The sequence below is a fragment of the Streptomyces sp. NPDC051684 genome (assembly GCF_044453445.1).
Classification (GTDB): Bacteria; Actinomycetota; Actinomycetes; order Streptomycetales; family Streptomycetaceae; genus Streptomyces.
The window spans coordinates 57,672-168,947 of record NZ_JBITCS010000003.1 but is presented as its reverse complement, the minus strand read 5'-3'; the positions used below and the strand labels follow the sequence as shown (position 1 = coordinate 168,947).

103 protein-coding genes, 13 tRNA genes, 1 other RNA gene and 3 pseudogenes (1 of these 120 cut by a window edge) are annotated in these 111,276 nt (G+C 70.7%); 55 read left to right on the top strand and 65 right to left on the bottom strand.

Annotated features, from left to right (window positions below; all coding sequences use genetic code 11):
- Position 1 precedes the first annotated feature (1 nt).
- The 4 genes from ACIA8D_RS05045 to ACIA8D_RS05030 form a co-directional block, all read right to left on the bottom strand.
- Entirely contained in the window at positions 2–472 is a 471-nt protein-coding gene (locus tag ACIA8D_RS05045) for a copper chaperone PCu(A)C (RefSeq protein ID WP_399228774.1), read from the bottom strand.
- Entirely contained in the window at positions 469–1,158 is a 690-nt protein-coding gene (locus ACIA8D_RS05040; protein WP_399228772.1) for an SCO family protein, read from the bottom strand. Before ACIA8D_RS05040 ends, ACIA8D_RS05045 begins: the two co-directional genes overlap by 4 nt.
- 78 nt (positions 1,159–1,236) lie before the next feature.
- Positions 1,237–1,977, bottom strand: a complete 741-nt coding sequence (locus ACIA8D_RS05035) for a YcnI family protein (protein WP_399228770.1) — start codon at positions 1,975–1,977, stop codon at positions 1,237–1,239.
- Positions 1,978–2,130: 153 nt separating this feature from the next.
- Positions 2,131–2,916, bottom strand: a complete 786-nt coding sequence (locus ACIA8D_RS05030; RefSeq protein WP_399228769.1) for a hypothetical protein — start codon at positions 2,914–2,916, stop codon at positions 2,131–2,133.
- 191 nt (positions 2,917–3,107) lie between these two features.
- Between ACIA8D_RS05030 and ACIA8D_RS05025 the strand changes: the two genes are divergently transcribed.
- Positions 3,108–3,566 carry an ATP-binding protein gene (locus ACIA8D_RS05025; RefSeq protein WP_399228768.1) on the top strand — a complete coding sequence of 153 codons (459 nt, stop codon included), beginning with the start codon at positions 3,108–3,110 and terminating at the stop codon, positions 3,564–3,566.
- A 69-nt stretch (positions 3,567–3,635) separates the two neighbouring features.
- Here the strand turns inward: ACIA8D_RS05025 and ACIA8D_RS05020 are convergent, their stop codons facing one another.
- On the bottom strand, positions 3,636–5,090 hold the full coding sequence (locus tag ACIA8D_RS05020; protein ID WP_399228767.1) for an aminopeptidase P family protein: 1,455 nt from the start codon (positions 5,088–5,090) through the stop codon (positions 3,636–3,638).
- Between the two features lie 125 nt (positions 5,091–5,215).
- On the bottom strand, positions 5,216–6,724 hold the full coding sequence (locus ACIA8D_RS05015; protein WP_399228765.1) for a PP2C family protein-serine/threonine phosphatase: 1,509 nt from the start codon (positions 6,722–6,724) through the stop codon (positions 5,216–5,218).
- 533 nt (positions 6,725–7,257) lie between these two features.
- Between ACIA8D_RS05015 and ACIA8D_RS05010 the strand changes: the two genes are divergently transcribed.
- Entirely contained in the window at positions 7,258–7,953 is a 696-nt protein-coding gene (locus ACIA8D_RS05010; RefSeq protein WP_399228763.1) for a bifunctional DNA primase/polymerase, read from the top strand.
- 56 nt (positions 7,954–8,009) lie between these two features.
- Positions 8,010–8,702 carry a hypothetical protein gene (locus ACIA8D_RS05005; protein ID WP_399228761.1) on the top strand — a complete coding sequence of 231 codons (693 nt, stop codon included), beginning with the start codon at positions 8,010–8,012 and terminating at the stop codon, positions 8,700–8,702.
- Positions 8,703–8,941: 239 nt separating this feature from the next.
- Here ACIA8D_RS05005 and ACIA8D_RS05000 read toward each other — a convergent pair whose 3' ends face one another.
- The 3 genes from ACIA8D_RS05000 to ACIA8D_RS04990 form a co-directional block, all read right to left on the bottom strand.
- Complete coding sequence (locus tag ACIA8D_RS05000; protein WP_399228759.1) at positions 8,942–9,904, bottom strand: DUF5926 family protein; 963 nt, start codon at positions 9,902–9,904, stop codon at positions 8,942–8,944.
- 104 nt (positions 9,905–10,008) lie between these two features.
- Complete coding sequence (locus ACIA8D_RS04995) at positions 10,009–10,560, bottom strand: ATP-binding protein (RefSeq protein WP_399228758.1); 552 nt, start codon at positions 10,558–10,560, stop codon at positions 10,009–10,011.
- 193 nt (positions 10,561–10,753) lie between these two features.
- Complete coding sequence (locus ACIA8D_RS04990; RefSeq protein ID WP_399228757.1) at positions 10,754–11,566, bottom strand: glycerophosphodiester phosphodiesterase; 813 nt, start codon at positions 11,564–11,566, stop codon at positions 10,754–10,756.
- Between the two features lie 269 nt (positions 11,567–11,835).
- Between ACIA8D_RS04990 and ACIA8D_RS04985 the strand changes: the two genes are divergently transcribed.
- A complete protein-coding gene (locus tag ACIA8D_RS04985; protein ID WP_399228755.1) occupies positions 11,836–13,239 on the top strand; it encodes a S1C family serine protease in 1,404 nt (467 codons plus the stop codon).
- Positions 13,240–13,299: 60 nt separating this feature from the next.
- Positions 13,300–13,384: transfer RNA gene (locus ACIA8D_RS04980), tRNA-Ser, on the top strand.
- Positions 13,385–13,449: 65 nt separating this feature from the next.
- On the opposite strand, the gene ACIA8D_RS04975 is transcribed toward ACIA8D_RS04980, so the two are convergent.
- Positions 13,450–14,343: a bifunctional DNA primase/polymerase gene (locus ACIA8D_RS04975; protein ID WP_399228754.1), complete on the bottom strand. Its 894-nt coding sequence runs from the start codon at positions 14,341–14,343 to the stop codon at positions 13,450–13,452.
- Between the two features lie 371 nt (positions 14,344–14,714).
- Here ACIA8D_RS04975 and ACIA8D_RS04970 point away from each other — a divergent pair, with 371 nt between their 5' ends.
- From ACIA8D_RS04970 to ACIA8D_RS04935, 8 genes are all read left to right on the top strand, one after another.
- Positions 14,715–15,020 (top strand): hypothetical protein, encoded by a 306-nt coding sequence (locus tag ACIA8D_RS04970; protein ID WP_399228752.1) that lies wholly within the window; start codon positions 14,715–14,717, stop codon positions 15,018–15,020.
- Between the two features lie 189 nt (positions 15,021–15,209).
- Complete coding sequence (locus ACIA8D_RS04965; RefSeq protein WP_399228750.1) at positions 15,210–16,409, top strand: acyl-CoA dehydrogenase family protein; 1,200 nt, start codon at positions 15,210–15,212, stop codon at positions 16,407–16,409.
- 26 nt (positions 16,410–16,435) lie between these two features.
- Positions 16,436–17,374 carry a bifunctional MaoC family dehydratase N-terminal/OB-fold nucleic acid binding domain-containing protein gene (locus tag ACIA8D_RS04960; protein WP_399229093.1) on the top strand — a complete coding sequence of 313 codons (939 nt, stop codon included), beginning with the start codon at positions 16,436–16,438 and terminating at the stop codon, positions 17,372–17,374.
- A 1-nt stretch (position 17,375) separates the two neighbouring features.
- Positions 17,376–18,485 (top strand): acyl-CoA dehydrogenase family protein, encoded by a 1,110-nt coding sequence (locus ACIA8D_RS04955; RefSeq protein WP_399228748.1) that lies wholly within the window; start codon positions 17,376–17,378, stop codon positions 18,483–18,485.
- Positions 18,482–18,925, top strand: coding sequence for a MaoC family dehydratase (locus tag ACIA8D_RS04950; protein ID WP_399228747.1), 444 nt, complete (start codon positions 18,482–18,484; stop codon positions 18,923–18,925). Before ACIA8D_RS04955 ends, ACIA8D_RS04950 begins: the two co-directional genes overlap by 4 nt.
- Entirely contained in the window at positions 18,922–20,088 is a 1,167-nt protein-coding gene (locus ACIA8D_RS04945; protein ID WP_399228745.1) for a lipid-transfer protein, read from the top strand. The genes ACIA8D_RS04950 and ACIA8D_RS04945 overlap by 4 nt, the downstream gene beginning before the upstream one ends.
- A 178-nt stretch (positions 20,089–20,266) precedes the next feature.
- Positions 20,267–20,845 carry a SigE family RNA polymerase sigma factor gene (locus ACIA8D_RS04940; protein WP_399228743.1) on the top strand — a complete coding sequence of 193 codons (579 nt, stop codon included), beginning with the start codon at positions 20,267–20,269 and terminating at the stop codon, positions 20,843–20,845.
- A gap of 132 nt (positions 20,846–20,977) precedes the next feature.
- The gene (locus ACIA8D_RS04935; protein WP_399228742.1) at positions 20,978–22,630 is read left to right on the top strand and encodes a long-chain fatty acid--CoA ligase; all 1,653 of its coding nucleotides are present in this window, start codon (positions 20,978–20,980) and stop codon (positions 22,628–22,630) included.
- Between the two features lie 90 nt (positions 22,631–22,720).
- Here ACIA8D_RS04935 and ACIA8D_RS04930 read toward each other — a convergent pair whose 3' ends face one another.
- Entirely contained in the window at positions 22,721–27,187 is a 4,467-nt protein-coding gene (locus ACIA8D_RS04930) for a PAS domain-containing protein (protein WP_399228740.1), read from the bottom strand.
- A gap of 194 nt (positions 27,188–27,381) precedes the next feature.
- Positions 27,382–27,873 carry an SSI family serine proteinase inhibitor gene (locus ACIA8D_RS04925; RefSeq protein WP_399228739.1) on the bottom strand — a complete coding sequence of 164 codons (492 nt, stop codon included), beginning with the start codon at positions 27,871–27,873 and terminating at the stop codon, positions 27,382–27,384.
- Between the two features lie 170 nt (positions 27,874–28,043).
- Here ACIA8D_RS04925 and ACIA8D_RS04920 point away from each other — a divergent pair.
- A tRNA-Ser gene (locus tag ACIA8D_RS04920) sits at positions 28,044–28,134 on the top strand.
- Positions 28,135–28,222: 88 nt separating this feature from the next.
- Here the strand turns inward: ACIA8D_RS04920 and ACIA8D_RS04915 are convergent.
- Positions 28,223–28,570 carry a hypothetical protein gene (locus tag ACIA8D_RS04915; protein WP_399228737.1) on the bottom strand — a complete coding sequence of 116 codons (348 nt, stop codon included), beginning with the start codon at positions 28,568–28,570 and terminating at the stop codon, positions 28,223–28,225.
- Between the two features lie 509 nt (positions 28,571–29,079).
- Here ACIA8D_RS04915 and ACIA8D_RS04910 point away from each other — a divergent pair.
- A tRNA-Arg gene (locus tag ACIA8D_RS04910) sits at positions 29,080–29,152 on the top strand.
- Positions 29,153–29,233: 81 nt separating this feature from the next.
- Here the strand turns inward: ACIA8D_RS04910 and ACIA8D_RS04905 are convergent.
- From ACIA8D_RS04905 to ACIA8D_RS04845, 13 genes are all read right to left on the bottom strand, one after another.
- Positions 29,234–30,508, bottom strand: a complete 1,275-nt coding sequence (locus ACIA8D_RS04905) for a tyrosine-type recombinase/integrase (RefSeq protein WP_399228736.1) — start codon at positions 30,506–30,508, stop codon at positions 29,234–29,236.
- Positions 30,508–30,705, bottom strand: coding sequence for a helix-turn-helix domain-containing protein (locus tag ACIA8D_RS04900; RefSeq protein ID WP_399228735.1), 198 nt, complete (start codon positions 30,703–30,705; stop codon positions 30,508–30,510). Before ACIA8D_RS04900 ends, ACIA8D_RS04905 begins: the two co-directional genes overlap by 1 nt.
- A 178-nt stretch (positions 30,706–30,883) precedes the next feature.
- Positions 30,884–32,044 carry a DUF3631 domain-containing protein gene (locus ACIA8D_RS04895; protein WP_399228734.1) on the bottom strand — a complete coding sequence of 387 codons (1,161 nt, stop codon included), beginning with the start codon at positions 32,042–32,044 and terminating at the stop codon, positions 30,884–30,886.
- On the bottom strand, positions 32,041–32,397 hold the full coding sequence (locus tag ACIA8D_RS04890; protein WP_399228733.1) for a hypothetical protein: 357 nt from the start codon (positions 32,395–32,397) through the stop codon (positions 32,041–32,043). The genes ACIA8D_RS04895 and ACIA8D_RS04890 overlap by 4 nt, the downstream gene beginning before the upstream one ends.
- Complete coding sequence (locus ACIA8D_RS04885; RefSeq protein ID WP_399228732.1) at positions 32,394–33,314, bottom strand: bifunctional DNA primase/polymerase; 921 nt, start codon at positions 33,312–33,314, stop codon at positions 32,394–32,396. Before ACIA8D_RS04885 ends, ACIA8D_RS04890 begins: the two co-directional genes overlap by 4 nt.
- A gap of 89 nt (positions 33,315–33,403) precedes the next feature.
- Positions 33,404–33,853, bottom strand: coding sequence for a hypothetical protein (locus tag ACIA8D_RS04880; protein ID WP_399228730.1), 450 nt, complete (start codon positions 33,851–33,853; stop codon positions 33,404–33,406).
- A gap of 204 nt (positions 33,854–34,057) precedes the next feature.
- Entirely contained in the window at positions 34,058–36,169 is a 2,112-nt protein-coding gene (locus ACIA8D_RS04875; RefSeq protein ID WP_399228728.1) for an ATP-binding protein, read from the bottom strand.
- 83 nt (positions 36,170–36,252) lie between these two features.
- Entirely contained in the window at positions 36,253–36,792 is a 540-nt protein-coding gene (locus ACIA8D_RS04870) for a hypothetical protein (RefSeq protein ID WP_399228726.1), read from the bottom strand.
- 28 nt (positions 36,793–36,820) lie between these two features.
- Positions 36,821–37,159 (bottom strand): RRQRL motif-containing zinc-binding protein, encoded by a 339-nt coding sequence (locus tag ACIA8D_RS04865; protein ID WP_399228724.1) that lies wholly within the window; start codon positions 37,157–37,159, stop codon positions 36,821–36,823.
- Complete coding sequence (locus ACIA8D_RS04860) at positions 37,159–38,049, bottom strand: DUF2637 domain-containing protein (protein WP_399228722.1); 891 nt, start codon at positions 38,047–38,049, stop codon at positions 37,159–37,161. The genes ACIA8D_RS04865 and ACIA8D_RS04860 overlap by 1 nt, the downstream gene beginning before the upstream one ends.
- On the bottom strand, positions 38,046–38,489 hold the full coding sequence (locus tag ACIA8D_RS04855; protein ID WP_399228720.1) for a Pycsar system effector family protein: 444 nt from the start codon (positions 38,487–38,489) through the stop codon (positions 38,046–38,048). Before ACIA8D_RS04855 ends, ACIA8D_RS04860 begins: the two co-directional genes overlap by 4 nt.
- A complete protein-coding gene (locus tag ACIA8D_RS04850; RefSeq protein WP_399228719.1) occupies positions 38,486–38,755 on the bottom strand; it encodes a DUF6284 family protein in 270 nt (89 codons plus the stop codon). The genes ACIA8D_RS04855 and ACIA8D_RS04850 overlap by 4 nt, the downstream gene beginning before the upstream one ends.
- A gap of 514 nt (positions 38,756–39,269) precedes the next feature.
- Entirely contained in the window at positions 39,270–39,986 is a 717-nt protein-coding gene (locus ACIA8D_RS04845) for a GntR family transcriptional regulator (RefSeq protein ID WP_399228717.1), read from the bottom strand.
- Between the two features lie 57 nt (positions 39,987–40,043).
- On the opposite strand from ACIA8D_RS04845, the gene ACIA8D_RS04840 reads away from it, so the two are divergent.
- The 10 genes and pseudogenes from ACIA8D_RS04840 to ACIA8D_RS04795 all read left to right on the top strand — a co-directional run bounded on the left by ACIA8D_RS04840 (position 40,044) and on the right by ACIA8D_RS04795 (position 51,855).
- The gene (locus ACIA8D_RS04840; protein ID WP_399228716.1) at positions 40,044–40,865 is read left to right on the top strand and encodes a class I SAM-dependent methyltransferase; all 822 of its coding nucleotides are present in this window, start codon (positions 40,044–40,046) and stop codon (positions 40,863–40,865) included.
- Between the two features lie 249 nt (positions 40,866–41,114).
- Entirely contained in the window at positions 41,115–41,987 is an 873-nt protein-coding gene (locus ACIA8D_RS04835; RefSeq protein ID WP_399229092.1) for a DUF2797 domain-containing protein, read from the top strand.
- Positions 41,988–42,127: 140 nt separating this feature from the next.
- Complete coding sequence (locus ACIA8D_RS04830; protein WP_399228714.1) at positions 42,128–42,418, top strand: antibiotic biosynthesis monooxygenase family protein; 291 nt, start codon at positions 42,128–42,130, stop codon at positions 42,416–42,418.
- On the top strand, positions 42,375–43,340 hold the full coding sequence (locus tag ACIA8D_RS04825; protein ID WP_399228713.1) for an amidohydrolase family protein: 966 nt from the start codon (positions 42,375–42,377) through the stop codon (positions 43,338–43,340). Before ACIA8D_RS04830 ends, ACIA8D_RS04825 begins: the two co-directional genes overlap by 44 nt.
- 80 nt (positions 43,341–43,420) lie before the next feature.
- Positions 43,421–44,176 (top strand): response regulator transcription factor, encoded by a 756-nt coding sequence (locus ACIA8D_RS04820; protein WP_399228710.1) that lies wholly within the window; start codon positions 43,421–43,423, stop codon positions 44,174–44,176.
- A gap of 59 nt (positions 44,177–44,235) precedes the next feature.
- Positions 44,236–45,729 carry an ATP-binding protein gene (locus ACIA8D_RS04815; RefSeq protein ID WP_399229090.1) on the top strand — a complete coding sequence of 498 codons (1,494 nt, stop codon included), beginning with the start codon at positions 44,236–44,238 and terminating at the stop codon, positions 45,727–45,729.
- 198 nt (positions 45,730–45,927) lie between these two features.
- Positions 45,928–47,211: pseudogene (locus ACIA8D_RS04810) on the top strand (glycosyltransferase); the annotation flags it as partial.
- A gap of 26 nt (positions 47,212–47,237) precedes the next feature.
- On the top strand, positions 47,238–49,355 hold the full coding sequence (locus ACIA8D_RS04805; RefSeq protein WP_399228708.1) for an ArnT family glycosyltransferase: 2,118 nt from the start codon (positions 47,238–47,240) through the stop codon (positions 49,353–49,355).
- A 113-nt stretch (positions 49,356–49,468) separates the two neighbouring features.
- Positions 49,469–50,983 (top strand): MFS transporter, encoded by a 1,515-nt coding sequence (locus ACIA8D_RS04800; protein WP_399228706.1) that lies wholly within the window; start codon positions 49,469–49,471, stop codon positions 50,981–50,983.
- A gap of 77 nt (positions 50,984–51,060) precedes the next feature.
- Positions 51,061–51,855, top strand: a complete 795-nt coding sequence (locus ACIA8D_RS04795; RefSeq protein ID WP_399229089.1) for a TetR/AcrR family transcriptional regulator — start codon at positions 51,061–51,063, stop codon at positions 51,853–51,855.
- Between the two features lie 47 nt (positions 51,856–51,902).
- On the opposite strand, the gene ACIA8D_RS04790 is transcribed toward ACIA8D_RS04795, so the two are convergent.
- From ACIA8D_RS04790 to ACIA8D_RS04775, 4 genes are all read right to left on the bottom strand, one after another.
- Positions 51,903–52,364: a PPOX class F420-dependent oxidoreductase gene (locus tag ACIA8D_RS04790; protein ID WP_389283091.1), complete on the bottom strand. Its 462-nt coding sequence runs from the start codon at positions 52,362–52,364 to the stop codon at positions 51,903–51,905.
- A gap of 39 nt (positions 52,365–52,403) precedes the next feature.
- Positions 52,404–53,222 (bottom strand): YceI family protein, encoded by an 819-nt coding sequence (locus ACIA8D_RS04785; RefSeq protein WP_399228703.1) that lies wholly within the window; start codon positions 53,220–53,222, stop codon positions 52,404–52,406.
- A 209-nt stretch (positions 53,223–53,431) separates the two neighbouring features.
- Entirely contained in the window at positions 53,432–55,957 is a 2,526-nt protein-coding gene (locus ACIA8D_RS04780; protein WP_399228701.1) for an MFS transporter, read from the bottom strand.
- Between the two features lie 20 nt (positions 55,958–55,977).
- A complete protein-coding gene (locus ACIA8D_RS04775) occupies positions 55,978–56,496 on the bottom strand; it encodes a MarR family winged helix-turn-helix transcriptional regulator (protein WP_399228699.1) in 519 nt (172 codons plus the stop codon).
- Between the two features lie 197 nt (positions 56,497–56,693).
- Here ACIA8D_RS04775 and ACIA8D_RS04770 point away from each other — a divergent pair, with 197 nt between their 5' ends.
- Positions 56,694–56,900, top strand: a complete 207-nt coding sequence (locus tag ACIA8D_RS04770) for a hypothetical protein (RefSeq protein WP_399228697.1) — start codon at positions 56,694–56,696, stop codon at positions 56,898–56,900.
- 18 nt (positions 56,901–56,918) lie between these two features.
- Here the strand turns inward: ACIA8D_RS04770 and ACIA8D_RS04765 are convergent, their stop codons facing one another.
- The 5 genes from ACIA8D_RS04765 to ACIA8D_RS04745 all read right to left on the bottom strand — a co-directional run bounded on the left by ACIA8D_RS04765 (position 56,919) and on the right by ACIA8D_RS04745 (position 60,459).
- The gene (locus ACIA8D_RS04765; RefSeq protein ID WP_399228696.1) at positions 56,919–57,683 is read right to left on the bottom strand and encodes a hypothetical protein; all 765 of its coding nucleotides are present in this window, start codon (positions 57,681–57,683) and stop codon (positions 56,919–56,921) included.
- A gap of 71 nt (positions 57,684–57,754) precedes the next feature.
- Complete coding sequence (locus tag ACIA8D_RS04760; RefSeq protein WP_399228695.1) at positions 57,755–58,693, bottom strand: RNA polymerase sigma factor SigF; 939 nt, start codon at positions 58,691–58,693, stop codon at positions 57,755–57,757.
- Between the two features lie 247 nt (positions 58,694–58,940).
- Positions 58,941–59,765 carry an RNA polymerase sigma factor SigF gene (locus tag ACIA8D_RS04755; protein WP_399228692.1) on the bottom strand — a complete coding sequence of 275 codons (825 nt, stop codon included), beginning with the start codon at positions 59,763–59,765 and terminating at the stop codon, positions 58,941–58,943.
- A 190-nt stretch (positions 59,766–59,955) separates the two neighbouring features.
- Positions 59,956–60,249 carry a Dabb family protein gene (locus ACIA8D_RS04750; RefSeq protein ID WP_399228690.1) on the bottom strand — a complete coding sequence of 98 codons (294 nt, stop codon included), beginning with the start codon at positions 60,247–60,249 and terminating at the stop codon, positions 59,956–59,958.
- Between the two features lie 36 nt (positions 60,250–60,285).
- On the bottom strand, positions 60,286–60,459 hold the full coding sequence (locus ACIA8D_RS04745; RefSeq protein ID WP_385758742.1) for a hypothetical protein: 174 nt from the start codon (positions 60,457–60,459) through the stop codon (positions 60,286–60,288).
- 440 nt (positions 60,460–60,899) lie between these two features.
- Between ACIA8D_RS04745 and ACIA8D_RS04740 the strand changes: the two genes are divergently transcribed.
- Positions 60,900–61,181 (top strand): hypothetical protein, encoded by a 282-nt coding sequence (locus ACIA8D_RS04740; protein WP_399228688.1) that lies wholly within the window; start codon positions 60,900–60,902, stop codon positions 61,179–61,181.
- 70 nt (positions 61,182–61,251) lie between these two features.
- Here the strand turns inward: ACIA8D_RS04740 and ACIA8D_RS04735 are convergent.
- From ACIA8D_RS04735 to ACIA8D_RS04720, 4 genes are all read right to left on the bottom strand, one after another.
- Positions 61,252–61,336 (bottom strand) — tRNA-Ser (locus ACIA8D_RS04735).
- A gap of 10 nt (positions 61,337–61,346) precedes the next feature.
- Positions 61,347–61,805 (bottom strand): tRNA adenosine(34) deaminase TadA, encoded by a 459-nt coding sequence (tadA, locus tag ACIA8D_RS04730; protein WP_399229087.1) that lies wholly within the window; start codon positions 61,803–61,805, stop codon positions 61,347–61,349.
- A 97-nt stretch (positions 61,806–61,902) separates the two neighbouring features.
- Positions 61,903–62,454, bottom strand: a complete 552-nt coding sequence (locus ACIA8D_RS04725; protein WP_399228686.1) for a hypothetical protein — start codon at positions 62,452–62,454, stop codon at positions 61,903–61,905.
- Between the two features lie 206 nt (positions 62,455–62,660).
- Positions 62,661–62,876 (bottom strand): hypothetical protein, encoded by a 216-nt coding sequence (locus ACIA8D_RS04720; RefSeq protein ID WP_399228684.1) that lies wholly within the window; start codon positions 62,874–62,876, stop codon positions 62,661–62,663.
- Between the two features lie 127 nt (positions 62,877–63,003).
- Between ACIA8D_RS04720 and upp the strand changes: the two genes are divergently transcribed.
- A complete protein-coding gene (upp, locus tag ACIA8D_RS04715; RefSeq protein WP_399228682.1) occupies positions 63,004–63,639 on the top strand; it encodes a uracil phosphoribosyltransferase in 636 nt (211 codons plus the stop codon).
- Positions 63,640–63,717: 78 nt separating this feature from the next.
- Here upp and ACIA8D_RS04710 read toward each other — a convergent pair whose 3' ends face one another.
- From ACIA8D_RS04710 to ACIA8D_RS04690, 5 genes are all read right to left on the bottom strand, one after another.
- The gene (locus ACIA8D_RS04710; RefSeq protein WP_399228681.1) at positions 63,718–64,368 is read right to left on the bottom strand and encodes a LytR C-terminal domain-containing protein; all 651 of its coding nucleotides are present in this window, start codon (positions 64,366–64,368) and stop codon (positions 63,718–63,720) included.
- 137 nt (positions 64,369–64,505) lie between these two features.
- Positions 64,506–64,802, bottom strand: coding sequence for a type II toxin-antitoxin system VapB family antitoxin (locus tag ACIA8D_RS04705; protein ID WP_003955420.1), 297 nt, complete (start codon positions 64,800–64,802; stop codon positions 64,506–64,508).
- Positions 64,803–65,046: 244 nt separating this feature from the next.
- Entirely contained in the window at positions 65,047–65,184 is a 138-nt protein-coding gene (locus ACIA8D_RS04700) for a hypothetical protein (protein WP_399228679.1), read from the bottom strand.
- Positions 65,185–65,248: 64 nt separating this feature from the next.
- On the bottom strand, positions 65,249–65,593 hold the full coding sequence (locus ACIA8D_RS04695; protein ID WP_399228678.1) for a hypothetical protein: 345 nt from the start codon (positions 65,591–65,593) through the stop codon (positions 65,249–65,251).
- Positions 65,594–65,774: 181 nt separating this feature from the next.
- Positions 65,775–66,374, bottom strand: a complete 600-nt coding sequence (locus ACIA8D_RS04690) for an HhH-GPD-type base excision DNA repair protein (RefSeq protein ID WP_399229086.1) — start codon at positions 66,372–66,374, stop codon at positions 65,775–65,777.
- A 127-nt stretch (positions 66,375–66,501) separates the two neighbouring features.
- Between ACIA8D_RS04690 and ACIA8D_RS04685 the strand changes: the two genes are divergently transcribed.
- On the top strand, positions 66,502–66,843 hold the full coding sequence (locus ACIA8D_RS04685) for a cupin (protein ID WP_399228675.1): 342 nt from the start codon (positions 66,502–66,504) through the stop codon (positions 66,841–66,843).
- Between the two features lie 78 nt (positions 66,844–66,921).
- Positions 66,922–68,823, top strand: a complete 1,902-nt coding sequence (locus tag ACIA8D_RS04680) for a propionyl-CoA synthetase (protein ID WP_399228672.1) — start codon at positions 66,922–66,924, stop codon at positions 68,821–68,823.
- On the opposite strand, the gene ACIA8D_RS04675 is transcribed toward ACIA8D_RS04680, so the two are convergent.
- Both ACIA8D_RS04675 and ACIA8D_RS04670 read right to left on the bottom strand, forming a co-directional pair.
- Positions 68,800–69,489, bottom strand: a complete 690-nt coding sequence (locus ACIA8D_RS04675; RefSeq protein WP_399228671.1) for a sensor domain-containing protein — start codon at positions 69,487–69,489, stop codon at positions 68,800–68,802. The genes ACIA8D_RS04680 and ACIA8D_RS04675 overlap by 24 nt on opposite strands.
- Before the next feature lie 156 nt (positions 69,490–69,645).
- Positions 69,646–69,730: transfer RNA gene (locus tag ACIA8D_RS04670), tRNA-Ser, on the bottom strand.
- A gap of 133 nt (positions 69,731–69,863) precedes the next feature.
- Here ACIA8D_RS04670 and ffs point away from each other — a divergent pair.
- The 6 genes from ffs (at position 69,864) to ACIA8D_RS04640 (ending at position 78,434) form a co-directional block, all read left to right on the top strand.
- Positions 69,864–69,962: signal recognition particle sRNA small type (ffs, locus tag ACIA8D_RS04665), an RNA gene on the top strand.
- A gap of 66 nt (positions 69,963–70,028) precedes the next feature.
- Positions 70,029–72,311 carry a DNA polymerase III subunit gamma and tau gene (locus ACIA8D_RS04660; protein WP_399228669.1) on the top strand — a complete coding sequence of 761 codons (2,283 nt, stop codon included), beginning with the start codon at positions 70,029–70,031 and terminating at the stop codon, positions 72,309–72,311.
- Between the two features lie 128 nt (positions 72,312–72,439).
- Complete coding sequence (gene purD, locus ACIA8D_RS04655) at positions 72,440–73,699, top strand: phosphoribosylamine--glycine ligase (RefSeq protein ID WP_399228667.1); 1,260 nt, start codon at positions 72,440–72,442, stop codon at positions 73,697–73,699.
- A gap of 328 nt (positions 73,700–74,027) precedes the next feature.
- Positions 74,028–75,728, top strand: a complete 1,701-nt coding sequence (locus ACIA8D_RS04650; RefSeq protein WP_399229084.1) for a hypothetical protein — start codon at positions 74,028–74,030, stop codon at positions 75,726–75,728.
- A gap of 213 nt (positions 75,729–75,941) precedes the next feature.
- The gene (locus ACIA8D_RS04645) at positions 75,942–77,429 is read left to right on the top strand and encodes a N,N-dimethylformamidase beta subunit family domain-containing protein (protein ID WP_399229082.1); all 1,488 of its coding nucleotides are present in this window, start codon (positions 75,942–75,944) and stop codon (positions 77,427–77,429) included.
- 99 nt (positions 77,430–77,528) lie between these two features.
- Positions 77,529–78,434, top strand: a complete 906-nt coding sequence (locus ACIA8D_RS04640; protein ID WP_399228665.1) for a phosphoribosylaminoimidazolesuccinocarboxamide synthase — start codon at positions 77,529–77,531, stop codon at positions 78,432–78,434.
- A 55-nt stretch (positions 78,435–78,489) separates the two neighbouring features.
- Here ACIA8D_RS04640 and ACIA8D_RS04635 read toward each other — a convergent pair.
- The 8 genes from ACIA8D_RS04635 to ACIA8D_RS04600 all read right to left on the bottom strand — a co-directional run bounded on the left by ACIA8D_RS04635 (position 78,490) and on the right by ACIA8D_RS04600 (position 83,028).
- Positions 78,490–78,565, bottom strand: a tRNA-Gly gene (locus ACIA8D_RS04635).
- A 44-nt stretch (positions 78,566–78,609) separates the two neighbouring features.
- Positions 78,610–79,218 carry a response regulator gene (locus tag ACIA8D_RS04630; RefSeq protein WP_399228663.1) on the bottom strand — a complete coding sequence of 203 codons (609 nt, stop codon included), beginning with the start codon at positions 79,216–79,218 and terminating at the stop codon, positions 78,610–78,612.
- Positions 79,215–80,465 carry a sensor histidine kinase gene (locus tag ACIA8D_RS04625; protein WP_399228661.1) on the bottom strand — a complete coding sequence of 417 codons (1,251 nt, stop codon included), beginning with the start codon at positions 80,463–80,465 and terminating at the stop codon, positions 79,215–79,217. Before ACIA8D_RS04625 ends, ACIA8D_RS04630 begins: the two co-directional genes overlap by 4 nt.
- Before the next feature lie 11 nt (positions 80,466–80,476).
- Positions 80,477–81,286, bottom strand: coding sequence for an ABC transporter permease (locus tag ACIA8D_RS04620; protein ID WP_399228659.1), 810 nt, complete (start codon positions 81,284–81,286; stop codon positions 80,477–80,479).
- The gene (locus tag ACIA8D_RS04615) at positions 81,283–82,260 is read right to left on the bottom strand and encodes an ABC transporter ATP-binding protein (RefSeq protein ID WP_399228657.1); all 978 of its coding nucleotides are present in this window, start codon (positions 82,258–82,260) and stop codon (positions 81,283–81,285) included. Before ACIA8D_RS04615 ends, ACIA8D_RS04620 begins: the two co-directional genes overlap by 4 nt.
- Positions 82,261–82,387: 127 nt before the next feature.
- Positions 82,388–82,460, bottom strand: a tRNA-Gly gene (locus ACIA8D_RS04610).
- Positions 82,461–82,512: 52 nt separating this feature from the next.
- Positions 82,513–82,584, bottom strand: a tRNA-Gly gene (locus ACIA8D_RS04605).
- A gap of 123 nt (positions 82,585–82,707) precedes the next feature.
- A complete protein-coding gene (locus ACIA8D_RS04600) occupies positions 82,708–83,028 on the bottom strand; it encodes an Lsr2 family protein (RefSeq protein WP_399228656.1) in 321 nt (106 codons plus the stop codon).
- Positions 83,029–83,313: 285 nt separating this feature from the next.
- Between ACIA8D_RS04600 and purS the strand changes: the two genes are divergently transcribed.
- From purS to purM, 7 genes are all read left to right on the top strand, one after another.
- Positions 83,314–83,586, top strand: coding sequence for a phosphoribosylformylglycinamidine synthase subunit PurS (gene purS / locus ACIA8D_RS04595; RefSeq protein WP_266712288.1), 273 nt, complete (start codon positions 83,314–83,316; stop codon positions 83,584–83,586).
- Positions 83,583–84,266, top strand: a complete 684-nt coding sequence (gene purQ / locus ACIA8D_RS04590) for a phosphoribosylformylglycinamidine synthase subunit PurQ (RefSeq protein ID WP_399228654.1) — start codon at positions 83,583–83,585, stop codon at positions 84,264–84,266. The genes purS and purQ overlap by 4 nt, the downstream gene beginning before the upstream one ends.
- Positions 84,263–86,512: a phosphoribosylformylglycinamidine synthase subunit PurL gene (gene purL, locus ACIA8D_RS04585; protein ID WP_399228651.1), complete on the top strand. Its 2,250-nt coding sequence runs from the start codon at positions 84,263–84,265 to the stop codon at positions 86,510–86,512. Before purQ ends, purL begins: the two co-directional genes overlap by 4 nt.
- A gap of 167 nt (positions 86,513–86,679) precedes the next feature.
- Positions 86,680–87,474 carry a sterol carrier family protein gene (locus tag ACIA8D_RS04580; protein ID WP_399228649.1) on the top strand — a complete coding sequence of 265 codons (795 nt, stop codon included), beginning with the start codon at positions 86,680–86,682 and terminating at the stop codon, positions 87,472–87,474.
- A 58-nt stretch (positions 87,475–87,532) separates the two neighbouring features.
- Positions 87,533–88,378: an META domain-containing protein gene (locus tag ACIA8D_RS04575; protein WP_399228647.1), complete on the top strand. Its 846-nt coding sequence runs from the start codon at positions 87,533–87,535 to the stop codon at positions 88,376–88,378.
- Positions 88,379–88,462: 84 nt separating this feature from the next.
- The gene (purF, locus tag ACIA8D_RS04570; protein ID WP_399228644.1) at positions 88,463–89,989 is read left to right on the top strand and encodes an amidophosphoribosyltransferase; all 1,527 of its coding nucleotides are present in this window, start codon (positions 88,463–88,465) and stop codon (positions 89,987–89,989) included.
- A 32-nt stretch (positions 89,990–90,021) separates the two neighbouring features.
- Positions 90,022–91,089: a phosphoribosylformylglycinamidine cyclo-ligase gene (purM, locus tag ACIA8D_RS04565; protein ID WP_399228643.1), complete on the top strand. Its 1,068-nt coding sequence runs from the start codon at positions 90,022–90,024 to the stop codon at positions 91,087–91,089.
- Between the two features lie 138 nt (positions 91,090–91,227).
- Here the strand turns inward: purM and ACIA8D_RS04560 are convergent, their stop codons facing one another.
- Together ACIA8D_RS04560 and ACIA8D_RS04555 are read right to left on the bottom strand one after the other, a co-directional pair.
- Positions 91,228–91,491 carry a DUF3073 domain-containing protein gene (locus ACIA8D_RS04560; protein ID WP_399228641.1) on the bottom strand — a complete coding sequence of 88 codons (264 nt, stop codon included), beginning with the start codon at positions 91,489–91,491 and terminating at the stop codon, positions 91,228–91,230.
- Between the two features lie 263 nt (positions 91,492–91,754).
- Positions 91,755–92,877 (bottom strand): annotated as a pseudogene (locus tag ACIA8D_RS04555) (Leu/Phe/Val dehydrogenase).
- Positions 92,878–93,111: 234 nt separating this feature from the next.
- Between ACIA8D_RS04555 and ACIA8D_RS04550 the strand changes: the two are divergent.
- Both ACIA8D_RS04550 and bldC read left to right on the top strand, forming a co-directional pair.
- Positions 93,112–93,978: a hypothetical protein gene (locus ACIA8D_RS04550; RefSeq protein WP_399228638.1), complete on the top strand. Its 867-nt coding sequence runs from the start codon at positions 93,112–93,114 to the stop codon at positions 93,976–93,978.
- A 487-nt stretch (positions 93,979–94,465) separates the two neighbouring features.
- Positions 94,466–94,672, top strand: a complete 207-nt coding sequence (bldC, locus tag ACIA8D_RS04545; RefSeq protein ID WP_003949541.1) for a developmental transcriptional regulator BldC — start codon at positions 94,466–94,468, stop codon at positions 94,670–94,672.
- 661 nt (positions 94,673–95,333) lie between these two features.
- On the opposite strand, the gene ACIA8D_RS04540 is transcribed toward bldC, so the two are convergent.
- Both ACIA8D_RS04540 and hrpA read right to left on the bottom strand, forming a co-directional pair.
- Positions 95,334–95,408, bottom strand: a tRNA-Asp gene (locus tag ACIA8D_RS04540).
- Positions 95,409–95,502: 94 nt separating this feature from the next.
- Positions 95,503–99,513 carry an ATP-dependent RNA helicase HrpA gene (gene hrpA / locus ACIA8D_RS04535; RefSeq protein WP_399228636.1) on the bottom strand — a complete coding sequence of 1,337 codons (4,011 nt, stop codon included), beginning with the start codon at positions 99,511–99,513 and terminating at the stop codon, positions 95,503–95,505.
- A 142-nt stretch (positions 99,514–99,655) separates the two neighbouring features.
- Between hrpA and ACIA8D_RS04530 the strand changes: the two genes are divergently transcribed.
- Positions 99,656–100,753: an ABC transporter permease gene (locus tag ACIA8D_RS04530; RefSeq protein ID WP_399228634.1), complete on the top strand. Its 1,098-nt coding sequence runs from the start codon at positions 99,656–99,658 to the stop codon at positions 100,751–100,753.
- 16 nt (positions 100,754–100,769) lie between these two features.
- Here ACIA8D_RS04530 and ACIA8D_RS04525 read toward each other — a convergent pair whose 3' ends face one another.
- From ACIA8D_RS04525 to ACIA8D_RS04505, 5 genes are all read right to left on the bottom strand, one after another.
- Positions 100,770–100,940, bottom strand: coding sequence for a nickel-binding protein (locus ACIA8D_RS04525; RefSeq protein WP_399228633.1), 171 nt, complete (start codon positions 100,938–100,940; stop codon positions 100,770–100,772).
- A 106-nt stretch (positions 100,941–101,046) separates the two neighbouring features.
- A tRNA-Phe gene (locus ACIA8D_RS04520) sits at positions 101,047–101,120 on the bottom strand.
- A gap of 23 nt (positions 101,121–101,143) precedes the next feature.
- Positions 101,144–101,218, bottom strand: a tRNA-Asp gene (locus tag ACIA8D_RS04515).
- Between the two features lie 49 nt (positions 101,219–101,267).
- Positions 101,268–101,340, bottom strand: a tRNA-Glu gene (locus ACIA8D_RS04510).
- Positions 101,341–101,420: 80 nt separating this feature from the next.
- Positions 101,421–103,004, bottom strand: coding sequence for a metallophosphoesterase (locus ACIA8D_RS04505; protein WP_399228631.1), 1,584 nt, complete (start codon positions 103,002–103,004; stop codon positions 101,421–101,423).
- A gap of 58 nt (positions 103,005–103,062) precedes the next feature.
- On the opposite strand from ACIA8D_RS04505, the gene ACIA8D_RS04500 reads away from it, so the two are divergent.
- The 5 genes from ACIA8D_RS04500 (at position 103,063) to ACIA8D_RS04480 (ending at position 108,357) form a co-directional block, all read left to right on the top strand.
- On the top strand, positions 103,063–103,413 hold the full coding sequence (locus tag ACIA8D_RS04500) for a metallopeptidase family protein (RefSeq protein WP_399228629.1): 351 nt from the start codon (positions 103,063–103,065) through the stop codon (positions 103,411–103,413).
- A 155-nt stretch (positions 103,414–103,568) separates the two neighbouring features.
- Entirely contained in the window at positions 103,569–104,105 is a 537-nt protein-coding gene (locus tag ACIA8D_RS04495) for a hypothetical protein (RefSeq protein WP_399228627.1), read from the top strand.
- A 270-nt stretch (positions 104,106–104,375) separates the two neighbouring features.
- On the top strand, positions 104,376–106,553 hold the full coding sequence (locus ACIA8D_RS04490; protein ID WP_399228625.1) for a DEAD/DEAH box helicase: 2,178 nt from the start codon (positions 104,376–104,378) through the stop codon (positions 106,551–106,553).
- 134 nt (positions 106,554–106,687) lie between these two features.
- On the top strand, positions 106,688–108,184 hold the full coding sequence (locus ACIA8D_RS04485; protein WP_399228624.1) for an amino acid permease: 1,497 nt from the start codon (positions 106,688–106,690) through the stop codon (positions 108,182–108,184).
- Positions 108,185–108,284: 100 nt separating this feature from the next.
- A tRNA-Lys gene (locus tag ACIA8D_RS04480) sits at positions 108,285–108,357 on the top strand.
- 34 nt (positions 108,358–108,391) lie between these two features.
- Here ACIA8D_RS04480 and ACIA8D_RS04475 read toward each other — a convergent pair.
- Positions 108,392–108,967 (bottom strand): DUF6907 domain-containing protein, encoded by a 576-nt coding sequence (locus ACIA8D_RS04475; RefSeq protein WP_399228622.1) that lies wholly within the window; start codon positions 108,965–108,967, stop codon positions 108,392–108,394.
- A gap of 147 nt (positions 108,968–109,114) precedes the next feature.
- Between ACIA8D_RS04475 and ACIA8D_RS04470 the strand changes: the two genes are divergently transcribed.
- The 4 genes and pseudogenes from ACIA8D_RS04470 (at position 109,115) to ACIA8D_RS04455 (ending at position 110,856) form a co-directional block, all read left to right on the top strand.
- Positions 109,115–109,297 carry a hypothetical protein gene (locus tag ACIA8D_RS04470; RefSeq protein WP_399228620.1) on the top strand — a complete coding sequence of 61 codons (183 nt, stop codon included), beginning with the start codon at positions 109,115–109,117 and terminating at the stop codon, positions 109,295–109,297.
- A 199-nt stretch (positions 109,298–109,496) separates the two neighbouring features.
- A pseudogene (locus tag ACIA8D_RS04465) lies at positions 109,497–109,712 on the top strand (DUF1648 domain-containing protein); the annotation flags it as partial.
- A gap of 9 nt (positions 109,713–109,721) precedes the next feature.
- Entirely contained in the window at positions 109,722–110,498 is a 777-nt protein-coding gene (locus tag ACIA8D_RS04460) for a DUF1648 domain-containing protein (RefSeq protein ID WP_399229114.1), read from the top strand.
- 1 nt (position 110,499) lies between these two features.
- Positions 110,500–110,856: a GntR family transcriptional regulator gene (locus ACIA8D_RS04455; RefSeq protein ID WP_399228618.1), complete on the top strand. Its 357-nt coding sequence runs from the start codon at positions 110,500–110,502 to the stop codon at positions 110,854–110,856.
- Here the strand turns inward: ACIA8D_RS04455 and ACIA8D_RS04450 are convergent.
- Positions 110,769–111,276: the 3' portion of a sporulation-delaying protein SdpB family protein gene (locus ACIA8D_RS04450; RefSeq protein ID WP_399228616.1), read on the bottom strand. It continues 467 nt past the right edge of the window; only the last 508 of its 975 coding nucleotides appear in the window; its start codon lies beyond the right edge, outside the window — the gene reads right to left on this strand; its stop codon occupies positions 110,769–110,771. The two genes, ACIA8D_RS04455 and ACIA8D_RS04450, sit on opposite strands and share 88 nt — an antisense overlap.

The following is a 111,276-nucleotide window of genomic DNA, read 5'->3' as shown; positions in this document are numbered from 1 at the left end:
TTCAGTGCGAAGCGTGCGACGGGTTGTAGGTGGCGACCTTCACCGGGAAGGAGACCTTGACGGTCCCGGACTTGGCGAAGTGCAGCTGTACCGACACCTTGTCGCCCTCGGCGGGCTTGCGCTTCAGGTTCTCGAACATGAGGTGGTTGCCGCCGCGTTCGAAGTCGAGCTCGCCGTTCTTGGGCACGGCGAAGGACTTCTGTTCCTTCATCACGCCGCCCTTGGTGGTGTGCAGAGTGACCTTCTGGGAGAGGGAGCTGCTCACGGACGTGAGGGTGTCGGCGGCGCCCTTGTTGTGCACGGTGAAGAACCCGGCCGCCATGTCGCCGGAGGCGGGCGCGGGAATGAACGCGCCCTCGACCTTCACGTCGGGCTTGTCGGCGGCCTCGGAGCCGGAGCCGGAACCGCAGGCGGTCAGGGCGAACCCCGCCGCGAGCGTGAGGGCGCCGAGGGCGAGGGGTGTGCGCCTCACGGCTTCTCCCCCTTGACGATCTTGGGGAGGTCCTTGGTGTAGTCGTCGACCGTGGCGTCCTCGCCGTACAGCACGTAACCGGCGTCGTTCTTCGGCGAGAAGGCGATGACCTGCGTGCCGTGCATCGACACGAGCTTGCCCTTCTTGTCCTTCTGCGTCGGCTCGATGGAGATGCCGAGCGTGCGGGCGCCGCCCTGGATGGTGGCGAAGTCGCCGGTCAGACCGATGAAGTCGGGGTCCTGCGCCTTGAGCCACTTGCCGAGCACGGACGGGGTGTCGCGGTCCGGGTCGGTGGTGACGAAGACGACCTGGAGCTTGTCCTGCTCGGCCTTGGGCAGCGACTTCTTGGCGACGGCGATGTTGCTCATCGTCAGCGGGCAGACGTCGGGGCAGTGCGTGTAGCCGAAGTAGATCAGCGTCGGCTTGTTCTTGGTCTGCTCGCGCAGGTCGAACTTCTTGCCGTGGGTGTCGGTGAGGACCAGGTCCGGCTTCTTGAAGGGCTTGTCGAGGACCGTCGCGGCCTTCTGCGAGCCGCCCGAGTCGGAGGAGACCTCGGCGACAGGCTTGCCGCCGCCGTCGTCGCCGCTGCCGCAGGCGGACAGGGCGAACGTCGCGACGGTGACCAGACCGACCGCGGCCAGCAGGCTCTTCCTGTTGAGCTTCGTGTTCTTGCGGGGGGTGCGCATAGAAAAATGTCCCAGATGTGAGGTGGCCGGCGGGTGCCGGGGTCGCCCACCGCGACCCCGGCACCCACCGAAGGTGGCTCAGCTGTTGGTACGCCGACGGCCCGCCATCACGCCGAACGCCACACCGGCGGCGCCGACGACGATGCCGACGATGCCGAGGGCGCGGGCGGTGGTGTCGCTTCCGGAACCGTCGGAATCCGTGGTCGCGGCGGCGGCCTCCTTCTTGGTGCCGCCGTCGGAGGCGCCCGAGGCACCGTGCGCGTCGTCCGCGGCGGCGGAGAGCTCAAGGGTGGGCGCCGGGTTCTCCGGCTCCTCCTGGCCCTTCTGCTGCGGCTCGATCCAGCGCACGACCTCCTTGTTGTCGTAACTCTGGATCGCCTTGAAGACGAGCTGGTCGGTGTCGGTCGGCAGCTGGCCGATGGACACCGGGAACTTCTGGAAGTAGCCGGGCTGCACGCCCTTGTCCTTGCCGGAACCGGTCGCGGTCCAGGTGACCTTGGAGACGGCCTCGGTGATCTTCTCGCCGTGCATCTCCATCGGCTTGTCGAGCTTGGTCTTGGTGACGTCGGCCTTCCAGCCCGGCACGGGCTCGGGCATCACCGAGGCGAGCGGGTGCTCGGTCGGGAAGTTGATCTCGAGCTTGGTGGTGGCGGCGTCGTCGCGTTCGTTGGGCACCTTGAAGTCGACGACGGCGTAGTCGCCCTTGGCGGCCTCGCCCTCCGGCTGCACGCTCACGTGCGCGAAGGCGGGGGCGGACACGAGGACGACGGAGGACACGGCGGCGGCACCGACGAGAGCGGCGCGGGACATCTTCTTCATGACAGGGAGAACTCCACGTTCAGCGGGATCCAGCGAAGGGTGAAGGGCGCGACCGCGCAGCACCGCACTACGTAGGCGATGAACAAGCGGGTACGCGCGCGTGCCGCACGGCACGACTCACCCCCGCAGTACGCGGTGGAGTACGCGTGCCGTTCAGGCAGCGAGAAGGAACGTGTCGGCCGCGGGTGGCCCGCGCCGTCGCACGGAGTGCTGAAGTGCCGCCGCCCGCAGCGCCGGTGGTTCGGCGAACCCGGCACGAGCGGCGCCCGGCAGCACGGGCGCAGCCGAGAGCCCGGCCCTGAGCGCGCGTACGAGGCCGAGGGCGGCCCGCAGCGAACGGATGGGCGCCACGTCCATGACGGCGTAGGCGGAGAGCCGCACGATGCGGCTCAGCGCGAGGTCGCCGTGGCGCAGCAGCCAGCCGGCGCCGGCCGCGGCGAGCAGGTGCCCGAGCAGCATCGGCAGGGACGGCAGCAGCGACATCGACGATCCGGCGGCGTCCACCATGTGGTGCTGTGCCTCGCCGGACGGCACGCGCGCGTGGTCGAGGATCCGCTGGGCCTGCGCCGGGCTGAGCGTCGACGCGCCCGCTCCGCACATGAGCCGTGCGGCCTGCTCGACCGCCGAGGGCCGGCCCGAGGCGATGGCGGTGTCCATGGCGTGCTGCTGGCCGAGCCCGAAGAGGCTGTGCAGCGAGATCTGCCCGGCGCCCAGCGTGGCGGCGATGCCCGGCAGCGAGCGCTCGCGTCCCGCCAGCGGCAGGGCCACGCAGAAGACGGCGAGGAAGCCGAGCGACAGCGTCCACAGCGGGACGGTGGCCGTCGAACCCAGGACGTGCCCCGCCGCGGACAGCGTGACGCAGACCGCGGCGAACACCGCGGCCCTGAGCAGCCGGAGATCGGCCGCGCTGCGCGACTGGCGCTCGTGGGGGGCAGACATGGCGGGCTCATCATCGCACTGGCTTCACACGCTCCATACGGCAGGTCCGCAAGGTCGCAAATCTCCCGTACACCGACGACCCCCGTATGCGCGTCGGCCGTATGGGCGTCATCACGTCAACTGAGCGATTGCGCCGGGCCGGTGGTGGCAATACGTATCGGTATGTCGAGTCGTGACCAGGAGGCGGGAGCATGAGCATCTGGTGGTCCCTCCATCTGCGCCGCGACGCGGCGAGCGTGCCGCTCGCCCGGCGCCTCCTCATGGGCACCATGGAGACCGCGGGCGTCGACCCCGACGTCTCCTACGACCTGTCGGTCGCGCTCAGCGAGGCGTGCGCGAACGCCGTGGAGCACGGCGGCGCGGCGACGAGCGAGGCGTCGGACGCGTTCCGGGTCACCGCGTACCTGGACGGCGAGCTGTGCCGCATCGAAGTGGCCGACACCGGCCCCGGCTTCACCGCGACCGGCGGCCGCGCGGCGGTGTCCGTCCGCCCGGCGCCCGACTACGCGGAGCACGGCCGCGGCCTGTGCCTGATCCAGGAACTCGCCGACCATGTGCACTTCGTGAACAGACCCGGCAAGGGAGGCGCCGTGGTCAGCTTCGACAAGATCCTCAAGTGGCGGAAGGACGCGCCGCTGATGGCGGTGTGAGCGGGGTCTCGCGCAACAAGGAGGGGCCGCACTTTCCAGTGCGGCCCCTCCTTGTTGCGTTTTGGCTGATCAGCCCTTCAGGCGGGCCATCCACGCCTCGACCTCGTCGGCCTTGCGGGGCAGACCGGACGACAGGTTCTTGTTGCCGTCCTCGGTGACGAGGATGTCGTCCTCGATGCGGACGCCGATGCCCCGGTACTCCTCCGGCACCGTCAGGTCGTCGGCCTGGAAGTACAGACCGGGCTCGACCGTGAGCACCATGCCCGGCTCCAGCGTGCCGTTCACGTACGCCTCGGTCCGCGCGACGGCGCAGTCGTGGACGTCCATGCCGAGCATGTGCCCGGTGCCGTGCAGGGTCCAGCGGCGCTGCAGGCCCAGCTCCAGGACGCGCTCGACCGGGCCCTCGACGAGGCCCCACTCGACGAGCTTCGTGGCGAGCACCCGCTGCGCGGCGTCGTGGAAGTCGCGGAACTTGCCGCCCGGCTTCACGGCCGCGATACCGGCCTCCTGGGCCTCGTACACGGCGTCGTAGATCTTCCGCTGGAGCTCGCTGTACGTGCCGTTGATCGGCAGCGTGCGCGTGACGTCGGCGGTGTAGTACGTGTGCGTCTCCACACCGGCGTCGAGCAGCAGCAGGTCGCCGGAGCGGACCGCGCCGTCGTTGCGGACCCAGTGCAGCGTGCAGGCGTGCGGGCCCGCGGCGCAGATGGAGCCGTAGCCGATGTCGTTGCCCTCCACGCGTGCGCGCAGGAAGAACGTGCCCTCGATGTAGCGCTCCGAGGTGGCCTCGGCCTTGTCGAGCACCTTCACGACGTCCTCGAAGCCGCGCACGGTCGAGTCGACGGCCTTCTGCAGCTCGCCGATCTCGAACGCGTCCTTCACGACGCGCGCCTCGGAGAGGGCGACCTTCAGTTCCTCGTCGCGCTCGGCGGTGACCTTGTCGGTCAGCGCGGCCTCGACGCCGGCGTCGTAGCCGCGCACGACGCGCGTGGGGCCGGTGACCTCGCTCAGGCTGCCGGTGAGCTCGCGCACGTCGGAGGCGGGGATGCCGTAGTGCTTCTCGGCCTCGGTCAGGGAGTGGCGGCGGCCGACCCACAGCTCGCCCTGGCCGTCGAGCCAGAACTCGCCGTTCTCCCGGTTGGAGCGCGGCAGCAGGTAGAGCGTGGCGTCGTGGCCGCCGGCCTTCGGCTCCATGACGAGGACGCCGTCCTCCGTCTGGTTGCCGGTCAGGTAGGCGTACTCGACCGAGGCGCGGAAGGCGTACTCCGTGTCGTTCGAGCGCGTCTTGAGGTTGCCCGCGGGCACCACGAGGCGCTCGCCCGGGAAGCGGGCGGACAGGGCGGCACGGCGGGTGGCGGTCTCGGCGACCTGTGCGATCGGCTGCAGGTCGTGCAGCTCGGTGTCGGCCCAGCCGGACTTCATGTTCTCGGCGAGCTCGTCGGACACGCCCGGGTAGAGGCCGTTCTTGCGCTGCTTGATGGGCTCCTCGGCCTCGGCGGCCTCCGGGTTGAGCTCCTCCGACACGGTTCCTCCTCGACACGGCGGGTCCGGTGAAATGCCCTGGATACGGCAATGGACCCCCTCCATCGTACGAGCGTACGGAAGGGGGTCCAGGGGCAGAGGGCCCGTTACACGCAGCGTCAGGGAGGTCACTCGAAGCGGGCCGCGAGCAGCACCACGTCCTCCTCGCTCTCGACCGCGTCGAGGCCGTCGGGGAGCACCGCCCGCAGCACGTGGTCGGCGATCGCCCCGGGGTCGTCACGGTCCGCCTTGGGCACACTGGCGGCGGCCGCGTGCAGCCGGGCGAAGGCACGGTCCATGGGGTCGCCGGTGCGGCGCAGCAGGCCGTCCGTGTAGAGCAGCACGGTCTCGCCCGGCTCGGGAGTGATCTCCACGCTCGGCGCCTCCCAGCAGGCGAGCATCCCGAGCGGCGCGGACAGGGTCGTCTCGGCGTACTCGGTGCGCCGCGGGCCGATCACCAGGGGCGGGCTGTGCCCGGCTCCGGCGAGGACGATCTTGCGCTGCGCGGGCTCGCAGTACGCGAACAGGGCGGTCGCGCTGCGCGCCGGCTCGGTCAGGCGCAGCAGCAGCTCCAGATCGGACAGGACCGCCACCGGGTCCTCCCCCTCCATGACCGCGTACGCCCGCAGGGAGGCGCGCAGCCGGCCCATCGCGGCGACCGCGCTCGCGCCGGAGCCGCTGACCGAGCCGACCGCGAGCCCGAGCGCCCCCTCGGGCAGCGGCAGCGCGTCGTACCAGTCGCCGCCGCCGCGCGGTCCCGTGCGGTGCCGTGCGGCGAGCTGCACCCCGGCGACCCGGGGCAGCCGCGCCGGCAGCAGCTCGTCGGCGACGGTGCGTGACCACGCGCGCGTGCGCTCCAGTTCCAGGATGCGGGCGAGGTGTTCGGTGGCGTAGCGCGTGTAGAGGCCGATGAGGTGGCGCTGGCGCTCGACGGGCTCGGCCGGTTCGTCGTAGAGCCAGACCGCGGCGCCGAGCCGGCCGGCCGCGTCGGTGGCGAGCGGCATCGCGTAGCTCGCGGCGCAGCCCAGGCGCGCGGCGACCTCGCGGTGGCGCGGGTCGAGCCCGTCCTCGGCGAGCAGATCGGCGTGCGCCTCGGGCTCGGCCGACAGCCCGTCGAGGATCCGTCCGTACGAGGTGGAGCCGCGCGGCACCGTCTCGATGTGCCCGAGGTCGGGCCGGGACAGGCCGAGGCCGACGGTGGTGTCGGGGCCGCGCCCGTCGCCCGGTTCCAGGACGACGAGGCCGCGCCGGGCGCCCACCAGAGCGGCTCCGGCGCGCAGCAGTTCGTGCAGTGCGTCCTCGAGTGCGGCCGTGCGGGCCAGACGTTCCGTGAGTTCGTGCAGCGTCGTGAGATCGGACACCCAGCCGGCGAGCCGGTCCTGGATCACGGCTCCGGGTGCCACGGCGGAGGGAGTGACCTGCGACACGGGGGGAGCGGGCGCGCTACTGGGGGCTGGAGGGGGCACCTGTCCAGGAGGGGAATCGATTCCGGCCACTTTCGGCAGGCGCGGGGTTGTCATGGCTTCCGGCTTTCCGACCGGTGCGTATTGCTCATTAGCATCGCAAACCCCCATGTCATTCTGCGCCGCCAGCAATGCCTCCACATGTACACGGACTCGTTGGGGGATGTCCAGCATTGTCCATCCAGGAATCCCGGTGTCTGCCGTGGTCAAGCGACATTCGGGGAAAAATGATCTCTGTTCTCATATGTGATCCCGCTCCGATCCCGGGCCGATCCCGATCGTTCGAAGATGGCCAAAAACTGCCTTAGGGAAGCGCTCATTGCGGTCGACTGGCATTGTTCAGCTGTGGTCGACAGAGCGTCATGGCGGCCGTGATGGGTACGTAGTCGGTGAAGACCAGGGGCAGTTGGGATCAGCCCGGAACCTGGTGGCGGAACCGGGCGTCATAACCATCGGCGACCGTGTCCCATCCTCCCGCGGTGGAGGCGGCGAGAAATGCGCGGGACAGCAAACGCCAGGCGCCGCCACCCCACGCCAGGCTTTTAAAGCACACAGCAGGCGCTCGGACTATAGGGGTTCATCCTGCCTCGGGCCGGTGGTTCAGGCTGGGGTGTGGCGCTCCAACACGTACGCGCAGTGACTGATCGACACATGGTGTGATGTGGCCCATAGCGTTCTCTTCGGTCTACGGAAAGGAACGAGCGCTCATGCGCGAGATCCTCGGAAGGCGACGCAGGCTCCTGTCCAGGCGTGACAACGGGAAGTCTGACCTGATCAGCGCGGCCCACACGTTCGCGACAGCGTGGCAGTGGCCGGTCCTGCCGGGAATAGGGCTCGAAGCGGGAGGCCGTCGTGACGGCGTCCGCTGCGCCTGCCCCGATCCGGAGTGCACGGTGCCCGGCGCGCACCCCTTCGACCCGGGGCTGCTCGCCGCGACGACCGACGAGCGCATGGTCCGCTGGTGGTGGACCAACCGCCCCGAGGCGCCGATCGTGCTCGCCACCGGTGCCCCGGCCGGTGCCTCGGAGGGGCGCGCGCCCTGCGCGGTGAGCCTGCCGGCCGTCGCGGGCGCCCGCGCGCTCGCCGCGCTCGACCGCAGGGACGTCCGGCTCGGCCCGGTGATCGCGACGCCGGAGCGGCTCGCGATCCTCGTGGCGCCGTACTCGATGGAACAGCTCGGCGAACTCCTGTACGCGCAGGACTTTGTACCCGGATCGCTGCGCTTCCACGGGGAGGGCGGCTATCTCGCCCTGCCGCCGTCGATCTCGGGCGCGGGGCAGGTGCGTTGGGAGCGTGCGCCGCTGCCCGGCTCCGCGGCTCCGTGGACGCCGGATGTGGAGGCCGTGGTCGGCACGGTGGTCGACGCCCTCACCCGTACGGGTGTGAGCGCGCCCGAGTTGTAGCGGAATCCGGCGCGCGGCGGGCCGGTGGGCGGGGTGCGCGCCGATATCTTCGGCGCATGCCTGCCGCGCCACGCTCCCCCCAGCTCCCGGACGAGACCGAGCGGGAGCGGCCGCACGCGCGACTCCGGCTGTTCGGTCTGCTCGCCGTGGTGGTTCTCACGGCGGCGCTGCCGCTGGCGGGCGCGTCCGCGGGACCGGTGGACGACGGGCCCGCGCGGCAGACGGTCACCGCGGTCGAGGCCGCCGACCCGCCTGCCTCCGGAGCGGCCGTGTCCGACGACGCCGACAGGGCGAACCACGCCTCGAACGAAGGGCCGAGCGCAGGCGCGGACGGCGAGAGCCCCGACGGCAAACCGGCTGAGCGGGAGACCAGCAAGCCCTCCCTGCTGACCGGTCTCGGTGTGACCACCGAGGCCCACTGCGGTCCCCAACTCTCCGCCCCGGAGGGCATCGAGGCGCAGACCTGCGTGCTCGTCCAGGGACCCGACACCTGGGCGCGTACCTATTACCGCAACGCGACGGGTACGGGTCTGGCCGCCGTACTGACCCTGATGGCACCCGGTGGGCGCACGGTGCAGCTGCACTGTGCCGTGGGGGCCGAGGACGAACCGGGGATGTGCGAGACACCGCGGGGACGTACGCGGGGAGAGCCCGGCCAGTACACGGCGGTGGCGGAGTACGCGAAGGGCGGGGAAGGCCCGCTGCTGCTGCGCTCCGGAAGCAACTCGGCGCCGTCGCACGGGGGTTGAGACCCGGCGGGCGCGGAGCGCACATGGAAGCGCCCGGTTGCTGGCGACGGGGGATGCACCAGCAACCGGGCTGCTTGAACGGTAACAAGAGATCGCCGGTTAGCAAATTCGATCTCTTCTATTCGGACATGGATTTACCTGCAACCACCGGGAGTTGTGACCCGGCTCACCTGGCGGTTCGAGGCGGCTTCCCTGTCCTGGTGGGCTGACTGGTCGGTCAGCCCACCCGAAGCTGTGAATCAGCTGAGCGTCACCTGTCGATTGGTGAGCCCGCCGCGCGCGCGACGCTCGTCCGGGGTCAGCGGGGCGTCCGTGGCCAGCGCGCCCGCCAGCCGCTCGGCGAATTCGGCGGCCGGCTTCTCGATGTCCTCCGCCCGCATCGAGCTGGGCAGGTCCCAGACCGGAACGGTCAGGCCGTGCGCCCTGAAGGAGCCCACCAGGCGGGTGCCCTCGCCGAGCGACGACGTGCCCGCCGCGTGCAGCCGCGCCAGCGCGTCGAGCAGCTTCTCCTCGGCGTGCGGCATGACCCACCGCAGGTGGTTCTTCTCCGGCGTCTCGCACCAGTAGGCGCTGTCCACGCCGGAGAGCTTCACGGTGGGGATCGCCGCGGCGTTGGCCCGCTCAAGGGATGCGGCGACCTCGCCCGACGCGTTCTCGGAGTCCGGAACCCAGAATTCGAAGCCCGTGTGCACGATGGGCTCGAAAGTGCCCTCCGGTGCGAGCACGTCCTGAAGGCGCGGGCCGTCGGCCGGCGCGCGGCGGGTCTGCACCGGGTTGCCCGGCTCCGCGGCCAGCGCGCGCAGCAGTGTGTCGGCCAGATCGCGGCTGATGTCCCCGGACGGCGTCTCGTTCTGCAGGCCGAGCAGGACCGAGCCGTCGTCGCGGCGCAGCGCCGGCCAGGCCATGGGCAGCACGGTGGCGAGGGACACCGAGGGGACACCCTCGGGGAGCCCGTCCTTCAGGGTCAGCTCGACCGTCGCCGCGGGCACCAGCTCGCGCAGCGCGACCCAGTCGCCCTCGCCCGGCAGGCCCTCGAAGGGGCGCTGCACCAGCTCGGTCACGGCGTGCGCGGCGTCCCGGCCGTGGCAGGCCTTGTAGCGGCGACCGCTGCCGCAGGGGCAGGGTTCGCGGGCACCGACGACGGGGACCTCGCCTGCGGTGACGTGCGGCTTGCCCTTGGTCTGCGGGCGCTTCTTGGCCATCTTGGGTGTCTCCCGGATACGGCTCTCGTACGTACGGCGGCGAGCCTAGCCGCTCGTACTGACAAGAGGGGGATTCAGCCCAACTGGCCGCGCCCGGCCGGTTTTCAGCCCAGCTCGTCGAACGCGTCGGGGAAGCCAAGGTCCGCCAGGTCCCCGACGGGCGGCGCGGCCACCCGCGAGGCGAAGTCGTCCCGGCGCTGCGCCATGGCCTCCGCGTGGACGTCCTTGTGGACGATCACCCAGACGGTGACCTCGCCGCGCATGCCGTCGCGTACGCCCCAGTCGTCGGCGAGCGCCGAGATGATGTTGAGCCCGCGGCCGCCGTGCGCCGTGATCGAGGGAGTGGCCGGAATCGGGCGGGTGGGCCCGCCGCCGTCCGTCACCTCGACCGTGAGGCAGCCACGGTCGTCGACCCGCCAGGCGGCGCGTACGTCACCGTCGCCGACCAGGTCCTCGCCGAGCGGCCGGCCGTGCCGGCACGCATTGCTGAGCAGTTCGGAAAGAATGAGAACTGCGTCGTCGATCACCGTTTCCGGTACGTCGCTCATGCGCAGCTGATCACGCATCCGACGTCTTGCCGAACCCACGCCCGCAGGGCCATGGGGTACGGCCATGCTCGACGACGCGGGCACTTCCTGTGCCACCACCAACGCCACCCCCGAGACCTCCTTTGCCCCACGCCACGGTGTGAATGCCCCAATGGACTGGACCGGAAACCGGCCATCCCGCTTCCGCTGAGGCACTCGTGACGATCGAATACGGTCCGAACGCGCCGGGGCACACCCTGTGACCGCGTTGGGTAAAGGTGGCCGGATTCCGTCCCTGCGGAGGCTCGTCCGCGAGCCCGCCTCAGGACCTGCCGAGGTGGCGCAGCACTGCCGCGGGGCGATTGGTGATGATCGCGTCGACCCCCAGGCTCGCGCACAGGTCGACGTCCCCGGGCTCGTCCACCGTCCAGACGTGGATCTGGTGACCCGCGCGCGCGAGCTTCTCGACGTACGCGGGGTGGTTGCGCACGATCCGGATGCTGGGGGCCGCGATGTGCACGCCCCTGGGGAGGCGTCCTTCGCGGTGGCGGGGCGAGACGAACTGCATCAGGTAGACCGTCGGCAGCGTCGGAGAGGCCTCCTGGACGCGCGCCAAGGAGCGCGCGGAAAAGCTCATCACGCGCACGCGCGAGGGTTCGTCCTGCGCCGGGGCGTCCAGGCCGAACCGCTTGAGCAGGAGCAGCAGCCGCTCCTCCACCCGCCCCGCCCAGCGCGTGGGGTGCTTGGTCTCGACGGCCAGCTCCACCCGACGGCCCGCGTCGGTGACCAGCTCCAGGAGGCGCTCCAGCGTCAGCACCGAGGTGTCGGAGGTGTCGGCCGCGCTGCCCGTCCAGTCGGGGACCTCGTCGTGGCCCTTCCAGGAGCCGAAGTCGAGGGCGGCGAGCTCGGAGAGCTCCAGCGTCGAGACGGCTCCACGGCCGTTCGACGTACGGTTGACGCGACGGTCGTGCACGCATACGAGATGACCGTCCGCCGTCAGCCGCACATCGCATTCGAGGGCGTCCGCGCCGTCCTCGATCGCCTTCTTGTAGGCGGCCAATGTGTGCTCGGGGGCGTCCTGGGAGGCACCGCGGTGGGCCACGACCTGAATGCGCTGCTGTTGTGCGAGGGTCACCGCGTCATGGTGCCACCGCGCGGCGCGCGACCAGGAAAAGTTCGGCCCAGCGGATGCGTCCGTTTTGCCGGACGTAAAGGATGGCAGGGGACGCACAGGATCGTCTTACGGTGGCCTGACGTCCCATGGGAAAGGCTGACGGCGTACAACAGCACAAGTGGACCGTGACAGGACCATGCCGGGACGGCGGCGCGCGCGACAGTCGCCGGCCCCCAGCATCCAGACAGGACGGATCGGCGACGACAGCCGTGGATCGAGGAGAGAAAGCTGTGAGCACCGAGAACGAGGGCACCGAGGTACCGCCGGCCCCGTCCGCACCTCCCGTGCCGGTGGACGCTCCCGCTGCTCCCGCGTCGGCTCCCCAGGGGGCCGCGCCCGCCCCCGCGGGCGGGCAGCCGGGGCCCGCCGACCACGGGGCGCCCACCGCGGCAGGACCCGCCCACGGCGGCGACTGGCCGCCCCCGCCGCCCGCCATGCCGGCCTACGCGTCGGGCGGTGGCGGCGGAGGCTGGGGCGCCTCGTACCAGCAGCCGGAGCCCAAGCCGGGCGGTCGGCGCGGCGGCCTGGTCGCCGGGATCATCGCCGCGGCCCTGGTCGCGGGCGCGGTCGGCGGCGGCGTGGGCTACTGGGCGGCCGAGCGCGGCGACGGATCGGACACCGGTTCGTCGACCGTCTCCGCCTCCAACCCGGCCGACCTCAAGCGCGACAAGGGCACCGTCGCCGGCATCGCCGCCAAGGCGCTGCCCAGCACGGTCACCATCGAGGCCGAGGGCAACAACGGCGAGGGCGGCACCGGCACGGGCTTCGTGTACGACAAGCAGGGCCACATCCTCACCAACAACCACGTGGTGGCCGAGGCCGCGGACGGCGGCAAGCTGTCGGCGACGTTCTCGAACGGCAAGAAGTACGACGCCGAGGTGATCGGCAAGGCGCAGGGCTACGACGTCGCGGTCATCAAGCTCAAGAACGCGCCGGACGACCTGAAGCCGCTCACGCTCGGCAACTCCGACAAGGTCGCGGTCGGCGACTCGACCATCGCGATCGGCGCGCCCTTCGGCCTGTCGAACACGGTGACCACGGGCATCGTCTCCGCCAAGGACCGCCCGGTGGCCTCCAGCGACGGCACCGGCAGCAGCAAGGCCTCGTACATGAGCGCCCTGCAGACCGACGCGTCGATCAACCCGGGCAACTCCGGGGGCCCGCTGCTCGACGGCAACGGGAACGTGATCGGCATCAACTCCGCCATCCAGTCCGCCTCCAGCGGCGGCATGGGCGGCGGTTCGGGCCAGTCCGGTTCGATCGGTCTCGGCTTCGCCATTCCGATCAACCAGGCCAACATGGTCGCCCAGCAGCTCATCAAGACCGGGCAGCCGGTCTACCCGGTGATCGGGGCCTCCGTCTCCCTGGAGGAGGGCACCGGCGGCGCGAAGATCACCGAGCAGGGCGCGGGCGGCTCCGCGGCCGTCACGCCGAACGGTCCGGCGGACAAGGCGGGCCTCAAGCCCGGTGACGTCATCACGAAGCTCGACGACCAGCCCATCGACTCGGGGCCGACCCTGATCGGCCAGATCTGGCAGCACAAGCCGGGCGACTCCGTGAAGCTCACCTACACGCGCGACGGCAAGGAGCACACGGTCGACGTGACCCTGGGCGAGCGCAAGGGCGACAGCTGACCGACGCCGCGACCGGACCCGCTACCCTGGTCCCCGCGCCGCACCACGCGTGCGGTGCGGGGTGGGTTGCCCGAGCGGCCTAAGGGAACGGTCTTGAAAACCGTCGAGGCGAGAGCCTCCGTGGGTTCAAATCCCACACCCACCGCCCAGTTGAGCGAGCCCCCGACCCGGATCCCGGGCCGGGGGCTCGCTCGTGTTCGGGTGGAGCGCCTACGGCCCCGCCGTGAGCCGCGCCGCCGAGGCGATCGTGGAGCGGGCCTCCCGCTCCGTCAGACCGGTGCGCACCGCCGCGTCGGCCAGGGCGTCCGCGAGGGTGTCGCCGACGCCGTTCTCGTACGCCCTGCAGGCCGCCCAGAAGAGGCGGGTGTTGCGCTGGCCCTCGTGGGCGCTGAGGACGAACTGGACGAGGCCCAGGCCGTGTTGACCGGGGCGGCCCGTCATGGGGTGGTGCGTGCGCGGTGGGGGCGTGAGCAGGCGCAGGAGCGCCGGTGGGCAGGGTGCGGGCGGCAGGTGGCCGGTGCCCGGAACCGTGCTGTAGACGCCGTGTTCGGTGCGCGAGCCGGGCCCCACGAGGTAGCCGCCCGCACCCCGGATGTCGATGCCGGGGGCGAGGCGGCTCGCGGAGTTGGGCACCACGGCGTCCGGCGGACCGGAGAGCCACAGGTGCCGGCCGCCGCTCGGGGTGGCCACGACCACCGTGTCGGGGATCGTGAAGAGATGCCGTAAGGCCAGCTCACGCAGGGCGGCGGAGGCGTCGGTGCCGGACTTGGTGTCCAGGTCGACGCCGATGAGGTGGTGCGGGGCCAGGCCGCAGGCGATGCCGTAGCCGGTCGCCCTGGGGGCTGCCGCGAACAGTGCGCGGATGCGGCGCGGGTCGGTCGACGCGTCGTACACGCCGTGCCCCGGAAGGCCGCATTCGCCGTGGCAGCGCGGGGCCGTGGGCGGATCGCCGCGGTGCGGCGAGGGCAGCGCCGGGAGTTTGGTCCTGGCCAGCGGGATGACGGCGAGCCCGCGTTCGGCGGCGGACAGGGCGTGCGCGAGGGCCAGGGTCGCGAGGGACGGGTGGGGTGGGCTGTGGGGCGGGTGCCGGTCCGTGGTGGCCATGCCCTCATTTTCGTACGCATGTTCGAAGAAGGGAAGTGGGGCTGGTCATCCGAGGGAAGCATTTACCAAAAATGTGCTGAAACGCTTCGTCGTTTGGGCCGCTTGGGCAGGGCTGGTCCTGAAGTGGCGCACTCCGGCCTGAGCTGGGGTTTTCCGGACGTGAAGAGGGTTTATCGACATGTCCTCACGCTTGCGAGCGAATCGCGGCTTCCGGGGTGGTTCGCCGGGGATTCGGTGGGCAATTCTGATCTCGCGACGTCGTGAACTTCGCCGGGGCAGTCGGCCAACTGCCCTGGTACATCCCGTACTTGACGGGTGGCCGGACCTCGTCCGAGCGCCCGGAGCGTACTTCCTGTCCTGGAGGAATAGACATGGCTTCCATCCGTACTGCCCGCGCCATCGCCGCCGTCGCCGCTCTGCCCCTTGCGGCAGCCCTCTTCTCCGGAGTGGCCATGGCCGACAACGGCTCCTTCGCGGACAACGGATCGAACGCGGGGGTGGCGACGGTCAGCGGCAGCGGCGTCGGAGACGACAACTACGGCAACTCGTCCACCACGCAGCAGCAGGCCGTCGGCAACGGCGCCTCGAACCAGAACAACGAGGCTCAGGTGAACGGCTCCGGCTTCACGGCGATCGACCAGTCGAACGTCAACGTGCACTTCACCGAGCTCTGGTAACCCGCCGGCTCCCGCGCTGCGGGGGCTTTCCGTGGGGTGCGTGACAGTCTGCGCGGCGGTGCTTCGGCGCCGCCGCGCAGGCGTTTTCACGGCGCTACGCGCGCGTGCTGATCCCTTGACACCCATCGGCATCTGACGGACAGTCAGAAACCCTTGTCGGTACGAGGCCAGTCCTGGAGGGCAGCCGCCGTGCACCTCGCCCCCACCGAGCGCCAGCGAGAGCTGCGCGCTCAACTGCGAGAGAGATTCAGTACGTTGATGCCGGGCGGCCCACCGGCGGCCGACGACCCGAGCGGCCAGCGCCGACTGCTGCGCGCCATCGGGGCCGAGGGACTCCTCGGGCTCGGCTGGCCCACCGAGTACGGCGGGCAGGGCCGCGGCGCCGACGAGCAGTTCGTGTTCTTCGACGAGGCGTACCGGGCCGGCGCGCCGGTCTCCATGGTCACGCTGAACACGGTCGGCCCGACGCTCATGAAGTACGGGACCGAGGAGCAGAAGGCCTACTTCCTGCCCCGGATCCTCAAGGGCGACCTGGTCTTCGCGATCGGCTACAGCGAGCCGTCGGCGGGCACGGACCTCGCGTCCCTGCGCACGCGCGCGGTGCGCGACGAAGCGAGCGGCGACTGGGTGATCGACGGGCAGAAGGTGTTCACGTCGAACGCGCAGAACGCCGACTGGATCTGGCTCGCCTGCCGGACCGACCCCGAGGCGCCCAAGCACAAGGGCATCTCGATCATCCTCGTGCCGACCGACGCTCCCGGTTTCTCGTGGACCCCGATCGACACCGTCGGTGGCCTGACCACGACGGCCACGTACTACGACGGGATCCGGGTCCCCGGCTCGAATCTGGTCGGCGAGGAGAACGCGGGCTGGGGGCTGATCACCAACCAGCTCAATCACGAGCGGGTCGCCCTCGCCGCGATCGGGATGCAGGCCGAGGACTTCTACGAACGGGTGGCCGAGGCCGCCCGCACCCCCGATCCGGTGACCGGCGAGCGCCGTGTTGACGCGCCCTGGGTCCGATCTCAACTCGCCGAAGCGCATGCCCGGCTCGCGGCAACGCGCCTGCTCAACTGGCGTTTGGTGGGGGATGTCGGGGCGGGCCGACTGGCCCCCGGAGACGCCAGTGGCGTGAAGTTCGCGGGAACGGAATCCGCGGTCGAGACGTATCGAATATGTCAGCAGATCGCGGGCGACGCCGGGTGGGTGCGGGCCGGTTCGCCGGGCGCGTTCGGCGATACGGGGGGCGGTGAAGCGGGGGTGGGCGAAGGCGAGTTGGAGCGGATGAACCGCGCGGCGCAGATCAACACCTTCGGTGGCGGGGTGAGTGAGGTGCAGCGCGAGATCGTGGCGACGATGCGGCTCGGGATGCGGAGGGGGAAGCGGTGAGCGCGGGTGTTGCGGGGCAGGAGTTCATGGGGCACGAGCCCTTGGCGTACGAGAAGCTGAAGACCTTCGAGGGGCGGGTGGCGGCCACCGAGGCCGAGGGCCTGGACCCGGTGAACGCGCCGATGATCCGGCACTGGTGCGAGGCCATGGGCGATGCCAATCCCGCCTACCAGGGACCGGACGCGATCGCGCCGCCGACCATGCTGCAGGCCTGGACGATGGCAGGGCTGACCAGCTACGAGGGGCGTTCTCCCGCCCACGACGAGCTGTTCGCGCTGCTCGACGGCGCGGGGTACACCTCGGTCGTCGCCACCGACTGCGAGCAGGAGTATCTGCGGCCGCTGCGGCCCGGTGACGCGATCACGTACGACTCGGTGATCGAGTCGATCTCGCCGCTGAAGACGACGAAGCTGGGCACGGGGCACTTCATCACGACCCGGATGAACGTCCGGGTGGGCGAGGAGATCGCGGGAACGCACCGGTTCCGCATCCTGAAGTACACGCCGGCCAAGCGGAGTTCGAACAGCGGGGCGGCGAAGAAGGACAGGAGCCGGCGGCCGCGGCCCGTCGTCAACCGGGACAACGCGGGCTTCTGGGAGGGCGTTGCCGACCACCGGCTGCTCATCCAGCGCTGCCGCGCGTGCGAGACGCTGCGCTTCCCCTGGCTGCCTGGGTGCAACACGTGCGGCGGACAGGAGTGGGACACCGTCGAGGCGAGCGGTGAGGGCACGGTCTACAGCTATGTGGTCATGCACCACCCGCCCTTCCCCGCCTTCGACCCGCCGTACGCGGTGGGGCTCATCGAACTGGCGGAGGGCGTGCGCATGGTGAGCAACGTCGTGGGGGTGCCGAGCGACAAGGTGCGCATCGGGATGCCCGTGCGCCTCGAATTCCTGGCGGTGGACGAGGAGTTGGAACTGCCCGTCTTCAGGGTGACCGACGACGCCGAGGGCGGTGAGGTCTGACATGGACTTCACACCCACCCCGGAGCAGGAGGCGGCGCGGGACCTCGCCGCGCGGATCTTCGGGGACCTGTCCACGCCGGAGCGGCTCGCGGGCCTCGGCGGCGGTACGGACAGCGAGCTCTGGAAGGAGCTGGGCGCGGCGGGCCTCGCGGGCGCGGTGGAGGAGACCGGGCTGCTCGGGCTCGTCCTGATGCTGGAGGAGCAGGGCAGGACGACGGCGCAGGTGCCGTTCGCCGCGAGCTGTGTGTACGGCCTCCTGGCGGTGGCGGCGCACGGTACGGACGAGCAGCGGGAGCGGCTGCTGCCGGGACTCCGGGACGGTTCGGCCGTGGCGGCGGGGGCGTTTCCCGCGCGCGGTGGGATCGTGGTGGACGCCCTGCCGGGCGGGCGGGCGCGGCTGAGCGGGGCCGTGCCGTGGGTGCCGTGGCTGCGGGACGCGACGCACGTACTGGTGGCGGTGCGCGGCGGGCCCGGACCCGGGTCCGGGCCTGGCGGCGGCATCGGGAAAGTTACCCACAGCCTGTGGATGATGCGGACCGAGGGCGCCGCGTGCGAGCCGGTCGAGCTGACCGCACCCTGGTCCGCGGGGCGGCTCGTGCTCGACGGCGTGGAGGCCGAGCGGATCGGCGGGCCCGAGGCGCACGCGGACGTGCTCGCGGCCGCGCGGACCGCCTTCGCCGGGTTGCAGGCCGGGGTCTGCGCGGGATCGCTGGCGAGGGCCGTGGAGTACACGAACGAGCGGGAGCAGTTCGGCAGACCGCTCGCCGCCAAGCAGGGCGTCCAACTCCGCGCCGCCGAGGCGCACATGGACATCGAGGCGATCCGGGTCACCGCATACGAGGCGGCCTGGCGGCGCGACGCCGGTCTCGACCACGAGAGCCATGCGCTGACCGCGGCCTGGTGGGCCTCCGAGGCGGGCAAGCGGGTCGTGCACACGGGCCAGCATCTGCACGGCGGCATGGGCGCCGACCTGGAACACCCGGTGCACCGGCACTTCCTGTGGGGTCGGCAGCTGGACGGATATCTGGGGTGCGGCGCCGAACTCCTTGAGGAGCTGGGCGAACTGATCGCGTCGGGAGCGGGCGCGGGCGACGAAGGGGAGGCCGCATGAAGGTCGGAGAAGAGGCCGGAGTGAACGCCGGGGACGAGCTCAGGGCGCGGGCCGGGGACGAGCTCGAACCCTTGACGATCCCGATCACCCGGACGCTGATCGTCTCCGGGGCCATCGCGTCGCGCGACTACCAGGACGTGCACCACGACGCGGAGTTGGCGCACCAGAAGGGCTCCCCCGACATCTTCATGAACATCCTGACGACGAACGGGCTGGTGGGGCGCTACATCACCGACCACTTCGGGCCGAGCGCCGTACTGCGCAAGGTCGCGATACGGCTCGGGGCGCCCAACTATCCGGGCGACACCATGGTGTTGAGCGGCACGATCGCCGAGGTGGACGGTGACACGGCGCAGGTGAAGGTCGTCGGCAGGAACGGCATCGGCAGCCACGTCACCGGCACGGTCACGGTCGTCGTCCCCGAGGGGAGCGCGGCATGAGCGTGCGCGGCAAGGACCGGTTGGGCGGCAGGGCCGCGATCGTCGGCATCGGTGCCACGGAGTTCTCCAAGGACTCCGGACGCAGCGAGCTGAAGCTCGCGGTGGAGGCGGTGCACGCGGCGCTCGACGACGCGGGCCTGTCCCCCTCCGATGTCGACGGGCTGGTCACGTTCACCATGGACACCAACCCGGAGATCACCGTGGCGCAGGCCGCGGGCATGGGGGAGCTCTCCTTCTTCTCCCGGGTGCACTACGGAGGCGGCGCGGCCTGCGGCACCGTGCAGCAGGCGGCCCTGGCGGTGGCGAGCGGCGTGGCCGACGTCGTGGTCTGCTACCGCGCCTTCAACGAACGCTCGGGCCGGCGCTTCGGCTCGGGCGTGCAGCACCGGGAGCCGTCCGCGGAGGGCGCGGCGCTCGGCTGGAACCTGCCGTTCGGGCTGCTCACCCCGGCGTCCTGGGTGGCGATGGCGGCGCAGCGCTATCTGCACACGTACGGGCTGACCCCCGAGGCGTTCGGCCATGTCGCGGTCACCGACCGCAAGTACGCGGCGACGAACCCGGCGGCGTACTTCTACGAGAAGCCGATCACGCTCGCCGACCACGCGGAGTCGCGCTGGATCGTCGACCCGCTGCGGCTGCTCGACTGCTGCCAGGAGACGGACGGCGGGCAGGCGATCGTCGTCACCAGCGTGGAGCGGGCCCGCGACCTGCCGAACCCGCCCGCGGTGATCCGTGCCGCGGCCCAGGGCGCGGGCCGCGCGCAGGAGCAGATGACGAGCTTCTACCGGGACGAGCTGACGGGCCTGCCCGAGATGAGCGTCGTCGCGCGGCAGCTGTGGCGGACGGCGGGCCTCGGGCCCGACGACATCGACGTGGGTATCCTCTACGACCACTTCACTCCGTTCGTGCTCATGCAGCTGGAGGAGTTCGGGTTCTGCGCGCCGGGCGAGGCCGCCGGATTCGTGGCGGAGGAGAGGCTGCCGCTCAACACCCACGGGGGGCAGCTGGGCGAGGCGTATCTGCACGGGATGAACGGCATAGCGGAAGGCGTGCGGCAGCTGCGGGGCACGGCGGTGAACCAGATACCCGACGCGGCGACCACGCTCGTCACGGCGGGCACCGGGGTCCCCACGTCGGGCCTGATCCTGGGGTCGGACGGCTGAAGGGGGCGGCTGCCCCCGCTTCCAGGCGAGGGGGAGTCAGGGCCTTCCCCCAGGGGACCTCACCGCCGGCTCCACCTTCAGGAGGTGGGGCCAGCACCCCTCGTACAACCTGAGGCGGACGCCGCTTCGGGACCTCCGGCCGATCCCCGGAAGTAGGGGGCGCTCATAGCGTGGAGCCATGACCGCAACCCTGGCGCCTGTCCGCACCAGCGCACCCGAGGCCACACCGCGCAGCGCCGCGGTGGCGCGCCCGGCAGCCCCGGCGTACCCGTCGTTCGCGTCGTACGTCCGGGCCCGCCAGCCCGTGCTGCTGCGCACCGCCCGGTCGTTGACGTCGAATCCGTGCGACGCCGAGGACCTGTTGCAGACCGCGCTCGCGAAGACGTACGTCGCGTGGGACCGGATCGAGGACCACCGGGCGCTCGACGGCTATGTGCGCAGGGCCCTGCTGAACACCCGGACCTCGCAGTGGCGCAAGCGCAAGGTCGACGAGTTCGTCTGTGACGAGTTGCCCGAGCACCGGGAGACGCCGGCCGGCGACCCCGCCGAGCAACAGGCGCTGCACGACGCGATGTGGCGCGCCATCACGAAGCTGCCCGCCCGGCAGCGGGCGATGGTCGTCCTGCGCTACTACGAGGATCTGAGCGAGGCCCAGACGGCCCAGGTGCTCGGCGTCTCCATCGGCACGGTGAAGAGCGCGGTGTCCCGGGCGCTCGGCAAGCTCCGCGAGGACCCGGAACTGCGGCACACGGCGTGACCAGCGGGTGATCGGCTGGTGATCTCGGGTGACGCGTTGATCGATCATCCCCGGAAGTAGTGACATACCGCGTGGTATGCAGTGAGAATCAGCGAAACCTTACTGCTCCGTAGCGCCCACCGGGAGGACGCCGTGCTGAGCACGATGCAGGACGTACCGCTGACCGTGACCCGCATTCTGCAACACGGCGCGCAGGTGCACGGATCGTCCCAGATCACCACGTGGACCGGCGAGGCGGAGCCGCACCGCCGCAGCTTCCGCGAGTCCGCCGAACGCGCGCACCAGCTGGCGAACGCGCTGCGCGACGAGCTCGGCGTGCGCGAGGACGACCGGGTCGCCACGCTCATGTGGAACAACGCGGAGCACGTCGAGGCGTACTTCGCCGTGCCGTGCATGGGCGCGATCCTGCACACGCTCAACCTGCGGCTGCCCGCCGAGCAGTTGGCGTGGATCGTGAACCACGCCGCCGACAAGGTCGTCATCGTCAACGGCTCGCTGCTCCCGATGATCGCCCCGCTGCTCTCGAAGCTGCCGACGATCGAGCACCTCGTGGTGTCCGGACCCGGCGACCGCTCCGTACTTGACGGCGCTTCCGCGCGGGTGCACGAGTACGAGGAGCTGATCGCGGGCCGGCCGACCACGTACGACTGGCCCGAGCTGGACGAACGCCAGGCCGCCGCCATGTGCTACACCTCGGGCACCACCGGCGACCCGAAGGGCGTCGTCTACTCGCACCGCTCCATCTACCTGCACTCCATGCAGGTCAACATGACGCAGTCGATGGGTCTCACGGACGCCGACACCTCCCTCGTCGTCGTCCCCCAGTTCCACGTGAACGCCTGGGGGCTGCCGCACGCCACGTTTATGACCGGCGTCAACATGCTGATGCCGGACCGCTTCCTGCAGCCCGCGCCGCTCGCCGAGATGATCGAGTCCGAGCGCCCGACGCACGCCGCCGCCGTCCCCACCATCTGGCAGGGCCTGCTCGCCGAGCTGACCGCCAAGCCCCGCGACGTCTCCACGCTCACGCAGGTCACCATCGGCGGCGCGGCCTGTCCGCCCTCGCTGATGAAGGCCTTCGACGAGCTGGGCATGCGGGTCTGCCACGCCTGGGGCATGACGGAGACCTCCCCGCTCGGCACCGTCGCCCGTCCCCCGGCCAGCGCCGCGCCGGGCAGCGAGGAGGAGTTCGCGTACCGGCTCACGCAGGGCCGCTTCCCGGCCGGCGTCGAGGGTCGGCTCACCGGCCCCGGTGGCGAGCACCTGCCCTGGGACGGCGAGTCCGCGGGCGAGCTGGAGGTACGCGGTCCCTGGATCGCGGGCGCGTACTACGCGGGTGCGGGCAACGAACCGCTGCGCCCCGAGGACAAGTTCAGCGAGGACGGCTGGCTGAAGACCGGCGACGTCGGCACCATCAGCCCCGACGGTTTCCTCACGCTCACCGACCGCGCCAAGGACGTCATCAAGTCCGGCGGCGAGTGGATCTCCAGCGTCGACCTGGAGAACGCGCTGATGTCCCACCCGGACGTCGCCGAAGCCGCGGTCGTCGCCGTGCCCGACGACAAGTGGGGCGAACGGCCGCTCGCCACCGTCGTGTTGAAGGAGGGGGCGAGTGCCGACTTCGAGACGCTGCGCTCGTTCCTCGCCGAGAAGATCGCCAAGTGGCAGCTTCCGGAGCGCTGGACGATCATCCCGGCGGTCCCGAAGACCAGCGTCGGCAAGTTCGACAAGAAGGTGCTGCGCAAGCAGTACGCCGAGGGAGACCTGGACATCACCAAGCTGTGACGGCCTGTTTCACGTGAAACGGGGGCGGCCCGAAAGGGCCGCCCCCGTACGTGTGTTGAGGCTCGGAGTCAGAGGCTCAGGAGCCGAGACTCAGTTCGTGCCGATCTTCGCCAGTACGTCCACGATCCGGCCCTGCACCTCGGCGCTCGTGGAACGCTCCGCCAGGAACAGCACCGACTCCCCCGCCGCGAGCCGCGGCAGCTCGGCCTGGTCGACGGCGGCGGTGTAGACGACGAGCGGCGTGCGGTTCAACTGCCCGTTCGCGCGCAGCCAGTCGATGATGCCGGCCTGGCGGCGACGTACCCGCAGCAGATCCATCACGACGAGGTTCGGGTGCAGCTCGGAGGCGATGGCCACCGCGTCCGTGTCGTTCGCGGCCCGCTCGACCTGCATTCCGCGCCGCTCAAGCGTCGCGGTCAGGGCGAGCGCGATCTCCTCGTGCTCCTCGATCAGCAGCACCCGCGGCGGGTGCTGCTCGCTGTCCCGAGGGGCGAGCGCCTTCAGCAGGACGGCAGGGTCGGCGCCGTACGCGGCGTCGCGCGAGGCCTGACCGAGGCCCGCGGTCACCAGGACCGGCACCTCGGCCGCGACGGCCGCCTGGCGCAGCGACTGGAGCGCGGTCCGCGTGATCGGCCCGGTCAGTGGGTCCACGAACAGCGCGGCGGGGAACGCCGCGATCTGCGCGTCGACCTCCTCGCGGGAGTGCACGGTCACCGGGCGGTAGCCGCGGTCGCTCAGCGCCTGCTGCGTCGCCACGTCCGGCGCGGGCCAGACGAGGAGCCGGCGCGGGTTGTCGAGCGGCTCGGGCGGCAACTCGTCGTCCATCGGCATCGGCTGCGGCCGGTTGGCCACCTCGACGGCGCCACCGGGGCCGTCCAGCGGCTCCGGGCCCTCGACGCCGTCCTGCTCGGGAGCGCCGATCGCGTAGGCGCGGCCGCCGCCCTCGGAGGCGTTCGGCGAGAGGAGCGGCTGCGGGTGCGGCCGGGCCTGCGTGCCCTGCGGGGGCGTGCCGTGAGCGGTGCCCTGGGGCGGGGTGCCGGGGGCCGGGGTGTTCTGCGCCGGGGGCTGTGGGGTCCTGCCGGTGGTGTCCGGCTGCTCCTTGCGGGCGTCCTGGCGGTTTTCCTGACGGTTCTCCTGGCGATTGGACAGCTTGCGTCGCCGCCCGGAACCGCCGAGTGTGCCGGACCCGCCCTGCGTCTGGCCCTGTGTCTGACCCTGCGCCGCGGCCGGTTGCGGCGCGGTGCTCGGACGCGGCGGAGCCTGCGGCGGAAGCGGCTGGGGGGCCGGGGGCTGCGGACGGCGCTGCTGCGCGGCGACCTGGCGCCCGAACGGCACGCCCTGGCCCAGCGTCCGCACGCTGAAGGCGCGTCCCTGCGTCGAGTTCGTGTCACCGGTGGGGGCCTGGTCCTGCGCCTGCGGCTTCGGGGCCTCGGCGGGCAGCGGCTGGGCGGCGGGGGCCGGGGCGCTTTCGGCCGGGGGCGTCGGGGCGCTCTCCGGTTCGTCGGCGGGGGTGCTCTGGAACTGGGGCTCCGGCTGTGCGGCCGGCTGGGGCTGTGGCTGGGGCTGCGGTTCCGGCTTGGGCTTCGCCTGAGCCTCTGCCTGGTTCGCGGCCTGTTCCTGGCCCTGGCCCTGGCTCTGGCCCTGATCCTGGCTCTGGTCCGCCGCCGCTTCCTCGGGTTCGCCGGCCGGCTTGTTCTCCGGCGGCAGCGCGGAGCCGGCGCCACCGGCCGTGGGCGTGCCCAGGGCGGGCGTGGTCTGCGCCGGGTGCGGCTGCGGCGGCGTGTGGTCCGCGGCCGGGTGTGCCTCGGCGGTGTCGTGCTGGTGCGCCTCGTCCGGCAACGGCAGGGGCTGCGGCTGCGCGCCGTTTTCCTGCGGTACGTCACCGGGTGCGGGCTGTGCGGCGGGCTGCGCCTCGGCCTGCGCATCGGACGGTGCCTCGGGCGGCATCGTCGACTGCGCCTCGGGCTGCGTCGCGGGCTGCGTCTCGGCTTGAACGTCGGTCTCGGGCAGGGCTTGCGGCGTGCGGTCGGCCGCGGCGGGCGGCAGCGCGAACACCTCGCGCGGACCCGCCTGCCGACCACCCGCCGGAGCACCCTGTGCGTTCTGCGCGGCCTGTGCAGCCTGTGCGTCCTCTGCCGGCTGCGCGCTGCCGAGCGCGCGCCGCCCCCGCCGCCCGGAAGGCTGCGCGGTCCCGGCACCGGCCAACTCCAGCTCGCCCTGAGCCGGTTCGGCACCCTGCTCACGGTCGGGCGCGGACCCGGAGGGCAGCGCGGGCAGGGCGGCCTGCTCCTCACGCCCGGCGCGCCGGGCCCTGCGGCCGGTCGGCGCGGGCACGCCCTGCGGCGGCACCGTGTCGCCCAAGGCCGGGGAGCTCGTCCCGTGTTCGGCCGAGGTCACCACGGACCCCTGGGCGGCGGACTCCTCCGGTGCGGGGCGGCCGCGCCTGCGGCCCGTACCGGAGGAGGAGGCCGACGCGGGCTGCTCGGCGCCCGACACGCTGCTCTCCAGGAACGCGTCCGTCGAGGGCCCGGCGGCCCGCCGCGCCCTGCGGCGCCTGCTGCCGCCACCGGTGGCCTGCGCGGGAAGGTTCGGATTCGCCTCGGTGGAGGCGTCCTGGGACTCCATGGCCTCGGAGGCCTCGACGGAGACATTGGCCGGTACGCCGTCGGCGGCCGCGTCGGGCCCCGCCGCCTGCCCGGGAAGACCACCGGCACCGGGAGCGCCCCCGGCCTCGGGGACGACTCCGGCAGCGGGAACCACCCCGGCCCCGGCCCCGGTCCCGATCGGCACTTCGAGGACGTACGCGCTGCCGCTCATCCCCGGCACCTCGTGCGTCTGCAACACACCGCCGTGCGCCCGGACGATGCCGTGCACGATCGGCTCGTGCACCGGGTCGCCGCCCGAGTAGGGGCCGCGCACCTCGATGCGTACGTTCGCGCCCCGCTGCGCCGCGGCCACGACGACGGTCGAGTCGACGTACCCGGAGGTGGCGGGCGTGCGGGCATTGCCGGTCGCGTCGATCCCGGCGACGTCGGCGATCAGATGCGCGAGTGCGGTCGCGAGCCGGCCCGCGTCCACCTCGGCCTCGATCGGCGGCGCGTGCACGGCGAACTGCACCCGGCCGGGCCCGATCAGCTCGACGGCCCCGTCGACACCTGCGGCCACGACGGCGTCGAACATGACGTTCGTACGGGAGAGCAGCGAACCGCCCTCGTCCAAGGTCTGGTAGGCGAGCACGTTGTCGACGAGGGTCGTCATCCGCGAGTACCCGGCGGCCAGGTGGTGCAGCACCTGGTTGGCCTCGGGCCACAGCTGGCCCGCGTCGTCGGCGGCGAGCTGGCTCAGCTCGCGGCGCAGCTCGTCCAACGGCCCGCGCAGTGACTGCCCGAGCACGGCGAGCAGCTGCGTGTGCCGCGCGGCCAAGGCCTCGTAACGGTCCTTCTCGCGCTCCGCGAGCGCGGCGCCCCGCTCCTTCTCGGCGGACAGCTCCTCGGCGTGCTGCTCGCGGACGGCGGCGAGTTCACCGGTCAGCTCCTCGCGCACGGACGTGAGCTCGGAGCCCAGCTCCTCGCGCACCCGCTCCAGCTCGGCGGCGCTCTCGTCGGTGACGCGCTGAAGCTCGGAGGCGCTCTCCTCGGTGACGCGCTGCAGCTCCGCGGCGCGCTCCTCGCGCTCCTTCTCGGCGGCCTCGCCGAGCCGGGCGAGCTCCTCGGCGTGCTCGACGTTCAGCTTCTCGACGGAACTGCGGTCGGCGAACGTCATGACGGCGCCGACCAGTTGGTCCCCGTCGCGCACCGGGGCCGTCGTCATGTCGACGGGCACCTTGGCGCCGTCCTTGGCCCACAGCACCTGGCCGCGCACCCGGTGCTTGCGCCCGGAGCGCAGCGTGTCGGCGAGCGGGGACTCCTCGTACGGGAACGGTTCGCCGTCCGGACGCGAGTGCAGGATGAGCGGGTGCAGTTCCTGCCCGCCCAGATCACTGGCCCGGAAGCCGAGGATCTGCGCGGCGGCAGGATTGACGAGCACGATCCGCCCGTCGGTGTCCGTACCCACGACGCCCTCGGACGCGGCGCGCAGGATCATCTCGGTCTGCCGCTGCGAACGGGCCAGTTCGGCCTCGGTGTCGACGGCTCCCGACAGGTCCCGCACGACGAGCATGAGCAGTTCGGAACCGCTGTAGCTCTGGCCGCCACTGGAGCCGTACGGATCCACCGCGTCCCGAGCGCCGTCGGAGAGGTTCGCGGAGGTCACCTCGACGGGGAACTCGCTCGCGTCGGTGCGCCGCGCGGTCATCCGCGTCGGCTTGGTCCGCCCGCGTTCGTCGGTCACGGTGTCGGGCCGGCGCATCGAGCCGGGGATCAGCCGTGAGTCGAACTCGGGCAGGAGGTCGAGCAGGCCGCGCCCCACAAGTGCCGTGCCCGGGGCCTCGAAGGACTCCAGGGCGATGGAGTTGGCGTTGACCACGGTTCCGTTGGTGTTGACGAGCAACAACCCGTCCGGAAGCGCGTCAAGTATGGCTGCGAGGCGAGCAGCGCCTCGGGATGGCCTGCTGCTCACGACGACGGTTCCTCCCTGATTACTGCGACTTGCCGACCGCGCGGACCATCCTGCCTCGTGGTCCGCGGCGTATCACGGGAGGGAGTCTACGGGCAGTGGTTGGACGAGCGGCGCCGGATGCGACGGAGCCCACGTAGAGGATGTGGGGATCCCGAGCGCGCCGAGTCACGACCCTGTGACCATTGGACCGAGGGTCACGGCCCGGTCGCAGGCAGCACGGGCTCCAGCTGCTGCCACCGCGAGATCTCGCAGCCGTTGCTCAACGCGTAGGAGGAGTCGACGGCGCGGCCGTGCCAGTTGCCCGTGACGCGGGCAGTGGCCGGGCCCCCGTACTGCATGGTGCAGCGCGCGTCGCCTGCGACGGGAGCGAACGGGTCGACGCCCTCGGCCTCCAGCTCCTCGAGCCGTCCGCAGGCCGCGGCGGGGTCCGTGTGCGTCCCGCCGACGGGCGAACAGTCCAGCTCGTACGTCCCGTCGCTGCCGTTGTCCGATTCGGTGACGGTGACGGTCAGGTGGTCGAGCCCGGGCCCGAGGCCGGCGCCGGTGTCCGCGTGTGCGGCGACGGGGGTGGCCGCGAGGAGGGCGAGCGGGCCGACGACGGTAGCGACGGAGCCGAGGAACCGGGAGGAGAGCCGGGACGAGGGCTGCGAAGGGAGCCTGGACGAAAGCTGGGAAGAGATGCGCATGAACATGCCGTGTTCAACGCCCGTACCCACCCCGACGTTGCGCCCGACACCCCAGGCTTTGCCCTGTGGCCTGCCCTCCTAGTACCGTGGGGGGCGATTGGTGACGCGGCGCTCCGCTGTGTCATCATCTGCACGCACCCACTCGCACATCCGCGAGAGGGGGCTGCGCTGGAGGCGTCGCCTAGTCCGGTCTATGGCGCCGCACTGCTAATGCGGTTTGGGGTTTACCCCCCATCGAGGGTTCAAATCCCTCCGCCTCCGCCCACAGACCAGGGAGTCCATGTCGTAAGGCATGGGCTCCCTGAGTCGTTTCCGGCCAATTCGAGCGGAAGCGGCATGCCTGCCCTGGTCACCAGTTCATGTGGCTGGGCATGCGGCACTTCCCGGCGGCGTCCGTCGAGGGGCAGTCGCCCCCGCCGAGCCAGACGAGCCCCAGGGCCAGCACCAGCGCGACGGCCATGACCGCGAGGCCGGTACGAGTGGCCATGAACCGGCTGATGCGCCTGCCGGAGCTACCGAGTTGGCGGTCGCGGGGCACTGTGGCCCGGCGCAGGTTCCAGACGCCGAAGGCGGCGACGGTGACAGCTCCGAAGGCGGCCGACACCCAGCCGTCGTGGAACAGGCCCTGGGCGACGTAGGCGACCATGCCGCCGAAGATCAGCGCGTACGTGATCCGGACCAGGATGTTAATGATCATGAATCCTTGTCGCCGTCCTGGTCCGTATGCCAGTCGCCGATGACGAGCCCCATGGCGCAGCCGGTGTTTCACCCGCAGCTTCATCGCCGCCTCACCTCGTCCCGTATGAGGCGGTCGAGGCGCGTCAGGAGGTCCCGGCGCTCGGCGCGGCGCTTGACCCCGTCCGTCCACCGGTCCACGCGGGTGTGTGGCCTCACTTGTGCACCGTGAGCGGCGGCTCCGCCCGGTCGGGCAGCGGGGCGGAGTCGACGGAAGTTGATCTCGGGGGTTCGTTGCGGGGCTCACATGTCGGGCCGATGAGGCGCGAAGAGTCGAAGCCCGGGTCCTTCGGGGCCGGGGTCGGCGTGGTTCCAGGGTGTGGTCGTCGGTCGCCCCGAAGTGCGTTTTCGCAGGTCAGGGTAGGTGGGGCAATCGGATTTCACATGGCGGCGGCAGTCATGTAATGTTCTTCTTGTCGCCGGGACGGGCCGAAAGGCCGGGAACGGGAGACAACAAAAAAGAAAAGACAAGCACTCGTAGCTTAACGGATAGAGCATCTGACTACGGATCAGAAGGTTGCAGGTTCGAATCCTGCCGAGTGCACACAGGTCAAAGGCCCCGCCGGTTCGCCCGGCGGGGCCTTTGACATCAACGGGTGACATCAACGCGGTCGGAAACCTGTCGTCAGTCGCCCTCTCCCTCCCCTTCCGGCTCGTCGTCGGAGTCGTCGAGGTTCAGCGCGTCGTCCATGCGCTCCGCAGCCGCCCGCAGCGTCGTGGCCATCACGTGCGCGTAGGTGTCGAGCGTCATCGTGATCGTGCTGTGGCCCAACGTCTCCATGATCGTGCGGGCATCCACCCCCTGTGCGAGCAAGAGTGACGCGCAGGTGTGCCGCAGGTCGTGAACACGGACCCGGCGCACGTTCGCGTCCCGGCACAGGATGGTGAGCATCCGGTTCAGGCTCCGGGGATCGGTGACGCGCCCCGTGATCGTGGTGAAGATCAGGCCGTCCGGCTGGCCCGGCGCCGGCTGCCACTTCTTCCCCGCCACCTTGCGCTCCCGCTCTTGCTGGAACTGGTGCTGAGTGAGCGCGCGCACGAGGTGCCGGGGCATTGGCACGGTACGGATCGAACGCGTCGTCTTGGGCGTCCCGAACAGCAACTCCCGCCGGATGCGCTGCACGTTCCGACGCACGCGGAGCTGGCCGTTCGCGAGGTCCACGTCAGACCACGTAAGTCCGAGCGCTTCCCCACGACGCAGGCCGGTCGAGACGAGCAGCAGCCAGAGGGCGTACAGCCGATGGGGGCGAGCCGTCTTCAGTAGGAGACGTACCTCCGCAGCGTCCAAGGGACGCACCTCCTTGGGCGTGACGGTGGGGGTTTCGACGATGCGGGCGACGTTCCGAGCGATCAGTTCCTCGCGCATCGCCTGTTGCAGGGCGGACCGCATCACGGCGTGGATGTACTGGACGGTCCGGGCGGACGGGAGCCGCTTGCAGCACTTCCCCACGGCGCAGCACGCGCGCTTTCCCTCGGGCCGGTCGCGGTCTGCGCCGCGCAGGCAGCACAGGCACGCGCTCTTGAACTCCGTAAGGAAGCGGCGGACGTCCGCAGGGGAAAGCCTGTTCAGTCGCTTCTTGCCGAGCGCCGGCCGGATGTAGAGACGGGTCAAGCCCTCGTAGCTGTTGAGCGTTGCGGGCTTGAGCCGGGCCGGAGCGATGGTGGCGAGCCAGTACGTCAGGTAGTCGCCGAAGGCCATCGTCGACGACGCGGCGGGGATGCCCTGCCGGGTCTTCTCTTGCAGCTCGGTCAGCTTGTCGGCCACCTCGTCGCGGGTCTGGCCGTAGACGAACTTCCGCGTCCGCGTCCCGTCCGGGCGGTAGACGTAGGCGGCTGCCTGGTAGCGACCGTCCTTCCGCTTGGTGATGGTTCCTTCGCCGTTGGCGCGTCGCTTGGCCATCAGGCAGCTTCCTCCAATCGGTCGCGCATGAGCGCGCGGACGCTGTCGACCGGGATGCGGCGGGCCCGCCCGATCTTGAAACTGGGGAGTTCGTTCGAGCGGATGAGGTCGTAGACCTTGAAGCGGCTGATGCGGAGAGCGCTCATGACCTCCGGGACGGTCATGGCTTCGGGGGTCTCGGGTACGGCGGTGAGCACGTCGAACCTCCGGGAGTGCATGGCGGGGGGCCCTGGCCCCCTTCTGGAAAGTCCGCTACATCCGCTACAGCGCTACATCGCAGGTCAGCGGGGGTGTTTTTGTAGCGGAGGGGTGGCGTGTAGCGGCTACGCATGCGCTACGCCGTAGCGGGTGTAGCCGCTACACGCTGCGGTGCCGCTACAGAGTCAGGGGCTCTGAGCTGGGCTGTAGCGGCGTAGCGGATGTAGCGGACTCCTGGGAGGGAGGCGGGCAGTAGCGCGCCCACGCGTCCGTCAGGTCCTCGGCATGGAAGCCCTTCAGCACCCCTCCGGCGGTGCGGATGTTGCGGGATCGGATGGGGGTGTTGTCGGCGGTCATGTACTCGGCGAGCATCCGGGCCAGGCGCCGGTTGTCGAGGGGCTTGCCGTCGAGGTCGGCCCATGGGGCGTCGTCGAGGGCGTTGAGCCGGTCGAGGATGGCGATGGTGGGCAGCTTGTCCATGCCGATCAGGACGTGGTCGCGCAGGTCGGTGAGCAGCCGGATGCCGACGCTGTGCTTGTCGGTGGTCTGCGCCGCCTTGACCAGCGTCACGCACGCTTCCCGGGCCCGCTCGGGCCAGGTGCCGCCGATGGCGTCGGCGATGGCGAGCAGCGGTTCCCACACGTCGGCGGGCCGGTCGGTGACGCCGTCGGGCATGTCCGGCCAGGCTCCGAGGACGAACCCTCGTGCCTGCTCTGCCCATTCGGCGAGCCGGTCGCGGAGCTTGTGCCCTTCGGCCTCGTGGATGCGGGCACGGAACGGCTCGACCCGTTCGTTGCGTGCCCGCCGGCGCATCCGGATGACCACGGAGCGCGTGAGGATGGTGTCCGGCAGGGAGCCGAGTCCTGCCATCGCGACCGCGCAGTACGACGGGAACGCCTGAACTGTCTGGTTGCCGCCGTCGCCGATGCACCGGTAGGTGACGCCGGTCCGGCGGTGTCCGGCGTTCAGGAAGCCGCGCAGGTCCTCGTTGTCTCCGGCCTTGGGGCCGAAGATGGTGTCGATCTCGTCGAAGAGGATCGTGGGCCGCCCGTCGGCGCCGGAGACCGCCCGGAACAGGGCGGCGGCGGACGCGTTCACGGCGACCATGGGGTGTGGCACGAGGGTTTCCACGATCTCCAGCGCCCGGGACTTCCCGGACCCCGGCTCGGGGGAGAGGAACGCCAGTCGCGGGGTGGAGTCGAAGCAGTCCAGCAGGTGCGCGTGTGCGTCCCACAACGCCACGGCGACGTAGGCGGCGTCGGTGGGGAAGACGTTGAAGCGGCGGTGGAAGGCTTCCACCTCGTCGAGCAGTGCGGCGCCGTCGATGGGGCTGTTCATGCGGCGGCCCTTCCTTCCTCGGAGTTGCGCAGGGGGCACACGGTGCGGTGGTAGTCGTGGCTCGCCACGAGGGCGAACACGTCGGCTTGCCCTCGGGCGCGCAGGTCGCGGCCGCACACGCACCACGAGGTCGCGGTGGGGGTGCGGCCGTTGCCGGGCGCGTTGATGGTCAGCCAGGCGATGGGGCGGCGTCCGTCGTCGCCGTGCGGGTCCACACCATGGGCAGTGCGGACGCCTTCGGCGACCTCCTTTCGGGCGCCCACGCCTCCCGCGTCCACAGGCTGTGGGGCGGCGTGCAGCCCTGTCGGGGTGGCGGGTTGGCCTTCCAAGGGGATGCGGGGGTCGGTGGTCATGCCACCTCCCGTGGCCGGACGGTGCGGGCGGAGCTGTCCAGGGCGCTGCGGATCGTCGTGCGGCACTCGGCCGGCGTGAGTCCGCTCGACTCCCCCGCCCCTTGGAAGGCCTCCTCCACCACGTGCCGGGCGATGTCGCCCCACGCGACGAACCGCCCCACCTTGAACGCGCTGCGGTTCAGCGTGGTGTTGCGCTGAGACTCGGGCGCCCCGGCGACGATGCGGCATTCGGCGTCGAGTGCGGCGAGTGCCGCGCGGCTCCCGTCGGCCGCAGGAAGCCTCAGGGGGCCCGCAGGCGGCTTGGGAGCCGGTTTCAGGATGGTTTGCATCCATTCGGGCAGTGGGAGCGCCACAGAGCCGCTGAGAGATTCGTAGGCTCCGGTCGGGGTGGTGCTGCCCGCCGCGACGACGTACCCGCCCCACGCCCGCGTGTCAATCAACTCACCGATGGTGCCTGCGGTGTTGGTCATCCGGGTATTCGGCGGGGCGGTGAAGTACAGGTGCCTTCCGCCGCTTGCGGTCCGCACCCGGTAGGTGTCGGGGACGGCGTGCCCGGAGCGCTCGCAGAGCGCACCAAAGGTTGCCGCGCCGTCAGGCGCGTCCGAACTGCCCTTGTCCTTCGGCTTGTCGAGGTCGACGACCAGCAGCCCGGAGGGGCCGGTGGCGATGCCTACGTTGAACGGGCCGGTGGACCAGGCGGCGTGGATGCGATCGGGGTCGGTGGTGGCGCGCTGCTCCCACTTCACGTGCCCGCCGGCGCACTGTCCGGTGCGGGGGCAGGCGGTCTCGCCGTGGAGGGCGGGCCTCTTGGCGCCGGGACGCAAGGGGAAGACGTGCCAGCCGTGTTCGGCCGCCGTGAGGGCGGCGGCGAGCATCGGTAAGCACTCAAGGGAGACGGAGGGGATGGGTTGCGTCATGCTGGGTGTCTCCAGTCCTGTTGCAGGGTGCTGGTGGACAAGGGCGGCCCCGCGTCATTGGCGTGAGGTGGGGGTCGCCCTTGGCGTAGCTAGCCGTGGAAGTGGTTGCGCTTGATCACGGCTTTGCGGATGTTGACCGTGGTCCCGCCGCGCGAGGCGCCGAGCACCTGCACCGCGATGAACCCGCCGAAGATGACGGCGGCCAGGATGATGAGTTGCTGGATGAGGGCGGCGAGTGCGGCGATGAACGTGGTGAGCAGCAGCAGGCCGCCGCAGACGGCGAGGAAGCCGACGCCGCCGAGTGCGGCGTTCACCGCAGCCCGCGAGACGGCTGGCTTGGGCGCGACCGGTTCGGGGTGGACGGGGTTGATGGCGTAGCCGGTGACCGCGCGACCGTCGGGCAGGACGATGGTCTGCACCGTGGGGATGTGGCCCGGCTGCACCACGACGGGCGCGGCCTGTACGGGCTGTATCGGGGCGGCCTGGTGGACGATAACGGGCGCCTGGACGGCGGTGTGGTGGGCGGGTTCGGGCAGCATGCGGAATCCCTTCCGGCCGATGGCCAGGGAGGCGGAGACACACCCTCGGGGGTGCGCTGTGGAGGGGGTTTCAGGGGTGCTGACCTGTACGCCTCCCTGACTCCCTGATTGATCCTTTTCGCAGGTCAGGGCCAGGGAGGCAGGGCAGGGAGGCGGCCAGGGAGTTCTCCCTGCCTCCCTGCCCCGGGCGGGGTCGGCTCCCTGTCATCCTTCGGCGGAAACGGAACCGTCGGTGTTGCGGTTGGCGAGTGCACGGGAGACGCGCTCTTTGCCGACGACCATGCGCCCGTCGGACTTGTACGGCTCGGCACCGGTGCCGTCGAGGACCCGTGTCAGGTCAGCGAACGACCACGTGCCGTAGGCGTCCTCATTCAGCGCGGCGAGCCGCTTGAGCACGTCCTGGGTGAGGACGCGGGCGGTGTCGCCGAGCACAGTGAGGATGTCCGCGAGCGGGTCGCGCTCCTCACCCCGCTCGACCACGTGCAGGGTGGTGACGCCATCCCGCAGCGCCTTCGCGCGGTCAGCGATGACCTTGGCGTCATCGGTGCTGATGTAGTGCGTGCGCACCGTGATGGAGGACTGGCCCTTGGGGATCTCGATCCCGTCGGACGCGACCACGAGCGTGCCCTTGTCCAGACCCGGACGCAGCAGGTTCGGGGCGGCCCCGCCGTCAACGGCCTTGTCGCCGAGCGCCATGCGGGCCTGCGACTCCGTACCGAGGGCGAGGGAGGCGCGGGTGTGGGCGCCCTCGCGGACCAGCTTGGGAAGGTTCTGGTCGGTGGGGTCCTGGGTGCCCTGCCACAGCAGCACGTTCACCGCGCGGCCCTGGTTGTGAATCTTGCGGGCCGCCATGAAGTACCGCGACGTGGACGACGAGCCGCCGTAGGGCCGCTTGTCCTCGTCCTTGAGCGGACACATGAACGCGACCTGCGCCTCGTCCACGATCACGATCAGCGGCGGGAACACCGTTCCGGGCGGGGCCTGGAGGCGGCGGTTCATCTCGCTCACCGCGTCCTCGGCCATCTCGGTCACCTGGATGACGTGCTCGTCGGTCGGGCCCTGGATGAGCCGGGTCGCGAGCCCGTCGAACATGTCCCAGTCGCCCACGCCCTTGAGGTCACCCATCCAGAACTCCACCGACCGATCGAGCGCCAGCCACAGGGCCAGCGCGCGCAGGGCGGCGGTCTTGCCCTGGTTGGACAGGCCCGTGATCAGCAAGTGGCGCTGATAGACGCTCAGGGCGGCGGCATCGCCGCGCAGGTCCTGACCCCACGGAGCCTTGCCCTTGCTGTAGTCGGCCTTGAGCGAGTCATCCGTGACCAGCGGCGACGGGCCGATCGGCTCATCGAGCGCACCACTGTCGGCGATCCACAGGCGGACCGTGCGGGCCGCCTCGGGGATCGTGATGAACACCTCGTGCTCGTGCCGGGTCAGGTTCTCCGCGAGCTTCCGCCGGCGCTTCTGCACCTCGATCGTGGACACCCCGGACGGAAGCGTCACGTCGACCTCGACTCCGCATCCGGCGATCCGGATCGGACCGAGCATCGAGGCGCCGGCGTCACCCATGTCCTTGATGGCGCTCTTCAGCGGGGCAACACCCAGGTCGCGCAGAGCCTTGACCACGATCGACGGCGTGATCGGGTCACCCTCGGAGCTGCGGACGTTGTCCGGCAGTGCCCAGTACGGGGCCGCCTGCGCACGTCGGCCGACCTCCCACAGGCCGAGCAGCGCGAGCAGCGGGCCGACGGTGATGAGCGGCCCCCAGGTGACCTGAACGATCCAGATCATCAGGCGGATGAAGTCGATGACCGCCATCAACGGCGTGACCACGTCGCCGACTTCCTTGGTGGCCACGGCCATGGCGATGCCGAGCAGCAGCAGACCGCCCACACCGAGCCCGACCCCAGCGGCGGCGCCCTTGGCGGCGTCGACCGGTGAGGTCAGCAAGTCCATGCGGCGGCGGTGGCGAGCCTCGCGGTACTTCTGCCCGCGCTCCTCCCACTCGGCCGCCACCTCGTAGTTCCCCGCCGCCTCGGCGGCACGAAGCATGCGCTCGTAGCGGGCCGCGGTACGACCGTCCCACGCGCGTCGGGCCACGATCCGCGTCCCGCCGAGGACGTAGGTGGTGTGCCGGACACCGAGTCGGCCCGCCGTGCGGGCGTTGTCGACCGTGGTGACCTTGCGCACCGCCCGACCGGAGCGCACCCACAGGGGCACCGGACGCGGCTCGGGCACCACGGTCAGGGTGGTGACGTTGGCGGTGGGTTCGGGGGTGGTGTCGGGGTTCTTGTGCAGGTGAACGACGTTGCCACTCATGCGTGTTGACTCCAGACAGCCCGGAAACGGGCAGGGGGAGCCAGGGCCCAAGCACGTGGGCCCTGGCAGGCGAGGGGTGTGGGTCAGTGCAGGTTGGCGGCGAGGCGTTCGGTGTCGTACGCCTCGCGCTCGTGGTCCTTCAGCGCCCGCTCGAACTCACGGGCGTCGCGGCGGGACTGGCGTTCCACGCCGTAGGCGGCGCGCAGGTCCCGCACGATCACGTCCAGGACGCCCCGGCGGGAGAACTGCATGGCGTGCGTCAGCTCGTGTACGAGGGTGGTCGCGATGTCCTCGCGGGTGCGGTGCTGCTCGCTGTTGACCAGGACCAGGACCGATCCGTCGGCGCGGGGAATCGCGCGGCCGGCCGCGTCACGGGCGTGGCGCAGGGTGGCCTTGCGGGCCTTGTCGATGGCCCGGCGGTCGGTGCAGCCGGACAGCTCGACCTCGGCCTGCACGCCGAGTTCGGCCAGGCCCTTGGCGTTTGTGAGGGTGATTTCCACGGCGGGCATCCGGCCGTTCACGGCCCGGCTGACCTGCCGCATCGCGTGCGGGGCGAGCTGTTTGGTGTCGCGTTCCAGGTCGCGGCGGGCCCGGAGCTGGTGCGTGGTGATGGTGTGCTTCACAGCGTCTCCGATCACGAATCGCCGCAGCTCACGCGGCAAGAGAGGTGGGGTTGTCGTGGCAGGGCACGCACATGCCGAGCGAGACCGGGATGACGTATCCGGCATCACGGCGGCACTGCGGGCAGGTGCGGCGGGCGGTGTTCGCCCGGTCCAGGGCCGCCCACCTGCCCGGCGTCATCGGCCGCACGGGAAGCGCTCGGTCGACGCGGTAGAGGTAGGCGATCAGCGGGCCCCGACGGCGCCGAGGCCGCTCCAACTGGGCGGCGACGTCCTGACCGCCGGGGCGTAGGCCGCGCGCCCGGAGCTGACGGCGCGTGGCCATCCCATCCGGGGCGAGGTTCCACCGGTAGACGGGGAGGGTGGCCATCAGGCGACTGCCGCAGCGCGCTCGGCGCGCAGGGTGTCACGCAGCGTCCGGGCGTTCGCCGGGGACGTGCGGACCTCCCGGCGGATGCCCTCAGCGGTCACCTTGGCGTCCGGCCAATCGGCCGTGACCGTGCGCGCCTCGGCGAGGAGTTCGGCCGGGGTGCGCTTCGATCGGGTCGACTTCGCAGCGTCCGGGACACGGCCCGTCACGCCGCGCGGGCGGGTCGACTCGGCAGCCGCCGGTCGCACCTCGATCGGGCGGGCCGGGGTCGACTCGATCGCCTTCACGGGCTTGGTCGGCAAGGTCGACTTCAGGAAGCCGACCGCGACCGGTCGGGGCAGTTCCTTGGCGTTCGCGGTGATCGGCGCGGGGGTCGATACCGGCAGGTCAGCCGTAGACCGATTCCTCTCGGTCTCGGTGGATTCCTCCGCATTCTCGATCGGAGCTGGGATCGGGGCGGGGCGGTGGTGCAGCACCTTCGCCACGAGGTCCGAACCGAAGTAGATTGACCCGACCGGAAGGCTCGTGGCGAGCAGTACGAGCGCCCAGTTCGCCGGGTCCCACTCCGCGAGTCGACCCCAGTCGACCGTGCGGCCGTGCAGTTCGGGGACCAGGCCGTGCACGTAGTTGAGGACCAGTGAGGCGATCGTGTAGGTGCCCAGCACCCTCAGTGCGAACGTCCGGTCCCGTCCGGCGAGCACGAGGGTGGCGATCAGGGCCAGGGCCATCAGGCCGTCGACCACGAACGGGTAGAGGGTCGCGGCCGTGTCGTCAGCGCCGATGGCGTTCGCGATGTCCCGCAGCGCGTTCCAGGAGACGCGGAACGCCATCCCGACCACGGCCACGAGGGCGAGCACGAGGGCCGTGCGGCCCTTGCGGTGAAGGTTCATGCCGCACCCCCGAGCGTGATCACGGTGGCCACGATCAGCAGCATGCCGCCGATGCGGGTCAGGTCGATCGCGCGCCGCAGCGCGGTGAACTTCACGACGGCGATGCGGGACAGGCCCGCGATATCGGCGGCAATGTCGGTGGCCACCGCTTCCCGGATCTGCTCCGGGGTGAGCGTGGCCCAGAGCGGGAAGCCGTGCCGGCCGGACAGGTTCGGCCGGACCGACGACAGCAGCAGCGCGGCCGCACCGACCAGCACCGCGACCCCGGCCAGGCCGGGAACGAGTGCGTAGGCGGTGACCGGTGCGTCCTTGCCCGCGCTCCACACGCCGGCCAGTACGGCGCCGATGAAGGCGAGCAGGAGACTGGCCTTGCTGTCGGTCCGCGTGATCTCCGCCTTCACCTCGGCGTGCGCGGCGGACAGGTCTCGTACGGCGCTCATGCGACACCGCCCGTCTGCTCGGCGGTGCGGTTGAGCAGGGCGACGCGGGCAGCGAGCGCCCGGCGGCGGGCCCGGCGGATGCGCCGCTCGTCGACCTCGGTCGGCGTGCGGTCGAGCGTGATGATGTGCGCGTCGAGCAGGTCGACGCTCGCGAGGATCACGGGCATCTCGCGGTCGATGGCGTCCAGCTCCGCGTTCGTGGGCTCCATCGAGTCGAAGCACTCGGCGGCGGTAACAGCTTCCTGAACAGTGACGATGTGGTTCATGGGTCGTGTTCTCCCTAGCAGGTAGCAACGGCCCGAACAGCACCCCCGGAGTAGCCGCTCCGGGGGTGCGCGCCGTTGATGGGTGATCCCTTGGTGGTGCAGGTGCGCGGTCAGGCGTGACCGCATTGCCCCGGCCGGGAGTCGAACCCGGCCTACGACCATCGGGGCGGTGGTGCGGTGGTGCGGTGGTGCGGTGGTGCGGTGTGCGGTCGTGCGGTGTCTCCTCCGGGAACACGAGCTCCCGTTACAGGCGTATGGAGACGTGGCCTTTCGACCTAAGCCCTCCGGACTGCCAAGGGGTCCGGGTCCCTCGCCCCCGCCGAAACGGGGCCTCATGACCCCCTTGCGGGGGCCCTTGGCGTTGCGTCTACAGACTGGACCGGTGGACCGGTCCAGTCAAGCGATGAAATCGGAGTTGGCTGGCGGGCTGGAGAGTTCGTGCACGTCAGAGGGCCTGATTAGCCATCAAAAAAGCTGGACCGGCGGACCGGTCCAGCTAGGTGTCTCTCCTGTCCTACATTGCGTAGGTATCAACCTGTTCGAACAATGCGGCAGGCGTGACACCCTCTTCGCAGACCAACGGTCGTCCTTCCTGGTCATGGGCCGTATGCAGGAGGACTGCGACCGCACTTCCCTCATCAACCGCCAGTCGTTCCGCCTCAACGTCCGTGGCGAGGCGAACGGTTGTGATGTCGACCCCTTCCGCAGGGAAGCGCCCGGTCTGACGCCGGACGTAGCGCGTCGTGCCTTCGGCGATTGGGGCTGTGTCGGAGAGTCGGGGTGCCGCCTCTCCGATCTCAGGCGGGAACCACGCTTCGACGCAGCTATTGGGACTCCCGTCCGGAAGTTGAAGCACCCGGACACGACGGAGAGCCATGACGCCGGGCGCGAGCCCAAGCGCGGTGGCGACGCGCGGGGGAGGCTCGGCCCAGTCGGGTGCTCCGACCCGAAGAAACGGCATCCCGCCCAAGATGCGCGCCGATCCGGCCCGCCGGGCGCCGGCGGGACGTGCGACGGGGGTTTCCGTGACCACGAACCCGGTCCCCTGCTTGGCCACGACAACACCGTCATTGCGGAGTACGTCCACGGCCTTGATGGCAGTAGCGCGTGACACACCCCACTGCTCGGCCAAGTCTCGACCGGACGGGATAACCTCGCCGGGGGCGTACTCACCTGCGGCGATGCGGGTCCGAAGTGACTCGGCGATCTCCTCGTACTTCAGAACAGCCATTGGCTTTCCCTACCTCGCACGCTGGACTGGTCCACCGGTACACACGATACTGCGGGCATGTCGAATCTCGAATTGGCTCCCTCCGTGATGCGGTTCTACGGCGAGACAGTGAACGAGGACAGCCGTCTGCGCAGCTCGGCAGACGGGCGGATGGAGCTGGTCAGGACTCAAGAGCTTCTCCGACGATTTTTGCCCCCCGCTCCAGCTCGTGTGCTCGATGTTGGTGGGGGGACTGGAATTCATGCCGAGTGGCTGGTGAAGGACGGCTATGACGTGACGCTGGTGGACCCAGTGCCGCGTCACGTCGATCACGCGTCAGCCGTGTGCTCTGCGGTCGTGGGGGACGCGCGGGACCTGGGTGAGCCGGACGACAGTTACGACGTGGTGCAGCTCCTCGGGCCGCTCTACCACCTGCCGGACCCAGAGGACCGGCGTACTGCGCTGGCAGAGGCGCGCCGCGTGGTGAAGCCGGGTGGACTGGTCGCAGCAGCAGCAATCAACCGGTACGCCTCCCTGTTCGAGCACGTGACGTACGCTCACCTGCACACGGAGAGAATCCGGGACTCTGTCTCCAAGATTCTTGAGACCGCTGTCTATGACGGCGTCCGAGGGTTCACCCTCTCCTACTTCCACAGGGCAGAGGAGCTGGTCTCGGAACTGGTGGCATCCGGGCTCACGGAGGTACAGGTTTTCGGGATCGAGGGCCCGGCGTGGTCGCTCGTCAAGGCAGCCGAGCAGCAGCCTGGCGACGGGCCCACGGATGAGTTGATCGCATCGGCCATGGAGGCGGCCCGTATGGCTGAGCCGTACCCGGAGTTGCTGGCTGCTAGCTCGCACCTCTTGGCCGTTGGACGGGCCCCGGCTGACATCAACTCCTGACATCAACGGTGGCGCACACTGGCAGACAGCCACGACCGTTCGGCCTCGGGCACGCGCCGCTTTTGCTTGGGACATCAGGGGGTGCCCGGCACGCGCACGCGCCTACGGATCAGAAGGTTGCAGGTTCGAATCCTGCCGAGTGCACACAGACAAGAGGCCCCGGACGATGAGTCCGGGGCCTCTTGCGTTGTCCGGGCGTTGTCAGTGCCGTGCGTCATCCTGGCTCGTATGACGTGGTGGTGCACCGGAATGCGGTGGCGTGGGGGCGGGCCGGTCTTCGGGTGGGTGGGGGACGGCGGGGGCGAGCGGGAGAGCGGGGTGCGGTTCGGGGAGAGCGTCGCGTTTCGGGTCGGTGGGGAGCGGCGGTGTCTCGGGGTGTGGCGGGGCGGGCGGTGGACCGTCTGTCCGGGGCGGGACACCGTGCCGGTGCGGGGGACGCGGGCGCAGTGCGCGGAGTGTGCCGGGATCGACCGGGCGCGGTCCGTGGCCGCGGACACCATCGCCGATGACCCGCGGCCGTACCACGTGTATTTGGCGTGGTTCGGGGACGGGCTCGTGAAGGTGGGGATCACGGGGACCCGGAGGGGGAGCGATCGGCTGCTCGAGCAGGGGGCCGTTGCCTTTACGTGGCTGGGGCGGGGGCCCTTGATGGCGGCGCGGCGGGCCGAGGAGTTGCTGCGCGTGGCGCTCGGGGTGCCGGACCGGATTCCGTACGAGCGCAAGCGCGCGGTGCGGGGCGCCCTGCCGGCGGTCGAGGAGCGGGGTGCCGAGCTGGTGCGGGCGCATGGTGTCGCGGCGGTGCTCGACCAGTGGCCCGAGTCTCTTGAGCGGTTGCCGTGCCGGGTGGTGGATCACGGGGAGGTCTTCGGGCTGGCGGGGATCGATCGGGTCGAAGCCGTCGTCAGCGAGCTCGGGGAAGGGGCCGTCGTCGCCGGGCGGGTGGCCGCTGCCGCCGGGCCCGATCTGCATCTCGTCGAGGCCGGTGGTGAGCGGCGGCTCGTCGTCGATACAAGGGTGCTCGCCGGGTGGCCGTTGGAGCGGGTGCCGGAGGGTGCCGGCGGGGCCGGGGCGGCGAGGCTCGCGGTGCGGGAGGTACCGGGGGTGCAGGGTGGGCTTTTCTAGTCGGTCGGCCCGGTGCGTCGGCCCATCCCCTTTTCCCGGGCCGGGGAACGAGGGATCGTATGGACATGAGTGATCACGCCGATGCGGCTGACGGGCCGGCGGTCCGGCCGTTGCCCGCCTTTGAACCGCCTTATTACGTCGTGGTGTTCAGCTCCGTGCGGACCCCGGGGGACCGCGGCTACGGGGAGGCCGCGGACCGGATGGACGAGCTGGTCAAGGAGATACCGGGGTACCTGGGGCACGAGTCCGCGCGCAATCCCGGCGGGCTCGGGATCACCGTCTCGTACTTCCGGGACTCCGCAGCCATCGAGCAGTGGCGCTCCGTCGGCGAGCACCGCGCCGTGCAGAAGCAGGGGCGCGCCGAGTGGTACGAGCGGTACACCGTGCATGTCGCCAAGGTCGAGCGCAGTCAGGAGTTCGAGCGTGACTGAGCCCGGCCCCGGCCGCCCCGGCTGCCCCGACCACGGCGACCGCCTCGACTCCGAGCCCCAGCAGGTCGCCGCGTTTCTCGACCGGTACCGGCTCCCCGGCCTCGTCGACGTGCACACCCACTTCATGCCCGAGCGCGTGCTCCGCAAGGTGTGGGCGTACTTCGACTCCGCCGGGCCGCTCGTGGGGAGCGAGTGGCCGATCACGTACCGCGAGGAGGAGAGCGAGCGGCTGGCCCGGCTGCGGGAGTTCCGCGTCGAGGCCTTCACGTCGATGCTGTATCCGCACAAGGCGGGCATGGCGCGCTGGCTGAACGAGTGGGCGGCCGACTTCGCCGCCCGCACGCCCGACTGTCTGCACACCGCCACCTTCTTCCCCGAGCCCGGCGTCGAGGCATACGTGCGCGAGGCGCTGGATGCGGGGGCGCGGGTGTTCAAGGCGCATGTGCAGGTGGGGGCGTACGAGCCGAACGATCCGCTGCTCGACCCCGTGTGGGGACTGCTCTCCGAGGCCGGGACGCCGATCGTGACGCACTGCGGCTCGGGCCCCGCGCCCGGAAAGCACACCGGTCCCGAGCCCATCGCCCGGCTGCTCGCCCGCCACCCCCGGCTGCCGCTGGTGGTCGCGCACATGGGGATGCCCGAGTACACGGACTTCCTCGACCTCGCCGAGCGGTACCCGCGGGTGCGGCTCGACACGACGATGGCGTTCACCGATTTCGTCGAGCGCCAGGCGCCTTTCCCGAAGGGCGAATTGGGGCGGCTCGCGGCGCTCGGGGACCGGGTGCTGCTCGGCAGCGACTTCCCGAACATCCCGTACCCGTACGTGCATCAGCTGGAGGCCATCGAGCGGCTCGGGCTCGGGGACGACTGGGTGCGGGCCGTGTGCAGGAAGAACGCCGCCGCGCTGTTCGGGATCGGCTGAGCCGGGACCCTCATGCGTTTCTCAGAGTTTTCACAGCTTCGGGAAAGGCCGCTCTCAGAGGCGCATCGCAAGCTTGCGCCATGACCGCGATCTCGCCCCAGGGGCGTACCGAACTGCTGAGGCCGGACGGGAGCCCCGTCCGGGTGCTTGTCGTGGACGACGAGCAGTCCATCACCGAGCTGTTGTCCATGGCCCTGCGCTACGAGGGCTGGCAGCTGCGCACCGCGAGCGACGGGGCCGGAGCCGTGCAGACCGCGCGAGAGTTCCGGCCCGACGCCGTCGTGCTCGACATGATGCTGCCGGACATGGACGGGCTCAGCGTGCTCGGCCGGATGCGCCGCGAGCTGCCCGAGATCCCCGTGCTCTTCCTGACCGCCAAGGACGCCGTCGAGGACCGGATCGCCGGGCTCACGGCGGGCGGCGACGACTACGTCACCAAGCCGTTCAGCCTGGAAGAGGTCGTCGCACGGCTGCGCGGGCTGATCCGCAGGACCGGCGCCGCCGACCGGCGCAGCGAGTCCGTGCTCGTCGTCGGCGATCTGATGCTGGATGAAGACAGTCATGAGGTGTCGAGGGGCGGGGACAACATCCACCTCACCGCCACCGAGTTCGAACTGCTGCGCTTCCTCATGCGCAATCCGCGGCGCGTGCTCAGCAAGGCGCAGATCCTGGACCGCGTGTGGTCGTACGACTTCGGCGGACAGGCCAACGTCGTCGAGCTCTACATCTCGTACCTGCGCCGGAAGATCGACGCCGGGCGCGAGCCGATGATCCACACCCGGCGCGGCGCCGGCTATCTGATCAAGCCGGCCATGGCCGCCACCACGACGTCGTGAAGCGCAGGGGCCGGCCCCAGACCCTGCGTACCCGGCTCGTCGTCACGGCCGTCGCGCTGATGGCGGTCGTGGCGTCCGTGATCGGTGTCGTGTCCGCCGTCTCGCTCCACTCGTACCTGTACGAGGAGCTCGACAAGCAGGTGCACGGCATAGCGATGCGGGCGAGCGGGCCGAAGGGCGACTTTCCCGGGGCGGGCCCCATGGGACAGAAGGACTTCGGTGACCTGGCGTTCGTGACCCTGGGCTCCCCCGCGGGGACCCTCGGCGCGGAGGTCAGTGACGGGCAGGCCACCGAGGGCAAGATCAGCGTGGAGTCGACGAATCCCGAGGGCGGCAGGCAACTGCGGACCGACGGACTCTCCCAGGCGGTGCTCGACGCCCTGGAGGACGTCCCGCGCGGCGACGACGACTCCACGCACACCGTCGACCTCCCCGGCTACGGCAGCTACCGCGTCCAGTACGTCTCCGGATCCAACGGCGACTTCTACGTGGGCCGCCCCACCGACCAGGTCGACTCCACCGTCAACAAGCTCATCGTCACCGAGCTGCTCGTCGCCGCGGCGGCGCTGGTGGCGGCGGGTGCGGCAGGGGCGATCATGGTCGGCGTCAATCTGCGGCCGCTGCGCCGAGTCGCCGCGACCGCGACCCGGGTATCCGAACTCCCGCTGCACAGCGGCGAGGTGACTCTCTACGAACGCGTCCCGGAGTCCGAGGCCGACCCCCGGACCGAGGTCGGCCAGGTCGGCGCCGCGCTCAACCGGATGCTCGACCATGTGCACGGCGCGCTGGAGTCGCGTCAGCAGAGCGAGACGCGGGTGCGGCAGTTCGTCGCCGACGCCAGCCACGAGCTGCGTACGCCGTTGGCCTCCATCCGCGGCTACGCCGAGCTGACCAGGCGCGGCCGCGAGGAGACGGGTCCCGACACCCGGCACGCGCTCGGCCGCATCGAGTCCGAGGCGGACCGGATGACCGGGCTCGTGGAGGACCTGTTGCTGCTGGCCCGGCTCGATGCCGGGCGGCCGCTGTCGTACGAGCCGACGGATCTGTCGCCGCTCGTCGTCGACGCGCTCAGCGATGCCCGTGCCGCGGGCCGGGACCACACGTGGCGTCTTGACCTCCCCGATGAACCGGCCACCGTGCTCGCCGACTCGGCGCGTCTGCATCAGGTCCTGGTCAACCTGCTCGCGAACGCGCGTACGCACACTCCGCCAGGTACCACCGTCACCGCGCGCGTGCACCGGCACGGTCCGTGGGTCTGTCTCGACGTACAGGACGACGGGCCGGGCATCCCCGCGGAGCTGCTGCCGCGCGTCTTCGAGCGGTTCGCGCGAGGTGACTCCTCGCGGTCCCGCAAGGCGGGGTCCACGGGGCTTGGGCTTGCCATTGTGCAGGCGGTTGCGGCGGCGCACGGAGGGTCTGTGACGGTCGAGAGTGCGGTTGGCCGCACCGTTTTTACCGTGCGTCTGCCGGTGCACGCGGACGTGGGGGCCAACCGTGCCGACGTCGCGGGGCTCTGCCCCGGACCCCGCGCCTCAATCGCCGGCGGGGCTTGATTTTTGTCGCCCTGCGCTTCAATCGCCCGCGGGCTTGATTTTTGTCGCCCCGCGCCTCAATCGCCGGCGGGGCTTGATTTTTGTCGCCCCGCGCTTCAATCGCCGGCGGGGCTTGAGTGTGCGGGGCTGGAATTTCTCACAGCCCGCCCAAAGCCTCACCACACAGCCCTAACAGGGCAGTTGGTGAATGTCGGTGGCATGCGAACCGACTCTTCTCCGGGCATCGAACCCAGCGTCTCCGCGAGCACCGCCTCCGCGAGGTTCGGGGCGCTGCCGGCGCGGGAGCACCTCCCTGCCGGCAGCGGCGATGTGCCGGTCCTGGACGTTGTCATCCCCGTCTACAACGAGGAGAAGGACCTCGGCGAGTGCGTGCGCAGGCTGCACCACCACCTGGTCCGCACCTTCCCCTACCCCTTCCGCATCACCGTCGCGGACAACGCCTCCACCGACAGCACGCCCCAGGTGGCGCACGAGGTCGCCGCCGAACTGCCGGAGGCCACGTACTTCCGCCTGGAGCAGAAGGGCCGCGGGCGCGCCCTGCGCACCGTGTGGTCGGCGTCCGACGCGCCGGTCCTCGCGTACATGGACGTGGATCTGTCCACCGACCTGAACGCGCTCCTTCCGCTGGTGGCGCCGCTGATCTCCGGCCACTCCGACCTCGCGATCGGCTCCCGGCTGGCCCGCGCGAGCCGGGTCGTGCGCGGCACGAAGCGCGAGTTCATCTCGCGCACCTACAACCTGATCCTGCGCGGCTCGCTCCAGGCCCGCTTCTCCGACGCCCAGTGCGGGTTCAAGGCGATCCGGCGCGATGTCGCGCAGGTGCTGCTGCCGCTGGTCGAGGACACCGGCTGGTTCTTCGACACCGAGATGCTGGTGCTCGCGGAGCGGGCCGGGCTGCGGATCCACGAGGTGCCCGTCGACTGGGTCGACGACCCGAACTCGACCGTGCACATCGTCAGGACGGCGACCGACGACCTCAAGGGCGTCTGGCGCGTCGGCAGGGCGCTCGCCACCGGCTCGCTCCCCCTCGACCGGCTCGCGCGCCCGTTCGGCGACGACCCGCGCGACCGTGAACTCACCGACGTACCACGGGGACTGGCCCGTCAGCTGCTCGGCTTCTGCGTCGTCGGCGCCCTGTCGACGCTGCTCTTCCTGCTGCTGTACTCCGGCTTCCGTACGTTCTCGGGGGCGCAACTCGCCAACGCGGCCGCGCTGTTCGTCTCGGCCGTCGCCAACACGGCGGCCAACCGGCGCCTCACCTTCGGGGTGCGCGGCCGGGACAAGGCGGTGCGCCACCAGGCCCAGGGCATCGTCGTCTTCGGCATCGGCTGGGCCCTGACCAGCGGCTCGCTCGCCGCCCTCGACACGGCCTCCGGCAACCCCTCGCACTCCACCGAGCTGATCGTCCTGATCGCGGCCAACCTCGCGGCGACGATCCTGCGCTTCCTGCTCTTCAGGGCGTGGGTGTTCAACGACCAGCGCCACGAAACCGACTCCGGGACCCAGCGATGACCACAGACGTCCGACCCACGTACGACGTCGCCGCCGACACCGCTTCGGGGGCGACGCCCGAGCGGCCCGAGAACCCGCGCTGGGCCCGCCCGGCCTTCCTCGCGATGCTCCTCGTGATCGCGGCCGCCTACTTCTGGAACCTCTCCGCGTCCGGCTACGCCAACTCCTTCTACTCGGCGGCGGCGCAGGCGGGCAGCGAGAGCTGGAAGGCGTTCTTCTTCGGCTCGTCCGACGCGGCGAACGCGATCACCGTCGACAAGCCGCCGGCCGCGCTGTGGCCGATGGGCCTGTCGGTGCGGCTCTTCGGCCTCAACTCCTGGGCGATCCTCGCCCCGCAGGTGCTGATGGCGGTGGCCACGGCCGGGGTGCTGTACGCGGCCGTACGCCGCCGGTTCGGCGCCGCCGCGGGCCTGATCGCCATGGTGGTGCTCGCGACGACCCCGGTCGCCGCGCTGATGTTCCGCTTCAACAACCCGGACGCGCTGCTCGCGCTCCTGATGACCGTCACGGTCCACTGCGTGCTGCGCGCGATGGAGCACGGCCGTACGAAGTGGCTGGTCTGGGCGGGCGTCGCTGTCGGCCTCGCGTTCCTCACCAAGACCCTTCAGGCCTTCCTGGTCCTGCCGCCGCTGGCCGTCCTCTACGCGGTGTTCGCGCCGGTCCGGGTACGCAAGCGGTTCGGTCAACTCGCCCTGTCCGCCCTGGCGATGGTCGTCGCGGGCGGCTGGTGGGTGGCGATCGTCGAGCTGTGGCCCGCGTCCTCGCGGCCGTACATCGGTGGCTCCCAGAACAACTCGTTCCTTGAACTGACCTTCGGCTACAACGGCCTCGGCCGCATCAACGGCGACGAGACCGGCTCGGTCGGCGGCGGTGGCGGCGGCGTGGGCGGCGGCACCGGGCAGTGGGGCGAGACCGGCCTCACCCGGATGTTCAACTCCGAGATCGGCGGCCAGATCTCGTGGCTGATCCCCGCCGCGCTGATCCTGTTCGTCGCGGGCGTGATCCTGACGTGGAAGGCCCGGCGCACGGACCTGACGCGCGCCGCGTTCCTCGCGTGGGGCGGCTCGCTGCTGATGACCGGCCTGGTCTTCAGCTTGATGGCGGGCATCTTCCACCAGTACTACACGGTGGCCCTGGCCCCGTATCTCGCGGCGGTCGTCGGCATGGGCGCGGTCGCGCTGTGGGAGCGGCGGGCGCGGGTGGCCTGGTCGGTGACGCTCGGCGCCGCGGTCGTGGCGTCGGCGGTGTGGGCGTACGTGCTGCTCGGCCGGACCGCGGACTATCTGCCGTGGCTGCGGTGGGCCGTGCTGGTCGGCGGCCTCGTGGCGGGCCTCGGCCTCGCCCTCGCGGGCCGGCTGAACCGTCGACTGGCGCTCGGTGCGGCGGGGTTGGGCCTCGCCGTGTCCCTTGCGGCCCCGACCGCGTACACCGTCTCTACGCTGAACACCGGGCACACCGGGTCGATCGTGACGGCGGGTCCCTCCGGGGCGAGCATGATGGGCGGCCCCGGTGGGGGCGGCGGCAAGGGCGGCTTCCCGGGCGGCGGCGGAATGCCGGGCCAGAAGGGCAAGACCGGCGGTCAGAACGGCCAGAACGGTCAGAACCGCCAGGGCGGGGGCATGCCTCGGCCTCCGACCGGCGGCGGCGCCAACGCCAAGGGCGGCTTCCCCGGCGGCGGCATGCCCGGCCAGAACCACCAGAACCAGAAGGCCGGCGGCAAGGCAGGCGGAAAGGCCGGAGGCGGTGGCGGCATGGGCGGCCTCCTCAACGGCGCCCAGGTCAGCAGCAAGGCCAAGAAGCTCCTCCAGCAGAACGCGGACGACTACACCTGGGTCGCGGCCACCATCGGCTCGCAGAACCAGTCCAGCTACCAACTGGCCACCGGATCCCCGGTCATGGCGATCGGCGGCTTCAACGGCACCGACCCGTCCCCGACGCTCGCCCAGTTCAAGCAGTACGTGGCGGACGGAAAGATCCACTACTTCATCGGCGGCGGATCCGCCGGGTCCGGCAGCTCCGGCAGCTCGTCGAAGATCACGAAGTGGGTCGCGGCCAACTTCACGAAGGTGACGGTCGGCAGCAGCACGTTCTACGACCTGTCGCAGGCCAAGTAGACGGGCCGACCAGCCGACCGGCCGACCGGCCGAGAAAGTCGGTTGTACGCCGTACAGCCAACCCTCTACGGTGTATGAGACGCACCCGTCCCGTACACCGTAGAGGAGTACCCATGGCGCCCACGGCCGACCCGGCCATCGAGGCACCCAAGGCCGCGTCCGGCGGCCACCCCCAGCGCTGGATCATCCTCGGCGTCATCTGCCTCGCCCAGCTGACCGTGCTGCTCGACAACACCGTGCTGAACGTCGCGATCCCCTCCCTCACCCGGGAGCTGGACGCCTCGACGTCCGACATCCAGTGGGTGATCAGCGCCTACTCACTCGTCCAGTCGGGCCTGCTGCTCACCGCGGGCAGCAGCTCCGACCGCTACGGCCGCAAGAAGATGCTCGCGGCCGGACTCGCGATCTTCGGAGTGGGCTCGCTCGTCGCCGGACTCGCCGGGACCACCGGCCAGTTGATCGCCGCGCGGGCCGGCATGGGCATCGGCGGGGCGCTGCTCATGACCTCCACGCTCGCCGTGGTCGTGCAGATCTTCAGCGACTCCGAGCGCGTGAAGGCGATCGGCCTGTGGGCCACCGTCAACTCGCTCGGCTTCGCCGTCGGCCCGCTGCTCGGCGGCGTGATGCTCGACCACTTCTGGTGGGGCTCGATCTTCCTCATCAACATCCCGGTCGCGGTCATCGGCCTGGTCGCCGTCATCGCCCTGGTGCCCGAGTCGAAGAACCCCCAGGGCGACCGCCCCGACCTGCTCGGCGCGCTGCTCTCGACGATCGGCATGACCGGTGTCGTCTACGCGATCATCTCGGGCCCCGACGACGGCTGGACGTCCACGCCCACGCTGACCTCGGCCGCGATCGGTGTGCTCTTCATGGCCGCGTTCGTGACATGGGAGCTGCGGATCCCGTATCCGATGCTCGACATGCACTTCTTCCGCAACCAGAAGTTCACGGGCGCGGTGACCGGCGCGATCCTCGTCGCGTTCGGCATGGGCGGCTCGCTGTTCCTGCTCACCCAGCACCTCCAGTTCGTGCTCGGGTACGGGCCGTTGGAGGCCGGTCTGCACACCGCGCCGCTCGCGCTCACCGTCGTCGCGCTCAATCTGACCGGCGTCGGCGCGCGGCTCCTGCCGAAGATGGGCACGCCGCTCGTCATCGCGACGGGCATGACGTGCATGGCGGCGGGGCTCGCGGCGATCGCCCTGCTGGGCGGGGACGGATACGGCGGCATGCTGCTCGGCCTGGTGGTCATGGGCGCGGGCATCGCCTTCGCCATGCCGGCCATGGCCAACGCCATCATGAGCGCGATCCCGCCGGAGAAGGCGGGCGTCGGCGCGGGCGTCAACGGCACGCTCGCGGAGTTCGGCAACGGGCTCGGCGTCGCGGTGCTCGGCGCGGTCCTCAACGCCCGGTTCGGCGCGCTCGTCGCGGTGTCCGCGGCGTCCTTCCCCGCGGCGCTCGCGGCGGCGGGCTCGGCGGGCGAGCGGGCCCGGATCAGCGACGCGTTCGCCTCCGGCCTGGAGACGAGTCAACTGGTCGGCGCGGTCGCCGTGCTCACGGGCGGCCTGCTCGCGGCGGCGTTGCTGCGCAGGGCGGAACGGGCAGAATCGGCGGCGGTGACTTCCGCTTAGCATCGGTGCGGGCGGGGAGCGGTCCTGTGCGCAGGCCCGCCCCGCCCGCGTACGAGGAACTCCTGGGAAGGAACGCCATGGCGAAGGCAGCGCGGATGAGCGTCTGGCTCGAGGACACGGATGGCGCCGCGGAGCCCAGGCCCAGAGCGTCGCGCGGCCGGCGGGCCGAGCAGCCCAACGGCCTCGACCGGGAGCGGATCACCGAGGCGACGGTGCGGCTCCTGGACGCGGAGGGGCTCGCGAAGTTCTCGATGCGGCGCCTGGCGGGCGAGCTGGGCGTCACCGCGATGTCCGTCTACTGGTACGTCGACACCAAGGACGACCTCCTCGAACTTGCCCTCGACCAGGCCTTCGGCGAGCTGGAGATCCCGGACACGGACGCGGCGGAGCTGCCGGACTGGCAGACGCAGCTGCGCGAACTGGCCGCGACGTACCGCGCGTTGCTGGTCCGGCATCCGTGGATCTCGCCGCTCGTCGGCAATTTCCTCAACGTCGGCCCGAAGTCGCTGCTGTTCTCGCGCGCGGTGCAGCGGGTGATCGCCCGCACGGGCCTCTCGCTGCCGCAGCAGCGCGGGGCGGTCGCGTCCGTCTTCCAGTTCGTCTACGGGTACGGGACCGTCGAGGGCCACTTCCGGCAGCGTTGCGCCGAGGTCGGGCTCACGCAGGACGAGTACTTCCACAAGGCGATGGCGGCCTTCTCCGTCCCGGAGGAGATGGCGGACGACTTTCAGCACGCCGAGCGGATGATGGAGGCGGTGGAGGAGGGGGGCGACGTGGACGCGATGCGGGACATGGACTTCGAGGTCGCCCTCGACCTCCAGATCGCGGGCATCGAGTCCTTGGTGGCGAAATCAAGCCCCGCCGGCGATTGAGGCGCGGGGTCCGGGGCGGAGCCCCGCGGCCGTAACGCCGTTACGGGTCAAGCCAACCGCGCCGGGAACCCACCCGTCGCCACCGGACCCCACTTCTCCGGCGTCACACGAATAATCGACTTCCCCTGCTTGACCATCGCCTCGCGGTACTCGTCCCAATCCGGATGCTCCCCCGAAATGCACCGGAAGTACTCGACGAGCGCCTCGACGGAGTCGGGCGAGTCGATGACCTCCGCCGCCCCGTCGACCTGCACCCACGGCCCGTTCCACTCGTCGCTGAGCACGACGAGACTGACCCGCGGATCCCGCTTCGCGTTCCGCGTCTTGGCCCGCTCCGGGTACGTGGAAACAACAATCCGCCCGTCGCCGTCGACCCCGCAGGTCAGTGGTGAGGCCTGCGGGGACCCGTCGGCGCGGGCGGTGATGAGGAGGGCGCGGTGCCGGGGACGTACGAAGTCGAGCAACTCGTCCAGTGACACACGGGTGTTGGTCGCGATGTTCGGAGCCATGCTTCGCAGCCTAACCCCGGCCACCGACACCCGCCGGTGTCACATCTGCGGCAGCGCGTCGCCCTGTACGGCCTGGATGTCGAGCTCGACCTTCAGCGTCGCGCCGATCGCCGCGATGCCGGCCTGCACGACCTGGTTGTAGTTCATCGCGAAGTCCTCGCGCTTCAGTTCGGCCGTCGCCTTGAACGCCGCGCGGGTGCCGCCCCACGGGTCGGCGCCGGTGCCCAGGTAGCTGAGGTCGAGGTCGACCTCACGGGCCACGCCGTGCAGGCTCAGCTGGCCGTGCACGGTCCACCGGTCGGTGCCCGCGGGCTCGATCCAGGTCGACTTGTAGGTGATCTCCGGGTACGTCTCGACGTCCAGGAAGTCCGGGGACTTCAGGTGGCCGTCGCGCATGCCGTTGCCGGTGTCGATGGACGCCGCGTTGATGACGGCCTCGACCCGCGACTTCTCGACGTCCTGCGCTATGTCGATGCGCGCCGAGAAGTCGGTGAACCGGCCGTGCACCGAGGTGATCCCGAGGTGCTGGGCGGTCGCCGCGATCGTCGAGTGCATCGGGTCGACCATCCAGGGCCCGGGCGGCGGCAGCTCGGCCCCGCCCTGCCGGTGCAGCACGATGCTGCCCACGTCGGCCCGGCCGCTCGCCGTCACCATCGCGGTGGAGGCGGCCGGGGCGTAGCCGACGGCGGTCACGATCACCGTGTAGGGACCGGGCGCAAGGGTGGCCGGGTCGTGCACGGCGCCCTCGTCATCGGCCTCGGCCCGCAGCACCTGCGAGCCGGTCATGTCGGTCACCGTGACGACGGCGTGCGGCAGGGCCCACCCGTCCCGCGTGCGGATCCGCGCGCTCAGTCCCATGCTTTTGCTCTCCTAGCTCAAGTTCATACGTACGCAGGGCGGCTGGTCATTGCTCCCCCTGCGTGGACGGGCCCCGGTCGGCACTGCGTCTCGGCCGTCCCCTGCCGATTGGCGACGCCGCCGGGTCCGGGGCCCATTCTCACAACCGGGCCTGTGTGGTCCGCGTCCGCTCAAAGCGCGAACCACACCTTCAGGTGGCCCGGGGCCTGTTACTCGCCGGGGTGGGCGAGTTCGATGTCGTGGCCGTCGACGCCGCTGCCGTTCACGCTGAGGCCGGTGGCCACCGGCGGGTAGCCGGTCGCGATCACGGTGTACTCGCCGCCGTCCAGGTCGGTGAAGGCGTACGCGCCGTCCTCACCGGTGGTGGCGGTGGCGACCACGTTGCCCGCGGCGTCCACCAGCGTGACCCGCGCGTCGTTCAGCGCGCGGCCCGCGGCCCGGACGGTGCCCTGGACCTGGGAGCCGGAGTGCAGGTCGATCTCGACGCGGGTGACACCGGAGCCGGTGACCTCGACGGGCAGCGCGGTGGGGCGGTGCCCCGGCGCGTTCACGGCGATGGTGATCGGGCCGGGAACCAGCTCGGCGAAGGTGAACTCGCCGCCCGGTCCCGACTGACCCGTGGCGAGCACGTCGCCGCGGACGTCGGTGACGATGACCATGGCCCCGGCGACCGGCGCCTTGGTCTCGCTGGCCCGCACCACACCGGTGAGACCGCTGGTCCCGCTGAGCAGGATGTCGTACGTGACGGCTTCCTCGCCCACCAGGACGGTGGAGGCCTGCGGCTGGTAGCCGTCGGCCGAGGCGATCAGGACGTAGGAGCCGGCGCCGGGGGCGTCGACCGCGTACGAACCGTCGCCCTGGGCCACGGCGCGGCCCAGCTGCCGGCCGCCGAGGGAGATCAGGGTGACCGCGGCGCGCGGCACCGGGGCGGACTCGGCGCCGCGGACGAAACCGCGGACCGGGGTGCCGCCGCCGACGGGCGCGTCGCCACCGGCGGAGGCGACGGTGGCCAGCCGCTGGGTCTGGGTGTCGGCCGCGGGCTGACCCGCACCGACCAGGCTCGGCACCTGCTCCGGCGTGGGAACGGCGGCGGCAGCAGCGGCCTGGGCCGGGGCGGCGGCCGGGGCCGTATCGCCCTGTGCGGCCTGTTCGAGGGCTCCGGTCGTACGCAGGGGAACCTCCTTGATGAAGATGGTGAAGACGAATGCCAGGAACGCGATCGGCGCGGCGTACAGGAAGATGTCGGCGATGCCGCTTCCGTACGCGGCCTCCAGCCAGTTGCGGATCGGGCCGGGCAGCACGGACATGTCCGGCAGCTGACCGCCGGCCATCGTCTTTCCTGCCGCCTGCTGCTCCTGCGGGCTGAGCGAACCGATGGTGTCCGTGGCGTGGTGGCTGATGCGGGTGGTCATCACGGAGCCGAGCGCCGAGACGCCGATCGTGCCGCCGAGGGACCGGAAGAAGGTCACCATCGAGGAGGCGGAACCGAGGTCCTGGGGGGCGACCTGGTTCTGCGTGCTCAGCACGAGGTTCTGCATCATCATGCCGACGCCGAGACCGAGCAGCGCCATCCAGATGGCGACGCGCCAGTACGGGGTGTCGTACTCGATGGTGCCGAGCAGACCCAGACCCGCGGTCAGGAACAGACCGCCGGCGACGAGCCAGGCCTTCCACTTGCCGGTCCGGGTGATGATCTGGCCGGAGACGGTGGAGGAGATGAAGAGTCCACCGATCATCGGGATCGTCATGACACCCGACATCGTGGGCGTCTTGCCGCGCGCCAGCTGGAAGTACTGCGAGAAGTACACGGTGCCCGCGAACATCGCGACACCGACGAACAGCGAGGCGAGCGAGGCGAGCGTGATGGTGCGGTTCTTGAAGAGGCGCAGCGGGATGATCGGCTCGCTGGCCTTGGACTCGACGAGCGTGAAGATCAGCGCCAGCACGATCGCGCCGCCGACCATCGTGTAGGTCTGCCACGACAGCCAGTCGTACTTGTCGTCGGCGAAGGTGACCCAGATGAGGAGCAGGCAGACCGAGGCGGTGATGAAGAAGGCGCCGGCCCAGTCGACCTTGACCTTCCGCTTGAGCACCGGCAGGTGCAGGGTCTTCTGCAGCACGATCAGGGCGATCAGCGCGAAGGGCACACCGACGAAGAGGCAGTAGCGCCAGCCGAGCCAGTCGGTGTCGGTGATGACACCGCCGAGCAGCGGGCCACCGACGGTCGCGACCGCGAACGTGGCACCGAGGTAACCGGAGTAACGACCGCGCTCACGCGGGGAGATCATCGCGGCCATGATGATCTGCGCCAGGGCGGACAGACCACCGGCGCCGATGCCCTGGATGGCACGGGCGGTGATCAGCATCCCCGGGTTCTGCGCGAGACCGGCGACGACCGAGCCCACCACGTAGACGATCAGGGCTATCTGGACCAGGGCCTTCTTGCTGAACAGGTCCGCCATCTTGCCCCACAGGGGCGTGGTGGCGGTCATGGCGAGCAGCGAGGCCGTGACGACCCAGGTGTAGGCGGACTGGCCGCCGCCCAGGTCACCAATGATCTTGGGAAGGGCGTTGGTGACGATCGTCGACGAGACGATGGCGGCGAACATGCCGAGCAGCAGCCCGGACAGCGCCTCCATGACCTGCCGGTGCGACATGGGGGCACCCGCTTCGGGGGCGGCCCCTGAATGCTTGGGATGGCTGCCCCGCACACCGGACGGTGTGGTTGTTGCCATGGGATTCCTTTTCTTACGTCTTACGCGGGTGTACGGGTGGTGAGCTGAGCGGTCGACTCGGTGGTCGGCTCAGTGGCGGCCTGCGGAACCGTCGTTCGGGACCCCGTCGTGCGGCAGTCGCCGAAGCTGTCGCGCAGTCGCGTCATGAGGGCGATCAACTGATCGACCTCGTCGTCGGACCAGTCGCTCAGCCGGTCGGCGAGCAGTTGGGTGCTCAGTTCGTTGAGCACCTCCAGCTGCTTCAAGCCCTTTTCGGTGAGGCTGAGGATGCGCGAACGTTTGTCGGCGGGGTCGGGACGACGCTCGATCCAGTCGCGGTCCACCACGTGTGCCACGTGCCGGCTGGCCACGGACACGTCCACGGCGAGCAGCTCGGCCATGCGGCTCATCCGCATGTCTCCGTAGCGCTTGAGCAGGGTGAGTACGGCGGCCGAACCGGTCGGGCAGTCGTGCGGCATGATCCGCGCCATGTCCCTCTTGACGGCTCCGAAGGCGCTCATCTGTCGCGCCAGCTCGTCGTAGTGACGTTGTGCGGCCACGGCACCTCCTGACCAGAAGATCTTTATTTGTTGCTTAGGGCAACCATAGAAGCAGTTGGTTGCCACAGGCAAACGAAAGAGGGTGATCGCGGATAAAATCGCGGCAAAGATCGAGTGCAAATCAGTAAAGCCGCAGCTCAAGTGGCATGCGCTGGGACTGTGGCGCCGTTCACGGCAATTCGCTAGGGTCCTGCCCCATGGCTAACAACCCCCAAGGCCCCGGCCCCCAGGGCAATAACGACCCCGCGGGCAACACCCAGATGTTCCGCGCCTTCGTCGACGAGCAGCCGCCCGCGCGTCAGCAGGCCGCCGCCGCGAAGTCCGGACCCAGCGCAGGCCTGATCATCGGCATCGTGCTCGCGATCGTCGTGGTGGCGGGCGTGGCCTGGCTGGCGCTCAAGTAGCCGCTGCCCGGCGGCAGTTCACTTCCAGTCGACGTCGACGTCCTTGGTCTCGAGGCGCATGCCGAGCGGTACGCGCCACGAGTCGACGCACACGGTCCACGTCTTCCGCTTCTTCTCCCCGGCCCCGATGGGCACGGGGAGCTTCTTCTTGACGTCGATGGTCGCCCAGTCGATGCCCAGGGCGCCCATCACATGCGTCTCGAAGGTCGCGGTGCCCGAACGCACCGCGCTGCCACCGGAGTTGTGCAGGGTCAGCGTCACGTCCTGACACCAGCGCTTGTCGGCCTTCTTGAACTCCGGCTCGCCGACCTTGAGCGCGGCGGGGCCCGCGGGGGACGGCGAGGGGGCGGCGCTCTTGCCGGGGTCGGTGCTCCCGGAGTCCCGGGCGCTGCCGGAGTCGCCGGAGGGCTTGTCCGCGCCGGACGGTGTGCCGCCGGCGGCAGGGGTCTCGCCGGGGAGGTCGTCGGCCGCGGGGAGACCGCCCGCGTCCGTACCGGTGTCGGCACCGCCCGCCTTGCCCGCCGCACCCTTCCCCGGTGCCTTCGGGGCGCCCGGGGCATCCGCCTCGGGGGAGTCCAGCGGGACGAGCTCCACCTTGCCGGTGGGCGCGACCCGGTCGCCCGGCTTCATGGGCGCCGCTCCCGCCGCGCCCACGGCCACGTACGCATCGGGTCCGTCGCCACCGTCGAGGGCGGCGACGGCGCCCGCGCTCACGCACACCGCGGTGACCGAAGCGGCACCGACGGCGAGCTTCCTGTGACCGAGCAACCAAGTCCGCAGCATCGCGCCAGTGTGTCTGACGCTCCGTCAAATCGGAACCCCGCGAACCCGGTCGAACGGACCAGCCGGCGCCGTCAGTCGGCGATCAGGCCCTCGCGCAGCTGCGACAGCGTCCGCGTGAGCAGCCGGGACACGTGCATCTGCGAGATGCCGACCTCTTCGCCGATCTGCGACTGCGTCATGTTCGCGAAGAACCGGAGCATGATGATCTGGCGCTCCCTCGGCGGCAGCTTGGCGAGCAGCGGCTTGAGCGACTCGCGGTACTCGACGCCCTCGAGCGCCGTGTCCTCGTAGCCGAGCCGGTCCGCGAGGGAGCCCTCGCCGCCGTCGTCCTCGGGCGCGGGCGAGTCCAGGGAGGACGCGGTGTACGCGTTGCCCACCGCGAGGCCGTCGACCACGTCCTCCTCGGAGACGCCGAGCACCGCGGCGAGCTCCGGGACGGTGGGCGAGCGGTCCAGCTTCTGCGCGAGCTCGTCGCTGGCCTTGGTCAGGGCGAGCCGCAGCTCCTGGAGGCGGCGCGGCACCCGCACCGACCACGAGGTGTCCCGGAAGAACCGCTTGATCTCGCCGACCACCGTCGGCATCGCGAACGTCGGGAACTCCACGCCCCGTTCGCAGTCGAAACGGTCGATCGCCTTGATCAGACCGATCGTGCCGACCTGGACGATGTCCTCCATCGGCTCGTTGCGACTGCGGAACCGGGCGGCCGCGTAGCGCACCAGCGGCAGGTTCAGCTCGATCAGGGTGTCGCGGACGTACGCCCGCTCCGGGCTGTGCTCGTCGAGCGTGGCAAGACGCAGGAACAGGGAGCGGGACAGGGTGCGGGTGTCGATGGACCCGCTCACCGGAGGTGTCACGGACACTTCGGGGCTCTCGGTGGCCTGGGTCGGCACCGAGGCGGGAACAGGAGCGTCGATCAGCGCGGCAGGCGTCTGCTCGCTCAGGTCATCGGTCGCGGCGGGCGCGCCGGGCGTGAGCGTGAGCACCTTCGAGCTGCCCTGGTCTGCGGACATGCCACCCCCTTGAGGTCGCGGACGGTCGCGGCGGACGCTCCCGTCAGGTAAGAGCGCAGCCTCCACCTGAATACCGGACGAGGGGCTGCGCCAAACGCCGTTCCAGCAGAATGTCACATGTCGGCAACACGCTGTAGTGACATGTCGACATGTAAGGGATGGATCGGTGCAGGAAGCAGGGGGTGTGGCGGGAGTTGGCGCGGATTCCCGCGGGAAATGCCCCGAGGGCCTTGTCTACCCGTTCGAGCTAGGCTTCGATCCTGTTTGCGGACCGAAGTCGAGCGAAGCTCCGGGCGAGGAGCCTTGACACGTGCATCTGCGAGACACCCAGTTCCGCACTGATCTGAGATTGCGTCAGATTGCTGTAGTAGCGGAGCAAAAGGATGCGCTGCTCGCGCTCGGGCAGCTGTACGAGGAGGTGGCGCACGAGATCGCGGTGCTCGACGCCGTCCAGCTCCGGGTCCTCGTAGCCGAGCCGGTCGAGCAGGCCCGGCATCCCGTCGCCCTCCTGCGCCGCCTCCAGGGACGTCGCGTGGTACGAGCGGCCCGCCTCGATGCAGGCGAGCACCTCGTCCTCGCCGATCCGCAGCCGCTCGGCGATCTCGCCGGTGGTCGGGGAGCGCCCGAAGGCGGTCGTCAGGTCCTCGGTCGCGCTGTTCACCTGGACCCACAGCTCGTGGAGGCGGCGCGGCACGTGCACGGTGCGGACGTTGTCGCGGAAGTACCGCTTGATCTCGCCGACGACCGTGGGCATCGCGAAGGTCGGGAACTGGACGCCGCGGTCCGGGTCGAACCGGTCGATGGCGTTGATCAGCCCGATCGTGCCGACCTGGACGACGTCCTCCATCGGCTCGTTGCGGCTGCGGAAGCGGGCCGCCGCGTAGCGCACCAGCGGCAGATTCGCCTCGATCAGGGCGCCGCGCACCCGGGAGTGCTCGGGGCTGCCCGGCGGGAGGTCCTTGATCTGCGCGAAGAGCACCTGGGTCAGCGCGCGGGCGTCGGCGCCACGGCTCTTCGGGGGCGTGGGCGGTGCTTCTTGAGGCGCAGTACTGGCCGGCACGGTCAACTCCACCTCTGTTTCCGTCAACTCATCGGTCAAAAGCGGTCATAGCATCACAAGACATGTGCACTGTGTGCAAGCACCGCATAACTCCGTGTTGAAGGCCCAGTTGGGGGCATGGACGGTGGTCCAGGACGCGCGAAAGCCCCTCACCGTTCCGGTGAGAGGCTCCTCGAACGTGTTGACGGTCCGGGCGGGTTGCTCAGAACTCGTAGTCCGCGATCACCCACGTGGCGAACTCGCGCCACAGTGCGACGCCCTCCTGGTGCGCGGGGTGCTCGATGTACCGCTTCAGTGCGTCGGTGTCCTCGACGGCCGAGTTGATCGCGAAGTCGTAGGCGATCGGCCGGTCGGTGATGTTCCAGTCGCACTCCCAGAACTTCAGCTCGGGGATCTTCCCGCCCAGCGCGCGGAAGGCCTCGACGCCCTCGGCCACGCGCGGTTCGTCACGGCTCACGCCGTCGTTGAGCTTGAAGAGGACCAGATGGCGGATCACGGGTGCTCCCTGGGGACGCTGGCGGGTGGCTTGCGGCTACTTCCCGCCGTTGACGACCCAGGTCATGAAGTCGCCTATGGATTGGGCGGCGGACGATACGCCCTCGAACCCTATCTGGACGTAGTCGGCGGCCTTGGAGGGATCGGTGATGATCACGTAGAGCACGAAGACCACCCCGACGAAGAGCGCGACCTTCTTCGACTGCACCACGTTTGCCTCCCCGTACCCGTGTCCGATCCCCGCCGGCCCCTGTCGGCCGGCGGCGAGTCTAACGCGGACGATCACCGACGCGACCTTTAAGGACCAACGGCCTGCGGTCATGGGTCCTTTGCCGACGTCACGCACCCCCGCAAAGGGGCAGGATTGGTGATGAGCCCGGAGGGTCTGGCAGGAATCCGAAGGGCAGGGACGGCACCCGACTGCGGGGTCCGCGACGCAGCTTCCCCCCGAAGCGGCGCGGACTACGGGAGTCCGTCCTCATCGGGGGGAGTGGTTTGTCCCCCCGATGCCACTCCCCCCGACCCGAGCGGGACGTGAAGCTCCGGCACCTTTCGACAGGTGTCGGAGCTTTTCCGTGTCCGTCCCTTCCCCACCGTGCCGGGAGAGGATCATGGGGTCGTCCACAGGACGAGTGCAGGGAGTACATCCCCATGGCCAACCAGGCCCAGGTCCTCGGAAGAGGAGTCACCACGGGTGCGGAGAGCTTCTGGTACATCCTCGGGTGCATCTCGTTCGGAGCCGCCTATTTCGCGAAGATTCCTTCGAAGAAGGCCCTGAGCGAGTACGGGCTCTGCGAGATGACCAGTGCCGAGAAGTTCTGGTACGTGCTGCAGAACATCTGCTTCGGCTCCGGGTACCTGGCCAAGGTCCCCGTGAAGAAGGCGCTGTCCGAGGTCCGCTTCGGAGACGGTCGGCCGCCGCAGGCCGGCTGAGTACCGCCGGGCACAGCGAGCCGGGCAAAGCGAAGGGGCGGATCCTGGTCGGATCCGCCCCTTCGAACGGCGGTAGCGGAGGGATTTGAACCCTCGGAGAGTTTCCCCTCACTCGCTTTCGAGGCGAGCTCCTTCGGCCGCTCGGACACGCTACCGAGAGGAACTCTAGCCCATGGTGGGCCGTGGTCCGAAATCGGTATCTCTGAAGAAGCGGACGAGGGGACCGGCGCACTCCTCGGCGAGAACTTCGGAGATCACTTCGGGCCTGTGGTTGAGCCGTCGGTCGCGGATCACGTCCCACAGCGAACCGGCCGCGCCCGCCTTCTCGTCACGCGCCCCGTACACGACCCGGTCGACGCGGGACTGCACGAGCGCGCCCGCGCACATGGTGCACGGCTCCAGGGTGACGACGAGCGTGCAGCCGGTCAGCCGCCATTCGCCCACTTGCTGTGCCGCCCTGCGCAGCGCCAGCACTTCCGCGTGCGCGGTCGGGTCCCCCGTCAGCTCCCGCTCGTTGTGCGCCCGCGCGAGCACGGTGGTCCCGTCCGGCGCGAGCACGACGGCGCCGACGGGCACGTCACCGCCCGCTGCGGCGAGCCCGGCCTCGGCCAGGGCCTGCCGCATCGGCGGCTTCCAGGGATCTCGTACGGGATCGGGAACGGGTTCGGGTTCGGGAGCGGCGTCGGAGGGTGTCACGGCGAGGAATCTATCCCCGCGGCGGTCAGCGCACCGTCTCGAGGACCTCCGATGCGCCCAGGGCGTCGGCGATCTCGCTCAGCGCGTCCGACCCGTCGAGCGTGAGCAGATCCTTCTCGGCGACTCCCAGGTCGGCCAGGACCCCGCTGTCGCCGAGCGGGCCGGGCGGCACCACCTCGGCTCCGGCGTCCTCGTCATCGTCGGAGGCGTCCTCGCCGTCCTCCGTCCCGTCCAGATCCAGGGCGTCCAGTTCGTCGATGACGCCGGCGTCCGAACCGTCCGGAGCCTTGCCGAGCAGTTCGTCGGTGAGCAGGATCTCGCCGTAGCTGCTGCGGGCGGCAGCGGCCGCGTCGGAGACGTAGATGCGAGGGTCCTCCTCGCCGTCAATGCGGACGACGCCGAACCAGGCGTCCTCTTGTTCGATGAAGACGAGGATCGTGTCGTCCTCGGCGCCGGCCTCGGCCGCCGCCTCGCGGGCCAGGTCGGACAGGTCCGACAGGGTCTCCACGTCGTCGAGCTCTGTGTCGCTCGCTTCCCACCCGTCTTCGGTGCGCGCGAGCAGTGCGGCGAAGTACACCGTGACTCTCCCACTGGTCTCAGGTGTGCCGGTCGGGAATCCCCCCGGCGGGGTTGTGGAGGCGGGGATCGCAGTTCACGCCCCGCCCACTCGGAATCGTGGCAGAAAGTCCGGCTCCAAGAGAGGTCTTCCGCGCGCTGTGTTCGTGGCGCGTCCTCCGCGGCGCCCCGTGGAACGGGGATCAGGGGCGGATTTGGCGGGGCCCGTCACCAGCGAAACGTGCGCATCCGCATCTGGTGTCGCATCCGCGCGGCCCGGGCGCGGCGCGGCTGGACCCTGGCGCGCAGCTCCCGCGCCTCCGTCAGCTCGCGCAGGAACAGGGCGCGCCTGCGCCTGCGCTCGGCGTCGCTCTCCTCGTCGGGCCCGGGCCCGGCAGCCTCCGGCTCCCGCTCGGGCCGCTCCCGGCGCTTCTCGTCCGCCATCGCCACACCACCCCAGTCCGCCCAGTCGGCGCCAGTCGGCGAGTCCCTTCCACCTTCCCTCCGCACCGGCCGTTGATGCCACCGCGCGGGGGAGCCGCGGCCCTGTGGCCCGGTTACTGTTGAGGACATGCGGATCCACGTCGTCGACCACCCTTTGGTGGCGCACAAGCTCACCACGCTGCGCGACCAGCGCACCGACTCCCCGACCTTCCGGCGCCTGGCCGACGAGCTGGTCACCCTGCTCGCCTATGAGGCGACCCGGGACGTGCGCACAGAGCAGGTCGACATCGACACCCCCGTCTCGCGGACGACCGGCGTCAAGCTGTCGCACCCGCGCCCGCTGGTGGTGCCGATCCTGCGCGCGGGCCTCGGCATGCTCGACGGCATGGTGCGCCTCCTGCCGACCGCCGAGGTGGGCTTCCTCGGCATGGTGCGCAACGAGGAGACCTTGCAGCCCGCGACGTACGCGACGCGGATGCCGGACGACCTCTCCGGCCGCCAGGTCTACGTCCTGGACCCGATGCTGGCCACGGGCGGCACGCTCGTCGCGGCGATCCAGGAACTGATCAAGCGGGGCGCCGACGACGTCACGGCCGTGGTACTGCTCGCCGCCCCCGAGGGCGTCGAGATCATGGAGCGCGAGCTGGCCGGCACGCCGGTCACCGTCGTGACGGCCTCGGTCGACGAGCGGCTCAACGAGCACGGGTACATCGTCCCGGGCCTCGGCGACGCCGGGGACCGGATGTACGGGGTCGCCGAGTAGCCGTTCCCGTACGCAGTACGGGAACGGAGAAAGCCGCGGACGCGCCGTCCGCGGCTTTTTCGCGCTACGGGGTCCGGGTCAGCAGCCCGCGCCGGAGGCCGAGGGCTTCGGCTTCGGGTGGTTCAGCGCCGACAGCGCCTTGTCGGCGGCCGGCTTCTTCGTGAGCTTCTTGAAGCCGGAGCCGATGATCAGGTCGACCTCGGCCGGCTTCGTGCGCTTGTCGGCCTTCAGCTCGGCGCCGGTCAGCTGCGTGCCGAGGACGGGCAGCGCGGCTTCGGTGGCCGCCGAGGCGCCGAGCAGTATGCCGGGGCCCTTGACCTTCTTGTCGTACGCCTTCGTGGCGTTGCCCACGTCACCGATCTTGAAGCCGCGCTTCTTCAGCTCGTCCGCGGTGTCCTTGGCCAGTCCGCCGCGGGCCGTGGCGTTCAGTACGTTCACGGTGATCTGGGAGGGCTTCGGCAGCTTCTGGGCCGCCTTGCCGGGCGAGGGCGACGCGCTGGGCCGCTTCTCGCACGCGCCGGACTTCGCCCCCGCGGCGCTGGCCTTGTCACCCCCCGTGAAGACGTCGACCAGCTGGAACGAGCCCCAGCCGATCAGCCCGATCGCGGCGACGGACGCGACGACCGCGAGCACCAGCCTGTTGCGCGGGCGCCCGCGCCGCATGCGGGGGTATTTGTCCCCTGTGATGCGGTACTTGCCGCCCATGCCGGGTGGAGTGAGCATGCTCATGGGCGCAGCGTAATCCTGTGCGGCGACGATGCCTATTAAATGATCACGGTCAGTCGCTCAGTCCAACCCAAAAGGGTCAATACGTCCTGAGGCGGCGTCAGTCGTGCGGCGCGGCCGGCCGAGGTCGTGCGGCGCCGTCAGCCCAGTTCGAGCACGCGCGCGTGCAGCACCTGGCGCTGCTGGAGCGCGGCGCGCACGGCGCGGTGCAGGCCGTCCTCCAGGTAGAGATCGCCCTGCCACTTCACGACGTGCGCGAAGAGGTCGCCGTAGAACGTCGAGTCCTCGGCGAGCAGGGTCTCCAGATCGAGCTGGCCCTTGGTCGTCACCAGCTGATCGAGGCGGACCGGGCGCGGCGCGACGTCCGCCCACTGCCGGGTGCTTTCCCGGCCGTGGTCGGGGTACGGCCGGCCGTTTCCGATGCGCTTGAAGATCACACGGAAAGCCTACCGGGCAAGGCTCTCCGGGCGCAGCCATGGGGACTCGGTACACAGCCTGGAAATACCGTCCTTAACCGGCTCCAACCGGGGCCAGTCGAGTCACCCACAGGGGCCTGAAATGAGTGGCGCCGTGGGTGAGTTGACGGAAAACAGGCGTGCTCGTGGCTCTTCCGGGGTAGTTGCTCGCGCCTTGTTGACGCACGGTTCCCCGCGTCCCGTGCGGGGGCGCGGGGAACGGGCCTCAGCGGTCGCGCTTCTTGCCCGGCGTCCGCCGGTCCCGCGAGGTGGTCGGGGGCGTCTTCTCCGTGGCGGCGCGTTCGCCGCGGGCGGCTTCGGCGCGCATCAGGGCGCGCAGGAGCGCGTAGGGGTCCTTGGGCATGTGAGTGCTGCCGTCCTTTGTGAAGTCGTGCGTGCGTGCGAACGGAACGTGGGTGATGGACCCGTCAGCAGCGCAGGACGACGGTGCGCAGGGCGCGCCGGGACGGCGGCGTGGGGTGCGTCGTGGTGTCGGGGCGCGCGGCCGGCAGGGGGCGCGGCGGGACGCACGGGGGCGGTGCGGTGAGGAGCCGGACGGGATGGCCCGTCGGCAGCCGGAGGGCCTCCTCGGAGGCGTCCCGGGTCCCCTCGCCCGGCTCGCAGGAGGAGGAGGCGGCGGGCGGTGGCGCCGTGGCGGCCGTGGCGGGGGCGGCGGCGAGCGGCGCGAACAGCAGGGCGAGCACCATCAGGAGCGCGCGCACCAGGACCGGGACACGGGGGCCCGGGACCGGGGCGGACGCGGCGGCGCTCATGCTCCGTCATCTGCCCGCCACCGGCCACGACGTGATCCGCGGAGCCGCAGATCCGCTCTCATGGGTTACCGACCCGGCACCCGGCTGACACCGAGCAAGCCCCGCCGGCGATTGAGGCGCGGGTTCCGGGGCAGAGCCCCGCGACGCCCACCACGGCTCAGCCGAGGCCCGCCCGGTCCCGCTACTTGGCGGCCTTCGCCGCCTTCTCCGCCTTCGCGGCGGCCTTCATCTCCTGCTTGTGGGCGCGCACCTTGGTGAGGGACTCGGGGCCGGTGATGTCGGCCACCGAGCGGAACGCCTTCGGTTCGCCGTACGCGCCCGCCGCCTCGCGCCAGCCCGTCGGCCGCACGCCGAGCTGTTTGCCCAGCAGGGCCAGGAAGATCTGGGCCTTCTGCTTGCCGAAGCCGGGCAGCTCGTTCAGCCGCTTCAGCACCTCCTTGCCGGTGCCGACGCCCTCCCACACGGCGGCGGCGTCCCCGTCGTAGTGGTCGACGAGGTACTGGCACAGCTGCTGCACCCGCTTGGCCATGGAGCCGGGATAGCGGTGCACGGCCGGCTTCTCGGAGAGCAGCGCGGCGAAGGCCTCGGGGTCATGGGCGGCGATCTCGTACGCGTCGAGGTCGTCGACGTTCAGACGCGTGGCGATGGTGCGCGGGCCCGCGAACGCCCACTCCATGGGCACCTGCTGGTCGAGCAGCATCCCGACGAGCGCGGCGAGCGGGCTGCGGCCGAGGAGTTCGTCGGCGGCGGGATCCTGGGCGAGGTGGAGGGTCACGTCCATACGGCTCATACGTCGATGATCGCGCCGCGCCGTCCCGGTCGCCACGCCGGGGTCCCCGCCCCTCGCGCGGCCACGATCGGGCGCCACCGCGTCGCACAGGGCAGCCGTCCGAGGTAACTCTGACGTCATGACTTCCACGACGCCCGCCCCGTACGATCTCGCGGCCCTCGCCGACGACCATCTGACCGCGGCCCGCAAGGCCGAGCACGGCCGCAGCGCCGAACTCCTGATCAAGGAGGACCCGCTGCTGCGGCAGAGCGTGATCGCCCTGACCGAGGGCAGCAACCTGGAGGAGCACAACGCGCCGCCCGCGGCCACCCTCCAAGTGCTGCGCGGCCGCGTCCGCCTCACCGCGGTCTCCGGGGACGTCACGCTCACGCAGGGCCAGCTGCACCCGATCCCGCAGGAGCGGCACGGACTCCTCGCGCTGACGGACGCGGCGGTGCTGTTGACGGCGGTCACCGCCTGACCTGATCGTGTTCCCGTCGCCACGGGAGCCCTGTTGACGGGGCTCCGCGGTTCGGGTTCTGCGCAAAGGAGTGCGGGCATGCCGTCGTACGAGGAAGTCTTCCGAGCGAGCACCGAGGACCCCGAGGGCTTCTGGCTCACGGCGGCCCGCGCGATCGACTGGGACACGCCCCCGACCCGGGCCCTGGACTCCTCTCGGGCCCCCTTCCACCGCTGGTTCCCCGACGGCGAGCTGAACGTCTGCCACAACGCCCTCGACCGCCATGTGGCGGCGGGCCGCGGCGCTCAGGCCGCGCTCGTGTACGACTCCCCGGTGACCGGCACCACACGCACGTACACCTACGAGGAGCTGACCGATCAGGTCGCCCGCTTCGCGGGTGTGCTGACCGGTCTCGGCGTGACCCGTGGCGACCGGGTCGTCCTCTATATGCCGATGGTCCCGGAGGCCGTCGTCGCGATGCTCGCCTGCGCGCGGATCGGGGCTGTGCATTCGGTCGTCTTCGGCGGATTCGCGGCGAACGAGCTGGCGGTGCGGATCGACGACGCGGCCCCGAAGGTCGTCGTGTCGGCGTCCTGCGGCATCGAGGGCTCGCGGGTCGTCCCGTACAAGCCGCTCCTCGACCAGGCGGTGGACCTGTCGGAGCACAAGCCGGACGCCTGCGTGATCCTGCGACGCCCCGAGGGGCCGGGCGAACCGACGCCGGGCCGGGACGTGGACTGGGCGGAGGCGATGAGGGACGCACAGCCCGTGCCCTGCGTCCCGATGGCGGCGACGGACCCGCTGTACATCCTCTACACGTCCGGAACGACCGGAAAGCCCAAGGGAGTCGTCCGCGACTGCGGCGGCTACGCGGTGGCACTGCGCTGGTCCATGGAGGCCGTGTACGACGTGGGCCCCGGCGAGACCATGTTCACCGCGTCCGACGTGGGCTGGGTCGTCGGCCACTCGTACATCGTGTACGCCCCGCTCCTCGCCGGCGCCACGACCGTCCTCTACGAGGGGAAGCCGGTCGGCACCCCGGACGCGGGCCAGTTCTGGCGGGTGGCGCAGGAGTACGGCGTGAAGACCCTGTTCACCGCACCCACCGCATTCCGGGCGATCAAGAAGGTCGACCCGGAAGGGGAGTTCACGCGCGCGTACGACCTCAGTGCGCTGAAGTACCTGTTCCTCGCAGGGGAGCGGCTCGACCCGGAGACGTATCACTGGGCGAGCGAGCTGCTCGGCATCCCGGTGATCGACCACTGGTGGCAGACCGAGACGGGCTGGCCGATCGTCGCGAACCCGGTGGGCATCGAGGCCGCCCCGGTGAAGGCGGGCTCCCCGACGTTCCCGCTGCCGGGCTGGGACGTGCGCGTCGTGAACGGCGACGGCAAGCCGGTGCCGCCCGGCGAGGACGGCGCGATCGTGGTCCGCCTCCCGATGCCGCCCGGCTCCCTGCCCACCCTCTGGAACGACGACGAGCGCTTCGTCTCCTCGTACCTCTCCGCCTTCGACGGTTACTACCTGACCGGCGACGGCGGGCACGTGGACGAGGACGGCTACGTGTTCGTGATGGGGCGCACCGACGACGTCATCAACGTGGCCGGGCACCGCCTGTCGACGGGCGGCATGGAGGAGGTCCTCGCCTCCCACCCGGACGTCGCCGAATGCGCGGTCATCGGCGTCGCGGACTCCCTCAAAGGCCAGGTGCCGCGCGGCTTCGTGGTCCTGAAGGCGGGCGTCGCGTCGGACCCCGCGGTGGTCGAGGCGGAACTCGTCCAGCTCGTACGGGACCGGATCGGCGCCGTCGCGTCCCTGAAGGAGGTCGCCGTGGTGGCGGCCCTCCCCAAGACCCGCTCCGGCAAGATCCTGCGCCGCACGATGCGCGGCATCGCCGACGGTCTGGACGAACCAGTGCCGTCGACGGTGGACGACGTATCGGTCCTGGACGCCCTGCGCCAGGTCCTCACGCGGGGGTCAGCGGCGCGCGCCGAGCAGTGAGCGGATCGCGACGCGGTCGAGGTTCGTCAGCGCGCGCACCAACTGCGGCGTCAGGAAGACGAGAACGAACCCGACGGCCGAGACCGCGGCGATCTGGGCGGGCGACTCGATGTAGTACGCGTGGTGCACACCGGCGTCGGTCGTGAAGTCGTAGAGCCGGTAGCCGGGCCAGTCCAGGTAGCGGTGGAAGACCCAGGAGTAGGCCGGGAAGAGCGCGACCACCCACCCCGTGACCAGGAAGGTCACCGACAGGACGAAGGACAGCACGCGCCACGGGAACATCACCGTGTGGAAGAGCAGCGCCTTCCATCCCGCGGCGTCGGCGAGCCGCCCGCGCAGACCGGGGGCGGGCGCCTCGGGCGCCGCCACGTCCAGCCCGAGCAGGGTCCGCGCGCGGCCCCGCTCGGCCGCGCCGAGACCGCGCGCGCCGGCCAGCGCCGCCGCGAGGACCGGCAGCCCGACCCACACGACGAGCGTGCCCACGCCCAGGGAGAACAGCGTCACGGCGAAGACGAACCCGGCGATCGCGACCGGGAGCGACGTGATCGTGTGCCCGATCTCGCGATGGGTGACACCGGAGAACGGAGCGCGCCAGAACCCCGGGCGGGCCGTGGCCCGCGGTGCGGTGGGGGTCGTGCTCGCGTAGGACAGCGTGGTCGAGGTCATGCCACAAGCGTCGCGATTCGACGGCTCCGGGGACATGGGGCTGCGGGGTGTCTTGGGGGTGGGGTTATCCCCAGGGGGCGTCCACCCGGCCCTCCCTGAACCGGAGGGGAAAAGACGAAGGCCCGAACCGATCACTCGGTCCGGGCCTTCCGCCTGCGGAGGATACGAGATTCGAACTCGTGAGGGGTTGCCCCCAACACGCTTTCCAAGCGTGCGCCCTAGGCCACTAGGCGAATCCTCCGCCGCAAACAATACAAGACGCTGAAGGGTGCTCGCGACCACGTTGATGATCAAGGTGGTCGACGGACCGGTCGGCCGATCCGAGGGGCGGACCTCCGGGTTCTTTCCACCCCGGGGGATCGGGTACTGTTGGCGTCAGCCCCTCACGTGGCGCTATCTGACTGAACTCCCCCAGGGCCGGAAGGCAGCAAGGGTAAGTCGGCTCTGGCGGGTGCGTGGGGGGCGTTTACGTTTCCGGTGCGGCCGGCGATACCCGTGGGCGGGTCCGGTTGTCAGTGCGCGCCTATAACCTCGTATGCGTGTCGTCTCTCGCGCTCTATCGCCGCTACCGCCCGGAGTCGTTCGCCGAGGTCATCGGGCAGGAACATGTAACCGACCCGCTGCAGCAGGCGCTGCGGAACAACCGGGTCAATCACGCGTACCTGTTCTCGGGCCCGCGCGGCTGCGGCAAGACGACCAGCGCGCGCATCCTGGCCCGCTGTCTCAACTGTGAGCAGGGCCCCACCCCGAATCCGTGCGGGGAGTGCCAGTCCTGCCAGGACCTCGCGCGCAACGGACCGGGTTCGATCGACGTCATCGAGATCGACGCCGCTTCGCACGGTGGTGTGGACGACGCCCGTGATCTGCGGGAGAAGGCCTTCTTCGGCCCGGCGAGCAGCCGCTACAAGATCTACATCATCGACGAGGCCCACATGGTCACGTCGGCGGGCTTCAACGCGCTGCTGAAGGTGGTCGAAGAGCCGCCGGAGCACCTCAAGTTCATCTTCGCGACCACCGAGCCCGAGAAGGTCATCGGGACGATCCGCTCCAGGACCCACCACTACCCGTTCCGGCTCGTGCCGCCGGGGACGCTGCGCGACTACCTGGGCGAGGTGTGCGGCAAGGAGGACATGGCCGTCGCGGAGGGCGTGCTGCCGCTCGTCGTCAGGGCCGGCGCGGGCTCCGTGCGTGACTCCATGTCCGTCATGGACCAGCTGCTCGCCGGCGCGGGCGAAGACGGTGTGACGTATGCCATGGCGACCGGCCTGCTCGGCTACACCGACGGCTCGCTGCTCGACTCGGTCGTCGAGGCGTTCGCCACGGGCGACGGCGCCGCCGCCTTCGAGGTCGTGGACCGCGTCATCGAGGGGGGCAACGATCCGCGGCGCTTCGTGGCCGACCTGCTGGAGCGGCTGCGGGACCTGGTGATCCTGGCCGCCGTTCCGGACGCCGCGGAGAAGGGGCTCATCGACGCCCCGGCCGATGTCGTGGAGCGGATGCAGGCGCAGGCGTCGACCTTCGGTGCCGCCGAGCTCAGCCGCGCCGCCGACCTCGTCAACCAGGGCCTGACCGAGTTGCGCGGTGCCAACGCCCCCCGGCTCCAGCTCGAGCTGATCTGCGCGCGCGTGCTGCTGCCCGCGGCGTACGACGACGAACGTTCGGTCATGGCCCGCCTCGACCGCATCGAGCGCGGCGGAGTCTTCACGCCGGGCGGGCAGGGTCCCGCGCCTTCCATGGCGTACGTTCCCGGGCCCGACGCCCATGCCGGGGCCCCGGCGCAGGTGCCCGCGCCGCCCGTCGAGCCGGGCGGTGGACCCGCGGCGGCCCGGGCCGCGGTGCGCGGAGGGGGCGGCCCGGGAGCCGCTTCCGGTGCGGCTCAGGCTCCGGCCCCGGCACCTGCGGCTCCCGCGGCGCCGGTGGCTCCGCAGGCCCAGGCCCCGGCGGCCCCGGCCCCCGCGCCGAGCCCCGCCCCGGCTCCCGCTCCGCCCGTGGAGGCCCAGCCCGCCCCTGCCGCCCCGGGCTCCTGGCCCACCGCCGCCCAGGCGGGCGGGGGCGGCGGCGCTCGTAGGCCCGGCGGCTGGCCCACGGCCGCGGCGGCGGGTTCCGGCCAACCGGCCGCCCCCGCCGCACCGGCCGCCCCTGCCGCACCGCAGGCATCGGCCCCGGCCCCCGCGCCCGCCCCGCAGCAGTCGTCCCCCGCCCCCGCCGCACCGGCCCCGGTCGGCGGCCCCGACCCCCGTACGATCTGGCCGAACATCCTGGAGGCGGTCAAGAACAAGCGCCGCTTCACCTGGATCCTGCTCAGCCAGAACGCGCAGGTCACAGGCTTCGACGGCGCCACGCTCCAGCTCGGCTTCGTGAACGCGGGCGCCCGTGACAACTTCGTGAGCAGCGGCAGCGAGGACGTGCTGAAGGCGGCGCTGTCCGAGCAGTTCGGGGCGAACTGGAAGATCGACGCCGTCGTCGACGCCTCGGGCGGCGGTGGCGCACCTCCGCCGCCCGGCCCCGCCGGTGGCTACGGCGGTGGCGGCGGCTACGGCGGCGGATACGCCCCCGCGCCCGCCCCGGCACCGGCGCCCGCCCCGGCCCCCGCGCCCCCGGCCCAGCAGTACCAGCCGTCGTCCGCCCCCCAGTCCGCCCCGCCGAGCGCCGAGCCCGCCCCGGCGCCCGCTCCTCAGGAGCCGCCCCGCCGCTCGGTGTCGGTAGAGGACGACATCCCGGAGGACGACGACCCGGACCTGGACGAGAACGCGCTGTCGGGCCACGACCTGATCGTCCGGGAACTGGGCGCGACGGTGGTCGAGGAGTTCACGAACGAGTAGCGCCCTCCCGCGGGCCCGCGCCCGCGGAGGGAAACCACAGCGACCTGGAGGAACCCACAAACCCCGCCTCCTCCCGGCTTGGGTAGCCCGTACAAGACCACCCCGGTCGTGCGGATAGGCTGACCGGCGTGAAGGTCCTCGTCATCGGCAGCGGCGCCCGCGAACACGCCCTGTGCCGCTCAATGTCCCTCGACCCCGACGTCACCGCCCTGCACTGTGCTCCCGGCAACGCAGGCATCGCCGAGGTCGCCGAGCTGCACGCGGTCGACGCCCTCGACGGCGCGGCGGTCACCGCCCTCGCCCAGGAGCTGGAGGCCGACCTCGTCGTCGTCGGCCCCGAGGCGCCCCTGGTCGCCGGTGTTGCCGACGCGGTCCGCGCCGCCGGCATCCCCGTCTTCGGCCCGTCCGGCGAGGCCGCCCAGCTGGAGGGCTCCAAGGCGTTCGCCAAGGACGTCATGGCCGGCGCCGGCGTCCCCACCGCCCGCAGCTACGTCTGCACCAACGCGGCGGAGATCGACGAGGCGCTCGACGCGTTCGGCGCCCCGTACGTCGTGAAGGACGACGGTCTCGCGGCCGGCAAGGGCGTCGTCGTGACCGAGGACATCGAGGAGGCCCGCGCCCACGCGAAGGCCTGCGAGCGCGTCGTCATCGAGGAGTTCCTCGACGGCCCCGAGGTCTCCCTCTTCGCGATCACCGACGGCACCACCGTCGTACCCCTCCAGCCCGCCCAGGACTTCAAGCGCGCGTTCGACGACGACGAGGGCCCCAACACCGGCGGAATGGGCGCCTATTCGCCGCTCCCCTGGGCCGACCCGAAGCTGGTCGGCGAAGTCCTCGACACGGTGCTCCAGCCGACGGTCGACGAGATGGCGCGGCGCGGCACCCCGTTCTCGGGCCTGCTCTACGCCGGTCTCGCGATCACCAGCCGCGGCGTCCGCGTCATCGAGTTCAACGCCCGCTTCGGCGACCCCGAGACCCAGGTCGTCCTGGCCCGCCTGAGGACGCCGCTCGCCGGTGTCCTGCTGGCGTCGGCCAACGGCACGCTCGCCGACCTCGAGCCGCTGCGCTGGAGCGAGGACGCGGCCGTCACCGTCGTCGTCGCCTCGCACAACTACCCCGGCACCCCGCGCACCGGCGACCCGATCACCGGGCTCGACGACGTGGCCGCGCAGGACGCCCCGAACGCGTACGTGCTGCACGCCGGCACCAAGCGCGACGGCGGCAGCGGCGCGGTCGTCAGCGCGGGCGGCCGCGTGCTGTCCGTCACCGCGGTCGGCGGCGACCTGACGCAGGCCCGCGAGCGCGCCTACGCCGCCGTGGACCGCATCGGCCTCGACGGCTCGCAGCACCGCACGGACATCGCCGCGAAGGCGGCCTCCGGCCACTGACGGCGACCGGTTCCGGGCGGGCCACACCCTCGCCTGCCCGGCGCCCGATGTCACCCACCTCTGCCCAAAGCCATTCCATCGAGTGACCGCTGGCCCAACCGGCTGACGAGGCCGGAAGCCCCAACTAGGGTGCGGCGCACGGAGTTACGGCACCCGTGCGAGCCGCGCAGAACCAGACGGACCACCGGCATTGCGATGTCAGTGGCGGGTGCCATTGTGGGGGAGTGAGCAACGCCACCAGAGCTCTGCCGCGGGCCTCCGCCCCTGGCTGGGCAACAGGCAAGGGCAGCAGGGGGTGACATCGGTCGTGTCCGGTACGGGTGTGGAGATGGGTGCGCAGAGCGCGCGCTCCCGAGCCCTCGCCGTGCTGCGCATCCGCAGCAGGGCGACGGCCCTGGCGCTGCTTCCCGCGGCCGCCTCCGTGGTGCTGCTCGCGGGCGGCAGCACCGGTCACCTGACGGGCGGGGGCTGGGACGTCGCGCGCGGCGTCGTCAGCGCGATCGCCCTCGTCGTCCTGCTCGCGGCCGCGGCCGTCGCCCTCGTCGTGGCGCGCGCCCGCCCGGCCGTCAGCCCGACGGTGCCGATCGCCGAGAAGACCGCCCCCGACCTGTACCGGCTGGTGCGCGACCTGGCGGACCGGCTCGACGTTCCGGCGCCCTCGGCGATAGCACTCACCCCGGACTGCGACAGCTGGCTCGAGGACCGTACGCACCCGGCCCACGGCCCGCCCGCGCGCCGCGGCCCGGACGGCTCCGGCTCCGGTGACCCGAAGGCTCCCGCTGCCCCCGTCCTCGTCATCGGCTCCCCCTTCCTCTGGTGGATGCGGGTGGGCGAGCTGCGCGCGGTCCTCGCCCCGGTCGTCGCCGGTACGGGCCCCTCCGCACACCCCGACATAGCCGCGGCCCGGCGCTTCATCCGCGGGCTCGACGCGGCGGTGGCGGTCTCCTCCGCCGGTGGCCGCGGGCCGGTGGCCCGGGCCGTGCTGGGCGGCGTCGGCCGGGTCGCCCAGCTGTTGCTGACCGGCTGCCGGGTGCATGCCGCCGAGATGGAGCGCGGGGTCGCCGCGGCCGCGGCCGAGCGCGCCCAGGCCGTGGACTACGGACTGCGGATCGTCGCCCAGGAGCAGGTCGGGCTCGCGTACGCGGGCTGGGACCGGCTGCTGACCCGGGTCGCGCTGCCGGCCTGGCGGATGGGCCGCTGGCCGGCCCGGCTCGACGCGGGCGTCGTCGCGGCGCTGACCGAGCTGTCCCGGCGGGACCGGCTCGCGGCGCAGGACGGGAGCTTTGCCTCGCGGCTCGGGGAGCGGCCCGCGTGCGATCTGCTGGAGGAGCCCGGGACCGTCGACGAGGCGGCGTCCCTGCTCGCCGCGCGGCTCTTCCACGGGGGCCCGGCCGAGCGCGGGCCGGACTGGGCGCCGGTGGACTGGCAGGAGTATCCGGACGAGGTGGTGGACCGGAAGTGGCGGGCGGACGCGGCGCGGTTGCACCGGGTGCTGGACTCGTTGGGCGTCCGGAACCCCTCCGAAGGGCCGGAGGGGCCCACGCTTTCCCGCGTCCTGGACCACTTGGCCGCTCCCACGCCTCGGGGCTCCGCCCCGGACCCCGCTGCTCAATCGCCGCAGGGGCTTGATGTGCTCGACGTCCTCTCCACCACCCTCGCCGCCGAGGTCGCCCGTGAGGAGAGCGCGCGGCCCGTGGCGGCCGGGCCGCCCGCGGGGCAGGGGAGTCCGGACGGGGCGTTGTGGGACGAAGGGGCGCTGCCCCTGTTCCCGCTGCAACCGCCGCGCAGTGGGCGCGAGTTGCTGGCCGACCATGTCACCGCGATGGTCTGCTGCGCCGCCGTGGACACCGCGGGCGCGGCTCCCGGTCTGGACTGGCTGGACGGCCCGTCGCTCCTGGTCGAAGGGGAGCGGACCGCCGATCTGTCGCCCAGCGTGCTGAGCCTGGTGGAGGACGGTGACGTGGAGCCGCTCAAGGGCTGGCTGAGCCGCCGGGGCGTCCGCCCGGAGAAGCCGGTGCGCCTCGTGTGAGGCGCCGCCCAACCCTCTCAACTCCCGGAAATCCGGAGGGAAATGTTCCACTCTCGTCAATTCGCGACGAACGGTGACGGAGTGCGTGCGTAATGTGATGTGCTGGGACCGGTCGCGGACATGACCGCGGGTGAGGGCTCGGGGGAGCGAGGGAGGGGAGCAGGCATGGGGCCGGACAGGGAGGGGCACCCGAAGGACCTGGCGAGCAACGACATGCCCCCGCCCCGTGCGCGTACGCCCCGCTGGGAATCAGGCGCGCTGGCGCACGCGGTCACGGACCCGTTCGGACAGGGACCTCTCCCCTGGCTGCGCGGAAGTGAGCACTATTTCGACGACACCGGACATGTCGTTCCCTGGTACGTCGACCACGCGTCGCGGCCCGGCGGGCGCGACATCCCGGCCCCGCGCACCGGCGGCCCCCGCACCGCCGACGACGTGCACCGCCAGATCAAGGGCTTCACCTCGACGGGCGCGGCGTCCCCCGGCGAGGCGATCGACTTCCACATCACGGTGGACCCGCCCCAGCAGTTCACCGTGGACGTCTACCGCATCGGCCACTACGGGGGCGACGGCGCTCGCAAGATCATCACGAGCCCGCGGCTCTCCGGCATCGTCCAGCCGCCCCCGCTGACCGCGGACCGTACGGTCTCCTGCCATCACTGGTGGCTGTCGTGGCGGCTGCAGATCCCGTCGTACTGGAACGTCGGCGCGTACGTCGCCGTCCTCACCACGCTCGACGGCTATCGCTCGCATGTCCCCTTCACGGTCCGCGACTCCGAGCCCGCCGATCTGCTGCTCCTGCTCCCCGACATCACCTGGCAGGCGTACAACCTGTACCCGGAGGACGGGCGGACGGGCGCCAGCCTGTACCACGCGTGGGACGAGGAGGGGCGGCTGCTCGGCGAGAGCGAGGCCGCGATCACGGTCTCCTTCGACCGCCCCTACGCGGGCGCGGGCCTGCCGCTGCACGTGGGGCACGCCTACGACTTCATCCGCTGGGCGGAGCGGTACGGCTACGACCTGGCGTACGCCGACGCCCGCGATCTGCACGCGGGCCGCATCGACCCGACCCGCTACCGGGGCCTGGTCTTCCCCGGGCACGACGAGTACTGGTCGGCGAACATGCGCCGCACGACGGAGCTGGCCCGGGAGAACGGGACCTCGCTCGTCTTCCTCTCGGCCAACACCATGTACTGGCAGGTGGAGCTGGGCCCGGCCCCGTCCGGCGTACCGGACCGGCTGCTCACCTGCCGCAAGCGCAGAGGCCCTGGAAAGCCCACGCTGTGGCGGGAGATCGACAAGCCGGAGCAGCAGCTGATGGGCATCCAGTACGCGGGCCGGGTCCCCGACCCGCACCCGCTGATCGTGCGGAACGCGGACCACTGGCTCTGGGAGGCGACGGGCGCGCACGAGGGGGACGAGATAGCGGACCTGGTGGCCGGCGAGGCCGACCGGTACTTCCCGCGCACCTCCTTGCCCGAGCACCAGGACCGCATCCTGCTCGCCCACTCCCCGTACCGCGACAGCGAAAAGGTCCGCAGACACCAGGAGACATCGTTGTACCGGTCGCCGTCCGGGGCGCTGGTCTTCGCGTCCGGGACGTTCGCCTGGTCGCCGGCCCTGGACCGCCCCGGCCACGTCGACCCCCGGATCCAGCGGGCGACGGCGAACCTCCTCGACCGCATCTGCAAACGCGACTGACGAGACCGAGCCCACAGCGCGCCACCTCGCCCCGTGGCCAAAACCCGCCCCCACGTACGGGAGAATCGGGGTACTCGTACAGACCCACGGGGAGGAACCATGTCCGGATTCGTCGAAAAGCCCGAGCCAGTACAGGTGCCGGGCCTGGTGCATCTCCACACCGGCAAGGTGCGGGACCTGTACCGGAACGAGGCGGGCGACCTCGTCATGGTCGCCACCGACCGCATCTCCGCCTACGACTGGGTGCTGCCCTCGCCGATCCCGGACAAGGGCAAGGTCCTCACGCAGCTCTCCCTGTGGTGGTTCGAGCAGCTCCAGGACCTGATTCCGAACCACGTCGTCTCGCAGGAGCTGCCCGAGGGCGCCCCCGCCGACTGGGCGGGCCGCACCCTCATCTGCAAGAGCCTCGACATGGTCCCGGTCGAGGCCGTGGCCCGCGGCTACCTCACCGGTTCGGGCCTCGTCGAGTACAACGAGTCGCGCACGGTCTGCGGCCTCGCCCTCCCCGAGGGCCTGGAGGACGGCTCCGAGCTGCCCGCCCCGATCTTCACGCCCGCCACGAAGGCCGAGGTCGGCGAGCACGACGAGAACGTCAGCTACGAGGAGGTGGCCCGCCAGGTCGGCGCGGAGAACGCCGCCGCGCTGCGCCAGGCGACGCTCTCCGTCTACAGCCGGGCCCGGGACATCGCGCGCGAGCGCGGCATCGTCCTAGCGGACACGAAGTTCGAGTTCGGCTTTGACAAGGACGGCGAGCTGATCCTCGCCGACGAGGTGCTGACCCCGGACTCCTCGCGCTTCTGGCCGGCCGACCAGTGGCAGCCGGGCCGCGCCCAGCCGTCGTACGACAAGCAGTTCGTGCGGGACTGGCTGACCTCGCCGGCATCCGGCTGGGACCGCAAGAGCGAGCAGCCGCCGCCGGCGCTCCCGGACGAGGTCGTGACGGCGACCCGTGCCAAGTACATCGAGGCGTACGAGCTGCTGACGGGCACGCCCTGGAACGCGTAGCAAGGCGCGGCAACGAGAAAGGCCCCGGTCCGAGGAGGACCGGGGCCTTTCTTCATGGAGCGAACGACCGGGTTCGAACCGGCGACCTCAACCTTGGCAAGGTTGCGCTCTACCAACTGAGCTACGTTCGCAAGCGCCGCTTGCGCGGTGCCGCTGCGCCGTGGCGCGACGCCAACTATACCCAACCTCGCTCGCGGGCGAGACGCACCGCCGCGTGCCGGTTCTCCACGCCCAGCTTCGAGACGGCCGACGAGAGATAGTTCCGGACCGTCCCCTGGGACAGCGCGGCCCGCTCCGCGATCTCCGACACCGGTGCGCCGTCGGCCGCGAGTTCGAGCACCTCGGCCTCGCGCGCGGTCAGCGGCGTGTCCCCCGCGGAGATCGCGTCGGCCGCCAACTCCGGGTCCACGTACCGGTTTCCGGCGTGCACGGTGCGGATGATCTCCGCGAGCCGCTGCGCGCTCACCGTCTTCGGCACGAAGGCGCGCACGCCCGCGGCGAGGGCCCGCTTCAGGTGTCCCGGGCGCCCGTGACTGGTCACGATCATGGTGCGGCACCCGGGCAGTTCGTCCCGGATCGATGTGGCCACACTCACACCGTCGGCGCCCGGCATCTGAAGATCGAGCACGGCGACGTCCGGCCGGTGCGCCCGCGCCATGGCGAGCGCCTCGGGCCCGGTGGCCGCCTCCGCGACGACGACCAGGTCGTCCTCCAGGGCCAGCAGCGCGGCGAGCGCACCCCGGATGAGGTGCTCGTCGTCGGCCAGCAGTACGTGCACGGTCATCGGACGCCCTCCGTGGACGTCTCCCGCACCCCGGCCGGCCGCGGTGCTGCCGCCACCGGCACCTTCGCCCGCACTCGAAACACTCCCGCCCGCACCTCGCCAGCCTCCAACTCGCCGTCCACCGCGGCCAACCGCTCCCGCAACCCCGCGAGACCGGACCCCTGCCCGCCCTCGGCCGCGACCCCCGCCCCGTCGTTCTCCACCGTCAGCACGACCTCCTCAGGACCGGTCACCAGCTCCACCCGGCAGGACTTCGCGTCGCCGTGCCGCAGCACGTTCGTCGTGGCCTCCCGGACCACCCAGCCGAGCGCCGACTGCGCCTCGTTCGGCAGGCCGGTCGCGGACCCGGTGACCGTGCAGGCGATCCCGGCTGCGCTCAACACGCCCTGCGCACCGGCCAGTTCGACGCCAAGGTCGACCTCGCGATACCCGCGCACGACCTCGCGGACCTCCTTCTGCGACTCCTGCGCGATGCGCTGCACCTCGGTCATCTGCGCCACCGCGTCCTCGGTCCGCCCCCGCCGCGCGAGCTGCACCGCGAGCTCGCTCTTGAGCGCGACGACGGAGAGATTGCGCCCCATGACGTCGTGCAGGTCCCGCCCGAACCGCAGCCGCTCCTCGGCGACGGCGAGCCGGGCCTCGACCTCGCGGGAGTGCTCGGAGTCCCACATGACGGAGAGGGACCAGGCGGAGCAGCGGAAGGTCAGCAGGGTCAGCAGGGCGGTCAGGATCAGCAGCAGGGCCACCACTACGAGGCCCACGGGCGAGGTCCCGACGGCCGCGGCGACGGCGACGCCGAGCACGACGCCGACGGCGGCCCGCCGCAGGAACGCCCGTACCGGCACGGTCAGCGCGTAGGAGCAGGCGAACGGCATCGGGGCGAACACCAGCGGCATGGCGATCAGACCGTCCCGCACGCTGTCGGTGACGGCCAGGGCGACGATGAGACCGAGCGCCGTGACGGCCAGTGCGGCGCTCGCCGCCGTCAGCCGCCGGGGCACCGGGCCCCGGCCCAGGTACTGGTCGAGGGCGCGCAGCGCGTGCCGGTCGCCGACCAGGCACTGCACCAGGTTCACGGCGACCAGGCAGCCGCCGAGGGCGTACGGGACGGGGCCGTGCCGCAGGCTCCCGGCCAGGCCGGAGACCGACCAGGCCAGGAAGAACATCCAGTTGACGGACCGCAGGGTGATCCGGGTCTGCCACTCGACCCGCTCGACCTTGCTCCGGTCCCGCCAGCGAACCCGCACGTCAGCCCCTCTCAGCGCCGCGGCTCCCACCGGAACCGCTTCTGCACAGCAAACACCGCGACCAGAATCCAGGCCACCGCGATGACGATCGCCTTCAGGGACTCCCCGCCGGACAGGCTCCCGCTCCAGCCGCCCCGTACCAGCGTGAGCGCCGAGGTCAGCGGCAGCAGCTCGCACACGGCCGCCATCTTGTCCGGAAGGATCTCCAGCGGCACGACGGCACCGGAGCCGATCATCGACACGAGCAGCATGGGCATCGCGGCGACCTGGGCGCTCTCCACACTGCGGCTGAAGACCGTGGTGAGGGCGGCCAGCGCGACGCACAGCGGGATGCCCAACAGCACACCGAGCACGACCAGTTGCGGAGCCTCAGGCGCCCCCGCGTCCAGCGCGAACGTGCACACGACGGCCACGGCCGTGCACTGCACGAGCCCGATCACGACGGACGGCACGGCGGCCCCCGCGAGGATCTCCAGATCGCGCAGCTCCCCGGTGCGCAGCCGCTTGAGGACGAGTTCCTCGCGCCGCGACGCGTACACGCTCACCAGCGAGCTGTAGACGGCGAACAGCAGCGAGAACGCGATCGCCGAGGAGATCATGACGGTGCCGAGGTTGAGCCCGGCGCCCTTCAGATCACCCTTGTCCACCGACTGCGAGACGCTGAACGGCAGGACCAGCGGCACGAACACCGCCGTGAACAGCACGCCCTTGCTCCGCCCGATGAGCGTGAACTCGGCGCGCGCGAGCGCCTTGAGCCGTCCCGCGGAGGTCGTCCGCACCGCCGTGGCCGCACCTGTGGCCGTAGCCGTACCCGTACTCATACCGCCATCTCCTTCTCCCGGTCCGGCTCCCCCGCGGAGCCCTTGGCGTCCTGCGCGATCCGCAGGAACGCCTCTTCCAGCGAGGCGCCGCGGACGTCGAGCCGCCGCAGTTCGACGCCCGCGTCCCTGGCCCACAGGAGCACCCCGGTGGCGGCCCGCTGCAGGTCCTCGGTGCGCAGCCGGATCAGCCGGCCCTCGATGTCGTGCGCGTCGACGCCGAGCGAGGCAAGGGGCGGCAGGTCGCCCACGAAGTACCCGTCGGGCAGTTCGAAGGAGATGTGCGAGGGCTGCGAGGCGACGACCTCGTCGACGCGGCCCTCGGCGGCGATCCGGCCCTCGTGCAGGATCGCCAGCCGGTCGGCGAGCTCCTCGGCCTCTTCGAGGTAGTGCGTGGTCAGTAGCACGGTGGTGCCTTCGGCGCGCAGCCGGCGCACCAACTCCCAGGTGTCGCGGCGCCCTTCGGCGTCGAGGCCGGTGGTCGGCTCGTCGAGGAAGAGCACCTCGGGCCGCCCGAGCAGCGCGAGCGCCAGGTCGAGCCGCCGCTTCTCGCCGCCGGACAGCTGCTTGACGCGCACCTTCCCGCGCTTGCCGAGCCCCACCGCGTCCAGGGCCTCGCCGACGGGCCGGGCCCCGCTCGTGCACCCGGCCCACATCCGTACGGTCTCGGTGACGGTCAGCTCGCTGGGGAAGCCGCCGTCCTGCAGCATCACCCCGATCCGCGGCCGCACCAGGTCCCGCTCGGTGTACGGGTCGTGCCCGAGCACCCGCACCCGGCCGCCGGCCGGGGCCGCGAGCCCTTCGATGACTTCGACCGTGGAGGTCTTTCCGGCGCCGTTCGTGCCGAGGAGGGCGAAGAGTTCGCCGCGGCCCACGGAGAAGCCGACTCCGCGCACCGCCTCGAAGGATCCCTTGGTGCCGTCCCCGTACACGCGGCGCAGATCGGTGACGTCGATCACGCGCTCGTTGCTGGTCATGAGTCCAGCGTTCCGTCCGGGGCGGGGCCTCGGCAGTGCGCGCTGTCATCGGCTCGCATGACAAATGTCAGAAGGCGGCCGGGAACGACGAAAGCCCCGGTCCGAGGACCGGGGCTTTCGTTCTCTGAGCGAACGACGAGGTTCGAACTCGCGACCTCAACCTTGGCAAGGTTGCGCTCTACCAACTGAGCTACGTTCGCACTGCTTGCATCAGCCTACCGTACTCACCGAAGTGCTCGGTACGCGATGCGGAGCGGGTGACAGGAATTGCACACTGCGCCTCCCCCCTGGAAGGGGGGTGTTCTGCTACTGAACTACACCCGCATGTACTCCGTGAGGTCCGGCCCTGCGGCCTCGCCCCTCGGCGTGCTCCAGACTTTAGCCGACTGCCCGGGGTGCAGCGCAAGTCCGGTCGCCGAGGGGGTCCGTACGGCGGGAGCGCGGGGCTCAGTTGGCCTCGGCGAAGGCCTCGTAGACCCGCTTCGGGATGCGGCCGCGCGGCGGTACGTCGAAGTGGTTCGAGCGGGCCCAGGCGCGGACGGCGGCCGGATCGGGGCCGACCTCGGTGCGCTTGTACGCCTTGCCGGTCCTGCTGGACCGCTTGCGGCCCGCCTCCAGGTAGGGGGCCAGCGCTTCGCGCAGTTGATGGGCGTTCGCCTTATTGAGGTCGATCTCGTACGACGAACCGTCGAGACCGAATGCGATCGTTTCCGCCGCTTCCCCGCCGTCGATGTCGTCAAAGAGGGTGACCACGACACGCTGCGCCACGAATATCGGTCCCTTCGTCCAGCACCCCGCTTTGACGTGCGGTGATGCAGACAGGTTTGCTGTTACCAATTCCTTTTTACCCTGTCGGGCATTGCAGTGGGAAGACCAGTTAAAAGTCTCGGTGTGTCCCGCGGGGTGGTTATCCGGAGTCTTTCCCTTAATTTTCCGTGGGGATCTCATGTCGTTGCCCTGACGTGATCCGCATCTCGTAGCTTCCTACTGTCTACGCGAGTAGAAAATTTGGGCAGGTACGCTGAACGGACCAGCTCAACCCACACACCGGGAGTGCCAGTGGCACGCGTCGTAGTCGACGTCATGCTCAAGCCGGAGATCCTCGACCCCCAGGGCCAGGCGGTGCAGCGTGCGCTGCCGCGCCTCGGTTTCGACGGCATCTCCGACGTACGTCAGGGAAAGCGTTTCGAGCTCGAAGTGGACGGGCCGGTGGATGACGCCGCTCTTGCCCGTATCCATGAGCTGGCGGAAACCTTCCTCGCCAACACCGTGATCGAAAACTTCACCGTCAAGGTGGAAGAGCCCGCGGTGGGAGCCGAAAAGTGACCGCTCGTATTGGCGTCGTCACCTTTCCCGGTTCCCTCGATGATCGCGACACCCAGCGCGCGATCCGGCTCGCCGGTGCCGAGCCCGTCGCGCTCTGGCACAAGGACAAGGACCTGAAGCAGGTCGACGCGGTCGTCCTGCCCGGCGGTTTCTCCTACGGCGATTACCTGCGCGCGGGCGCCATTTCGCGTTTCTCGCCCGTCATGGAGACGCTGATCGACCAGGCGAAGGCGGGCCTCCCGGTACTCGGCATCTGCAACGGCTTCCAGGTCCTCACCGAGGCCCACCTGCTCCCCGGCGCGATGCTCGGCAACGACCACCTGCACTTCATCTGCCGCGACCAGAAGCTCCGCGTGGAGAACGCGGACACCGCCTGGACCGCCGACTACGAGGCGGGCCAGGAGATCCACATCCCGCTGAAGAACATGGACGGCCGCTACGTGGCCGACGAGCACACGCTCGACATGTTGGAGGCGGAGGGCCGGGTCGCCTTCCGGTACGTGGACTTCAACCCGAACGGCAGCCTCCGTGACATCGCGGGCATCACCAACGAGGCCGGCAACGTCGTCGGCCTGATGCCGCACCCGGAGCACGCCGTCGAGCCCCTCATCGGGTCGGGCCGCACCGACGGCCTCCCGTTCTTCACCTCGATCCTCAAGAAGCTGGTCGCCGCCTCATGAGCCTCGACACCACCGAGAACGCCGCGAAGACTCCCGACGTCGAGCTGCCCTGGGCCGAACTCGGCCTGAAGAAGGACGAGTACGAGCGGGTCGTGGAGATCCTCGGCCGCCGGCCCACCGGCGCCGAGCTCGCCATGTACTCGGTCATGTGGTCCGAGCACTGCTCGTACAAGTCCTCCAAGGTCCATCTGCGCCAGTTCGGCGAGAAGGCCCCGCAGTCCGACGCGCTGCTCGTCGGCATCGGCGAGAACGCCGGTGTCGTCGACGTGGGCAACGGCTACGCCGTGACCTTCAAGGTCGAGTCGCACAACCACCCGTCGTACGTCGAGCCCTACCAGGGCGCGGCCACCGGCGTCGGCGGGATCGTCCGCGACATCATCGCGATGGGCGCCCGGCCGGTCGCGGTCGTGGACCCGCTGCGCATGGGCGCGGCCGACCACCCCGACACCAAGCGCGTGCTGCCCGGCGTCGTCGCCGGCATCGGCGGCTACGGCAACTGCCTGGGCCTGCCGAACATCGGCGGCGAGCTCGTCTTCGACGCCTGCTACCAGGGCAACCCGCTGGTCAACGCCGGTGCCATCGGCGTCATGCGGCACGAGGACATCCACCTCGCGAAGGCGTCCGGCGCTGGCAACAAGGTCATCATGTACGGCGCCCGCACGGGCGGCGACGGCATCGGCGGCGCCTCCATCCTGGCCTCCGAGACCTTCGACGACGCCAAGCCGTCGAAGCGTCCCGCCGTCCAGGTCGGCGACCCCTTCCAGGAGAAGCTCCTCATCGAGTGCACCCTGGAGGCCTTCGCCGAGAAGCTCGTCGTCGGCATCCAGGACCTCGGCGCGGCCGGCATCTCCTGCGCCACCTCCGAGCTGGCGTCCAACGGCTCGGGCGGCATGCGCGTCGAGCTGGACGACGTGCCGCTGCGCGACTCCACGCTCTCTCCTGAGGAGATCCTCATGAGCGAGTCGCAGGAGCGCATGTGCGCCGTGGTCGAGCCGGGCAAGGTCGACCGCTTCCTGGAGATCTGCGAGAAGTGGGACGTCATCGCCACCGTCATCGGTGAGGTGACCGACGGCGACCGCCTGGAGATCTTCTGGCACGGCGAGAAGATCGTCGACGTCGACCCGCGCACGGTCGCGCACGACGGCCCGGTCTACGAGCGCCCGCTCGCCCGCCCCGACTGGCAGGACGCGCTCCAGGCCGACGACGCGGGCAAGCTGCCGCGCCCGGCGAACGGCGCGGAGCTGAAGGACCAGGTCCTCAAGCTCGTCTCCTCGCCGAACCAGGCGTCGAAGAAGTGGATCACCCAGCAGTACGACCACTTCGTGCAGGGCAACACCGTCCTCGCGCAGCCCGAGGACTCGGGCATGATCCGCATCGACGAGGAGACCGGGCTCGGCGTCGCCATCGCGACCGACGGCAACGGCCGCTTCGCGAAGCTCGACCCCTACACGGGCGCGCAGTTGGCGCTCGCGGAGGCGTACCGGAACGTCGCGACGACCGGCGCCAAGCCGCTTGCGGTCTCCGACTGCCTGAACTTCGGTTCGCCCGAGGACCCGGCCGTCATGTGGCAGTTCGCCGAGGCCATCCGTGGACTCGCCGACGGCTGCCAGCAGTTGGGCACGCCCGTCACCGGCGGCAACGTCTCGCTGTACAACCAGACGGGCGAGGCGGCGATCCACCCGACGCCGGTCGTGGCCGTGCTCGGTGTGATCGACGACGTCGCGCGCCGCACCCCCGTCGGCTTCCAGGAAGAGGGCCAGCTCCTCTACCTGCTGGGCGACACCCGTGAGGAGTTCGGCGGCTCGGCCTGGTCGCAGGTCGTGCACGAGCACCTCGGTGGTCTGCCCCCGCAGGTCGACCTGGAGCGCGAGCGCCTCCTCGGCGAGATCCTGATCTCGGCCTCCCGCGACGGCATGATCGACGCGGCGCACGACCTGTCCGACGGCGGTCTGATCCAGGCCGTGGTCGAGTCGGCGCTGCTCGGCGGCAAGGGCGCGCGCCTGATCGTCCCGGAGGGACTGGACGCGTTCACGTTCCTGTTCTCGGAGTCGGCGGGCCGTGCGGTCGTGTCGATTCCGCGCAGCGAGGAGCTCCGCTTCAATGACATGTGTGGGGCGCGCGGGTTGCCCGTGACCCGCATCGGTGTCGTGGACGGCGATTCCGTCGACGTTCAGGGCGAGTTCGCGCTCTCCCTCGACGAGCTGCGGACGGCGCACGAAGGTGCCATTCCGGCGCTGCTGGCGTAGTTGTTCACGTGGGCGTCGGTCGGCCCCTGCCGTTCGCGGTGGGGTCGACCGGCGTTGCGCTCCCGGGGCGCTGCCCCGGACCCCGCTGCTCAATCGCCGCAGGGGCTTGATTGGCCCACCCGTCCGCAGGGGCTCAGGAGGCGGTGTCGCAGGCATAGGGTCGGGCCATGCCACCGGCCAAGAGGAAGCCCCGCGTCTACAACCCCGGCAAGACCCGCGCCGCCGTACTCGCCCAGTTCGGCAACGTACGCAAGGCGGTCGAGGGGCTCACGTCCGAGCAGCTCGGTGCGCCGACGCGGCTCGGGGACTGGACCGTGCGGGAGCTCGCCGCGCACATCACGATGGCGTCGAGCGCCGTCTCCCGCGGGCTCGCCGCGGCCGGCCCGGGCAAGGCCGAACTCCGTCCGCAGGACTGGCCGATGACCTCGGCCCCGCACGCCGAGGACATCGACGCGTACGTGCGCGGACTCGCGGCCGACAACGACCTCGCGACGCTGTACGCCGAGGCCGCACAGGGCCTCGAACGCTCCCTCGCCGAGCACGACGGCGACGCGCTCGTCGCCAACCGCACCGGACACATGACCCTCGCGGACTACCTGGTCACGCGCACCGTCGAGCTGATCGTCCACACCGACGACCTGAACGCCGCGGTGCCGGGCCTCGACATCCCGTACGACAGTCAGGCCCTGGCCGCCTGCACCCGGATCCTCGCCGACGCCCTCGCCACGAAGGCCCCGGGCGCCTCCACCGAGGTCCGGATCCCTCCGTACGCCGTCGTCCAGTGCGTCGAGGGCCCCCGGCACACCCGCGGCACCCCGCCGAACGTCGTGGAGACCGAACCGCTCACCTGGATCCGGCTCGCCACGGGGCGTACGACCTGGTCGGAGGCGGTCGAGGACGCGCTGGTGAGCGCCAGTGGGGAGCGGGCCGATCTGGCGGAGCTGCTGCCGATCATGGCGTGATGCGCACGGGACGCGCGGCGGGCCGGAACCGGAACCCGGTCCGCCACGTCCCACTGCCATGCTCACGCTACGTACATCTCGTACTCGTACCCGAGCCCTGATCGGCACCGCCGTCCTGCCGCTCGCCGCGCTGGCCACCGTGACCGCCTGCGGCGACGAGAAGGCCGGCTCGACGAGCGTCGGCGGGGCCCCGATCACCGGCGTCCACTGGACCGTGCAGAGCGTGACGGTGGACGGGAAGGCGACGAAGGCCCCGGGCAGTGCGTACCTCGAGTTCGTCTCGGACGAGCGGGTGCGCGGCAACTACGGCTGCAACCACTTCGACGCGGCCGCCCGGGTCACCGGCGACAGCGTCGACCTGGGCAAGTCGAAGCGGACCATGATGCTCTGCGAGGACAAGGGCGTACGCGCCTTCGAGGACACCCTGTCCCGCGCCCTGGCGGACAAGAACACGGTCAAGAGGGCCGACGGCCGCAACGACCGGCTGACCCTCACACGAGCGAACGGCGACACCGTCACCCTCGCCGAGCAGCGTGACGCCGCGCTCGCCGGCACCAAGTGGAACGTCACCAGCCTGAGCTCCGAAGACACCACCCGATCCCTGCCGAAGGCCGCTCAGGGCCGGGCCGGACTCGTGTTCGGCAAGGACGGACACGTCAGCGCCCGCCTCGGCTGCAACCAGGGCCGCGCCAAAGCCACCGTCAAGGACGGACACATCACCTTCGGGCCGCTGACCAGCACCCGTATGGGCTGCATCGGGGCGGCCGGAGAGGTCGAGAAGGCGATGCTCGACGTCCTGAAGAACAAGGCGGCCTACGAGATCCAGGGCAAGGGACTCACGCTGACCAAGCCGGACGGCTCCGGCATCGGGCTCACCGCCGCCGACAGCACCCCCGGCCGATGAATTGGGTCACATCGGCCCCGGTCAACCCGCGTAGCCCCGGTCCCCAATTCGGACCACTGGGGGATCACGTCTACACTCGGTGGCGTGCCACGTGGTGACGGTCGACTCAATCACGACCTGCTCCCCGGCGAGAAAGGCCCCCAGGACGCTTGCGGCGTCTTCGGTGTCTGGGCTCCGGGTGAAGAGGTCGCAAAGCTCACGTACTTCGGGCTCTACGCCCTCCAACACCGGGGTCAGGAATCCGCGGGAATCGCGGTCAGCAATGGCTCCCAGATCCTCGTCTTCAAAGACATGGGACTTGTCTCCCAGGTCTTCGACGAAACATCCCTAGGTTCCCTGCAAGGTCATATCGCGGTCGGTCACGCCCGCTACTCGACCACCGGGGCCTCCGTATGGGAGAACGCCCAGCCGACGTTCCGCGCCACCGCGCACGGTTCGATCGCCCTCGGGCACAACGGCAACCTGGTCAACACGGCGCACCTCGCCGAGCTGGTCGCCGAGCTCCCCAAGGAGAACGGGCGCGCGACCCAGGTCGCGGCCACCAACGACACCGACCTGGTGACCGCCCTGCTCGCGGGGCAGGTCGACGAGGACGGCAAGCCGCTGACCGTGGAAGAGGCGGCCGCCAAGGTGCTGCCCCAGGTCAAGGGCGCCTTCTCGCTGGTCTTCATGGACGAGAACACCCTGTACGCCGGTCGTGACCCGCAGGGCATCCGCCCGCTGGTCCTCGGCCGCCTGGAGCGCGGCTGGGTCGTCGCCTCGGAGACCGCCGCGCTCGACATCTGCGGCGCCAGCTTCGTCCGCGAGATCGAGCCGGGCGAGTTCGTCGCCATCGACGAGAACGGTCTGCGAACCTCTCGCTTCGCCGAAGCAAAGCCGAAGGGCTGCGTCTTCGAGTACGTGTACCTGGCCCGTCCTGACACGGACATCGCGGGCCGGAACGTGTACCTCTCCCGCGTGGAGATGGGCCGCAGGCTGGCCAAGGAGGCTCCGGCCGACGCCGACCTCGTCATAGCCACCCCGGAATCCGGGACTCCGGCCGCGGTCGGCTACGCCGAGGCCTCCGGCATCCCGTTCGGCAACGGCCTGGTGAAGAACGCCTACGTCGGCCGGACCTTCATCCAGCCCTCCCAGACGATCCGCCAGCTCGGCATCCGTCTGAAGCTGAACCCGCTCAAGGAAGTCATCAAGGGCAAGCGCCTGGTCGTCGTCGACGACTCGATCGTGCGCGGCAACACCCAGCGCGCCCTGGTCCGCATGCTCCGCGAGGCCGGCGCGGCCGAGATCCACGTGCGGATCTCCTCGCCGCCCATCAAGTGGCCCTGCTTCTTCGGCATCGACTTCGCGACCCGCGCGGAGCTGATCGCCAACGGCATGACGGTCGAGGAGATCGGCACCTCGCTCGGGGTCGACTCGCTCTCGTACATCTCCATCGACGGCATGATCGAGGCGACCACCATCGCCAAGCCGAACCTCTGCCGTGCCTGCTTCGACGGCGAGTACCCGATGGACCTCCCCGACCCGGAGCTCCTCGGCAAGCAGCTCCTGGAGACGGAACTGGCCGCAGGTCCTGCGTCCACGGCTGCGTCCGACGCGATCCGTCGCCCGTAGACCCCGATTCATCAACCGAAAGATCCCAGGCAATGTCTGAGACCACTGGTGCCAGCTACGCGTCCGCGGGCGTCGACATCGAAGCCGGCGACCGCGCCGTAGAGCTGATGAAGGAGTGGGTGAAGAAGACGCAGCGCCCCGAGGTCCTCGGCGGCCTCGGCGGCTTCGCCGGCCTCTTCGACGCCTCCGCCCTCAAGAAGTACGAGCGCCCGCTGCTCGCCTCGGCCACCGACGGCGTCGGTACGAAGGTCGACATCGCCCGGCAGCTCGGCCGCTACGACACGATCGGCCACGACCTCGTCGCGATGGTCATGGACGACATCGTGGTGTGCGGCGCCGAGCCGCTCTTCATGACCGACTACATCTGCGTGGGCAAGGTCCACCCGGAGCGCGTCGCCGGCATCGTGAAGGGCATCGCCGAGGGCTGCGTCCTCGCGGGCTGCTCGCTCGTCGGCGGCGAGACTGCGGAGCACCCGGGCCTGCTCGGCCCGGACGACTTCGACGTCGCGGGCGCCGGCACCGGTGTCGTGGAGCACGACAACCTGCTGGGCCCGGATCGCATCCGCAAGGGTGACGCGGTGATCGCCATGGCGTCCTCCGGGCTTCACTCGAACGGGTACTCGCTGGTCCGCCACGTCCTCCTGGAGCGCGCGGGGATGGACCTGGGCGAGCACGTCGAGGAACTCGGCCGCACGCTCGGTGAGGAGCTCCTGGAGCCGACGAAGATCTACTCCCTGGACTGCCTCTCGCTGATCAGCACCACCGAGGTGCACGCGTTCAGCCACATCACGGGCGGCGGTCTCGCGGCGAACCTGGCCCGGGTGATCCCGGACGGCCTGCATGCCACCGTCGACCGCTCCACGTGGACCCCGGACCCGATCTTCGACCTGGTCGGAGCGAAGGGCCAGGTCGAGCGCCTGGAGCTGGAGAAGACGCTGAACATGGGCGTCGGCATGATGGCGATCGTGCCGCAGGAGTCGGTCGAGGTCGCCCTCGCGACGCTGGCCGACCGCGGCGTGGACTCCTGGGTCGCCGGCGAGATCGTCGAGCGCGGTGAGCACAGCACGGGTGCCGAGCTCACGGGCGACTACGCGAAGTAGTCCCCGTGGGGTCGGGCCCCGGGCCCGCTGTCCGGCCGGCCGGTGGCCGTCCGGACAGCACAAAACCCGGTCCGGCGTGGTGACCACCCCGGACCGGGTGAAGTGCAGCGACTGCGACGCCGCTGACGTGTTACGAGGTCAAGCGCCGCGGCGCTGTGACGAAGGACCGGACTCGCCGTCCTCGTCCTCGTCCTCGTCGTACATATCCGCGTAGCGGGCGTACGGGTCGTCTTCCTCGTCGTCATCCTCGAAAGGCTCGCCGTTCGGCGGCTGATTCGATACTGGATCCGACGTGGATGCGCCTAGCTCGTTGGCCAGACGCGACAGGTCAGTCCCGCCGCTGTTGTACTTCAGCTGGCGGGCGACCTTCGTCTGCTTGGCCTTGGCCCGGCCGCGCCCCATGGCTCGACCCCCTCGGTGATGGGGCTTCATGGCCCCAGAGTCTTGACACGCGTTCATGATCTGGAACGGACTCCCCGCAGGGAGACCGGTCCGTAGGGCTTCCACGGTACCTGAGCCCACGCCCATACGGTACGTCGCCCGCAGGACGCGCGTGTGCGCAGGACCAGCCAGGAGCCCTTTCCTCGCTGGTCAGCTGCGATTTTAACCTCTTCCCGAGGAGCGACCCGCCGAGGGGCGTGATGCTCGTTACCCAAGGGCCGTCGTCAGCCCCTTCCGAGGGCCTCCGCCATCCGCTGTTCGGCGATCCGGTCGGCCGCCGCGGCCGGCGGAATCCCATCGACCTTCGCGCGCGCAAAGATGGAAAGTGTCGTGTCGAAGATCTTCGTGGCCTTCGCCCTGCACCGGTCGAAGTCGAAGCCGTGCAGCTCGTCGGCGACCTGGATGACGCCGCCGGCGTTCACCACGTAGTCCGGCGCGTAGAGGATCCCGCGGTCCGCGAGGTCCTTCTCGACGCCCGGGTGCGCGAGCTGGTTGTTGGCCGCGCCGCACACCACCTTCGCGGTCAGCACCGGTACGGAGTCGTCGTTCAGCGCGCCGCCCAGGGCGCAGGGCGCGTAGATGTCGAGCCCCTCCGTGCGGATCAGGGCCTCGGTGTCGGCGGCGACCGCGACCCCGGGGTGCCGCTCGGTGATCTGCCGCACGGACTCCTCGCGGACGTCCGTCACCACGACCTCGGCGCCGTCCTCCAGGAGGTGCTCGACGAGGTGGTGGCCGACCTTGCCCACGCCGGCGACGCCGACCCTGCGGCCGCGCAGCGTGGGGTCGCCCCACAGGTGCTGGGCGCTGGCCCGCATGCCCTGGAAGACACCGAAGGCGGTGAGCACGGAGGAGTCGCCCGCGCCGCCGTTCTCGGGGGGAGCGCCCGGTGGTCCAGCGGCACTCGCGGGCCACGACGTCCATGTCGGCGACGTACGTGCCGACGTCGCACGCCGTGACGTAGCGGCCACCGAGCGAGGCGACGAACCGGCCGTAGGCCAGCAGCAGCGCCTCGCTCTTGATCGTCGCCGGGTCGCCGATGATCACGGCCTTGCCGCCGCCGTGGTCGAGCCCGGCCAGGGCGTTCTTGTACGACATGCCGCGCGCGAGGTTCAGCGCGTCGGCCACGGCGTCCGCCTCGGAGGCGTACGGATAGAAGCGGGTGCCGCCGAGGGCCGGGCCCAGGGCGGTGGAGTGGAGGGCGATGACGGCCTTGAGGCCGCTGGCGCGGTCCTGGCAGAGGACGACCTGCTCGTGGCCACCCTGTGCGGAGTGGAAGAGCGTGTGCAGAACGCCTGAGGCGCCGGAGCCGTCGGAGGTGGTGACAGCGTCGCCGGTCACATCGGTCACTGTGGTGACTCCCAAGTACATAGCGGCGGTTGGGCGGAATCCCGTGCGGGTGGCGGGCCTTCCGTCGGTGCTTGTGGGCAAGAGATTAGAGCGTGCGCGGGCCCGCCACCGGCGCAGTGCCCAGGATCACCCTCGCGCGCCCGCGGGAGCCGCAAGCAGGCCCGAATCCCGCCGCGTCGCCACGTGGGACGATTTGCAGTGTTTTCCAGCCGGTGGGTGGGGGAGGGAGCAGCCGTGCCCAAGGTGTCCTCGGTGTCTGTCCCGTACGCGGCGTATCTGCGCGTGTACGAACCCCTCGCAGCCTTCCCGCAGCCGGAGCGCGGCCATTGGGAGCGCTACGCGAAACGCGAGAGCCTCCCCTCCTACCAGGATGAATTGCGCCGATCCCTGGCCGATCTGCTGCCCACGCCGCCCGTGCCCGTGCCGGTGCACGAGAGCGACGACGCGTTCGTGATCGTGATCGACGGGGTGGTGTGCGTGTGCCCGTGGCGCACCCGGCTGCGGGGCTGGCAGGCCCTGGACGAGCTGCCGGGCGAGCTGCCGCCCACGGTCCTGGACGCGGCGATCCCGCCCGTGGTGCGCCGGCAGTCGGCCGCCGATTACGACCGCTGGCTGGAGCGCAATCCGGACGCCAGGCCCTGGATCCGGACGTCCACGTGGCAGGTGCCGATCAACTGGTTCGTGCTTGTCTCGGACGACGAGCGCGAGTACGAGCAGAAGAGCGACGGGAGCGAGGGCGAGGGGGAGGACGCCGGGGTCCCGCGGCTTCGCTATCGGACGCCGATGGTGCAGGCGAGGCGCCGGGTCGCGCGCGGCCTGAAGGCGCTGAAGGACTCGATCGAGGAAGGCCCCCTGATCGACGGCCTGGTAGATGTGGGGCGCTGGCTGGAGGAGTTCCACCCCCGCTCGTACGTCGAACTCGACTACGGCGGGCTGGTGCACGCCCTGCCGCAGGACTTCCTCGAGGACGACCACTCGGCGGCGGATGTCGCCGAGGGCATCGCGGCGCTGCGCGTCGGTGACGAGGACGGTGCGGGCGAGGCGTACGCGAGGCTTGTGGAACGCTGGCGGTCGGCGCGCGACCGGCAGTTCGCGAACTGATTCCCCAAGTGAGGCCGCTCACACCGGCCTTCGGGACCTACGTCCTGATCCGGGCGTTTGCCTCAACCGTGACGGACGGCACTTACAGGGACCTTGCGCCCATCACCCCTCCTCGTGTCAAAATAGGACAAGGAGTCCGGGGAGGGCTCCTTCCGTCCAACTAAGTCCAACCATGGACGGATTACTCAGCATTGCACTGCCGCTGGGGGGTCTGATGGCTCCTGATCACTCTGTGACTGATCGTCACTGTGGCGTGACTGTCCGCTATGGCACGGTCCATCGGCATCCGTCGCTGATGAACACCTGGGAGGGCAATTCCATCGGTTTGGCCGACGTGGCTGGACGGATGGTGTAGTTGTAGTGCCGAGGACAAGCCGTTCGTCCTATAACCGACTCGACTCGCGTCCGCCATTTCGGGCAACGCGGGTCAAGGTGCAGAATTTAGAGGAATGAACCGAGAAGGTTCGGTTCTCCGAGGAGGCCGCTCATGACCGCTCGCACCCCTGATGCCGAGCCGCTGCTGACCCCCGCTGAGGTCGCCACGATGTTCCGCGTCGACCCCAAGACGGTCACGCGCTGGGCGAAGGCTGGCAAGCTCACGTCGATTCGTACGCTCGGCGGACACCGCCGCTACCGCGAGGCCGAGGTCCGCGCCCTGCTTGCGGGTATCCCGCAGCAGCGCAGCGAGGCCTGAGGTACCGCACAACGCAGCAATACGGGCGTTTCAGGTCCCCCAACCTGTCGCACGCCCACCCATAGCTCCACTCGACGCGGGTCCTGCCCCAACAGGACTCCTTCTTATGAAGACCGCCGAGGCGTCATCTCCACAGCCTCATGGAAGCGTCACTCGATCGCGCTGGACTCCGCCGGGTCCAGCGCGATCTTTTTTGTGCGCGCGGGCCGGCCCCCGGTGGGGGCACCTCTGTGGGCACCTGTGGTCACGTGCCAGGGCTGGTGCAATTGCACATATTAAATTGAGCCGTTGTAGGGAGGGGGTAAGAAACGGTGTTTCCAAAACAAGTTCGGTGACACCCGTCACACGCCTCGTCGCTTGTTGCAGGTGACGCCCTTGCGCTATTGGGCACCGGCGTCGGCGTGTGCTCCCGCTCGCATCCTCGACTCTCCCCAGGTTGCCACCAGTTGAGGGCGCGCAGGGCCGCCTTTGGTCATGCCTTCGAGGGGCTTTGGTCCCGGTCGGCCTCGCGGGCGCTCTCGGGGCGCTACAGGGGCCTTCGCGGCGGGGGTGGCGCCCCAGGTGGCGCCCCGTCGGGCCCCTGCCGGCGTTCGGGGCGTGGAGCCCCACCGGCCGAAACGAAAGAAGACCCGCACCGTACGGTGCGGGTCTTCTTCTACTGCGGTCCTGACGGGATTTGAACCCGCGGCCTCCACCTTGACAGGGTGGCGAGCACTCCAAACTGCTCCACAGGACCAGGTTTTCGCTGCGCCGTACTGCGTTGCGCTGCGAGACAGGACTCTACAGCAGCGCAGGCCGTGCGGTCGAACTCACCCTTCGTGGCCGACCGGTCACGGGACCTGCGCGTCGATCGCCTTCACGATCCGCTTGTCCGAGACGGGGTACGCCGTGCCCAGCGCATGGGCGAAATAGCTGACCCGCAGCTCCTCGATCATCCAGCGGATGTCGAGCACCTCCTGCGGCACGGGCCGCCCCTGCGGCATCTGCTCGAGCAGCCACAGGTACTCGTCCCGCATCTCGTGGACCTTCTCCATGCGGGTGGTGTCCCGCTGGACGTTGGTCGGCATCTGCTGGAGCCGGCGGTCGGCCGCGACGAGGTAGCGCATCAGGTCGGGCAGCCGCCGCAGTCCGGTGGCCGTGACGAAGCCCGGCTTCACCAGCTCGTTCAACTGGGCGCGCACGTCCTGGAGGTTGGGCAGCAGCACCGCGCTCTTCGTGGACTTCAGACGGCGCTCACAGGCCTGCCAGGCCGCCAGGACCTGCTGGACCTGGCCGACCGCTCGCACCGTGGTGTCGACGATCTCCGCGCGCACCTTGTCGTAGAGCTTCCGGTACGACTCCTCGTCCCAGGCGGGCCCGCCGAAGTCGCCGATGAGTTTGTCCGCCGCCGCCATCGCGCAGTCGTCGAAGAGCGCTTGTACGGAGCCGTGCGGGTTCGCCGACAGGGCGAGCTTCTGCGCGTTGCTCAGCTTGTCCGAGGCGAACTTGCCGGGGTTCACCGGGATGTTGCGCAGGATGAGCCGGCGCGTGCCCTTCCACATCGCCTGCGCCTGCTCGGCCTCGCTGTCGAAGAGGCGTACGGACACGGTGTCGCCGTCGTCCACGAGCGCCGGGTAGGCCTTCACCGGCTGGCCCGCGCGGCGCGTCTCGAAGACCTTCGACAGCGCCCCGACGCTCCAGTCGGTGAGGCCCTTGCGCTCCACGGACGGGCCGCCGGAGCGCTCGGCGGTGGCCTTGGCCGCCTGGGAGATCGCCTGCCGCGCCTTCGGCTTCAGGCGGAGCTTGAGCGCCTCCAGGTCCTTGTCCTCGGCGAGCTTGCGGCGCCGCTCGTCGACGATCCGGAAGGTCACCTTGAGGTGGTCCGGTACGCGGCCCAGGTCGAAGTCGTCCGGCGAGACCGGGACGCCGACCATCTGCTGGAGCTCGCGCGCGAGCGTGACCGGCAGCGCCTCCTGGAGCGGCACCGCGCGGTCCAGGAAGGCCTTCGCGTAGTTCGGCGCGGGCACGTAGTTGCGCCGGATCGGCTTGGGCAGGGAGCGGATCAGCTCGATCACCACGTCCTCGCGCAGGCCGGGGATCTGCCAGTCGAAGCCCTCGTCGGTGACCTGGTTGAGCACCTGGAGCGGGACGTGGACCGTCACGCCGTCCGCGTCCGCGCCCGGCTCGAACTGGTACGTCACCCGGAACTTGAGGCCGCCCTGGCGCCAGCTGTCCGGGTAGTCGTCCTTCGTGACCGCTTCCGCGGACTCGCGGATCAGCATCGAGCGCTCGAAGTCGAGGAGTTCGGGCTCCTCGCGCTTCTTCTGCTTCCACCAGGAGTCGAAGTGGGCGCCGGAAACGACGTGTTCGGGGACCCGCTGGTCGTAGAAGTCGAAGAGCGTGTCGTCGTCGACCACGATGTCGCGGCGCCGGGCCCGGTGCTCCAACTCCTCGACCTCGGTGAGGAGTTTGCGGTTGTCGGCGAAGAACTTGTGGTGCGTGCGCCAGTCGCCCTCGACCAGGGCGTTGCGGATGAACAGCTCGCGGCTGACCTCGGCGTCGATCCGCCCGTAGTTCACCTTGCGCTGGGCGACGAGCGGCACGCCGTACAGCGTGACCTTCTCGTACGCCATCACGGCCGCCTGGTCCTTCTCCCAGTGCGGCTCGCTGTACGTGCGCTTGAGGAGGTGCTCGGCGAGCGGCTCGACCCACTCGGGCTCGATCTTCGCGTTGACGCGCGCCCAGAGGCGGCTGGTCTCCACGAGCTCCGCCGACATCACGAAGCGCGGGGGCTTCTTGAAGAGGGCCGAGCCGGGGAAGATCGCGAACTTGGCGTTGCGCGCGCCGATGTACTCATTGCGCCCGCGGTCGCGGCCGGCCTGCTTGGGGTCCTTCTGCGTGGACTCCTTGGACTCCTTCACATCCTTCATGCCGATGTGCGATAGCAAACCGGAAAGGAGGGAGATGTGGACGGAGTCGCCCGCCGCCGGGGTCTCGGCGTCGCCGAGATGGATGCCCATCTGCTTCGCGACCGTCCGCAGCTGCGTGTAGATGTCCTGCCACTCGCGGATGCGCAGGAAGTTCAGGTACTCGCGCTTGCACATGCGGCGGAACGCGGAGGAGCCCAGCTCCTTCTGCTGCTCGCGGACGTAGCGCCACAGGTTGAGGAACGCGAGGAAGTCGCTCGTCTCGTCCTTGAAGCGGGCGTGCTGCTGGTCGGCCTGCGCCTGTTTCTCGGAGGGGCGCTCGCGCGGGTCCTGGATGGACAGCGCCGCGGCGATCACCATGACCTCGCGCACGCAGCCGTTCTTGTCGGCCTCCAGGACCATGCGGGCCAGGCGCGGGTCGACGGGGAGCTGGGCGAGCTTGCGGCCCTGCTCCGTGAGCCGCTTGCGCGCGTCCTTCTGGGCCGGGTCCAACGCGCCCAGTTCCTGGAGGAGTTGGACGCCGTCGCGGATGTTGCGGTGGTCCGGCGGGTCGATGAAGGGGAACTTCTCGATCTCGCCGAGGCCCGCCGAGGTCATCTGGAGGATGACGGAGGCCAGGTTCGTCCGGAGGATCTCCGCGTCCGTGAACTCCGGGCGGGCCAGGAAGTCGTCCTCGGAGTACAGACGGACGCAGATGCCGTCGGACGTACGGCCGCAGCGGCCCTTGCGCTGGTTGGCGCTGGCCTGGCTGACCGGCTCGATGGGTAGCCGCTGCACCTTCGTACGGTGCGAATAGCGCGAGATGCGGGCCGTACCCGGGTCGATCACGTACTTGATGCCGGGGACCGTCAGGGAGGTCTCCGCGACGTTCGTGGCGAGCACGATGCGGCGGCCCGTGTGGCGCTGGAAGACGCGGTGCTGCTCGGCGTGGCTCAGGCGGGCGTAGAGCGGCAGCACCTCGGTGAACTTGTATCTCTTCTTCTCCAGTGCGTCCGCGGTGTCGCGGATCTCGCGCTCTCCGGAGAGGAAGACGAGGATGTCGCCGTCGCCCTCGCGCATCAGCTCCTCGCACGCGTCCGTGATTGCGGTGATCTGGTCGCGGTCCGAGTCGTCCGAGTCCTCCTCCAGGAGCGGGCGGTAGCGCACCTCCACCGGATACGTACGGCCGCTGACCTCGACGATCGGGGCGTCCCCGAAGTGCCGCGAGAAGCGCTCGGGGTCGATGGTCGCGGAGGTGATGACGACCTTGAGGTCCGGGCGCTTCGGCAGCAGCTGCGCCAGATACCCGAGCAGGAAGTCGATGTTCAGGGACCGCTCGTGGGCCTCGTCGATGATGATCGTGTCGTACGCGCGCAGCTCGCGGTCCGTCTGGATCTCCGCGAGCAGGATGCCGTCCGTCATCAGCTTCACGAACGTCGCGTCCTGGTTCACCTGGTCGGTGAAGCGGACCTTCCAGCCGACCGCCTCGCCCAGCGGCGTGTGCAGCTCTTCGGCGACGCGCTCCGCGACCGTGCGGGCGGCGATACGGCGCGGCTGCGTGTGCCCGATCATGCCGCGCACACCACGGCCGAGCTCCAGACAGATCTTCGGGATCTGCGTGGTCTTTCCCGAACCGGTCTCACCGGCGACGATCACGACCTGGTGGTCGCGGATCGCGTCCGCGATCTCGTCCTTCTTCTGGCTGACCGGGAGCTGCTCGGGATACGTGACGTCGAGGGCCTCGCGGCGCGCTCGGCGGGTGTCCGTGCGGACGGCGGCCTTCTCGGCCTCCGCTGCGATCTCCGCGACGACGGAGGCGCGGGCCTCCGGCTTGCGGATCTTGCGGGCGCCTTCGAGCCTGCGCCCGAGGCGGTGCGCATCGCGCAGGGACAGCTCGGAGATCCGCCGCGCTACGGCGGCGAACTGATCGGCGGCGGGGGCAGGCTGGGTAGACATACGCCCTCAAGGATCTCACCTCGGGGAAATGCGTGGCGACCGGTTTTGCGGCCGGTGCCTCGGGGCGGCCGGGCTCCGCGTCCGGATGCGGTTCGGATGCGGTCCGGGTGTAGAGCGACGACGCGTGGCTTAACGTGCGGTTATGTCGCACTTGTCCGATGGGCCCGAACCCGAGAAGGAGCACCCTCCGCACGGCGCGCATGGGCGACCGCTGAGCGGGCCGGAGCGCTGGACCGGCTTCAAGCAGTCGCCCTTCTTCCCGGCGACCGTGCTCGTCCTCATCCTGGCCGCGGCGGCCGCGCTCTTCGCCGGCTCGTACACGTATTCCATGGCGAACCCGACGCCGCACCACATCCCCACGGGCGTCACCGGCGAGCACGACGCCGCGCGGCGCAGCGCCTTCGTCGGCGCGATGGAGAAGGCCCTCGACGCCCAGCTCGACCTCAAGGTCTACGACTCGCCGCGGGCGGCCCGTGACGCGCTCGACGCCCAGAAGATCTACGCGGTGTTCGACGTCCGCGACAACGGCGCCCGCGTCCGCCTCGACGTCTCCGGTGCCTCCGGCGTCACCGTCGCCCAGGTCTTCGCCGAGGCGGCGCCCCCGGTCAGCAAGGCGACCGGTATCCCGGTGACGGTGAAGGACGTGAACCCGCTCCAGGGCGGCGACCCGCGCGGCCTCACGATCTTCTACATCACGCTGGCCGCGGTGATCATCGGCTTCGTCGGCGCGATCCAACTCAGCGTGCACGCGCGCGGCCTCAACCCGGCCGAACGGATCGCCTTCACCATCGCCTACGCGCTGCTCGGCGGCTTCGCCGTGGCGGCGGTCGCGGACTGGGGGCTCGGCGCGGTGGACCTGCCCTTCGTCGAGTCCTGGCTGATCCTCGCGCTGACGATGTTCACCTGCGGCATGGTCTTCACGATGTTCAACACGTTCTTCCACCGCTGGGCGATGATCCCGACCTGGGGCCTGCTGGTCCTGCTCGGCAATCCGGCGTCCGGCGGCGCGGTGGCGCCTCCGCTGCTGCCCACGTTCATCGGCCGCCTCGGTCAGTGGCTGCCACCGGGCGCCTCGTACAACGCACAGCACACGGCGGTCTACTTCCAGGGCAACCAGCACGCCTTCCCGTTCCTGGTGCTGGCCGGCTGGTCCCTGGTCTCCTGCGCCCTCTTCTGGTTCTGGCGCCACCGCCACCCGGGCGGCCGGGGGACAGGACCGCTGCACGCGGCACCGGTCTGACCCCGGTCCAGCGGGATCACGCGGTCAAGGGGACCGGATGGATCTCGTCGGCCCTGTGGCCCGCGCGCTCGTGGATACGCTGGACCGCTTCCGCCGAGGGAGCGTCGGACAGGCAGTAGACCGTCCCGGACGTGGTGGACGTCCATGAACTGGGACATGTCGTCGCACCTCCTTCTGCCACTTCCATCCTCCTCCCGCGCTCCCCGCACAGCGACACGGGTACAGCGACGCGGGCACACGAAAACGCCCCTTCCGGGAATCCCGGAAGGGGCGTAAGCCCTGATGGGCTGCGGTGGCTGGGGCCGGGATCGAACCGGCGACCTATCGCTTTTCAGGCGATCGCTCGTACCAACTGAGCTACCCAGCCACGAAGTTCACGAGGAACTTCAGCGGTCCTGACGGGATTTGAACCCGCGGCCTCCACCTTGACAGGGTGGCGAGCACTCCAAACTGCTCCACAGGACCAAGCTGTTGTGCGAGACAAGCGCGAGCAAGTGTCTCACACGGTTGTGCGTGCCCCCAACGGGATTCGAACCCGTGCTACCGCCTTGAAAGGGCGGCGTCCTAGGCCGCTAGACGATGAGGGCTATCGGCCCGCCTGCGCGCTTCGCAGCGCGTCGGGGACGTGAGAAGCATATGGGATGCAGGGAGCTATCGCCAAAACGGTTTACGGGGAGCTCTCCGCAGGGCTCGGCGAGGGGGTCGCGCCGGGCTGGTTCTCCTGCGGCAGATGGCGGCTGACCTCCGCCTTCGTCAGGCCGAGGCCGCCCAGCCGGATCTCGTCCCAGGCCTGCAGGCGCTTGCTGGTCCGGTCCAGGTAGAGGACCGAGGCCTCGACCGGATCGGGCTTGCCGTCGTCGACCGCGCGCAGGCCGCTGCCGCCCGTCGAGCCCTCGACGCGCAGCCGGGTGCCGAGCGGGAGCACCTCCATCTCCTGGTGGTGGATGTGGCCCGCCAGGACCAGCGGCACCTCGCCGTCCACCTCGCGGGCCGCGGCCGGCTCATGGGCGAGCGCGATGTCGACCGGGGTGCCCGCCGCCTTCTGGTCGCGCAGCGCCGACGCCAGCCGGACGCCCGCGAGCCGCTCGGCCGGATCGCCCTGCGCCTTCACCGCGCGGTCCGGGGTGTACTGCGGGTCGCCCATGCCGGCGAAGCGCAGGCCCGCGACCGTGGCGGCCTTCCCGTCGTCGAGGACGCGGACGTTCTTGAACCGCCCCCGGTCGGAGAGGTACTTCTGCGTCGCGTTCTTCGAGTCGTGGTTGCCGCGGATCCAGACGTAGGGAACCTTCAGGTCCTTGATCGGGTCGAGGAACGCGTTCTCCGCCTTCGAGCCGTGGTCCATCGTGTCGCCGGTGTCGACGATCGCGGAGATCCGGTACTGCTCCACCAGCGAGGCGATGATCTTCCACGACGCCGGGTTGAGGTGGATGTCCGACACGTGCAGGACCCGGATCGTCGAGGGGTCCGGCTGGTACGTGGGGAGCGTGGACGTCGCGTCGTAGAGCTTGGTGACGTTCGTGACCAGGAGCGCCAACTCCTTTTGGTAGACGTCGAATTCGGTCACGATCGAGCGGGCGCTGCCGACCACGGACGGCGCCGAGGAGAGCAGCCCCGAGAACTTCGGCTCCAGGACGGACTCCGGGTTCCACGTCGCGTACGCCGCACCGCCGGAGGCCGCGAGCAGGGTGAGCGCCAGACCGCCGGCGGCCAGGGCGCGGCGCGGGCGGCGGTAGACCGCGAGGCCGAGCGTCGTGGCGCCCGCGACCACCGCCACGCACGAGCGCAGCGCCAGGTCGACCGTGCCGTGCTCGACATCGCGCGCGACCTCGTCCTGGAGCCCGGAGAACCGCTCGGGGTGGTCGACGAGGGTCTGGGCGCGGGCCGGGTCGATGCGGTCCACGTCGACGTCGAGACGGATCGGCGCCGTGTGGGAGTGCAGCTCCAGGGCGCCGAGCGGCGACACGTTGATCTTCGTACCGCCCGAGAACGACGGGCGCAGCGTCATCTTCGTGTCCATCGGCCCCACCGGCGTCCGCACGCTGCCGACGATCAGCAGCCCCAGCCAGGCGCCGAGCAGCACGACGGCGACCAGCCCCAGGGCGCGTACATAGGGGTGCGGCGGGTGGACGAGCTCGACGACCGGACGGGGATGCCGGTCCCGGTAGTGGCGCAGCAGGGCCGAGGGCGCTCCTCGTACGCCCCGTGTGCGGCGGCGGATTCCACGTATGGCGGCGGTGGGCGAGCGGGCCATTGCTCCCGTATGCCCAAGTGCACGGGTGGATATGCGGGTTGTACCGGACAATGGCCGTGTGCTGGAGATGACGCGCGAGACGTTCGAGGAACTGGTCGCCGAGGCGCTCGACCGGATCCCGCCCGAGCTGACCCGACTCATGGACAACGTGGCGGTGTTCGTGGAGGACGAACCGCCGGCCGAGGACCCCGACCTGCTCGGGCTCTACGAAGGGACGCCGCTGACCGAACGGGGCGAGTGGTACGCGGGCGTGCTGCCGGACCGGATCACCATCTACCGGGGGCCGACGCTGCGGATGTGCGAGTCCAGGGAGGACGTGATCGCGGAGACCGAGGTGACCGTGGTGCACGAGATCGCACACCACTTCGGGATCGACGACGCGCGGCTGCACGCGCTGGGATACGGGTGAGACACGAGTGACGCACGGGTGAGGCCCCCGCACTGATTGTGGGGGCTTTGTGCGGTGCTCGCGCGGCGCGTGTCCTCGTACGGGCGACAGGAGTTGGGGACGGTACCCCCCATGGTCACTCCGTACCCCGTCCCGTGCACCGGAGGTGCTCGCCCGTGCGCCAGCTGTCCGTATCGCAACGCGCCCTGTCGCTCAGCGCGCTTCGTCTGGGCCGGCTGGCCGCGACCACGGTGGCCGTCGCCGCGGCCGCCGGCTGCATGAGCGTGGGCGCCGACGGCACGGGCGCGGCCACCCACTCCCCGCCGCAGCGCGGCTCGGGCGCCGCGCCCGACGGCGCCAACGAGGTCCCGGACGGCGGCGCGGACGTGGGCGCGCGCGTCGGGAAGGCCTCCGCGATGCCCTCCCGGCGGCCCGCCTCGCGCGAGGTCCCGGCCACGCCGTCGTCCGCCTCCCCCACGCGGACGACGGCGTCCACCCCCGCCTCGAAGCCCGCCTCGCCGTCCCGCAGCGTGCCGCAGCGGCCCTCGCAGCGGCCGAGCCCACCCGGCGCGACGCCCACGCCCACGCCCACGAAGTCGTCCCCCGCGCCCTCCTCGTCGCCGCCGACCGCCGAGCCCTCGTCCTCGGCGCACGAGGAGACCGCGTCGGAGCGGGCCAGCGAACCGAGGCCGCAGGCCGGGGACCCCGCCTAGGGCCGGCGACCCCGCCCAGGGTCAGGCCGTCACGTAGCGCCAGGTCGTCGTGTGAGCGGGGTCTCAAGGATCCGGTTTGCCTCGGGGGGTCTGGGGTGCGTATGGTGGTAGATCGTTTGATCCCATTTGCCCGGCGCCGTCAAGAGAGCGCCGCGTGGCGCGTACTCTCCCTTGCCGTGGCTGGACCGCATTGAGGCGGTCGATTTGCTGAATTGCGAATACACGGAGTTGCGGGCGCGTGCCGAGACTCCGGAAGGTTTCGCATTTCGCATGTCCATTTCCACTGAGAACATCGCCGACCAGGCCGTCGAGAACGACATCGACACCGACACGGTCGACATCATCGAGAACGACGAGCCCACCATCACGTTCGCCGACCTCGGTCTCCCCGAGCCGGTCGTGCGCAAGCTCGCGCAGAACGGTGTGACCACCCCGTTCCCGATCCAGGCCGCGACCATCCCGGACGCCCTGGCCGGCAAGGACATCCTCGGCCGTGGCCGCACCGGCTCCGGCAAGACCCTCTCCTTCGGTCTGCCGACGATGGCCCGCCTGGCCGGCGCCCGCAGCGAGAAGCACAAGCCGCGCGCCGTCATCCTCACCCCGACCCGCGAGCTCGCGATGCAGGTCGCGGACGCCCTCCAGCCCTACGGCGACCAGGTCGGCCTCAAGATGAAGGTCGTCTGCGGCGGTACGTCGATGGGCAACCAGATCTACGCCCTGGAGCGCGGCGTCGACATCCTCGTCGCCACCCCGGGCCGCCTGCGCGACCTCATCAACCGCGGCGCCTGCGACCTGAGCAACATCGAGGTCGCCGTCCTCGACGAGGCTGACCAGATGTCCGACCTGGGCTTCCTGCCCGAGGTCACCGAGATCCTCGACCAGGTTCCGGGCGGCGGCCAGCGCATGCTCTTCTCCGCCACCATGGAGAACGAGATCAAGACGCTCGTCACCCGCTACCTGAACGACCCGGTCAGCCACGAGGTCGACAGCGCCCAGGGCAACGTCACGACGATGTCGCACCACATCCTCATCGTGAAGCCCAAGGACAAGGCGCCGGTCACCGCCGCCATCGCCTCCCGCAAGGGCCGCACGATCATCTTCGTCCGCACCCAGCTGGGCGCCGACCGCATCGCCGAGCAGCTCCGCGACGCCGGCGTGCAGGCCGACGCGCTGCACGGCGGCATGACGCAGGGCGCGCGCACCCGCGTCCTCGAGGACTTCAAGAAGGGCTACGTCAACTCCCTGGTCGCCACCGACGTCGCCGCCCGCGGCATCCACGTCGACGACATCGACCTGGTCCTGAACGTGGACCCGGCCGGCGACCACAAGGACTACCTGCACCGCGCGGGCCGCACCGCCCGTGCCGGCCGCACCGGCACGGTCGTCTCCCTGTCGCTGCCGCACCAGCGCCGCCAGATCTTCCGCCTCATGGAGGACGCGGGCGTCGACGCCGGTCGGCACATCATCCAGGGCGGCGCCGCCTTCGACCCGGAGGTCGCCGACATCACCGGCGCCCGGTCCATGACCGAGGTCGAGGCCGAGTCCGCGGGCAACGCCGCGCAGCAGGCCGAGCGCGAGGTCACCGACCTCACCAAGCAGCTGGAGCGCGCCACCCGGCGCGCCGCCGAGCTGCGCGAGCAGGCCGACCGCCTCACCGCCCGCGCCGCCCGTGACCGCGGCGAGGACGAGGAGGGTGTCGCCGCCGCCGTCACCGCCGCGCAGGAGGCCGCCGCCGAGCAGGCCGCCCAGGCCGCCGCTGCCGCCGAGGAGGCGGAGCGCCAGGAGCGCGCCGAGCGTTCCTCCTACGACTCGCGTCCGCGCCGCGACGAGCGGGGCAACTTCGAGCGCCGCGACAACCGTCGTGACGACCGGGGCGGCGACCGTGGCGGCTTCCGCCGCGACAACGACAAGGGTGGCTTCCGCCGCGACGACCGTCGCGACGGCGACAAGGGCGGCTTCCGCCGGGACAACGACCGTGGCGGGCGCTCCTTCGAGCGTCGCGACGACCGCGGCGGCGACCGTGGCGGCCGTTCCTTCGAGCGTCGTGACGACCGTGGTGGCTTCCGCCGCGACGACCGCCGCGACGGTGACAAGGGCGGCTTCCGCCGGGACGACCGTCGTGACAACGACCGTGGTGGCCGTTCCTTCGAGCGTCGTGACAACGACCGTGGCGGCTTCCGCCGGGACAACGACCGCGGCGGCTTCAACCGCGACGACCGTGGTGGCCGTTCCTTCGAGCGCCGGGACAACGACCGTGGCGGCTTCCGCCGCGACGACCGTCCGTCGGGCCACCGGGGCAGCGACCGTCCGTTCAACCGCGACCGCCAGGGCGACCGCCCCTCCGGCGGCCACCGTCCCTACGGCCGTCGTGACGACCACCGTGGTGCCGGCTCCGGCTCCTCCTTCGGCCGCCGCGACGACAAGCCGCGCTGGAAGCGCAACGGCTGACCGTTCCTGAAGCGACAGAGCCGCGGCCCTACTCCCTCACGGGGGCGGGGCCGCGGCCTTTTTCCGTACCGGGCAGGGGAGTTGGGCCTTGATCGGCCGCATGCGGCGCCCCCGGCGAGGGAATCGCTGCTGGCATGACAAGTGATGCCAGCAGAGCCACTGACGCGCAGCAGTCGGCCGTGGCCGCGGGCTCCGACGAGGAGCGCCTCGCCCAGCTCGGCTACACGCAGGTCCTCGCCCGCCGCATGTCGGCGTTCTCCAACTACGCCGTCTCCTTCACGATCATCTCGGTCCTCTCGGGCTGTCTGACGCTCTATCTGTTCGGCATGAACACGGGCGGGCCCGTGCTCATCACCTGGGGCTGGGTCGGCGTCGGCCTGATGACGCTCTTCGTGGGCCTGGCGATGGCCGAGATCTGCTCGGCGTATCCGACGTCGGCGGGGCTGTACTTCTGGGCGTACCGGCTCGCCCCGGAGCGCAGTGCGGCGGCGTGGGCCTGGTTCACGGGCTGGTTCAACGTCTTGGGACAGGTGGCCGTGACCGCCGGCATCGACTTCGGCGCGGCGTCCTTCCTCGGGGCGTACCTGAACCTCCAGTTCGACTTCGAGGTGACACCGGGCCGCACGATCCTCCTGTTCGCCGGGATCCTGCTGCTGCACGGCCTGTTGAACACCTTCGGCGTACGGATCGTCGCCTTCCTCAACAGCGTCAGCGTGTGGTGGCACGTGCTGGGTGTCGCGGTGATCGTCGGCGCGCTGGCCTTCGTGCCGGACCACCACCAGTCGGCGTCCTTCGTCTTCGGCGAGTTCGTGAACAACACCGGCTGGGGCAGCAGCGCGTACGTCGTCCTCATCGGGCTGCTGATGGCGCAGTACACCTTCACCGGGTACGACGCCTCGGCGCACATGACGGAGGAGACGCACGACGCGTCCACGGCGGGCCCGAAGGGGATCGTCCGCTCGATCTGGACCTCGTGGATCGCCGGCTTCGTGCTCCTGCTCGGCTTCACCTTCGCGATCCAGTCGTACGAGGGCGCGCTGAACTCGCCGACGGGCGCGCCACCGGCGCAGATCCTGCTCGACGCGCTGGGCGCGACGGCGGGCAAGCTGCTGCTCCTGGTCGTCATCGGCGCGCAGCTGTTCTGCGGCATGGCGTCCGTGACCGCCAACTCCCGAATGATCTACGCCTTCTCGCGCGACGGGGCGCTGCCGTTCTCCCGTGTGTGGCACACGGTGAGCCCGCGCACGCGCACGCCGGTCGCGGCGGTGTGGCTGGCGGCGGCGGGCGCGCTGGTCCTCGGTCTGCCGTACCTGATCAACGTCACGGCGTACGCGGCCGTGACCTCGATCGCCGTCATCGGGCTCTACATCGCGTACGTCGTTCCCACGTTCCTGCGGCTGCGCAAGGGCGACGCGTTCGAGCGGGGGCCGTGGCACCTGGGCCGCTGGTCGACGGTGATCGGGGTGGTGGCGGTGGCCTGGGTCGTCGTCATCACGATCCTCTTCATGCTGCCGCAGGTCTCCCCGGTCACCTGGGAGACCTTCAACTACGCCCCGGTCGCGGTCCTCGTGGTGCTCGGTTTCGCGGGCACGTGGTGGGCGGTGTCGGCCCGCCACTGGTTCCTGCGCTGACGTTCCGTCCGGCGCGCGGGACCCGGGATGCCGATACCCGATCGGCCTCCCGGTCTCGGCGGGCTATGCTCGGGGGTGCGTCGGCTCAGGTCGGCGCGGTGGACCCTTAGCTCAATTGGCAGAGCAGTGGACTTTTAATCCATTGGTTGTGGGTTCGAGTCCCACAGGGTCTACGGGAAGTAGGTGGGGGATACCCCCTCTGACCTGCTACGCAGCGTCTGAGTCGGCATTGGTTGACTTGGGCGCTGCTTTGTTTTCGGGGGCTTGCGTGAGCGATGCGTGAGCGGATGGGGCGGCAGGAGCCGGTTGCGCGGCGGATCGAATGGAAGCCCCGAGGGTCATCTGCCCACGCAGAGAGCGAAGGCCGTCGAGGAAGCCGGCGAGGTCGTCGATCACGGCATCGAGCTGATCGGCGGCGAGGAGGACGCCGTTGCCGCCCGAGTTGAAGGAGACTTCGGGGCCACTGAGGTAGCTCTCGTTTGCGACGAGAACAGCGTGCAGCAGCTCGTCATCATGGACGTCCATGCCCTTGGGGATGGGCATGGTGATGCTGGGACCGATGTGCTCGGTGTACGTATCCCCGTCGTCGTACTGGCTTACGACGCAACCGTCGGGCCTGCACCACGGGAAGTGACCGGGCTGGACGGACGGCGTCTCGGTGATCTTGCGGGCCGCCTCGACAAGAGGCTGGAGCGATTGCCGCCGGTACACGCGGTCGACGACAGGGATGAGGTTGCCGTTTCCCAGGCTGCGGACGGCTTCGGCCCAGAGGCCGTAGACCATGCCCCGGGTGACCATTGCGTGAGCTGGGCCCACAGCCTCCGTCGGGAGGTCGGCCGTGGCCAGAACGCCGTAGCCCCATCCCCCTCCGGCTGCGACGGGTCGTTGTGCTGCCGTGAACGTGGAAACGGGGCCCGGCACGCGTGCTGCTTGCCGGGCCCCGTTCCATGGCGGGAAAGGAGACGTCTAGGCGTCTGGGCCGACATCCTGGACTCGCTGAAGCCAAAGAAGCGCACCCCCGCGAAGAAGACCACGGCCAAGACCAACACGGAGAAGACGCCTGCCGGCGGCACCACGAAGGCCGCGTCCCAGAAGACCGCGGCCCGCCGGTAGCGCCGCAGCGCCTGAACGCCCGGTGTGCGTAAACCGCCTCAGAGTACGTACGGGGACATTGTTGTGCCTGAGCAGAGGACTTGCCGGGCTTCCGGCGGAGCCGTTGTCGGCGTTCCTCGTTGCCATCCACTGGTCAAGTGCCATCGTGCGCGCTAGCCTCAGACTTGTTCTAGTTTTATGCGAACAATTAGGGGGTTGCATGGGCCAGCGGGACGGGACGTCAAGGACGTCCGGGGTAGGTGCGTCGGGCCGGCGCGGTGCGCTGCTTCCGCGAGTGCTCGTCGGAGTGCCGTGTGTGGTGGCTGCGGTGGCGGTGGGGGTGGTGTTCGCCCTGTCGTGGTCGAGTCTCCCCGACCCGATGGCCATGCATTTCGGGGCGGGCGGGGACTCTAACGGGTCGGGGTCGCCTGTGGCGGTGCTTCTGATGTCCGAACTGGTCCTGCTGTGCCTGGGGGCCGGGTTGTCGAGTAGCGCGGTACGTGGGTCGCGTTCGTTGCGGGCGCTCTACATGACATCGGCGGCCAGCGCAGTAGGTCTGGGCTATCTGCTGAGTGTGGCCGTGCTGGTGAACGCCGGTGCAGACAGCGCGATCCATGTGCGGATGCCCATGTGGCATCTGGCGGTTGCCGTCGGTGCGGTCGTGGTGATCGCCGCGGTGGTGTGGGTACTGACATCGGATGAGCGGCCGGAGGAGGCAGGGCATCCGAAGGAGTCCCGCAGCATCGGGCTGCGGCAGGGGGAGCGCGCGGTGTGGGTACGCAGCATCGGGCCGCGATGGCTGGTCGGCGCGGGGCTGCTCGCGGCAGTGGCGGCCGTCGCTGCCGGGGTACTGGGATGGAACCCGGGTTACTGGCTGTGGCCGGTCGGTCTGTTGCTCGCTGCCTTGGCCGCCGCCAGGGTGACGGTCGACGGTGAGGGTTTGACCGTGCGGTTGCCGCTGTTGCGGGTCCCGCGGATCCAGGTACCGCTACAGCGCATCGAGCGGGCATGGGTGGCACAGGCCAGGCCATTGCCCGACCTCGGCGGCTGGGGCTATCGGATCACTCAGGGCCGGCGTGGCCTGGCCCTGCACGCAGGTGAAGCAGTGTGGCTGGACCTCGACGACGGAAAGCAGTTCGTCGTGGTCGTGGACGACGCGGCCACGGCCGCAGGGCTGCTGGGCGACCTGCTGACGGTGGCAGAGGACCGGCGGAGCGGCTGAGATGCTCATCAGGATCGACCCGGGCTCCTCGGCCCCCTTGGGAGAACAGATCGCCGCGTCGGTACGGCGCGCGCTGGCGGACGGCGCCATCGCCACCGGCGAACGACTGCCCGCCGCCCGGGACGTGGCGCAACTGCTCGGGGTCAACGTGCACACTGTGCTGCGCGGCTACCAACAGCTGCGCAGTGAGGGGCTGATCGATCTGCGCCGAGGACGCGGTGCTGTGGTGGTCGCCGCCCCGGCGCGGGCGAGGCTGCAGATGGCTGCGGCTCAGCTGGTGACCGAGGCCCGCGAGGCAGGCTTCTCCGAGTCCGGGACCATCGAGTTGCTGCGCTCGGCCTGGACCGGAGGCTCTTGACCCGGATCCTCATCCGTACGTGGCCGCCGGAGCTGCAATTCCCCGCCCAGCGGCAGGCACAACAGCAGCAGTCCCGCCCACATGGCCAGCGCGAAGCTCCACAGGCCCATCATCAGGGCGATGCACAGGTGGAAGCCGAAGCCGGCGACGAGTACCACGTACCGCTTGCGCTGGGAGAGCAGCAGCGTGGCTGCCAGGGAGATCTCGATGAACAGCGGCACCCAGGTCATTACGGCGACCCCGACAGGGTTGGCAAGCACCGGACCGGCCAGCATGTGCAGCCATCCGGACGCGCCGAATGCCAGACTGTTGCCCCAGTACCACATGCCGGTGCCGTCGGCCCATTCCGGATGCGACAGCTTGGAGATGCACGCCTGGAAGTACACCACTGACATCTGGAGGCGCAGCACGACAAGGGCC

What these genes read in the sequence shown, in the direction of transcription:
- ACIA8D_RS05040 (WP_399228772.1), bottom strand. Translation starts at nt 1,158, where the DNA reads ATGCGCACCCCCCGCAAGAACACGAAGCTCAACAGGAAGAGCCTGCTG.
- ACIA8D_RS05035 (WP_399228770.1), bottom strand. Translation starts at nt 1,977, where the DNA reads ATGAAGAAGATGTCCCGCGCCGCTCTCGTCGGTGCCGCCGCCGTGTCC.
- ACIA8D_RS05030 (WP_399228769.1), bottom strand. Translation starts at nt 2,916, where the DNA reads ATGTCTGCCCCCCACGAGCGCCAGTCGCGCAGCGCGGCCGATCTCCGG.
- ACIA8D_RS05025 (WP_399228768.1), top strand. Translation starts at nt 3,108, where the DNA reads ATGAGCATCTGGTGGTCCCTCCATCTGCGCCGCGACGCGGCGAGCGTG.
- ACIA8D_RS05015 (WP_399228765.1), bottom strand. Translation starts at nt 6,724, where the DNA reads ATGCTGGACATCCCCCAACGAGTCCGTGTACATGTGGAGGCATTGCTG.
- ACIA8D_RS05010 (WP_399228763.1), top strand. Translation starts at nt 7,258, where the DNA reads ATGCGCGAGATCCTCGGAAGGCGACGCAGGCTCCTGTCCAGGCGTGAC.
- ACIA8D_RS05005 (WP_399228761.1), top strand. Translation starts at nt 8,010, where the DNA reads ATGCCTGCCGCGCCACGCTCCCCCCAGCTCCCGGACGAGACCGAGCGG.
- ACIA8D_RS05000 (WP_399228759.1), bottom strand. Translation starts at nt 9,904, where the DNA reads ATGGCCAAGAAGCGCCCGCAGACCAAGGGCAAGCCGCACGTCACCGCA.
- ACIA8D_RS04975 (WP_399228754.1), bottom strand. Translation starts at nt 14,343, where the DNA reads ATGGCCACCACGGACCGGCACCCGCCCCACAGCCCACCCCACCCGTCC.
- ACIA8D_RS04970 (WP_399228752.1), top strand. Translation starts at nt 14,715, where the DNA reads ATGGCTTCCATCCGTACTGCCCGCGCCATCGCCGCCGTCGCCGCTCTG.
- ACIA8D_RS04960 (WP_399229093.1), top strand. Translation starts at nt 16,436, where the DNA reads ATGGGGCACGAGCCCTTGGCGTACGAGAAGCTGAAGACCTTCGAGGGG.
- ACIA8D_RS04955 (WP_399228748.1), top strand. Translation starts at nt 17,376, where the DNA reads ATGGACTTCACACCCACCCCGGAGCAGGAGGCGGCGCGGGACCTCGCC.
- ACIA8D_RS04950 (WP_399228747.1), top strand. Translation starts at nt 18,482, where the DNA reads ATGAAGGTCGGAGAAGAGGCCGGAGTGAACGCCGGGGACGAGCTCAGG.
- ACIA8D_RS04945 (WP_399228745.1), top strand. Translation starts at nt 18,922, where the DNA reads ATGAGCGTGCGCGGCAAGGACCGGTTGGGCGGCAGGGCCGCGATCGTC.
- ACIA8D_RS04940 (WP_399228743.1), top strand. Translation starts at nt 20,267, where the DNA reads ATGACCGCAACCCTGGCGCCTGTCCGCACCAGCGCACCCGAGGCCACA.
- ACIA8D_RS04925 (WP_399228739.1), bottom strand. Translation starts at nt 27,873, where the DNA reads ATGCGCATCTCTTCCCAGCTTTCGTCCAGGCTCCCTTCGCAGCCCTCG.
- ACIA8D_RS04915 (WP_399228737.1), bottom strand. Translation starts at nt 28,570, where the DNA reads ATGATCATTAACATCCTGGTCCGGATCACGTACGCGCTGATCTTCGGC.
- ACIA8D_RS04905 (WP_399228736.1), bottom strand. Translation starts at nt 30,508, where the DNA reads ATGGCCAAGCGACGCGCCAACGGCGAAGGAACCATCACCAAGCGGAAG.
- ACIA8D_RS04895 (WP_399228734.1), bottom strand. Translation starts at nt 32,044, where the DNA reads ATGAACAGCCCCATCGACGGCGCCGCACTGCTCGACGAGGTGGAAGCC.
- ACIA8D_RS04890 (WP_399228733.1), bottom strand. Translation starts at nt 32,397, where the DNA reads ATGACCACCGACCCCCGCATCCCCTTGGAAGGCCAACCCGCCACCCCG.
- ACIA8D_RS04885 (WP_399228732.1), bottom strand. Translation starts at nt 33,314, where the DNA reads ATGACGCAACCCATCCCCTCCGTCTCCCTTGAGTGCTTACCGATGCTC.
- ACIA8D_RS04880 (WP_399228730.1), bottom strand. Translation starts at nt 33,853, where the DNA reads ATGCTGCCCGAACCCGCCCACCACACCGCCGTCCAGGCGCCCGTTATC.
- ACIA8D_RS04875 (WP_399228728.1), bottom strand. Translation starts at nt 36,169, where the DNA reads ATGAGTGGCAACGTCGTTCACCTGCACAAGAACCCCGACACCACCCCC.
- ACIA8D_RS04865 (WP_399228724.1), bottom strand. Translation starts at nt 37,159, where the DNA reads ATGGCCACCCTCCCCGTCTACCGGTGGAACCTCGCCCCGGATGGGATG.
- ACIA8D_RS04860 (WP_399228722.1), bottom strand. Translation starts at nt 38,049, where the DNA reads ATGAACCTTCACCGCAAGGGCCGCACGGCCCTCGTGCTCGCCCTCGTG.
- ACIA8D_RS04855 (WP_399228720.1), bottom strand. Translation starts at nt 38,489, where the DNA reads ATGAGCGCCGTACGAGACCTGTCCGCCGCGCACGCCGAGGTGAAGGCG.
- ACIA8D_RS04850 (WP_399228719.1), bottom strand. Translation starts at nt 38,755, where the DNA reads ATGAACCACATCGTCACTGTTCAGGAAGCTGTTACCGCCGCCGAGTGC.
- ACIA8D_RS04845 (WP_399228717.1), bottom strand. Translation starts at nt 39,986, where the DNA reads ATGGCTGTTCTGAAGTACGAGGAGATCGCCGAGTCACTTCGGACCCGC.
- ACIA8D_RS04840 (WP_399228716.1), top strand. Translation starts at nt 40,044, where the DNA reads ATGTCGAATCTCGAATTGGCTCCCTCCGTGATGCGGTTCTACGGCGAG.
- ACIA8D_RS04835 (WP_399229092.1), top strand. Translation starts at nt 41,115, where the DNA reads ATGCGGTGGCGTGGGGGCGGGCCGGTCTTCGGGTGGGTGGGGGACGGC.
- ACIA8D_RS04825 (WP_399228713.1), top strand. Translation starts at nt 42,375, where the DNA reads ATGTCGCCAAGGTCGAGCGCAGTCAGGAGTTCGAGCGTGACTGAGCCC.
- ACIA8D_RS04820 (WP_399228710.1), top strand. Translation starts at nt 43,421, where the DNA reads ATGACCGCGATCTCGCCCCAGGGGCGTACCGAACTGCTGAGGCCGGAC.
- ACIA8D_RS04815 (WP_399229090.1), top strand. Translation starts at nt 44,236, where the DNA reads ATGGCGGTCGTGGCGTCCGTGATCGGTGTCGTGTCCGCCGTCTCGCTC.
- ACIA8D_RS04805 (WP_399228708.1), top strand. Translation starts at nt 47,238, where the DNA reads ATGACCACAGACGTCCGACCCACGTACGACGTCGCCGCCGACACCGCT.
- ACIA8D_RS04800 (WP_399228706.1), top strand. Translation starts at nt 49,469, where the DNA reads ATGGCGCCCACGGCCGACCCGGCCATCGAGGCACCCAAGGCCGCGTCC.
- ACIA8D_RS04795 (WP_399229089.1), top strand. Translation starts at nt 51,061, where the DNA reads ATGGCGAAGGCAGCGCGGATGAGCGTCTGGCTCGAGGACACGGATGGC.
- ACIA8D_RS04790 (WP_389283091.1), bottom strand. Translation starts at nt 52,364, where the DNA reads ATGGCTCCGAACATCGCGACCAACACCCGTGTGTCACTGGACGAGTTG.
- ACIA8D_RS04785 (WP_399228703.1), bottom strand. Translation starts at nt 53,222, where the DNA reads ATGGGACTGAGCGCGCGGATCCGCACGCGGGACGGGTGGGCCCTGCCG.
- ACIA8D_RS04780 (WP_399228701.1), bottom strand. Translation starts at nt 55,957, where the DNA reads ATGGCAACAACCACACCGTCCGGTGTGCGGGGCAGCCATCCCAAGCAT.
- ACIA8D_RS04770 (WP_399228697.1), top strand. Translation starts at nt 56,694, where the DNA reads ATGGCTAACAACCCCCAAGGCCCCGGCCCCCAGGGCAATAACGACCCC.
- ACIA8D_RS04765 (WP_399228696.1), bottom strand. Translation starts at nt 57,683, where the DNA reads ATGCTGCGGACTTGGTTGCTCGGTCACAGGAAGCTCGCCGTCGGTGCC.
- ACIA8D_RS04760 (WP_399228695.1), bottom strand. Translation starts at nt 58,693, where the DNA reads ATGTCCGCAGACCAGGGCAGCTCGAAGGTGCTCACGCTCACGCCCGGC.
- ACIA8D_RS04740 (WP_399228688.1), top strand. Translation starts at nt 60,900, where the DNA reads ATGGCCAACCAGGCCCAGGTCCTCGGAAGAGGAGTCACCACGGGTGCG.
- tadA (WP_399229087.1), bottom strand. Translation starts at nt 61,805, where the DNA reads ATGCGGCAGGCCCTGGCCGAGGCCGGGCTCGCCGCAGCGGGCGGTGAC.
- ACIA8D_RS04720 (WP_399228684.1), bottom strand. Translation starts at nt 62,876, where the DNA reads ATGGCGGACGAGAAGCGCCGGGAGCGGCCCGAGCGGGAGCCGGAGGCT.
- upp (WP_399228682.1), top strand. Translation starts at nt 63,004, where the DNA reads ATGCGGATCCACGTCGTCGACCACCCTTTGGTGGCGCACAAGCTCACC.
- ACIA8D_RS04710 (WP_399228681.1), bottom strand. Translation starts at nt 64,368, where the DNA reads ATGAGCATGCTCACTCCACCCGGCATGGGCGGCAAGTACCGCATCACA.
- ACIA8D_RS04700 (WP_399228679.1), bottom strand. Translation starts at nt 65,184, where the DNA reads ATGCCCAAGGACCCCTACGCGCTCCTGCGCGCCCTGATGCGCGCCGAA.
- ACIA8D_RS04695 (WP_399228678.1), bottom strand. Translation starts at nt 65,593, where the DNA reads ATGAGCGCCGCCGCGTCCGCCCCGGTCCCGGGCCCCCGTGTCCCGGTC.
- ACIA8D_RS04690 (WP_399229086.1), bottom strand. Translation starts at nt 66,374, where the DNA reads ATGGACGTGACCCTCCACCTCGCCCAGGATCCCGCCGCCGACGAACTC.
- ACIA8D_RS04685 (WP_399228675.1), top strand. Translation starts at nt 66,502, where the DNA reads ATGACTTCCACGACGCCCGCCCCGTACGATCTCGCGGCCCTCGCCGAC.
- ACIA8D_RS04680 (WP_399228672.1), top strand. Translation starts at nt 66,922, where the DNA reads ATGCCGTCGTACGAGGAAGTCTTCCGAGCGAGCACCGAGGACCCCGAG.
- ACIA8D_RS04675 (WP_399228671.1), bottom strand. Translation starts at nt 69,489, where the DNA reads ATGACCTCGACCACGCTGTCCTACGCGAGCACGACCCCCACCGCACCG.
- ACIA8D_RS04650 (WP_399229084.1), top strand. Translation starts at nt 74,028, where the DNA reads ATGGGTGCGCAGAGCGCGCGCTCCCGAGCCCTCGCCGTGCTGCGCATC.
- ACIA8D_RS04645 (WP_399229082.1), top strand. Translation starts at nt 75,942, where the DNA reads ATGCCCCCGCCCCGTGCGCGTACGCCCCGCTGGGAATCAGGCGCGCTG.
- ACIA8D_RS04640 (WP_399228665.1), top strand. Translation starts at nt 77,529, where the DNA reads ATGTCCGGATTCGTCGAAAAGCCCGAGCCAGTACAGGTGCCGGGCCTG.
- ACIA8D_RS04630 (WP_399228663.1), bottom strand. Translation starts at nt 79,218, where the DNA reads ATGACCGTGCACGTACTGCTGGCCGACGACGAGCACCTCATCCGGGGT.
- ACIA8D_RS04620 (WP_399228659.1), bottom strand. Translation starts at nt 81,286, where the DNA reads ATGAGTACGGGTACGGCTACGGCCACAGGTGCGGCCACGGCGGTGCGG.
- ACIA8D_RS04615 (WP_399228657.1), bottom strand. Translation starts at nt 82,260, where the DNA reads ATGACCAGCAACGAGCGCGTGATCGACGTCACCGATCTGCGCCGCGTG.
- purL (WP_399228651.1), top strand. Translation starts at nt 84,263, where the DNA reads ATGAGCCTCGACACCACCGAGAACGCCGCGAAGACTCCCGACGTCGAG.
- ACIA8D_RS04580 (WP_399228649.1), top strand. Translation starts at nt 86,680, where the DNA reads ATGCCACCGGCCAAGAGGAAGCCCCGCGTCTACAACCCCGGCAAGACC.
- ACIA8D_RS04575 (WP_399228647.1), top strand. Translation starts at nt 87,533, where the DNA reads ATGCTCACGCTACGTACATCTCGTACTCGTACCCGAGCCCTGATCGGC.
- purM (WP_399228643.1), top strand. Translation starts at nt 90,022, where the DNA reads ATGTCTGAGACCACTGGTGCCAGCTACGCGTCCGCGGGCGTCGACATC.
- ACIA8D_RS04560 (WP_399228641.1), bottom strand. Translation starts at nt 91,491, where the DNA reads ATGGGGCGCGGCCGGGCCAAGGCCAAGCAGACGAAGGTCGCCCGCCAG.
- bldC (WP_003949541.1), top strand. Translation starts at nt 94,466, where the DNA reads ATGACCGCTCGCACCCCTGATGCCGAGCCGCTGCTGACCCCCGCTGAG.
- hrpA (WP_399228636.1), bottom strand. Translation starts at nt 99,513, where the DNA reads ATGTCTACCCAGCCTGCCCCCGCCGCCGATCAGTTCGCCGCCGTAGCG.
- ACIA8D_RS04530 (WP_399228634.1), top strand. Translation starts at nt 99,656, where the DNA reads ATGTCGCACTTGTCCGATGGGCCCGAACCCGAGAAGGAGCACCCTCCG.
- ACIA8D_RS04525 (WP_399228633.1), bottom strand. Translation starts at nt 100,940, where the DNA reads ATGGAAGTGGCAGAAGGAGGTGCGACGACATGTCCCAGTTCATGGACG.
- ACIA8D_RS04505 (WP_399228631.1), bottom strand. Translation starts at nt 103,004, where the DNA reads ATGGCCCGCTCGCCCACCGCCGCCATACGTGGAATCCGCCGCCGCACA.
- ACIA8D_RS04490 (WP_399228625.1), top strand. Translation starts at nt 104,376, where the DNA reads ATGTCCATTTCCACTGAGAACATCGCCGACCAGGCCGTCGAGAACGAC.
- ACIA8D_RS04485 (WP_399228624.1), top strand. Translation starts at nt 106,688, where the DNA reads ATGACAAGTGATGCCAGCAGAGCCACTGACGCGCAGCAGTCGGCCGTG.
- ACIA8D_RS04475 (WP_399228622.1), bottom strand. Translation starts at nt 108,967, where the DNA reads ATGGTCTACGGCCTCTGGGCCGAAGCCGTCCGCAGCCTGGGAAACGGC.
- ACIA8D_RS04460 (WP_399229114.1), top strand. Translation starts at nt 109,722, where the DNA reads ATGTCCGAACTGGTCCTGCTGTGCCTGGGGGCCGGGTTGTCGAGTAGC.
- ACIA8D_RS04455 (WP_399228618.1), top strand. Translation starts at nt 110,500, where the DNA reads ATGCTCATCAGGATCGACCCGGGCTCCTCGGCCCCCTTGGGAGAACAG.